This is a genomic window from Desulfocurvibacter africanus subsp. africanus DSM 2603 (assembly GCF_000422545.1).
Lineage (GTDB): Bacteria > Desulfobacterota > Desulfovibrionia > Desulfovibrionales > Desulfovibrionaceae > Desulfocurvibacter > Desulfocurvibacter africanus.
Map to the genome: position 1 here is coordinate 1 of NZ_AULZ01000005.1, position 112,292 is coordinate 112,292.

General features: G+C 64.3%; 111 protein-coding genes, 2 tRNA genes and 1 other RNA gene (1 of these 114 running past the window's edge). 30 read left to right on the forward strand and 84 right to left on the reverse strand.

Features of this window, described 5'->3' with window-relative positions; genetic code table 11:
• Positions 1–130: 130 nt before the first annotated feature.
• The 24 genes from H585_RS0104130 to H585_RS0104250 all read right to left on the reverse strand — a co-directional run bounded on the left by H585_RS0104130 (position 131) and on the right by H585_RS0104250 (position 24,926).
• Complete coding sequence (locus H585_RS0104130; protein WP_027366870.1) at positions 131–1,597, reverse strand: cobyrinic acid a,c-diamide synthase CobB; 1,467 nt, start codon at positions 1,595–1,597, stop codon at positions 131–133.
• 274 nt (positions 1,598–1,871) lie between these two features.
• Positions 1,872–2,114 carry a dissimilatory sulfite reductase D family protein gene (locus H585_RS0104140; RefSeq protein WP_014259501.1) on the reverse strand — a complete coding sequence of 81 codons (243 nt, stop codon included), beginning with the start codon at positions 2,112–2,114 and terminating at the stop codon, positions 1,872–1,874.
• A gap of 68 nt (positions 2,115–2,182) precedes the next feature.
• The gene (gene dsrB, locus H585_RS0104145) at positions 2,183–3,328 is read right to left on the reverse strand and encodes a dissimilatory-type sulfite reductase subunit beta (protein ID WP_027366871.1); all 1,146 of its coding nucleotides are present in this window, start codon (positions 3,326–3,328) and stop codon (positions 2,183–2,185) included.
• Positions 3,329–3,391: 63 nt separating this feature from the next.
• Positions 3,392–4,702, reverse strand: a complete 1,311-nt coding sequence (gene dsrA / locus H585_RS0104150; protein ID WP_027366872.1) for a dissimilatory-type sulfite reductase subunit alpha — start codon at positions 4,700–4,702, stop codon at positions 3,392–3,394.
• A gap of 413 nt (positions 4,703–5,115) precedes the next feature.
• On the reverse strand, positions 5,116–5,874 hold the full coding sequence (locus tag H585_RS0104155; RefSeq protein WP_027366873.1) for a DVU0298 family protein: 759 nt from the start codon (positions 5,872–5,874) through the stop codon (positions 5,116–5,118).
• A gap of 123 nt (positions 5,875–5,997) precedes the next feature.
• Entirely contained in the window at positions 5,998–6,621 is a 624-nt protein-coding gene (locus H585_RS0104160; RefSeq protein WP_027366874.1) for a tetratricopeptide repeat protein, read from the reverse strand.
• 60 nt (positions 6,622–6,681) lie between these two features.
• Positions 6,682–7,029 (reverse strand): hypothetical protein, encoded by a 348-nt coding sequence (locus tag H585_RS0104165; RefSeq protein ID WP_014259496.1) that lies wholly within the window; start codon positions 7,027–7,029, stop codon positions 6,682–6,684.
• On the reverse strand, positions 7,030–7,893 hold the full coding sequence (locus H585_RS0104170; RefSeq protein WP_027366875.1) for a YkgJ family cysteine cluster protein: 864 nt from the start codon (positions 7,891–7,893) through the stop codon (positions 7,030–7,032).
• Between the two features lie 269 nt (positions 7,894–8,162).
• Entirely contained in the window at positions 8,163–8,351 is a 189-nt protein-coding gene (locus tag H585_RS0104175; protein ID WP_005989478.1) for a ferredoxin, read from the reverse strand.
• 296 nt (positions 8,352–8,647) lie between these two features.
• Positions 8,648–10,108: a sensor histidine kinase gene (locus H585_RS0104180; protein WP_027366876.1), complete on the reverse strand. Its 1,461-nt coding sequence runs from the start codon at positions 10,106–10,108 to the stop codon at positions 8,648–8,650.
• Between the two features lie 220 nt (positions 10,109–10,328).
• Positions 10,329–11,432, reverse strand: a complete 1,104-nt coding sequence (locus tag H585_RS0104185; protein ID WP_027366877.1) for an inositol-3-phosphate synthase — start codon at positions 11,430–11,432, stop codon at positions 10,329–10,331.
• 99 nt (positions 11,433–11,531) lie between these two features.
• Complete coding sequence (locus H585_RS0104190) at positions 11,532–12,191, reverse strand: CDP-alcohol phosphatidyltransferase family protein (RefSeq protein WP_027366878.1); 660 nt, start codon at positions 12,189–12,191, stop codon at positions 11,532–11,534.
• Positions 12,192–12,265: 74 nt separating this feature from the next.
• A complete protein-coding gene (locus tag H585_RS0104195; RefSeq protein WP_027366879.1) occupies positions 12,266–13,081 on the reverse strand; it encodes a class I SAM-dependent methyltransferase in 816 nt (271 codons plus the stop codon).
• On the reverse strand, positions 13,071–14,174 hold the full coding sequence (locus H585_RS0104200) for a glycosyltransferase family 9 protein (protein ID WP_027366880.1): 1,104 nt from the start codon (positions 14,172–14,174) through the stop codon (positions 13,071–13,073). Before H585_RS0104200 ends, H585_RS0104195 begins: the two co-directional genes overlap by 11 nt.
• A gap of 6 nt (positions 14,175–14,180) precedes the next feature.
• Entirely contained in the window at positions 14,181–14,975 is a 795-nt protein-coding gene (locus tag H585_RS0104205; protein ID WP_027366881.1) for a TIGR04290 family methyltransferase, read from the reverse strand.
• A 71-nt stretch (positions 14,976–15,046) separates the two neighbouring features.
• Positions 15,047–15,652: a histidine phosphatase family protein gene (locus H585_RS0104210; RefSeq protein ID WP_027366882.1), complete on the reverse strand. Its 606-nt coding sequence runs from the start codon at positions 15,650–15,652 to the stop codon at positions 15,047–15,049.
• On the reverse strand, positions 15,649–16,557 hold the full coding sequence (locus tag H585_RS0104215) for a glycosyl hydrolase (RefSeq protein ID WP_014259487.1): 909 nt from the start codon (positions 16,555–16,557) through the stop codon (positions 15,649–15,651). Before H585_RS0104215 ends, H585_RS0104210 begins: the two co-directional genes overlap by 4 nt.
• A gap of 246 nt (positions 16,558–16,803) precedes the next feature.
• Positions 16,804–17,892, reverse strand: coding sequence for a CgeB family protein (locus H585_RS0104220; protein ID WP_027366883.1), 1,089 nt, complete (start codon positions 17,890–17,892; stop codon positions 16,804–16,806).
• Positions 17,883–18,977, reverse strand: a complete 1,095-nt coding sequence (locus H585_RS0104225) for a CgeB family protein (protein WP_027366884.1) — start codon at positions 18,975–18,977, stop codon at positions 17,883–17,885. Before H585_RS0104225 ends, H585_RS0104220 begins: the two co-directional genes overlap by 10 nt.
• Positions 18,974–20,107, reverse strand: coding sequence for a CgeB family protein (locus H585_RS0104230; RefSeq protein WP_027366885.1), 1,134 nt, complete (start codon positions 20,105–20,107; stop codon positions 18,974–18,976). The genes H585_RS0104225 and H585_RS0104230 overlap by 4 nt, the downstream gene beginning before the upstream one ends.
• 1 nt (position 20,108) lies before the next feature.
• A complete protein-coding gene (locus H585_RS0104235; protein ID WP_027366886.1) occupies positions 20,109–21,302 on the reverse strand; it encodes a glycosyltransferase family 4 protein in 1,194 nt (397 codons plus the stop codon).
• Between the two features lie 137 nt (positions 21,303–21,439).
• Positions 21,440–22,714, reverse strand: a complete 1,275-nt coding sequence (locus H585_RS0104240) for a TIGR04295 family B12-binding domain-containing radical SAM protein (protein WP_027366887.1) — start codon at positions 22,712–22,714, stop codon at positions 21,440–21,442.
• Positions 22,711–23,814, reverse strand: coding sequence for an SDR family NAD(P)-dependent oxidoreductase (locus tag H585_RS0104245; RefSeq protein WP_014259481.1), 1,104 nt, complete (start codon positions 23,812–23,814; stop codon positions 22,711–22,713). The genes H585_RS0104240 and H585_RS0104245 overlap by 4 nt, the downstream gene beginning before the upstream one ends.
• Positions 23,811–24,926: an NAD-dependent epimerase/dehydratase family protein gene (locus H585_RS0104250; RefSeq protein ID WP_014259480.1), complete on the reverse strand. Its 1,116-nt coding sequence runs from the start codon at positions 24,924–24,926 to the stop codon at positions 23,811–23,813. Before H585_RS0104250 ends, H585_RS0104245 begins: the two co-directional genes overlap by 4 nt.
• Positions 24,927–25,316: 390 nt before the next feature.
• Between H585_RS0104250 and H585_RS0104255 the strand changes: the two genes are divergently transcribed.
• From H585_RS0104255 to H585_RS0104270, 4 genes are all read left to right on the forward strand, one after another.
• A complete protein-coding gene (locus tag H585_RS0104255; protein WP_014259479.1) occupies positions 25,317–26,864 on the forward strand; it encodes an FAD-dependent oxidoreductase in 1,548 nt (515 codons plus the stop codon).
• Between the two features lie 30 nt (positions 26,865–26,894).
• The gene (locus H585_RS0104260; protein ID WP_027366889.1) at positions 26,895–27,662 is read left to right on the forward strand and encodes a hypothetical protein; all 768 of its coding nucleotides are present in this window, start codon (positions 26,895–26,897) and stop codon (positions 27,660–27,662) included.
• Between the two features lie 26 nt (positions 27,663–27,688).
• Positions 27,689–28,453, forward strand: a complete 765-nt coding sequence (locus tag H585_RS0104265; protein ID WP_027366890.1) for a phenol degradation protein — start codon at positions 27,689–27,691, stop codon at positions 28,451–28,453.
• A 411-nt stretch (positions 28,454–28,864) separates the two neighbouring features.
• Positions 28,865–30,517: a bacteriohemerythrin gene (locus H585_RS0104270; protein ID WP_027366891.1), complete on the forward strand. Its 1,653-nt coding sequence runs from the start codon at positions 28,865–28,867 to the stop codon at positions 30,515–30,517.
• Positions 30,518–30,785: 268 nt separating this feature from the next.
• Here H585_RS0104270 and H585_RS0104275 read toward each other — a convergent pair whose 3' ends face one another.
• Together H585_RS0104275 and H585_RS0104280 are read right to left on the reverse strand one after the other, a co-directional pair.
• Positions 30,786–31,595: a family 1 encapsulin nanocompartment shell protein gene (locus tag H585_RS0104275; RefSeq protein WP_027366892.1), complete on the reverse strand. Its 810-nt coding sequence runs from the start codon at positions 31,593–31,595 to the stop codon at positions 30,786–30,788.
• A gap of 32 nt (positions 31,596–31,627) precedes the next feature.
• Positions 31,628–32,035 carry an encapsulin-associated ferritin-like protein gene (locus H585_RS0104280; RefSeq protein WP_027366893.1) on the reverse strand — a complete coding sequence of 136 codons (408 nt, stop codon included), beginning with the start codon at positions 32,033–32,035 and terminating at the stop codon, positions 31,628–31,630.
• A gap of 274 nt (positions 32,036–32,309) precedes the next feature.
• Here H585_RS0104280 and H585_RS0104285 point away from each other — a divergent pair, with 274 nt between their 5' ends.
• The 5 genes from H585_RS0104285 to H585_RS0104305 all read left to right on the forward strand — a co-directional run bounded on the left by H585_RS0104285 (position 32,310) and on the right by H585_RS0104305 (position 38,730).
• Entirely contained in the window at positions 32,310–33,560 is a 1,251-nt protein-coding gene (locus tag H585_RS0104285) for an efflux RND transporter periplasmic adaptor subunit (protein WP_244432475.1), read from the forward strand.
• The gene (locus tag H585_RS0104290) at positions 33,557–36,634 is read left to right on the forward strand and encodes an efflux RND transporter permease subunit (RefSeq protein WP_027366895.1); all 3,078 of its coding nucleotides are present in this window, start codon (positions 33,557–33,559) and stop codon (positions 36,632–36,634) included. Before H585_RS0104285 ends, H585_RS0104290 begins: the two co-directional genes overlap by 4 nt.
• Positions 36,635–36,637: 3 nt before the next feature.
• The gene (locus H585_RS0104295; RefSeq protein ID WP_027366896.1) at positions 36,638–36,931 is read left to right on the forward strand and encodes a PG0541 family transporter-associated protein; all 294 of its coding nucleotides are present in this window, start codon (positions 36,638–36,640) and stop codon (positions 36,929–36,931) included.
• A gap of 73 nt (positions 36,932–37,004) precedes the next feature.
• Positions 37,005–37,931, forward strand: a complete 927-nt coding sequence (locus H585_RS0104300) for an ABC transporter ATP-binding protein (protein ID WP_014259469.1) — start codon at positions 37,005–37,007, stop codon at positions 37,929–37,931.
• A 19-nt stretch (positions 37,932–37,950) separates the two neighbouring features.
• Positions 37,951–38,730: an ABC transporter permease gene (locus tag H585_RS0104305; RefSeq protein WP_027366897.1), complete on the forward strand. Its 780-nt coding sequence runs from the start codon at positions 37,951–37,953 to the stop codon at positions 38,728–38,730.
• Positions 38,731–39,001: 271 nt separating this feature from the next.
• Here the strand turns inward: H585_RS0104305 and H585_RS0104310 are convergent, their stop codons facing one another.
• Positions 39,002–40,261, reverse strand: a complete 1,260-nt coding sequence (locus H585_RS0104310; protein ID WP_027366898.1) for a CYP152 family fatty-acid peroxygenase CypC — start codon at positions 40,259–40,261, stop codon at positions 39,002–39,004.
• Between the two features lie 287 nt (positions 40,262–40,548).
• Between H585_RS0104310 and H585_RS23615 the strand changes: the two genes are divergently transcribed.
• The 5 genes from H585_RS23615 to aroL all read left to right on the forward strand — a co-directional run bounded on the left by H585_RS23615 (position 40,549) and on the right by aroL (position 45,392).
• Positions 40,549–40,809 carry a hypothetical protein gene (locus H585_RS23615; protein WP_244432476.1) on the forward strand — a complete coding sequence of 87 codons (261 nt, stop codon included), beginning with the start codon at positions 40,549–40,551 and terminating at the stop codon, positions 40,807–40,809.
• Positions 40,709–41,515, forward strand: coding sequence for a radical SAM protein (locus tag H585_RS23620; protein WP_338042126.1), 807 nt, complete (start codon positions 40,709–40,711; stop codon positions 41,513–41,515). The genes H585_RS23615 and H585_RS23620 overlap by 101 nt, the downstream gene beginning before the upstream one ends.
• 17 nt (positions 41,516–41,532) lie before the next feature.
• Positions 41,533–41,766 (forward strand): YgaP family membrane protein, encoded by a 234-nt coding sequence (locus H585_RS0104325; protein ID WP_027366900.1) that lies wholly within the window; start codon positions 41,533–41,535, stop codon positions 41,764–41,766.
• A gap of 61 nt (positions 41,767–41,827) precedes the next feature.
• Positions 41,828–44,542: an AMP-binding protein gene (locus H585_RS0104330; RefSeq protein WP_027366901.1), complete on the forward strand. Its 2,715-nt coding sequence runs from the start codon at positions 41,828–41,830 to the stop codon at positions 44,540–44,542.
• A 226-nt stretch (positions 44,543–44,768) separates the two neighbouring features.
• On the forward strand, positions 44,769–45,392 hold the full coding sequence (gene aroL, locus H585_RS0104335; protein WP_051182931.1) for a shikimate kinase AroL: 624 nt from the start codon (positions 44,769–44,771) through the stop codon (positions 45,390–45,392).
• A 194-nt stretch (positions 45,393–45,586) separates the two neighbouring features.
• Here the strand turns inward: aroL and H585_RS0104340 are convergent, their stop codons facing one another.
• On the reverse strand, positions 45,587–46,603 hold the full coding sequence (locus H585_RS0104340) for a glycosyltransferase (RefSeq protein ID WP_027366903.1): 1,017 nt from the start codon (positions 46,601–46,603) through the stop codon (positions 45,587–45,589).
• 500 nt (positions 46,604–47,103) lie between these two features.
• Positions 47,104–48,210 (reverse strand): alanine dehydrogenase, encoded by a 1,107-nt coding sequence (ald, locus tag H585_RS0104345; RefSeq protein WP_014259461.1) that lies wholly within the window; start codon positions 48,208–48,210, stop codon positions 47,104–47,106.
• A 494-nt stretch (positions 48,211–48,704) separates the two neighbouring features.
• Between ald and H585_RS0104350 the strand changes: the two genes are divergently transcribed.
• From H585_RS0104350 to H585_RS20795, 4 genes are all read left to right on the forward strand, one after another.
• The gene (locus H585_RS0104350; RefSeq protein WP_027366904.1) at positions 48,705–49,922 is read left to right on the forward strand and encodes a cyclic nucleotide-binding domain-containing protein; all 1,218 of its coding nucleotides are present in this window, start codon (positions 48,705–48,707) and stop codon (positions 49,920–49,922) included.
• A gap of 3 nt (positions 49,923–49,925) precedes the next feature.
• Positions 49,926–50,750, forward strand: a complete 825-nt coding sequence (locus H585_RS0104355) for a motility protein A (protein ID WP_027366905.1) — start codon at positions 49,926–49,928, stop codon at positions 50,748–50,750.
• A gap of 10 nt (positions 50,751–50,760) precedes the next feature.
• A complete protein-coding gene (locus tag H585_RS0104360; RefSeq protein ID WP_027366906.1) occupies positions 50,761–51,480 on the forward strand; it encodes an OmpA/MotB family protein in 720 nt (239 codons plus the stop codon).
• 509 nt (positions 51,481–51,989) lie between these two features.
• Entirely contained in the window at positions 51,990–52,796 is an 807-nt protein-coding gene (locus H585_RS20795) for a class I SAM-dependent methyltransferase (RefSeq protein WP_051182933.1), read from the forward strand.
• A 306-nt stretch (positions 52,797–53,102) separates the two neighbouring features.
• Here H585_RS20795 and H585_RS0104370 read toward each other — a convergent pair whose 3' ends face one another.
• The 3 genes from H585_RS0104370 to pspA all read right to left on the reverse strand — a co-directional run bounded on the left by H585_RS0104370 (position 53,103) and on the right by pspA (position 54,490).
• Positions 53,103–53,489 carry a PspC domain-containing protein gene (locus tag H585_RS0104370; RefSeq protein WP_274532698.1) on the reverse strand — a complete coding sequence of 129 codons (387 nt, stop codon included), beginning with the start codon at positions 53,487–53,489 and terminating at the stop codon, positions 53,103–53,105.
• A gap of 68 nt (positions 53,490–53,557) precedes the next feature.
• Entirely contained in the window at positions 53,558–53,803 is a 246-nt protein-coding gene (locus tag H585_RS0104375) for a hypothetical protein (RefSeq protein WP_027366908.1), read from the reverse strand.
• Positions 53,804–53,815: 12 nt separating this feature from the next.
• Positions 53,816–54,490: a phage shock protein PspA gene (pspA, locus tag H585_RS0104380; protein ID WP_014259455.1), complete on the reverse strand. Its 675-nt coding sequence runs from the start codon at positions 54,488–54,490 to the stop codon at positions 53,816–53,818.
• 194 nt (positions 54,491–54,684) lie between these two features.
• Between pspA and pspF the strand changes: the two genes are divergently transcribed.
• Positions 54,685–55,746 carry a phage shock protein operon transcriptional activator gene (pspF, locus tag H585_RS0104385; protein ID WP_027366909.1) on the forward strand — a complete coding sequence of 354 codons (1,062 nt, stop codon included), beginning with the start codon at positions 54,685–54,687 and terminating at the stop codon, positions 55,744–55,746.
• Positions 55,747–55,788: 42 nt separating this feature from the next.
• On the opposite strand, the gene H585_RS0104390 is transcribed toward pspF, so the two are convergent.
• Positions 55,789–56,904: a DVU_1551 family NTP transferase gene (locus H585_RS0104390; protein WP_027366910.1), complete on the reverse strand. Its 1,116-nt coding sequence runs from the start codon at positions 56,902–56,904 to the stop codon at positions 55,789–55,791.
• Positions 56,897–57,976, reverse strand: coding sequence for an XdhC family aldehyde oxidoreductase maturation factor (locus tag H585_RS0104395; protein ID WP_027366911.1), 1,080 nt, complete (start codon positions 57,974–57,976; stop codon positions 56,897–56,899). The genes H585_RS0104390 and H585_RS0104395 overlap by 8 nt, the downstream gene beginning before the upstream one ends.
• A 389-nt stretch (positions 57,977–58,365) precedes the next feature.
• On the opposite strand from H585_RS0104395, the gene H585_RS20800 reads away from it, so the two are divergent.
• Positions 58,366–59,697 carry a glycosyltransferase gene (locus H585_RS20800; protein ID WP_034627130.1) on the forward strand — a complete coding sequence of 444 codons (1,332 nt, stop codon included), beginning with the start codon at positions 58,366–58,368 and terminating at the stop codon, positions 59,695–59,697.
• Here H585_RS20800 and H585_RS0104405 read toward each other — a convergent pair.
• From H585_RS0104405 to H585_RS0104420, 4 genes are all read right to left on the reverse strand, one after another.
• Positions 59,645–61,765: an STT3 domain-containing protein gene (locus H585_RS0104405; RefSeq protein WP_027366912.1), complete on the reverse strand. Its 2,121-nt coding sequence runs from the start codon at positions 61,763–61,765 to the stop codon at positions 59,645–59,647. The genes H585_RS20800 and H585_RS0104405 overlap by 53 nt on opposite strands.
• A 6-nt stretch (positions 61,766–61,771) precedes the next feature.
• Positions 61,772–62,176: a DUF2304 domain-containing protein gene (locus H585_RS0104410; protein WP_014259449.1), complete on the reverse strand. Its 405-nt coding sequence runs from the start codon at positions 62,174–62,176 to the stop codon at positions 61,772–61,774.
• Positions 62,173–62,883 carry a glycosyltransferase family 2 protein gene (locus H585_RS0104415; protein ID WP_027366913.1) on the reverse strand — a complete coding sequence of 237 codons (711 nt, stop codon included), beginning with the start codon at positions 62,881–62,883 and terminating at the stop codon, positions 62,173–62,175. Before H585_RS0104415 ends, H585_RS0104410 begins: the two co-directional genes overlap by 4 nt.
• A gap of 104 nt (positions 62,884–62,987) precedes the next feature.
• Positions 62,988–64,781 (reverse strand): hypothetical protein, encoded by a 1,794-nt coding sequence (locus tag H585_RS0104420; protein ID WP_027366914.1) that lies wholly within the window; start codon positions 64,779–64,781, stop codon positions 62,988–62,990.
• Positions 64,782–65,471: 690 nt separating this feature from the next.
• On the opposite strand from H585_RS0104420, the gene H585_RS0104425 reads away from it, so the two are divergent.
• From H585_RS0104425 to H585_RS20810, 3 genes are all read left to right on the forward strand, one after another.
• Complete coding sequence (locus H585_RS0104425; RefSeq protein WP_244432479.1) at positions 65,472–66,473, forward strand: glycosyltransferase family 2 protein; 1,002 nt, start codon at positions 65,472–65,474, stop codon at positions 66,471–66,473.
• A gap of 379 nt (positions 66,474–66,852) precedes the next feature.
• Positions 66,853–67,188 (forward strand): hypothetical protein, encoded by a 336-nt coding sequence (locus tag H585_RS0104430; RefSeq protein ID WP_005986050.1) that lies wholly within the window; start codon positions 66,853–66,855, stop codon positions 67,186–67,188.
• A gap of 111 nt (positions 67,189–67,299) precedes the next feature.
• Complete coding sequence (locus tag H585_RS20810) at positions 67,300–68,373, forward strand: methyltransferase domain-containing protein (protein ID WP_051182935.1); 1,074 nt, start codon at positions 67,300–67,302, stop codon at positions 68,371–68,373.
• Between the two features lie 326 nt (positions 68,374–68,699).
• On the opposite strand, the gene H585_RS0104440 is transcribed toward H585_RS20810, so the two are convergent.
• The 3 genes from H585_RS0104440 to H585_RS0104450 form a co-directional block, all read right to left on the reverse strand.
• The gene (locus H585_RS0104440; protein ID WP_338042129.1) at positions 68,700–72,335 is read right to left on the reverse strand and encodes a PAS domain S-box protein; all 3,636 of its coding nucleotides are present in this window, start codon (positions 72,333–72,335) and stop codon (positions 68,700–68,702) included.
• 184 nt (positions 72,336–72,519) lie between these two features.
• A complete protein-coding gene (locus H585_RS0104445; protein WP_027366917.1) occupies positions 72,520–74,526 on the reverse strand; it encodes a chloride channel protein in 2,007 nt (668 codons plus the stop codon).
• A gap of 9 nt (positions 74,527–74,535) precedes the next feature.
• The gene (locus H585_RS0104450; RefSeq protein WP_014259442.1) at positions 74,536–75,483 is read right to left on the reverse strand and encodes a bifunctional riboflavin kinase/FAD synthetase; all 948 of its coding nucleotides are present in this window, start codon (positions 75,481–75,483) and stop codon (positions 74,536–74,538) included.
• A gap of 1,171 nt (positions 75,484–76,654) precedes the next feature.
• Between H585_RS0104450 and H585_RS0104460 the strand changes: the two genes are divergently transcribed.
• On the forward strand, positions 76,655–77,845 hold the full coding sequence (locus tag H585_RS0104460) for an MFS transporter (RefSeq protein WP_027366919.1): 1,191 nt from the start codon (positions 76,655–76,657) through the stop codon (positions 77,843–77,845).
• A 158-nt stretch (positions 77,846–78,003) separates the two neighbouring features.
• Here H585_RS0104460 and H585_RS0104465 read toward each other — a convergent pair whose 3' ends face one another.
• Positions 78,004–79,083: a glycosyltransferase gene (locus H585_RS0104465; RefSeq protein ID WP_027366920.1), complete on the reverse strand. Its 1,080-nt coding sequence runs from the start codon at positions 79,081–79,083 to the stop codon at positions 78,004–78,006.
• Between the two features lie 271 nt (positions 79,084–79,354).
• Between H585_RS0104465 and H585_RS0104470 the strand changes: the two genes are divergently transcribed.
• A complete protein-coding gene (locus H585_RS0104470; protein ID WP_027366921.1) occupies positions 79,355–80,380 on the forward strand; it encodes a lipid A deacylase LpxR family protein in 1,026 nt (341 codons plus the stop codon).
• Positions 80,381–80,396: 16 nt separating this feature from the next.
• Here H585_RS0104470 and H585_RS0104475 read toward each other — a convergent pair whose 3' ends face one another.
• The 3 genes from H585_RS0104475 to H585_RS0104485 all read right to left on the reverse strand — a co-directional run bounded on the left by H585_RS0104475 (position 80,397) and on the right by H585_RS0104485 (position 83,593).
• A complete protein-coding gene (locus H585_RS0104475; RefSeq protein ID WP_027366922.1) occupies positions 80,397–80,882 on the reverse strand; it encodes a YbaK/EbsC family protein in 486 nt (161 codons plus the stop codon).
• A gap of 66 nt (positions 80,883–80,948) precedes the next feature.
• Positions 80,949–82,376, reverse strand: a complete 1,428-nt coding sequence (gene ahcY, locus H585_RS0104480) for an adenosylhomocysteinase (protein WP_027366923.1) — start codon at positions 82,374–82,376, stop codon at positions 80,949–80,951.
• Between the two features lie 302 nt (positions 82,377–82,678).
• Complete coding sequence (locus H585_RS0104485; RefSeq protein WP_027366924.1) at positions 82,679–83,593, reverse strand: ArsR/SmtB family transcription factor; 915 nt, start codon at positions 83,591–83,593, stop codon at positions 82,679–82,681.
• 101 nt (positions 83,594–83,694) lie between these two features.
• On the opposite strand from H585_RS0104485, the gene H585_RS0104490 reads away from it, so the two are divergent.
• From H585_RS0104490 to H585_RS0104505, 4 genes are all read left to right on the forward strand, one after another.
• Positions 83,695–84,189 carry a DciA family protein gene (locus H585_RS0104490; RefSeq protein WP_005986070.1) on the forward strand — a complete coding sequence of 165 codons (495 nt, stop codon included), beginning with the start codon at positions 83,695–83,697 and terminating at the stop codon, positions 84,187–84,189.
• Positions 84,190–84,227: 38 nt separating this feature from the next.
• Positions 84,228–84,575, forward strand: a complete 348-nt coding sequence (locus tag H585_RS0104495) for a hypothetical protein (protein WP_027366925.1) — start codon at positions 84,228–84,230, stop codon at positions 84,573–84,575.
• A 71-nt stretch (positions 84,576–84,646) separates the two neighbouring features.
• A tRNA-Gln gene (locus H585_RS0104500) sits at positions 84,647–84,720 on the forward strand.
• Positions 84,721–84,768: 48 nt separating this feature from the next.
• Positions 84,769–84,846, forward strand: a tRNA-Glu gene (locus H585_RS0104505).
• Positions 84,847–85,687: 841 nt separating this feature from the next.
• On the opposite strand, the gene H585_RS0104515 is transcribed toward H585_RS0104505, so the two are convergent.
• From H585_RS0104515 to H585_RS0104655, 29 genes are all read right to left on the reverse strand, one after another.
• The gene (locus H585_RS0104515; RefSeq protein WP_027366926.1) at positions 85,688–86,038 is read right to left on the reverse strand and encodes a hypothetical protein; all 351 of its coding nucleotides are present in this window, start codon (positions 86,036–86,038) and stop codon (positions 85,688–85,690) included.
• The gene (locus tag H585_RS22030; protein WP_051182938.1) at positions 86,038–86,994 is read right to left on the reverse strand and encodes a hypothetical protein; all 957 of its coding nucleotides are present in this window, start codon (positions 86,992–86,994) and stop codon (positions 86,038–86,040) included. Before H585_RS22030 ends, H585_RS0104515 begins: the two co-directional genes overlap by 1 nt.
• 2 nt (positions 86,995–86,996) lie before the next feature.
• The gene (locus H585_RS0104525; protein WP_027366927.1) at positions 86,997–87,584 is read right to left on the reverse strand and encodes a YmfQ family protein; all 588 of its coding nucleotides are present in this window, start codon (positions 87,582–87,584) and stop codon (positions 86,997–86,999) included.
• Positions 87,585–88,643 (reverse strand): baseplate J/gp47 family protein, encoded by a 1,059-nt coding sequence (locus H585_RS0104530; protein WP_027366928.1) that lies wholly within the window; start codon positions 88,641–88,643, stop codon positions 87,585–87,587.
• A complete protein-coding gene (locus H585_RS0104535; protein WP_034627143.1) occupies positions 88,644–89,105 on the reverse strand; it encodes a phage GP46 family protein in 462 nt (153 codons plus the stop codon).
• 3 nt (positions 89,106–89,108) lie between these two features.
• The gene (locus tag H585_RS0104540) at positions 89,109–89,675 is read right to left on the reverse strand and encodes a phage baseplate assembly protein V (protein WP_027366930.1); all 567 of its coding nucleotides are present in this window, start codon (positions 89,673–89,675) and stop codon (positions 89,109–89,111) included.
• 5 nt (positions 89,676–89,680) lie between these two features.
• On the reverse strand, positions 89,681–90,724 hold the full coding sequence (locus H585_RS0104545; RefSeq protein WP_027366931.1) for a phage baseplate assembly protein: 1,044 nt from the start codon (positions 90,722–90,724) through the stop codon (positions 89,681–89,683).
• Complete coding sequence (locus tag H585_RS0104550; RefSeq protein WP_027366932.1) at positions 90,717–91,925, reverse strand: DNA circularization protein; 1,209 nt, start codon at positions 91,923–91,925, stop codon at positions 90,717–90,719. Before H585_RS0104550 ends, H585_RS0104545 begins: the two co-directional genes overlap by 8 nt.
• Position 91,926: 1 nt before the next feature.
• The gene (locus tag H585_RS0104555; protein WP_027366933.1) at positions 91,927–93,834 is read right to left on the reverse strand and encodes a phage tail tape measure protein; all 1,908 of its coding nucleotides are present in this window, start codon (positions 93,832–93,834) and stop codon (positions 91,927–91,929) included.
• Positions 93,835–93,918: 84 nt separating this feature from the next.
• Complete coding sequence (locus tag H585_RS0104560; protein ID WP_027366934.1) at positions 93,919–94,350, reverse strand: phage tail assembly protein; 432 nt, start codon at positions 94,348–94,350, stop codon at positions 93,919–93,921.
• Between the two features lie 3 nt (positions 94,351–94,353).
• Positions 94,354–94,710, reverse strand: a complete 357-nt coding sequence (locus H585_RS0104565) for a phage tail tube protein (RefSeq protein WP_027366935.1) — start codon at positions 94,708–94,710, stop codon at positions 94,354–94,356.
• Between the two features lie 15 nt (positions 94,711–94,725).
• A complete protein-coding gene (locus H585_RS0104570) occupies positions 94,726–96,201 on the reverse strand; it encodes a phage tail sheath subtilisin-like domain-containing protein (RefSeq protein WP_027366936.1) in 1,476 nt (491 codons plus the stop codon).
• A gap of 3 nt (positions 96,202–96,204) precedes the next feature.
• Positions 96,205–96,420, reverse strand: coding sequence for a DUF2635 domain-containing protein (locus H585_RS20820; RefSeq protein ID WP_034627147.1), 216 nt, complete (start codon positions 96,418–96,420; stop codon positions 96,205–96,207).
• On the reverse strand, positions 96,420–96,962 hold the full coding sequence (locus tag H585_RS20825; RefSeq protein ID WP_051182942.1) for a phage protein Gp37: 543 nt from the start codon (positions 96,960–96,962) through the stop codon (positions 96,420–96,422). Before H585_RS20825 ends, H585_RS20820 begins: the two co-directional genes overlap by 1 nt.
• A complete protein-coding gene (locus tag H585_RS0104585) occupies positions 96,959–97,423 on the reverse strand; it encodes a phage virion morphogenesis protein (RefSeq protein ID WP_027366937.1) in 465 nt (154 codons plus the stop codon). Before H585_RS0104585 ends, H585_RS20825 begins: the two co-directional genes overlap by 4 nt.
• On the reverse strand, positions 97,420–97,836 hold the full coding sequence (locus tag H585_RS0104590; protein WP_027366938.1) for a gp436 family protein: 417 nt from the start codon (positions 97,834–97,836) through the stop codon (positions 97,420–97,422). The genes H585_RS0104585 and H585_RS0104590 overlap by 4 nt, the downstream gene beginning before the upstream one ends.
• Positions 97,837–97,839: 3 nt before the next feature.
• The gene (locus H585_RS23210) at positions 97,840–98,136 is read right to left on the reverse strand and encodes an HI1506-related protein (RefSeq protein ID WP_034627150.1); all 297 of its coding nucleotides are present in this window, start codon (positions 98,134–98,136) and stop codon (positions 97,840–97,842) included.
• 36 nt (positions 98,137–98,172) lie between these two features.
• Complete coding sequence (locus H585_RS0104600) at positions 98,173–99,213, reverse strand: Mu-like prophage major head subunit gpT family protein (RefSeq protein WP_211221613.1); 1,041 nt, start codon at positions 99,211–99,213, stop codon at positions 98,173–98,175.
• A 34-nt stretch (positions 99,214–99,247) separates the two neighbouring features.
• Positions 99,248–99,649 (reverse strand): hypothetical protein, encoded by a 402-nt coding sequence (locus H585_RS0104605; RefSeq protein ID WP_027366940.1) that lies wholly within the window; start codon positions 99,647–99,649, stop codon positions 99,248–99,250.
• A gap of 39 nt (positions 99,650–99,688) precedes the next feature.
• Positions 99,689–100,741 (reverse strand): phage protease, encoded by a 1,053-nt coding sequence (locus H585_RS0104610; RefSeq protein WP_211221614.1) that lies wholly within the window; start codon positions 100,739–100,741, stop codon positions 99,689–99,691.
• A 353-nt stretch (positions 100,742–101,094) separates the two neighbouring features.
• On the reverse strand, positions 101,095–102,405 hold the full coding sequence (locus H585_RS0104615) for a phage head morphogenesis protein (protein WP_051182944.1): 1,311 nt from the start codon (positions 102,403–102,405) through the stop codon (positions 101,095–101,097).
• Positions 102,405–103,964: a DUF935 domain-containing protein gene (locus tag H585_RS0104620; RefSeq protein ID WP_027366943.1), complete on the reverse strand. Its 1,560-nt coding sequence runs from the start codon at positions 103,962–103,964 to the stop codon at positions 102,405–102,407. Before H585_RS0104620 ends, H585_RS0104615 begins: the two co-directional genes overlap by 1 nt.
• Positions 103,964–105,541 carry a hypothetical protein gene (locus tag H585_RS20835; protein WP_051182946.1) on the reverse strand — a complete coding sequence of 526 codons (1,578 nt, stop codon included), beginning with the start codon at positions 105,539–105,541 and terminating at the stop codon, positions 103,964–103,966. Before H585_RS20835 ends, H585_RS0104620 begins: the two co-directional genes overlap by 1 nt.
• Entirely contained in the window at positions 105,538–106,104 is a 567-nt protein-coding gene (locus H585_RS0104630) for a DUF3486 family protein (protein ID WP_027366944.1), read from the reverse strand. Before H585_RS0104630 ends, H585_RS20835 begins: the two co-directional genes overlap by 4 nt.
• A 3-nt stretch (positions 106,105–106,107) precedes the next feature.
• Entirely contained in the window at positions 106,108–106,404 is a 297-nt protein-coding gene (locus H585_RS0104635) for a VpaChn25_0724 family phage protein (protein ID WP_027366945.1), read from the reverse strand.
• A 1-nt stretch (position 106,405) separates the two neighbouring features.
• The gene (locus H585_RS0104640; RefSeq protein ID WP_027366946.1) at positions 106,406–106,717 is read right to left on the reverse strand and encodes a DUF2730 family protein; all 312 of its coding nucleotides are present in this window, start codon (positions 106,715–106,717) and stop codon (positions 106,406–106,408) included.
• 1 nt (position 106,718) lies between these two features.
• The gene (locus tag H585_RS0104645) at positions 106,719–106,931 is read right to left on the reverse strand and encodes a TraR/DksA C4-type zinc finger protein (RefSeq protein ID WP_027366947.1); all 213 of its coding nucleotides are present in this window, start codon (positions 106,929–106,931) and stop codon (positions 106,719–106,721) included.
• A complete protein-coding gene (locus tag H585_RS0104650) occupies positions 106,931–107,341 on the reverse strand; it encodes a 3TM-type holin (protein ID WP_027366948.1) in 411 nt (136 codons plus the stop codon). Before H585_RS0104650 ends, H585_RS0104645 begins: the two co-directional genes overlap by 1 nt.
• Positions 107,338–107,826 (reverse strand): D-Ala-D-Ala carboxypeptidase family metallohydrolase, encoded by a 489-nt coding sequence (locus tag H585_RS0104655; protein ID WP_027366949.1) that lies wholly within the window; start codon positions 107,824–107,826, stop codon positions 107,338–107,340. Before H585_RS0104655 ends, H585_RS0104650 begins: the two co-directional genes overlap by 4 nt.
• Before the next feature lie 119 nt (positions 107,827–107,945).
• Between H585_RS0104655 and H585_RS0104660 the strand changes: the two genes are divergently transcribed.
• Positions 107,946–108,443 (forward strand): thermonuclease family protein, encoded by a 498-nt coding sequence (locus tag H585_RS0104660; RefSeq protein ID WP_027366950.1) that lies wholly within the window; start codon positions 107,946–107,948, stop codon positions 108,441–108,443.
• On the opposite strand, the gene H585_RS0104665 is transcribed toward H585_RS0104660, so the two are convergent.
• The 10 genes from H585_RS0104665 to H585_RS0104705 form a co-directional block, all read right to left on the reverse strand.
• On the reverse strand, positions 108,444–108,863 hold the full coding sequence (locus tag H585_RS0104665; protein WP_027366951.1) for a Mor transcription activator family protein: 420 nt from the start codon (positions 108,861–108,863) through the stop codon (positions 108,444–108,446).
• Positions 108,864–108,865: 2 nt separating this feature from the next.
• Positions 108,866–109,084, reverse strand: coding sequence for a hypothetical protein (locus H585_RS0104670; RefSeq protein WP_027366952.1), 219 nt, complete (start codon positions 109,082–109,084; stop codon positions 108,866–108,868).
• Positions 109,081–109,581 (reverse strand): regulatory protein GemA, encoded by a 501-nt coding sequence (locus H585_RS0104675; protein ID WP_034627152.1) that lies wholly within the window; start codon positions 109,579–109,581, stop codon positions 109,081–109,083. The genes H585_RS0104670 and H585_RS0104675 overlap by 4 nt, the downstream gene beginning before the upstream one ends.
• Entirely contained in the window at positions 109,578–110,639 is a 1,062-nt protein-coding gene (locus tag H585_RS20840) for a hypothetical protein (RefSeq protein ID WP_027366954.1), read from the reverse strand. The genes H585_RS0104675 and H585_RS20840 overlap by 4 nt, the downstream gene beginning before the upstream one ends.
• Complete coding sequence (locus H585_RS0104685; RefSeq protein WP_027366955.1) at positions 110,627–110,944, reverse strand: hypothetical protein; 318 nt, start codon at positions 110,942–110,944, stop codon at positions 110,627–110,629. Before H585_RS0104685 ends, H585_RS20840 begins: the two co-directional genes overlap by 13 nt.
• Entirely contained in the window at positions 110,941–111,630 is a 690-nt protein-coding gene (locus tag H585_RS20845; protein WP_034627158.1) for a helix-turn-helix domain-containing protein, read from the reverse strand. The genes H585_RS0104685 and H585_RS20845 overlap by 4 nt, the downstream gene beginning before the upstream one ends.
• A complete protein-coding gene (locus H585_RS0104695) occupies positions 111,627–111,809 on the reverse strand; it encodes a hypothetical protein (protein WP_027366956.1) in 183 nt (60 codons plus the stop codon). The genes H585_RS20845 and H585_RS0104695 overlap by 4 nt, the downstream gene beginning before the upstream one ends.
• Positions 111,810–111,820: 11 nt before the next feature.
• An RNA gene (locus tag H585_RS22360) (hammerhead ribozyme type II) lies at positions 111,821–111,894 on the reverse strand.
• Positions 111,894–112,130 carry a hypothetical protein gene (locus tag H585_RS0104700; protein ID WP_051182948.1) on the reverse strand — a complete coding sequence of 79 codons (237 nt, stop codon included), beginning with the start codon at positions 112,128–112,130 and terminating at the stop codon, positions 111,894–111,896. The genes H585_RS22360 and H585_RS0104700 overlap by 1 nt, the downstream gene beginning before the upstream one ends.
• A 2-nt stretch (positions 112,131–112,132) precedes the next feature.
• A protein-coding gene (locus tag H585_RS0104705) for a hypothetical protein (protein WP_027366958.1) crosses the window boundary here: on the reverse strand, positions 112,133–112,292 show its 3' portion. 83 nt of this gene lie beyond the right edge of the window; only the last 160 of its 243 coding nucleotides appear in the window; the start codon falls outside the window, past its right edge — the gene reads right to left on this strand; it ends in the stop codon at positions 112,133–112,135.

The window sequence follows — 112,292 nt, forward strand, 5'->3', positions numbered from 1 at the left end:
CGTTGACGGCGCAAGTGAATTGCGCCTACGCCTACGCGGCGGCAAGCCATGCCGACGCATGGCTTGCAGAGCATTTTCAAAAGCAAAATGCTCTAAGGTGAGTAAGCCTCCAGGCCATTTCGGGGGACAACTACACGGATTCGGGCTGTCGGATGATCCCCGCGTACTCCGCGGCGGCGCGCACGAAATTTGGCGCCCAGTCGCGGGTGCCCAGGGCGTGGATATGCGTGTAACCGGCAAAGGTGCGCTTGTGCATGAGCCCATCCTGTCCGGCATGCATGCCTGAACCGCGCTCGACGCGCAGGGCGAAATCCAGGTTCGGCGACGGTCCATCCAGGCAGCAGGCCGAGTAATGGAATTCGTGCCCCGCGATGCGCTCGCCTGCCCGGAAGAAAGGCGTGTCGCGCACGGCCTCGGCCTCGATGTAGCCCAAGCCCTGCGGACGGCTGCACAGCCGGGTGGACACGGGGAAAACACCGGCCATGGGCCAGGCTTGGCCCTGGTATTCCAGGTGGCGGGCTAGATACATGAAGCCGCCGCATTCGGCGTATACCGGCATGCCCACTTCGGAGAGCCCGCGCACGCGCTCGCGCACGTCCACATTGGCGGCCAGGGTTTCGGCGTGCGTCTCGGGAAAGCCCCCGCCCAGATACAGGCCATGCAGTTCGGGCCAAGGCTCTGATGAAAGGATGCTCACACGCACGATCTCGGCTCCGGCGCGCTCCAAGGCCTCGATATTCTCGGGATAGTAGAACCACAGGGCGGCGTCCTGAACCACGCCGATGCGCGGCTTACGCGGCAATGGCAACGGCTCGGGCCAGAGCTTCACCGGCGCGCCTTCCGGCACGGGCGGAAGCGGTGCGGACTCTGCGACCGCACGCACTGCCTGCAGGTCGCAGCTCGAAGCCACCATGTCCGCCAAACGGTCCAGGGCTGCATCCACGTCCTTGGCCAGTTCCTGGTCCGACCACAAGCCCATGTGCCGCTCGGGAATCGGGTTCTCGGACAGCTTGGGCAACATGCCCATCACCGGCACGTCCGTGTACTCTTCGATGGCCCCGCGCAGGATGGAGCGATGCCGCTCGCCGGCCGTGCGGTTGCAGACCACTCCGGCAAGTTGCAGGCCGGGCTCGAAGGCCGCGATGCCCGCCACTATGGCGGCGGCGGTGCGGGTCATCTTGGTGCAGTCGAGCACCAGAATAACTGGAGCCTTGAGTTGGCGCGACAGCTCGGCCGTGGACAGGGTACCCTGCACGTCACGGCCGTCGAAAATGCCGCGATTGCCCTCCACCACGGCCAGGTCGAAACCGGCCATGCGATCGGCGAACAGCATGGGCAGCAGCGCGGGCGGCATGAGGTGAGGATCGAGGTTGCAGGCCGTGGCTCTCGCGGCGAGGCCAAGCCACTTGGCGTCTATGTAGTCGGGGCCTTTCTTGAAGGGGCGCACGGCCAAGCCGCTACGGGCCAAGGCTCGACACAGCCCCAGCGATAGAATCGTCTTGCCCGACCCGCCGGAAAGGCCGGCCAGGACCACGCGCGGCATGCGCGGATTGCCGAATGGCTTTGAAGGCTGCACAGAGTTGGAAACGTTCTGCATTGATGGTCTAGTTTGCGGACGGAATGGCTAATGCATTAAGAGCATTTGCTTTTGAAAATGCTCTGCAGGCCATGCGTCGGCATGGCTTGCCGCCGCGTAGGCGTAGGCGCAATTCACTTGCGCCGTCAACGCCGGAGCGGGCGTCTTGAAAGCAATCTGCTCCAATAACACAGAGCCGGGAGGCAGGACGCGTGCTCCCGCCAACCCGGCTCCTGCGTGGGCGGACTCCGGAGCGCGCCGTATATGCGCGGCGAACCCGGAGCCGTGGAAATTGCTAGTCCTCGCCGGAAGCGTGCTTGCCGGCGCCCTTGAGGCCGTACATGGTCGTGGAACCGGAAGACCAGTACTCAAGCTTCTCTTCCTTGACCAGATCGGACAAGATCTTCTTCACTTCGCGCGGCTTGCCGTCGGGAAACAACGCGGTGAAGTCGTTGAAGTAGAACTTGGTCTTCTTTTCTCTCTTTTCCTCAAGGAACTTGAGGACCTCGTCTTTCGCGGTCGCTGGATCGAACGGCATTGCAAACCCCCTTGCTTAGGAGCAGGGGCGCGGCCTTGGCCGCGCCCCTGGTTGAGTGCCTCAGCCTTCTACCACTTGAACTGGGTGCTCTGGCGCCAGGTGTAGTAGGCGTGATCGCGGAAGTCGTCGATGAGGTGGTGGGTGAAGGGAAGTCCGGTGACTTCGAAGAACTTCTCCCAACCGATGCGCTCGGCCCACTCGCCCACGCGCTCGTACTTCCTGGCGTCCTTGGCATAGGCCTCAAGAATCTGCTTGATGACCTTGGTCAGGGACGGCCAACGCGGAGGCTCGTTGGGCACGTAGGCCACGACGACCTTGGAGAACTTAGGCATGGACAGACGGTTGGAAACCTTACCGCCAACCATGATGGCGCAGCCGTCACCCTCGGCGTCAGCCAGGGGCAGCGCGGCGCACATGGTGTAGCAGTTGCCGCAGAACATGCAGCGCTCGTCCTTGATGGCCACGGTGTTGCGCTGCTTGCCGTCGATCTCGATCTTGGTCGGACGGATGGCGGCGGTGGGGCAGGCGGCAACGGCCAGCGGGATTTCGCAGATCTGATCAAGAACCGCGTGGTCCTTGAGGGGCGGCTTGCGGTGGATGCCCACGACCGCGATGTCGGAGCAGTGCACGGCACCACACATGTTCAGACAGCAGGCCAGGGCCAAACGGACCGAAGCCGGCAGCTTCATGCTGGTGAAGTACTCGAACACTTCGTCCATCACGGCCTTGACTGGGCCGGCGGCGTCGGTGGCCGGGGTGTGGCAGTGCTGCCAGCCCTGGGTGTGCACCATGTTCGGGGTCGAAGCGCCGGTGCCGCCGATGGGGAACTTGAGGGAGCCGCCGGGGAACTTGCGGCTCTTCAGGTCGTCCATCAGGGGCTTCACCTTGGCCTTGGAATCGACCATGAACTCCACGTTGTTACGCGTGGTGAAGCGCAGGTGCCCGCCGCAATGCTTGTCGGCGACAGCGCACATCTCGCGGATGAGCCCTACGGACATGAGGCGGGCGGCGCCCACGCGGACGGAGTAGACTTCGTCACCGGACTCGGCCTTGTGCATGAGCACGCCGGGCTCCAGGATCTCGTGGTACAGCCACTGGCCGTAGTTCTTCTTGATGACCGGGGGCAGGAACTCATCATATTTGCGGGGGCCGATATCGGAGATGCGGTTCTCCATCGGCTTCTCAGGATTGTATCCAGAGGAAATGAAAGCCATTGTGCTTCCTCCCTAGGTATTTCGTTAGCTCTTGTTCGCCAAAACCTCAAGCCGCGAATCCGACTAGCGCGCGTGACGCTTGCGGTACTCTTCGATGGGCCGATCCCAGTTGCCAACCTCTTCTTCCTTCCAGAAGATGTAGGGGTTCTCACGGGGATACTTGACGTGGCGCGCATCGGGCTCGACGCCAATGACGTTGAGCACCTTCTGCAAGGACATGCGGCGCATGGTCTCGCCGACGCGCTCGCGGTTCTTGCCCTCTTCCATCCACCAATCCCAGATCTTCTCGACGACTTCCTTGATCTCGTCGAAAGGATCCTCGGCGGGAACGAAGGGCACGATGAGCGAAGACATCTGCTGGCCGTCCAGGATGGGAGCCTTGGCGCCGAGCAGGATCGAGGCGCCGGTCTCGGTGCCGACGCGCAGGGCGCGGGGCATGACGGCGATGCAGTGCATGCAGCGCACGCAGTTCTTGTTGTCGATGGACAGCTTGGAGCCGTCCCACTTGATGCACTGGCCCGGGCAGCGATTCACGACTTCAGCCGTGATGTCGAACTTGCCCCAGTCGCGACCGGCGTGGGCGCCGGCGTTGGGCTTGAACTCGCCGCCGACGTAGGCCTTGACGGCCTCCTGGTCGATGCGGATGTCGCTCTTCCAGGTGCCGATGACCGAGAAGTCGGAACGGGCGATGGAACACACGCAGCCCATGGGGCAGCCGTCGAACTTGAACTTGAACTTGTAGGGGAAGGCGGGGCGGTGCAGCTCGTCCTGGTACTGCTGGACCATGGAGTACTCAAGGGCCATGGTGTCGTAGCAGGCGAACTCACAGCGAGACTTGCCAAGGCAGCCGGCGGGCGTGCGCAGGTTGGAGCCGGAGCCGCCCAGGTCGGTGTTCATATTGTGGGTCAGTTCGAAGAAGATCTCTTCGAGCTGCTCGGTGAAGGTGCCCAGGAGCACGATGTCACCGGTGGAGCCGTGCATGTTGGTCATGCCGGAACCACGCAGATCCCAGATGTCGCACAGGTCTGTCAGGAACTTGGTCGTGTAGTACTTGCCGGACGGCTGGTTCACGCGCACGGTGTGGAAGTGGGCCACGCCGGGGAACTGCTGGGGCATGTCGCAGTAACGGCCGATAACGCCGCCGCCGTAACCGAACACGCCAACGATGCCGCCGTGCTTCCAGTGAGTCTCCATGTCCTTGTAGGAGAGTTCCTGCAAGCCGAGCCAGTCTTCACAGACATCAGCCGGAATCTGGTAATCGATGTTATCAGGGTTAGCCTTGCGACGCTCGGCTTCGCCCTTGATGTCATCAACCCAGCTTGGCCAAGGCCCCTTGGTCAACTCATCGAGCATCGGGGTCTTGTGTTTTGCCATGGTGCTACCTCCATCGGTTTCAATCATTTACAGGCCGCAACCAGTACAGAGCCATCATCTATTACGACCTTCGTCACGCCACAGGCAGGCCGATGCGAAGGGCTCTCTCAGCGCTGGGATGAAAGGATGAGTCCGCCCAATGAAGCCTCATCTCGCCTTATAATGGACAAGAACACCTGTTTGCTAGAAGCAATCAGGGATTTTGTCAACCCAAATGCCTTGCAGGCCAATGACTTGGCGGTACCTGTTCCCTTCAAACCCTCCTTCCAACGGAGCTGCTAGGCAAACTTTTGGGTGCATACGACACCCTCAATTTACCTGATTTCTAGTACCTGAGACATACGAAAAGCACAATGGTTTTACCTGCCAGCCGCATGATGCTGAACTATTTTTCACAAGGCCGGTTTTACTACTCAAGCCAAACGTTTCAAGGCTTCTCTGCTCAGATCGCCCACGGTGGTCCGTATCAGCCGGCCATCCTGAAACAACTCCAGACCGGTCTGATCTTTCATCTGGGCGGTCACCGCATTGCGAACCTCGGGACCGAGGGAGCCGCCGGACTCCGCCAGCAGACCCAGCACCCAGCAGGCCAGCCCCCTGGCCACGGCATCGTGGCACTCCACTGCCTCGGCCGCGGTTTTCCCCTCCACGCCCCTGGAGGGGTCGAGCACCAGCAGCAGGTCGGGCACGGCCTTGCGCGCCAGTTCGGGTCGGGTCCGAGCCAGCCGGCCGAGACCCCACAGCACCCCGCGGCGCAGGGCCGCGTTATCGAGGTAGTTGCCATGGCAGATGTCGCCCCCGGCCTCGCGCACGTAGGACACGAGAATTGAATGGTACTCCCGCGCCAGCCCCTCGTGTCCGGCCAGAATCGCTCCCATGGCCTCGGCCACGCCCCAGCCTATGTTCCCGGACTCCTCGTTCAAGCGCCACATCATCTGGCGCATGACCATCCGCGCGGCTTCCATGTCCCGCCGAGCCAAAGACGACACGGTCAGTCCGAAGGCCTCCACAGCCCGCCAGCGCACGAGATCGTCCCTGTGCAGGAGCATCTGGAACAGCGGCCCAATCAAGTCGCCGGGCCGTTCGCCGGCCAGGCTCTCCACCTGCTTGGACCAGTCGTCCGACGTCAGGGCTTGGACCAGCCCGGCTTTAAGCTCTCGAAAACGCGCCATGAACCCACTCCGGATTTTGTCCTACGCTACGCCCGTTTGAAGCTCACCGCAACGCGGCCCAAACAAAACGGCCGCCTCCCGAAATCGGAAGGCGGCCGTAGACGTGCATCATGGACGAAAAACTTAGGCCCCGTGGGCCTCCAGCTCCTTGAGCAAGCCCTCGGGCGGCTCGAAGCCGGTCTTGCGAGCCTGCTCGACGTACTCGCGGGCCTTGGCGTGGTTGCCGCGCTCGAGTTCCACCAGGGCCAGGTTGTTGAGAGCCGGGCCGAAGTTGGCCTCGATCTCCAGGGCGCGCTTGGAATAGCCCTCGGACTCGTCCAAATCGCCCTTCATGTACAGGGCTCCGCCCAGGCTGGCGATGGCCTGCACGAAGTTGGCGTCCTTTTTGATGGCCTGCTTGAAGGCCTTGATGGCTTCATCGACATTGCCGCGCTGCATGTACACGAAGCCCATGTTGGCGTAGGGCACGGGAAACAGCGGCATGTTCTTGGCCGCGATCTCGTTGTAATGCAGGCAACCCTCAAGATCCCCGCGCTGCATGGCGATGCCGCCGAGCTGCACATAAGCCTCGACCAGCTTCGACGAGCAGTCCACGGCCTTGAGAAAGGCCTCCTCGGCCTCCTTGAACATGCGCTTGGTCAGAAAGCCCATGCCGAGGTTGTAGTGCGTGTTGGCGCACTGCGGGTTGTCCTGGAGCTTGTTCATCTGCTCCGCGATGTATGCGTCGACTTTTGCGGTGTTGCTCATGCGCGTGTCCTCCGAAGGTGGCGAGTATGCATATATGACGGCCTCGGGTCTTCTGCCCGGCTAATCCTTGAGCACGCCCTGCTCCCTGAGAAAATCCAGGTACCAGCGGGCGAAATCCATCATGCCGACGTAGCGGTCGGCGCTGTTGATGATGCCGTTGGCCAAATCGAAGGCCCCCTGGGCATAGGCGTCGTCGTGACGCCGCTCGGGCACGCTGCGCAGGAACGAACGCACGAGCTCGTGGGCCGTGAGCTTGACCTCGTCGGTGCGAATGTCGATAGGGTCGTTGGGCTCGGCGAACGGCTCCCAGCTTTCGTAGCCAATCTTGTCCACGAACTTGCGCCGTCTGGGAGAAAGACGCTCGTAGATGGCCCGCTTCTGAGCCTCGTGTTCAGGACTGCCGGCCACCTATTTGCCTCCGAGTTCGATGATCGTCGGGCTGCCCTTGCACCCGCCCGGTCCGGAAGACGCACAGCCCGTGCAGTCCGACTTCTCGCAGCCGGAGCAATCACCATCCTGGGCCTCGGCCATGGGCTTTATGCCGGAGGCGGCCGGTCTGGCCTCAGCCTGCTCGCCGGCCTGCGCCATAGCGAAGGGATCGGCGTGCATGGCCTCAACGACGGCGGTGTCCTTGCCCAGATACTCCTCATCGAACTTTGTCATGAGCGCCGTGGCCAGGGGGATGTGCATGGTGGTCATGGCCTTGAACTTGGTATTCAGGCTGTCCACGAGTTCCTGACCCAGCTCCACGAGCGCGTCCTGGATACGCTCCATGTTCACCGTGGGATAGGGCTTGCCCGGCTCGAAGCCCGACATGCCGCAGGTGTGGGCCTGACCGCCGATGGCTAGGGGAATGCCGTACAAACGACAGGTGATGGGCCGGATGTCGTAGAGCACGCAGGTATCATTCGCGCCGAGCATGGGACAGCGAATGCGCTTCTTGGCCACGTCCTCCAGGATATCTTCGGCCTGGACACCCGATTCGCTGCGCTTGAAGGCCTTCTTGGCCAGCTTGATCTGCTTGCGCTCGGCCTCGTCGGCGCGGTCCAGCACCGCCTGGCGTTCCAGACCTTGCAGAGTCTGGTTGAACTTGTGGTTTATATAAAGCGCTTCCACGATGCTCAAGTCGAATACGGCGTTGCAGCAGTCGCTGCAGCCCGGCCGACAAGCCACGGCATCGCCGCACTGCTCGCGCACCCGCTGAAAAACCCCGTCCACCGAGGCCACGAGCTTCTCGTACTTGGCAAAGATATCACTGAAGTCCAGAGCCATGCCTTCTCTCCTTGGGGGATGGTTCTCGGCGCGTCCGGTAGCGGCCGGGAGGCTGCGCGCCTTGTCGGCGCGTGTGCCCATCAAGCGCCTATTAGGTCGCGGCAGGACTCAAGTTAGTAAGTGCGATCAGGCGATCCGTCAATGGACGGCAATCAACGGAGACGATCAAGTGGAAACGGATCGAAGGAAATGGCGGGCGCCGACGCAAACAAAAAAAGCGGGAACAGTGGAGATCCACCGTTCCCGCTTCAGATCGGGCGAAACCTGGACTAGTTCTCTTCGACGGTCAGAGCGTCCTGCTCGCAAACTTCGACGCAAGACTCGCAGCCGAGGCACTCATCCTCGTTGACCGCGACAGCCTTGCCGTCCTGCAGCTCATAGACCTCGACAGGGCAAACGTCCACGCACTCGCCGTCGCCGGTGCACTTGTCGGTGTCGATGGTGATCTTGTAACCCATGATGATACCTCCGGAATTTTACTACGAACTCTTTGCGTTATGATACTTGCCCTGTGCGGTCCACGCCGTTGCAGGGCAGGATATCCTTGCGGTGTTGTATGCCGGGTAGAATTGATTTGCGCGTCGCGGCTATTGCCAGAAAACCCCTCCCATAGCCGGACGCATGCCAATCTTCTGCCTTTTGAAGCGGTTACGCGCCTGAACGCGCTTCAAGTGCCGATAAGCCCAGCCAATAGCCTCTCGCTTGAGCGGGTGTCAAGCCACGCCGGGAAATTTATGTTGGAGTGCGAGATTTTCTACGCTCCGGCGGCGGAGCCCTTGTGGACAGGCAATACGAAGGAGAAGATGTTGCCTCCCTCCACCGGCTCGTAGCCGACTTCCCCTCCGTGCAGGGTGACGACCTCGCGCACGAAATGCAGGCCATGGCCCGTGCCGTACTCCCCCTGCACATTGGAGCCGCGGAAGCCCTCGGTATACAGCCGGTCGGCCTCTTGCGGCGTCAGGTTGGGACCCGTGGAGAAAACGTAGCAGCGCACGCCATCCTGGCCTCGGCCGTAGCGATCCGGTTCCAGGGCGCAGCCGTAAGTCACGTACTTCCGTCGGCCCGTGGAATCCTCGACTTCGCGTGTGTACTTCACGGCATTGGAGAAGAGATTGGAAAAGACCTGACTTATCAGGCCGACGTCCACCTCGGCCTCCAGCTCCGGATCGAGTTGCTTGCCCTCGGGCTCCACGACATCGATGCCCCGCTCTCCAAGCCGGCCGCGGAAGCGCTCCACCTGGGGCGCCACGATCTGACGCTGAACGTTCGCGGGCTGCATTTCGAGCACGTAATGACCTTGTTCGAAATGACCGCGCCGCAGGAGCGTCTCCAGGAACATGCTGGTCTGCTCGTAATGGCGGTAAATCTCCCGAAACTGTTCCATGAGCGACTCGTAGGTGTAGTCCATCTCTTTCTGCAGGCGCTTGCAGGCCGCGGTCTGCTCCGAGTCATCAATGGTGCAGCTGCCGGTGAATTCCGCGAACTGGGTGCTTATCTCGCGCAATACGCGGATCTTGGATTCCAGGCGGCGGTAGAAAAGCTTGAAGTACATGTTGGGGACTATGACGTTGTGGCCGATATCGTCCACCAGGGAGCGGATGAACTGGAGGTGCTCGCGGTTCTTGGTGCTGATGAGCCGGTTGTGCAGCTGAAAACCGATGCGGTTGGCGTACTTCTCGAAGAAAAGGCGCTCATGAGGGCTCAGGTTCTCGGCCGGAGTCACGTCCAGCAAGCCGATGACCGCGCGCTTTGGCGAAAAAGCCATCTGCTCCAGCAAATCGCGGTTGCCCTTGATGGGGATATAGAAACGACCGTCCCGCACCGTGGGCATTTGGACGAGCGGCGGCTCCTTCACGACCCCGGGTTCCTCGTCCCAGGGCACGGCCGCCGAGCAACGCCATTCAAGTCGGTCGTCCTTGCCGATGAGGAAAAGCGTGGCCTGCTTCTGGAAGAAGATCTTGGGCACGAGCACGCACAGGGCATAGAGATCGAAGACGTTGTCGTACTCTTGGGCCAGATCGAAAAAGATGTTCAAGGCCCGGCTCTCGAGGAGGGTGAAGCGGTAGTCCTCGTAGTCGTCGATCTTCTCGTGGACGCGCGTCTCCAGGAAGGCCATGCGCTCCCGCCCCGAGGTCCGCGCGTTGCGCCGCGCGTCGCTCTCGGAGGCGGACAGCAGGGACTTGTCATTCTGGACCGTGGCGGGATCAGGGGTCACGGGCTCTCCTTCAGTTCATCACCTATGGCCCGAAACCGGCGCGCGGGTCAAGGCGGCCCACGGACTGCTCCCGCCGCGGGCCTAGAGCAGATTGCTTTTAAGACGCCCGCTCCGGCGTTGACGGCGCAAGTGAATTGCGCCTATGCCTACGCGGCGGCAAGCCATGCCGACGCATGGCTTGCAGAGCATTTTCAAAAGCAAATGCTCTCAGGCGGACGGATCACCGCTCGCATTCGCCGCGGATGAACTCCTCGGTAAGGCGGCAGGCCTCGTCATCCGTATACTGCACGGGCGGGTGCTTCATGAAATAGGCCGAGGGCGAGGTGAGCGCGCCGGCCACGCCCCGCTCGCGGGCAAGCTTGAGGCAGCGGATGGCGTCGATGACCACGCCGGCCGAGTTTGGCGAGTCCTCCACGGACAGACGGCACTCCAGGCTCATGGGCACGTCGCCGAACAGGCGGCCTTCCAGGCGAATGTAGGCGACCTTGTTGTCCTTCTGCGACGGCACCCAGTCGCTGGGGCCGATATGGACATGATCACCGGTCAGATGCTGCTCGGTCTGGGATGTCACGGCCTCGGTCTTGGAAATCTTTTTGGACTGCAGCCGCTGGCGGTCGAGCATGTTCAGGAAGTCGGTGTTGCCGCCGAAGTTGAGCTGATACGTCGAGTCGATCTTGACCCCGCGGTTGCGGAACAGGCGGGTCAGGGTGCGGTGAACGATGGTCGCGCCCAGCTGCGACTTGATGTCGTCGCCGATGACCGGAATACCTGCTTGCTCGAAGCGGGCGGCCCACTCCGGGTTGCTGACGATGAACACGGGGATGTTGTTGACCAGGCTGACCCCGGCCTCCAGGGCGCACTCGGCGTAGAAGCGCGTGGCCTGCTCCGAGCCCACGGGCAGGTAGTTGAGCAGGATTTCCGCGCCCGTCTCGCGCAGCACGCGCACGACCTCCGCCTTGTCGGGCTGCGCGGCGTCGGCCGGCGCAAAGGTGTAGCGCTCGTCATAAGCGCGCATGTGCTCGGCCATTCCATCCAGCAAGCGGCCCATGCGCACGCTCACGCCCGCGGGAGGCATGTTCGGGCAAAAAATCTTCGTGCAGTTGGGCAGACAGTGCATGGCCTCGTGCACATCCTTGCCTACCTTGCGGCGGTCGATGTCCCAGGCCGCCACGACGCGAATATCCGCCGGCGAGTAGCCGCCCAGGTCCCAATGCATGAGGCCGATGGCTTCCTCGGACTTGCCCTGCCTGTAGAATTCGATGCCCTGAAGCAGTGCGCTGGCGCAGTTGCCGATTCCGACTATCGCTATCTTAATTTCTTTCATTCTCACCTGTCTCCAAGGACCTGAACTTACTAATTCATCCTAGCACGAAAAAAGCTGGGCAACAATAAACAGTCACACATTGGCGATGCATACGAGAACTCACGCGGAATCAGGTTCCCGGCTTGCCGGCTTCCGGACCGGAGCCAGGCTGTCCAAACTCCGGCCCACGCGCAGCAGCCGGTGACCGGCCGTAAGCAGGCACAGGACCAGATAGAGCCACAGCCCGCCCCAGAGCATGGCGCTCCGGCCTTCCTGGGCCAGCCCGGCGGCCAGAGCCCAGACCAGAAGATAGACCGTGCGTGCCTCGCGGCTCATGAGCGCCGAGGGGCACGATCCGCCCAGGCCCTCGATGCGGGCCTTGATGTAGCTGATGAGCAGCGTGGCGGTCATGGCCGCGAAGAACAGGGCCGTGGCCGGGACGAAGTGCGGATCGTCGCGGAACAGAAGCCAGAAGCCGGCCAGGTAGAACACGTCGGCCACGCGATCCGTGCTGGAGTCGAGCAGCGCGCCGAAGCGCGTGGACAGCCCCATTTCCCGCGAGACTAGGCCATCCAGGGAGTCGGCCAGCCCGGACAGGGCCATGGCCGCCAAGCCCCATAGCGGGTGCAGGGCAAAGGCCGGCGGCACGAGGCAAGCCACGGCCAGCCCAGCCACGGTGATGCCGTTGGGGCCCAGGCCGAGCCCGCGCGCTACGGGCAGCACGCATGCGGCCAGAGTGCGATAGTAGCCCCGGCCAAGCCGACTAGTGCGAAGACCCATAAAAATCCGCCCCCCTGCTGAAAGCCGTGGACCGCACACGGCGAGCGCCTGGCATCCAAAGCCTGGCGCAGGCATCAAACGCGCACCAGGATCAGGCCCACGGAGGTATACGGGTAGCCATGAAAGCGGCTCATGGCCGGCCTGACCAGCTCCCAGTCAACCTCCAGATCCACGCCGCCCTCGATGCGGAAACCCTCGGCGTTAAGGATGTGCCGACTCAGGGAATCCCGGTCGAACACGTTCCAATCGACCCGGAAGGAGCGGCCCGGCCCCTCGTGCCACATCTCTTCGGATGCGTCGCGGGCGTAGTCCGTGGTCAACAGCAACCGGCCGTCGGGCCTGAGCACGCGGCGCAATTCGGCCATTGCCAGAGCAATGCCGGACGCCGGAAAATGCTCGATGACCGAAATGCAAAATACGGCTTGAAATACACCCTCGGCGAACGGGAGACAAGCCAGGTTTCCCTGGATGCTCAAATAGTTAAGCCCGTGAAGCGCCGCGAGCCCAGCCGGAGGGTTCAGGTCCACGGCCGCCACCGACATGCCTTGCGCGGCCAGATAGGCCGGAAAGATGGACCCGCCGCAGCCCGCGTCCAGCACACGGTCGCCGGGCCGCAAGCCCGCCTGCTCCAGGGCCCAGGGATACTCCCAGCGCTTGCTCGGGTGCAGGTAGGACACATCCTCGCGGGCAGTCATGCGCTCCATCTCGCGCACGATGTCCCGGTAGTCGGGCCGCTCCAGCTCGGCCAGATCCAGAGGCCGGTTGGGGGCGCGGCAGGCAGATATAATGGGAGCTTGTGAGGAGGGCGAAGAGGGCCTCCGGCGGCCGGGGGAATCATTCCCCCGGACCCCCGCATTGTTAGCGTTATGCCGTTTGGCATCAGGCGACATGTTCTTCCTTTTTGTCCTGGGCAGCCTCGTTCACGCGTCTGCAAGCAGCCATGACCGCCTCGGTCGATACATGGGTTACGCAGCCGCCCGGCCCGGCCAGGTCGGAATACAGGCAACGACCGGTGGCAATGCACGCGGGCGGGCCGAAGGTATTCCGCCGGCGCAGGGGGCAAGCCACGTCCGGCTCGACAGCCACGCAGCCTGCGTGGCGCGGCAGGTAGATGCGCGGGTCCGTGGGGCCGAACACGGCCAAGGCCGGCGTGCCCACTGCCGCGGCCATGTGCAGGAGGCCGGTATCGTTGCAAACAAGCGCCCGGCAGCGGGCCAGAACGGCTGCCGTAATCCGCAGCGGCAGACAGTTAGCCAGGCGCACCCTGTCCTGGCGGCGCATGGAGGCGAGAACGTGTTGCGCGTCCCCGGCTTCCGGACCGGCGAGAATGAGCACAGGACGGCCCAGTTCGTCCGCCACCATGTCGGCGACCCTGGCCAATCGCTCTTCGGGCCAACGCTTGAGCGGCGAGGAAGCCACGGCTGACACGGCCACGACCTGACGATCATCCGCCAAGCCCAGCCCGCGCAGGATCAGTGTCGCGTCCTCGCGCTCATCCTGCTCCAGCGCCAAGCTTGGCGGGTTGGCGGGGTTCAGCTCAAGTCCCCAGCCACGGCGAATGTCCTCGATCACGGCATCCTGGCCGCTGCCGTTCCGGGCCAGAATAGCAGGCAGCGCGCCTTCTCCCGAATCCAGGAACAGCCCTCCCCGCCGCCACAAGGCCAGGCGTACGCAGGTCACGGCATGGGACACGTCCAGCACCGCGTCGAAATTCCGCTCATCCAGCCAGCGTTCCACCTCGGTCGTGGCCACCGCATCGCCATAATCACCCCAATGCCGCAGGCCGAAGCCCTGCACGGCCACGACCTCGTCAACGCCTTGGTTGCGCGCCACCAGCGCCGTGGCCGGGGCGGCCCCCAAAGCCGTTATGTGCGCTCGCGGGGATGCGCGGCGCAGAGCCCGCAGGGCAGGCGTCTCCATGACCACGTCGCCGATGCCGTAGCGCAGGCAGACCAGGATGCGTCGCAAGCTGGAAAAATCCATGCCGTCCTACCCGCCCCCCGGAGCCGCGCGGCCCAGGGCGGCCGCGAACTCCTCCTCGAAACCCAGGCCGCGGCGCGACTCGCCCTCTGGGTCGGGTTCGCAGAGCCAGACTTCCGTGCCAGGCCGGGCGACGACCTTGAGGGCGCGCGTGCGCAAGACGGCTTCCACGCAGGACGGATTCGGCACCCACCAGTTGGTTGGGTCGCCGGCCATGGAGTGCTCCACGAAGGCCATGCGCGGCCAAGCTTCGGAAACCAGTTCAGCCCGCTGGGCGAAAGGCAGGTCGCGCACCTCCGGCCCCTGCTCCGGGCCGGGCATGATCAGGGTCTGGAAGGCCAGCAGCCGGCCGACCTTCTCGCGCACGATATCCAGGGCCAGCAGGGGATAGCGCAGGTGGTAGAATACGCCCAGGAACAGCACCAGGTCGCAGGTCCCGGCCATGCGGGCCAGCTCGTAAACCTGCATGCGCCGGAATTCGATGCGCTCGGCCAGGCCGTAAACCCTGGCGGCCCAGGCGGCCTGGGACAGATAGTGCGCGTTGGAGTCGATGGCCGTGACCCGCGCTCCGCGCCGAGCCAGCTCGAAACTGTAGAAGCCCGCGTTGCAGCCGATGTCCAGGACGGTCCAGCCCGTCATGTCCTGGGGCAGCAGCGGGGCCAGCTCCTGCCACTTGTAGGCCGGAAAATCGCCCAGAAAATGGTCGGGCGCGGTCTGTGTGCCGTCCGGCAGGTGCAGGTTGTGGAACCAGGGCTGCATGCTTCTGGCCGCGTCGGCCAGGCTGAGTCCAGCGGTTTGGGCCATGACGTCTCCTTGCCGCGGCGCCGTGACTCCGGCAGCCGCGCGATGTGTCCGGACACGAGTGAGTTGACGCATCACAGAACCGGCAAGGCCCCCGTGTGGTTCAGGCAACGCAACTCCGCGCCCCACTCCTCCAGGGCCAGCACGCTCACCGAGGCTGGCTCCAGGACCACGCGCAACACGAAATCCAGAGGCAACCCCAGGAAATGCATGAGCGCCGCGCGAATAGTGTCGGCATGGCTGACCAGGGCCACCCGGCTTCCGTGATATTCCTCGCGCAAGGCCAGCATGAGCCCAGCCACGCGCGCCTGGACCTCCAGCATGGTCTCGCCGCCTGGAATGCGCGTGCCGCTGCGGAAGCTGTTGAAGGCCTTCCAGCGCGGATCGCCTTCCAGTTCCGCGTAGCTCTTGCCCGTCCACTGCCCGTAATCCAGCTCGTTCAACTCCTGCCGAACATCCACTCGCACCCCGACGGCCTCGGCCAAGGGCGCAGCGGTCTGCCGGGCGCGCTCCAGAGGGCTCGACAGCACGGCGGACAGCCCGACGCCGCGCAAGCGTTCGGCCACTTCCCGCGCCTCGCGCCGGCCCCGCTCGGTCAGCTCCACGCTCGGACTGCGGCCGTTGATCGCCTTGCCCACATTGTCGGCATGGCCATGGCGCACCAGCAGGAACATACTCATGCGAACCTCTTCACGGCCCCGGCACCGGCCGGCACGTAGCGGTCCACGACCTGGGCCGCGAAATAGGCAAACTCGCCCGGGTCCAAGGGCGGGCTAGTGTGGCAGGGCCGCTTGCCCCGCGAGGGCGGAGTGAAGCAGAGCGTAACCGTGACCTCGAACTCCTCCAGGGCCTCCATCTGACGGTCGAACCAGCGCACAGCCTCGGGCCTGTGCCAATCGGCCCAGCTGATGCCCGTGCGCAGCCGGCGCACGCCTATCTTGCGCAGCCACTCCACGGCCAGCTCCAGGCGGTGGTCCTCGAAGTGGAACCACTGGGCGATGCCCAGTTCGGGATCAAAATGCTCCAGCGCCGGCTTTGGCCTGCCGTCGGCGCGGATGAGACCCATGTGGAAGTGGCGGTAGTAGGAGCTGCCCTCGCTCTCCTTGTGGCGCGTGGTGGCCTCCCAGGTGGGCGGCAGGTCGAACAGGCTGTACCAGAAGATCCGCTCGGCCTTGCCGCGCAGCAGCTCGGCCGTGCGCTTGAGGCCGAAGGACTGCACCTCGTAGGCTCCAAATGTGGACACGCCCACTTCCGTGACCCACACCGGCTTTCCGGTCAGCTCGGCCACCTCGCGCACCTTGTCCGGCCACTCGTCGATCATCCAGTGGTTCCAGTCCAAGGGAAAACCATGCACGGCCACGGCGTCTACCGCGTCCAGCACGCCGAAGCCGGCCAGCCTGCGCAGAAACTGCGGATCGATGGGCGAGATGCCACCCAGAACCTGGGTCAGCCCAGGGCGCGCGTCGCGCATGGCTTGCGAGGCCAGCAGCGCCATGTCCGAAAACTCCCGCCACTCCGGGTCCATGAGGAAATCCCAGTGCGAGAGGTTGTTGGGCTCGTTCCAGATCTTGACCGCTTCAACCATGCATTCTCCCTTTAACTGACTTTGTGGAGAGGGCGCTGCCCTCTCCACGCCTCTCCCGGCAGGGGTGCTGCCCCTGCACCCCGCCAGGGAGATGATCTCCCTGGACCCTGCATTTTGATGACGCGGACGAGTGCGTCGCCGGCACGTCCGGACTTCCCCCCAAACATCGCGGGTCCAGGGGCGCGCCTTATCCGACGGCCCTGGCGGGGTGAAGTCTGGAGAGGGGCAGCGCCCCTCTCCAGGTCTTTACGCGCTCCAGCGCTGCTCGCCGCCATGGCCGGCAGCCTCTTCGGCATACGCCACGAGTTCCCGCGCACGCGCGTCCGCCGTGTGCGACTCCAAAACCCTGGCTCTGGCGGCCCGGGCCAGGCTTCCGCGCTCGGGCTCGCTCATGTGCGTCATGCAATCGGCCACATCCTGGCTGGATGCGGCCACGATGATTTCCTCGTCGGGCCGGAAGAAGTCGTCCAGCCCAGCCCACCAGTCGCTGATCACAGGCGTGCCGCAGGCCCCGGCCTCGAACAGACGTATGCTCGGCGACCAGCCTGCCGCAACCATATCCGCGCGGGTCAGGTTGAGCGTGAAGCGTTGGGCCGCATAGAAGCCGGGATGCTCGGGCGGCGGCAGATGTTCCACGCGCGCCACGTTGCCCGGCCAGGCGATATTCGCCGGGTACTGCGGTCCGGCCACCACGAAATGCTTGTCGGACAAGCTCTGCGCCGGCTCCAGCATGAGCCGCGAGAGAACCGGCTGGCGCGTGGGGCAGTAGGTGCCCAGGTAGCCCAGGTCCCACTGCGGGGCGCGGCGCACGGGGTAGTAGTTGCGCGGGTCCACGCTGCAGTACAGGGGCCGGGCCATGGGCGAGCCGAACTCCTTCTCCAGGCGCGTGAGCGTCGGCCCGCCGGTGAAGGAAAGGTACAGGTCGTAGGCCGGGATGAGCGACGGCTCCAGGTAGGCGCACTCGCCGCGCGCCAAAGCCGCCAGCGTCACGGGCGTGTCGATGTCGTAGAAGGCCCGCACGCCGCTCGCCGTGTCGAGCACGAAGCGGCCCACCTGCACGCCTCGGGGCACATAGGAGCCCACGATGACCAAGTCGGCCTCGCGCACGGCCTGCACATGGCGTGGGGAAAGATCCTTGATGCGCTTGTAGAGCACTGTCTCGCAGAAGGGCGGCGAGGGCAGGTCGCGGTTCTCGGCATACCAGGGCACGTCGCGCTCCAGGAACAGCACGCGATGGCCGCGCGCGGCCAGGGCGCGCACCAGGCCGCGATAGGTCACGGCATGGCCGTTGCCCCAGGAAGAGGTGATGGACAACCCGAAAATGGCTACGCGCATTGGACGGCCTCCCGGTCCGTGATCTCGCCACGCAGCAGCCAATCGAGTCCGCGCGCCCGGCGGGCATATGTGTGCTGATCCATGGCCCGCGCCAGGGCCGCCAGGCCGATGACCCGCGCCTTGCGCGGCGAGAGGTCGGCCAAGACCTCGGCCACCTCCTCGCCGGAACCGGCCACGAGTATCTCGCGGCCCGGCTCGAAGAAGTCTCCCACGCCCGTGAAGGCGTCCGTGATGACACAAGCGCCTGCCGCCGCAGCCTCGAAGACCCGCGTGGCCGGCGACCAGCCGTTCAGGGCCATGCTCTCGCGGTTGATGTTGAGCACGGCAAGGGTCGAGCAGTTCAGGGCGTTGTGGTCCGCGGTGTAGACATGGCCGAGCCAACGCACGTTGCCCGGCATCGGCTTGCCGTCCCAGCCGTTGCCGCCCAGCAGGAAGCTCCGGCTCGGCAGGCGCTCGGCGGCCTTGAGGAAGAACTCCTCCACCCTGGCCTCGCGGTCGGGCAGCCGGTTGCCCAGAAAGCTCAGATCGGCCCGGAAGCGTGCCCTGCAGCCCACGGGATGGTGCGTCTCGGGCGAGAATCCATTGTAGATCGGCACGCACAGCCGTGCGCCGAACTTTTCAAAGGCCTGCACCACGGGTCGGCCGCCCCCGTAGGTCAGCACCAGGTCGTAGCGCGGCAGGTTGGCGCGCATGGGGTCGGCCGGATCGGCGTCGATTCGCGCCAGCGTGGCCGGAGCATCCACGTCCCAGTAGGTCACCAGGGTGGACGGGGACTGCAGCCGCAGCACCTCGCGCTCCAGGTACTCGTCGAATATGCCCACGCCGCTGGCCTTGACCACCACGTCGGCTCCGGCGGCCTGCTCCAGGCAGGCGTCCACGCCGTCCTGCGTCGGCGGATAGACCACCACCTTCACCCAGTGCGGGTCGTCCATGTCGCGGTGCTGCTGACGGCCGTAGGCATCGGGCTCGTAGAAGGTCACGCGCCAGCCCAGGGAGTGCAGCTCGCGGATGAGCCCGCGGTAATATGTCGCGGCCCCGTTCCAGTAGGCGGACACGAGGCTCGAACCGAAGAATGCCATATTCATGCGTTTGCCTCCGTGGCGGTAATGGCGCGCGCGGTCCGGCTCTCCCGGCCCAGCCCTGCGCAGATATTCAGCAGCTCGACGGCCCGATGGCCGCAGGTGTGGCGGGAAAGAACGGTCTCCAGCCCGCTGCGGGCCAGGGATTCGGCCAGATCCGGATCACAGAGCACCTCGCGCATCTTGAGCTCCATGTCCCGGCCGCAACGGGCTGACAGGTAGTCCTGGCCGGGCCGGAACAGGCCCTCGATGTCCTCCCAGAGCGAGCACAGGAGCGGGATGCCGCAGGCCAGGGCCTCGAACACGCGGATGGTCGGGATGCCGGGGAGCTGGCGGGTGTAGAGCCGCCTGGGCACGTGCACGGTCATACGGTGGGCTGCGAATATCTCGGGAACGCGATGGTTGGCCAGCCAGCCCATGTACTGCGCGCCGGAGCGATGCACGGCCAGCAGGCCCGGCTCGGGGTAGCGCACGCCGTACACGCGCGCGGACAACCCCTGACAGCGCAAGGGTCCGTACAGGAACTCGCGCAACTCGTGGCTGCGCTCGCCGTCGCCCCAGTTGCCCACGAACACGAGGTCGCGCTCCCGGCGCAGCTCGGGCCTGGGCCGGAACAGCTCCGTGTCCGCGGCCTCGTGCCATACGTAGGCACGACCGTCCCAGCCCTGGCGCACATAGACCTCGCGCAGGGCCCCGCCGAATGCCAGCACGCCGTCGAAGGCCGAGAGGTCGAAGGCGGCCATTTCCTCGGGCCTGCTCACGGCCCGGTGGTGCGTGTCATGGAAGAAGAGCAGGAATTGCCCGCCGCCCGCGCGCCTGCGGCCGATGCGGCCGGCCAATGCCGGGTCGTTCCACTCGTGGACCAGCACCACATCCGCGCCATCCAAGGCTTGATCCAGATCCAGTGAGTCCGGGTCGTACTCCTGGGAAGTGAAGCCGGAAAAGGCACGGTAAAAATCGTCCTCCGCACGGGGGTCCGTTTCGAGCATGTTCGCGCGGCTCCAGCCGTCGACCGGCTCGTACACCCGGACCTCATGGCCCAGGCCGGTCAAGGAGCGCACAAGACCACGCAGGAAGTGGGCATTGCCGTGGTTCCAGCAGGAAACCAGCGAGTGATAGAAGAGCACGAAGCGCACTCTAGGCTCCCTGGGCCAAGGCCAGCGGCCCTTGTCCCGAGTCGTCGGGGCCCTGGTCATCGGGTTCGATTTCGCTGGAGGAGGCGTGCTCCAAGTCGATGACCCCTAGGCCGTCGCCTACCATGAGGTTGTAAACCGCGGCGTAACGCAGGGCCATGCGCTCCACGCTCATGGCCAGGGCCCTTGCGCGGGCCTCGCGGGCCAGCCGCGTGCGCAAACCCTTGCGGATCATGAGCAGGGTCAGGGCATTGCGCAGCTCCCTGGGCTCGTCGGGGTCCACGAACAGCGCCGCGCCGTTCCACAGCTCGCGCAGGCTGCCGATGTCGCCCAGCACAAGGGCGCAGCCGCTCATGGCCGCTTCGAGCACCGTCAGGCCGAATGGCTCGTAGCGTGCGGGCAGGCAGTAGATGGAGGCCTTGGCCATGTGTCCGGCCAAGGCCGCGCGCGGCAAAAAGCCCAGGTACTCGGCGTTGGCGGGCTTGCAGGATGTGCCGCAAGGGTGGCGCCACTCTCCGGCGATTCTCACGGGCCAGGCCAGGTTGCTGGCGGCCTTGTCCAGGCTGGTTACGTTCTTGGCCTCGTCCCACACGCGCCCGGCCCCGAGCACCAGCGGCTGCTTGCGGCCGGGCGAGAACAAGGCGGGGTCGCAGCCGTTGCGGATGACGATGGCCGGAGCCGAGCGGCCGTACAGGCTGTGTATCGTGCGCAGCATGTGACGCGTCGGCGCGGCCACCGCGTCGGCTCCCAGCAGGCCACGCTTGACCAATTCGGCGTAGCCCAACCACTGTTTCGGGGCCATGCGCCCCTTGACCGCCAGCCACCAGGACAGCACGCACGAATGGGCCACGACGAGGCAAGGCGCTTTCCAGGGCAGGCAGCCGTGGGCGTAATTGTTCAGATGGATCAGGTCCGGCCTGACCACGGACTCCAGGTCCAGCAGCCATTCCCCGGCTCGACCCACGTCCGCCGTGCCGCCGTCCATCCACTCCAGCTTGAAGTCGCCGTGGTGCAGCTCAAGGCCGACAATGGACTCGGCCTCGGCGCGCCGCTCGGCGGACAGGTCGCCCATGACCGCCAGGGTCACGCGCACGCCGAGCTTCGCCAGGCCCCGCACCAGGTCCAGGCAGTAATCCCAGACCCCGCCCACGGCATCGGCGGTCATGAGCACCCGCCGCACTTTCCTCGTTATGGTCATGCCGCCTCCAGCCAAAACAGATTGCTTTTAAGACGCCCGCTCCGGCGTTGACGGCGCAAGTGAATTGCGCCTACGCCTGCTCGGCGGCAAGCCATGCCGACGCATGGCTTGCAGAGCATTTTCAAAAGCAAAATGCTCTAGCTCCCCACTGCCGCGGGCATGCTCCAGGCGTCCTGCAGCTCGCTCAGGCGCGTTACGCCCGCATGGTAGTCCTGCAGGGCCCGCTCCCAAGCCAGGTCGTCGGGCTCGCCCCATTTGCGCCGGTAGATATTCGAGCCGGGATAAGGAAAAATGGGCACGGGATCATTGGCCCATATGCCGCGACTGTGCAGCCTGTCCCGCCACTCGGCCACGAAGTCCGGACTCTCGCAGCCCACGTCCACCAGGTTTGCCTGCACGAAGGGAATATTGCTCTTGGCCATGACCAGCCGCTCGACCATCTGCTCGGTGCTCATGGCGCTGCGCTTGCCGAGCAGGGCGCGCACATCCGGGGTCAGGCACTCCAGGCCGGCCTCCACGGACACGCAGCCGGCCCTGCCCAGCAGTTCCAGATCGCGCGGCTTCCATATGTCGATGCGCGTCTGGATGCCGAATTTGAGTCCACGAGCGGCCAGTTCGCTGAGCAATGGCCGGTCGGCCAGGAACAGCTCGTCGATGAAGTAGACGTACTCCACGCCCCGCGACAGCAGGCCGTCGATCTCGGCCAGCACCGTGGCCATGGGCCGCTTGCGGTACACGCCGCGGAAGTATTCGCGGGCGCAGAACACACAGCCGAACGGGCAGCCGCGCGAAGCCTCCACCTCCGCGCCGGGACCCTTGGGCGGCGCATCGAAGCGGTGGTGATGGTGAACATGGCGCGAGATCCACTCGTCTGGCCAGCTCAAGGCCGGCAACGCCTCCACCTTCGCGGTCTGCACCCGGCCGTCCTTGCCGTGCAGGCGTCCGCGCCAGTTGAAGACCAGGCCGGGAATCTCGCGCCAGTCCTTGTCCGCCAAAAGTGGCAGGGCCTGCTCGAACTCGCCGCGCAGCACGGCGTCGGCCCGCAGCTTGGCCAGAACCGAACCGGGGCTGGTGGACGGGTGCGGGCCCACGGCCACGAGCACGCCGGCCGCCTCGATGATGGCCGCGGCCGTCAGTTCGGGCACGGTCAGCTCGGGCTGGGCGCAGCGCCAGAACAGGTAGGTCGGGGCAGTGACCAGCACCGTGAAGTCCGGCGCGAAGTCCTCCAGCCGGGCGCGCAAATCGCCCAGTGACAGATTGAACAGGTGCGCGTCGATGATCACGGCCTCATGGCCGGCGTCCTCCAGGGCCCGCGCGGCGTAGCCCAGCTCCAGCGGCAGATGCGGCTCGCGGCAGCCGAAATAGACGCTGCCGGCGAAGCACCAGTTTGGATTGACGAGCGCGAATCTCATGAAATGGCCTCCCGTGCCCAAAGTTGTCCGCCTGCCATGACTCTGTGCTCCTTGAGCCACTTCGTCAGGGCGGCCACACCGTCCCTCTTGCTCATGCGCGGTTTCCAGCCCGTGGCCGCTTCGAAGCCGCCCGTGTCGGCCACGAACCAGGCCTGGTCGCCAGGCCTGCCCTTGCCGTAGGCCATGGAAGCGGGCGTCACGCCCAGTTCGCGCATCATGTCCAGAAGCTCCAGCAGGCTTATGGCGTTATCCGGCCCGCCGCCCATGTTGAAGGCCCTGCCGCGCAGATCGTCGGCAAGCTTCACGGCCAGCAGGAAGGCGTCGACCAAATCCTCCACCCAGAGCACGTCGCGCACCTGCTTGCCGTTGCCGTAGATGGTCAGCCCCCGTCCCTCCAGGGCGCTGATGAGGAAATGGGCCACCCAGCCCTGGTCCTCGGTGCCGGACTGATGCGGGCCGTAGATGCAGCTCATGCGCATGGCCACGGCCCGCAGGCCGTAGATGCGTGCGTAATCCAACACGTACTGATCGGCCGCGCCCTTGGAGCAGCCGTAAGGGCTGTAGAAATCCAGGGGACGGTCCTCGGCCACGCCGTGCTCGGCCACCAAGGCATCGACCGGTGCATAGCGCGTGTCGCCCTCCAGCAGCTCCAGATTGGCCAGCTTGCCGTAAACCTTGTTGGTGGAGGTGAACACCAATGGCGGCGGGTTTTCGAGGCTTCGCAAGGCCTCAAGGACGTTGAGCGTGCCCGCGGCGTTGACCTCGAAGTCCGCGCGCGGATTGCGCACGCTCGTGGTCACGGCCACCTGCGCGGCCAGATGGAAGACTGCGTCCGCGCCCTGCACGGCCGAAGCCACGGCGCGGGCGTCGCGCACGTCGGCTGTCTGCGCGGTGACCAGATCGCCGTGCATGGCCTTGAGCCACGCCAGATTCCGTTCGCCGCCGGGCCGGGACAGGTTGTCCAGGATGAGCACGCGGCGTCCCTGGCCGGCCAGACGGTGGCTCAAGTTTGTGCCGATGAAGCCTGCCCCGCCGGTGACCAGCGCATGGGGTCCGCTGCGCTGACGCGACAGGGACGCGGTTCCCCGCTTGGCTGTCATATGGTCAGCCCCCTGCCGCTCAGCTCCTTGGCCATGTCGTCGAACTTGTCCACTGCCTGCTGTCCCGCCAGCCAGTCGGACAGCTCCGCCAGGCCGTCGCTCAGCTCCACCTGGGGCTTGAAGCCGAGCACGTTTCTGGCCAGGCTCGTATCCGCGAAGCAGTGGCGGATGTCGCCCACGCGGCACTTGCCCGTGATCTCCGGCTCCAGGGAGCTGCCCAGCACCGCTCCCAGACCTTCGGCCAGGTCGCGCACGGAATAGCTGTTGCCGCTACCGATGTTGAAGACCTTGCCTGCGGCATCCGGCTTTTCCAGGGCCAGCCTGCAGGCTCGGGCCACATCGGCCACGTGCACGAAGTCCCGGCGCTGGCGACCATCCTCGAAGATCATGGGCGATTTGCCGTTGAGCAGGCGCGAGGCGAAGATAGCCAGCACGCCCGTGTAGGGGTTGGAGAGGGCCTGGCGCGTGCCGTAGACGTTGAAGAAGCGCAGGCCCACGGTCTGGATGCCGTAGCTTGAACCCACCATGTGGCACATGCGTTCCTGGGCGTACTTGCTAAGGGCGTAGACCGAGGCCAGGCAGGGCCGCTTGCTTTCCGGCGTGGGCATGGGCACGAGCGGCGCGCCGTCCCTGTCGCAGCACTCCCAGCGTCCCTGGCGCAGGGCCTCGCCCTCGCGGCAGGCGTCTTCCACCAGCCGGCCGTCGGGAGCCAGATAGAGGCCCTCGCCGTAGATGGACATGGACGAGGCCACGATCAACCGCTCCACGGGATTCGTCGTGAGCTTCTGCAGAAGGGCGGCGGTTCCGGTCTCGTTCACGTCCACATAATCGCGCACCTGATACATGCTCTGCCCGACGCCGACCATGGCCGCGAAATGGAATACCGCGTCCACTCCGCACAGGCACTTGCGCAGCATGTTCATGTCGCGCACATCCCCGACCAGCAGTTCCACTTCCGGATCCAGATAATCAGGACGGATCTTGTCCCGGCCGTGAACCTGCTCGCTCAGGTTGTCTAGCACTCGCACCGCGTATCCGGCGGCCAGAAGCTCGTCGGCCAGATGCGAGCCGATGAAGCCCGCTCCGCCCGTAATGAGCACCTGTTTGGCCATGCAATCCTCCTCTTACGTGATTCGCGCCCCTGGACATTAATTCCTCAGCCTACAGGGGAAACCACATCTCGACGTTAGAGGCAAGCGGCATGACCATCCTGATGAAGTTATTCACTAACCAAAATACATCAATAAAGGCTGTGAAATCACACAGATTTGCCAACAAAGTTAATTATTGCATAAAAAAACATTCTTATTGCTGTAGTACATTATCCTACACATTAGTCCCTGCGACTTAGGGTTTAGGACTACAAGAAGTAAGGCATTCATGTGCATGTCGTAGGAACTCGTCCTACATGACTGTACTTGCCAAGATTATGCGATCCGCTTGCACTTTTTTCTCCAGATAGGCTACCTTAGCGGCCGCGTCTCACAAACAGGGAGCATGACATGGACAGCCAATCCTCGCCTATCGAAGAGCATACAATGCAGCAGGGCCCGACCTTCTCCAGATCCCTGTGGGTGGATACCGTGGAGCCGAGCCGCTATCCGCGCATGACCCGCGACAATCTCGTGGACACGGCCATCATCGGCGCGGGCATGGCCGGACTGAACCTGGCCCTGCTTCTTCTACAGTCCGGCCAACGCGTCGCCGTCATCGACATGCGCGAGGTAGGCTCCGGGGTCACGGCCAATACCACGGCCAAGATCACGGCCCTGCACGGCCAGCTGTACACCGACATCACTCGCCGCTTCGGCCGCGAGGCCGCGGCCTTGCATGGCGAGGCCAACCAAAACGCCATCGCCCAGTACGAAGCCGTTATCAAACGCTACTCCATCGACTGCGACTTCAGCCACGCGCCGGCCTGGACCGTGTCCAATCGCGAGGAGGACATGGCCGCCCTGGCCGCCGAAGCCGATGCGGCCAGGCAGAGCGGCCTGCCCGCGAGCTTCTCGCGCGACACGGGTCTGCCTTTCGGCGTGTCCGGCGGCGTAAGGGCCGAGAACCAGGCCCGCTTTCACCCGCTCAAGTACCTGTTGGGCATCGCCCGCGAGCTGGCCGGGCGCGAGGTGAAAATTTTCGAGAACACCCGCGCCCTGGAGATCCGCCCCGGCCAGCCAGCGGACGTCATCACCGACCGCGGGCTCTTGCGGGCCAAGCATGTAGTCTTGGCCACCAACATCCCCTTTCACCGCAGCTCCGAGTTCTTCCTGCGCGTGGTCCAGTCGCGCTCCTACGTGCTTGCCTATCCCGTGGAGCCGGGCTTCATCCCGGACGCCATGTACTACCAGACGCGCCAGCCCTTCCGTTCCCTGCGCCTGCAGACATCCGGGGACCGCACCTGGCTGCTCGTGGGCGGCGAAAAACACCACTCCGGCCAAGTGACAGACACGGAAGCCTGCTACGCGCGCCTAGCCGAGTGGGCCCGCGAGACCATGGGCCTGGAGAACCCGGTCTACCGCTGGTCCACCCACGACCAATTCCCCCTGGACCGCCTGCCCTACGTGGGCCCGGTATCCCGCGGACAGAAGAATATCCTCGCCGTGACCGGGTTCGGCGGCTGGGGCATGTCCCAGTCCATGGTCGCCGCGCACCTGCTGCGCGACCTTATCTATGGGGTCAAAAACTCCTTGTCGCGCACCTACGCCGTGGGCCGCCTGAAGCTGAGCGACCTGGGACCCGTGGCCGGACAGAACCTGCACAAGGTCAGGCGTCTCGTCTCGGACCGGCTCTCCTCGCCCAAGACGCAGGCCAAGGACCTGGAGCCCAGCCACGGAGGGCTGACCAAGCTGGATGGATCGACCGTAGCGGCCTTTCGCGACGAGCAGGGCGAGCTGCATGCGGTCTCGCGCGTGTGCACGCATATTGGCTGCGTGGTGCAGTGGAACAATGCCGAACGGTCCTGGGATTGTCCGTGCCATGGCTCGCGGTTCGACATCGACGGCCGCGTACTGCACGGCCCGGCGGTCAAGGACTTGCAGAAAAAGAAATCCTGACCAAGCCCCAGGAAGCCGACGGAGGATGACATGGCGTCCAAAGGCGACGTGCAGACCCTGGAGAAAGGCAGCGTCTACTTCTTCTACCGGCCCAAGGTGAACGAGGAGGAGCCCTCCGGCCTGGGCGACGTGGAGCGCATGTACATGGTGCTCTCGCCCGGGCGGCGCGATGTGGTGCGCCTGGCCGTGGTGGGCCGCAAGAAGCTGCCCGACCCCTCCGAGAAGGGCCGGCGCAAATACTGGGGCTTCGTGGACATGGTGCGCAAGGACCCCACGGCCATCCGGGACGAGCTCGGTTCCGACGAGTACCGGACCAAGACCCGTGGCAGGCAGCACCTGCCGGCGGCCAGGCCCGTTGGCGAAGGTGTCTACCGCATCTTGCGCCACGGCGACCACACGCACCTGGTCTATGCCCTGGAGCTGCCGGACAAGACAGGCAAGGTCCAGAAAGACCTCAACATCGCGCGGGAAGCAAGCTACATCATAAGCGTCAAGAACCCGGAGAGCGGCGGCAAGCCCCAGGCCGGCCTGTCCGATGGCCAGCAGGCCGGCTTCCCCAAGAAGCTCCAGGAGGAGTTTCGCGGCCGCAAGTTCGCCGACGCCGATCCACCCGAGTTCCTGGACCACGAGGGCTGCGAATTCCTGCTCATCCCGGCCTCGGATGATGTCAAGGAAGAGCTGGGCCTGGAGCTGAACCCCGAACACGAGACGCGCCATTCGGCCGACGTGTTTCAGGAGCTGCGCCTGGACGTGGACGAGAACCCGGTGCGGCCGCTCTTTGAAGGCAAGTGGGACTAGATTTCGCAGGAAAGGGAAGGACTGACATGAACGCTGGGTTGCGCACGGCCGTGTGCGGAGTGCTGCTTCTGGGATTATTGGCTGCCGCGCCATTGCAGGCCTTGGCACAGTCTTACGACTTGGACGAGAATTTCCCGTTACGCATGGAGGATGCCGAGGTCATCGGTAAGGATAATTTCACCTTCCAGGGCAGCTTTGCCTACGAGCTGGGCGAGGACGGCGAGGATCTTTTCGAGCTTGAGCCGGCGCTGCAATACGGCCCATTGGAGAGACTGGAGCTGGAGCTCGCCTCGCTATTCCTGCTCGGCAATATCGACGACCGGGGTAGCGGAGACATCACGGCCTCGGCGCAGTACAAGCTCACCGAGGCCGGCCGCTGGGTGCCCTCCCTGGCGGTCAAGGGCGCTCTGACCTTCCCGTCGGGAGAGGACAGCCGGGGCGTGGACCCTTCGCTCAAGCTACTGGCCTCCTGGCACCTTGGCGACTCGGGGCTGCACCGCGTGCATGTGAACGGCTCTTGGTTGCGTAACCTCGAGCCGTATGCAGACGAGCGCAAGGACGGCTGGCTGTACCTGCTCGGCTATAGCTACCGGCTGAACCAGAACTGGATAATGCTGGCCGACATCTGGCGCGAGCATACCACCCTCACCGACGAGGAGATCAATATCGCCGAAGCCGGCTTGATCTACGAGTTCAGCGACCAGCTCTTCATGGCCGTGGGCGCGGGCGGCGGCTTCGGCGACGAGTCGCCCGAGATGCGCGCCAGCACGGCATTCCAGCTCAACTTCTGATGAGCGTCCGGCGAACCCTTTAAAGCAGATTGCTTTTAAGACGCCCGCTCCGGCGTTGACGGCGCAAATAAATTGCGCCTACGCCTACGCGGCGGCTAGCCATGCCGACACATGGCTAGCAGAGCATTTTCAAAAGCAAAATGCTCTAATGCTCTGAAAACGAGCGTGCCGCCTCGCCATGCCTTTGTCTGTCCCGCCTTGTTTGCCGGGGCTTTCTCGCGGCAATACTCCGCGAATACAGCCGCGTACAACCCTTCCCCTGCCTGAACCACGACTGATCGCGGTTGAACTTTCCCGCGCCGGGGCGTACAAACAAACTGCCAGAAGAACTCCATGGCCAAAGGCTTGAACGCTTTTGCTGCCGTCTTCCAGGCCAACCGCTCCGATCTCTACCCTCTTCGAGGTAACGACATGCATCAAAAGCAACTCGTGCTGACCGTTTGCGCATTGTGCGCAGTCGTAGCCGCCCTCGCGGCCGTGCTTTCCCTGTTCGCGCCCACGGCGACCCTGGTGCTCTGCCTGGCCATGGCCCCGGCGCTGTCCTGGTTGGCGCTCTATCTGCTGCGACAGGTATTCGCGCCCCAGGAGCGCGCCATGGCCACTGCGCTAGCCGCAGGCATCGCTGCTGAAACCGGCCTGGCCGAGACAGTCGAGAGCCTGGCTGGCGAGCTGCGCTCCCGCAAGGCGGAGCTGACCGCCAAATCCGAGGAACTGCGCGCGGTGACGGCCCGCTCGGATGAGGCCGTACGTCAGGCTGGCGAAGCCTCGCAAATGGCCGAGCAGGCCCGCGAGGAAGGCATGCGCGAGGCCGCGGGCCGGCTGCAGGCGGTGGCTCACAAGATCACTGAATCCTCCGACCTGCTGGAATCACTCTCCTCGCGCATCGTGTCCGGCGCGGACAACCAGAAGGAGCGCATGCATCATACCGCCGTAGCCATGGGCGAAATGAACATGGCCATCACCGAGGTCTCACGCAGCGCGGCCACGGCCGCGACCAACGTGGACATGGCCAAGGAACGGGCCCAGGAGAGCATGCAGGTCGTCACGCGTTCCCACGAGGCCATCACCAAGGTCAACGGCGTGGCCACGCGACTCAAGACCGACATGGCCGAGTTGGGCAACATGGCCATGTCCATCGACAAGGTCATCAACGTCATCAATGACATCGCGGACCAGACCAACCTGCTGGCGCTCAACGCGGCCATCGAGGCGGCCAGGGCCGGCGAGGCGGGCCGCGGCTTCGCCGTGGTGGCCGACGAGGTGCGCAAGCTGGCCGAGAAGACCATGCTGGCCACCAAGGAAGTGGGAGCGAGCATCCTGGCCATCCAGGATTCCGTGAAACGCAATGTGGAAGGCATGGATGAGGCCGTGGCCCTGGCGGCCCAAGCCGCGGATATGGCCACCCGCTCCGGCGAGTCCTCGCGGATGATCGTGCGCCATACCGAGGACAACGCGACCATGATCGCCTCCATCGCCTCCGCCGCCGAGGAACAGTCTGCCTCCAGCCACGAGATAAGCCAAGCCGTGGGCGAGGTGCGCGAGATCGCCGTGGACATCGCAGGCGGCATCCACGAGTCGTCCCGTGCCATTGGGCAGCTCACCACCCTGACCGTGCAGCTCGGCGAGCTTATCCGCGACATGCAGGCCAGCCAGGGCGACACCCTGTTGACCTGGACCGCCACGCTCAGCGTGGGCGTGCGCGAGATCGACCAGCAGCACGTGAAGCTCGTGGATCTGCTCAATCAGCTCTACGCGGCCATGAAGGCCGGCAAGGGCAACAACGCGCTGGTAAAAATCTTGAACGAGCTTGTGGACTATACGGTCTACCACTTCGACCACGAGGAGAAGCTCTTCGCCAAGTACGGCTACCCGCAGGCTTCGGCCCACGCCCGCGAGCACGCGGTCCTCAAGACCAAGGTGAGCGAGTTCGCCGCCGCCTTCAAGACCGGCAAGGCTCAGGTCACCACGGATATCCTTAATTTCCTCAAGAACTGGGTGGTCAACCACATCAAGGGCACGGACAAGAAATACAGCCCTTTCCTGAACAGCAAAGGTCTGCGCTAAGTCGCCGCGAAGAAACTGGGAGAGGGCTGCGCCCTCTCCCAGACCCTCACCCGCCAGGGGACTGATTCCCCTGGACCCAGCATTTTTGTAGTTTGTTCCGCTTCGCGCCGGCTCTATGCCGAACTTTCCGCACACCTATTTAGGGCACATAACGAAGAATGCCGGGTTTTCCCGGCATTCTTCCAAAAATATCGCGGGTCCAGGGGGGCGTCCCCCCTGGCGGGGTTTCCAAAGGGGCAGAGCCCCTTTGGCCGCCGGAGGCATAGCGTTAGCCGCCTTGGCTCCAGCCGAAGCACTGGATGGCGCGGGGCTCCAGCACGTGGAAGGTGAAGGACTCGGTGAAGAAGAGTTTGACCTTCTCCTTGTCATGAGAGCCGTGGCCGATTCCGATGTCCTGCCCGAGGGTCAGGGTCATGTCGCCGCCGCGCGTGGAGATCAGGAAGGCGTCCTCCACGAACGGGCTGACCACGATGGGTCCGCCCAGCATGCTCTCCACGTACTTGTTCAGCGGATAGCCGCGGATCTGGCCCGACAAGGCGACCCACATTTCGGGGCAGACCACCAGGGCGAACGGCCCCTGGATGCCTTCGCGCAGCATGCGCGTCAGCCCCTCGGTGACCTTCTGCACGATATCCTCGGGAGAGCCGGAAATGCCCAGGGCCTCGTGGCCAGAGGCCTCCTTGAGGCCCTTGATCTGGGCCTGATGCAGGCCGTAGTAGACCGCCCGCTCCTCCATGCGCGCCAGATCGCGCGCGGCCTTTTCCAGGGGCGACAGGTCGATGTCCTTGGCTCCGCGCACCAGGTTGTCGATCTCCCAGATGTCCAGTTCGAAGGGCACGCGCACTTCCACCAGGGGCAACACCCGGCGGATGCCGAAGTGCACGTTCTCGATGGGCTGATTCTCGGGCAAGCTCAGCCTGCCCAAGGGCACAGCCGAGTATTCCCAACCTTTGGGGCCGTCCACGTCCACGACCTTGCGGGCGGACAGGACCGAATTGAGGATCATGCGGGCCTGCTCGTCGATGACGGCCCAGGTCTGCTGCGTGATAGGCGCCAGCTCTCGCTTGAGAATGTCCATGGTTCCTCCGTGTGGGCTTACCGTGCGCGTGTTCAGGTGCTCTTCTTCAGGCTGCCGAGACCCAGCCCTCCGCCGGCCGGGACGGACGCTTCCTGCACGGGCTGATCCGCGCCGCGTCCTCCGACCTCTCCAGCCTGGCCGATTTCCGCGGCCTCCTCGATGGCGGTCACATCACCCTCGGTGAAGAGATACGTGCGCATCTGCTCGTCCCAGCCGGGCATGTTGCGCCGTAGCCACTCCAGCGCCATGACCGCGTGCTCGATCTCTTCGTCGCGGTTGTGGGCCAGAATGCTTTTGAGTTGCGGATCAGGGCAGGTGGCCACTCGCTGATGGTACCAGTCCACCGCCTCGATCTCTTCCTTGAGGCTCATGAGCGCCCGCACATAGTTCCGGTCCTGCTGGGTCAATTCGCCTACCGGCTCGTGGTACTGATTCGCCATTTCAATCTCCTTGGGATGCTCCTGCGGGACAAGCCCGTCCGTGCCGCCGGGCCAGCCTAACGGCACGAGCGAGGGTCTATCTGGCCATGCTTAACACGGTTTCAAATCCATGGGAACCTGAGGGTCTTCAAAAGCTTGCTCATGTCAGGCTTCACGAAAGCCTCTGTTGGAGTATAGTGGAAAGCTCCAGCTCTAGAGGCGTCATGGTATGAGAAGGGAGCGATGCGTGGGTTGTGCGACTGACCGGCCGATAGTGGCGCGAGGGGCTGCATGGGTGTGGCTGGCCCTCCTGCTGTGCGGCCTGGCCGCCTGCGGGGAGGAGCCGCAGCAGGCCGCGGAGGAGCCTTCCGTTGCGGTGGAGACGGCCACGGTGCGCAGGAGCGATTTCCTGGAGGACGTCACGGGCATCGGCACCCTGCTGGCGGTCGAGGTCGTGCGCATCCGGCCCGAAGCGAGCGGCATCGTGCGCGAGATCGGCTTTCGGGAAGGCGAACGCGTGAACAAGGGCGCGCTGCTGTTTCTCCTGGATGCCAATAAGCTGCTCCGCGAACTAGCCGCGAACCAAGCGGCCCTGCAGTCGGCCAGGGCCAGCCAGGAGAACGCCAGGCGCACGTACCAGCGCTTCTGGCGGCTCTACGAACGACGTACGGTATCCAAGGACGAGCTGGATCAGCGCCAGACCGAGTTCCGCGTAGCCCAGGCCGAAGTGAGCCGGTTGGAGGCCCAGGTGGCCCTGGACCGTGAACGGCTGGAGGACATGCGCATCCGCGCGCCCATGGCCGGAAAAGTGTCCCAGAGAAACGTGGACGTGGGAGACTACGTGGAGGAGGGCGATGAGCTCGTGACCCTCTACTCCGATCGCCTGGAGATCACCTTCGACGTGTCCGAACGCTACATGGGCCGCGTGCGTCTGGGCCAGCCCGTGCGCATAACGGTCACGGCCTACCCGGAGCTGGAATTCGAAGGACGGGTCAGCTTCGTGAGTCCGAGCGTGATCGTGGCTACGCGCAAATTCGCGGTCAAGGCCCTGGTGGGCGATCCCGAGGGCCTGCTCAAGCCCGGCGCCTTCGCCACGGCCAGGCTCGTGCTCGACGTGCGCGAAGACAGGCCCGCGGTGCCCGAGTCCGCCTTGGTGGCCACACGCGAGGGTTATCTGGTCTTTGTCGTGCAGAACGGCAAGGCTATGATGCGGCCCGTGGACATAGGCCTGCGCCGCACGGGCCTGGCCGAGGTACGCCAAGGCCTCGACGTCGGCCAGGAGGTGGTCGTGGCCGGCCAGCTCAACCTGAGCGACGACACGCCGGTGCAGGTTGCGGGGCGTGGCCGGGACGACACGGGCCCTGACGGAACCGATGGCCACGGCACGAGCCTGGCCAGGCAGCCCGAGGGCCGGCCCGGTTCCGACGGGATCGCCAATCCAGGCAGCTTAGTCAATCCAGGCAGTCCAGGCGGCTCCGCCAACGCGGCCGAGCCCGACCGCAGGGAAAGGCCGGCTGATATGAACGGCGCAGGAAACGGACCGTGATCTGGAATTTCTGCATCTCCCGGCCCGTGCTGACCATCGTCGGCGTGCTCGTGACGGCCATCTTCGGCATCTACGGCTACTACCAGATGCCCGTGCGCGAGGACCCGGACGTGGAGTTCCCGATCGTCAGCGTCAACGTGGTCTTTCCCGGCGCCGAGCCCGAAGTGGTGGAGACCGAGATCATCGAGCCGCTGGAGGAGGAGATCAACACGGTCGAGGGCCTCAAGACCCTGACCTCCACGGCGCGCGAGGAGGTGGCCACGGTCACGGCCGAATTCGAGCTGTGGCGCGACATAGACGTGGCGGCCCAGGACGTGCGCGACCGGGTCAGCCGCGCCCGGCGCGAACTGCCCGACGGCATCGAGGAGCCCATCATCGAGAAGCTCGACCCGGACGCCCAGGCCGTGCTGTGGATCGCGCTGACCGGCGACACGCGCTGGGACGAGGTGCGCCTGTCCACCTATGCCGACGAGGTGCTGCGCCAGCGGCTGGAGAACCTGCGCGGCGTGGGGCGCATCATCATCGGCGGCGAGCGGCGCTACGCCGTGCGCATCGAGCTCGACCCGCTCAAACTCGCCGCGCACCGCCTCACGGTGCAGGACGTGGTCGAGGCGGTGCAGGCCAACAACGTGGACATCCCCTCGGGCCGCGTGGAGTCCGTGGCCCGCGAGTTCCTGGTCAAGACGCGCGGCCAGCTTTCCGAGGCCGAGCCCTTCAACGAGCTCATCGTGGCCTCGCGCGATGGTGGGCCGGTGCGCGTCCGCGACGTGGGCCAGGCCGTGGACGGCGTGGAAAACGACCGCCAGATCGCGCGTTTCGTGGGCGAGACGGCCGTGGGCATGGGCGTGGTCAAGCTGAGCGGCGCGAACACCGTGTCCCTGGCCGAGGGGGTCAAAGCGCGCATGGAGGAGCTGGCCCGCGATTTCCCGGCCGGGCTCGACTACCAGATCGCCTCGGACGAATCCGTGTTCATCGAGGAATCCATCCGCGACCTGCTGTTCACCATCGGCCTGACCTCGGGTCTGGTCGTGCTCGTGGTGCTCCTTTTCCTGCGCACCTTCCGGGGCACGCTCATCGTGGGCCTGGCCATCCCGGCTTCGCTGCTGGGCGGCCTGGCGGTCATGAACGTGCTCGGCTTCTCTGTGAACACGCTGACCATGCTTGGGCTCATCCTGGCCATCGGCATCGTCATCGACGACGCCATCGTGGTGCTGGAATCGAGCTACCGCCACCTGGAGCAGGGCGCGGACCCGGTGCCGGCCGCGCGCGTGGGCACCACGGAGGTGGCCTTCCCGTCCATCGCCAACACCCTGTCGCTGGCGGCGGTGTTCATCCCCGTGGCCTTCACGCCCGGGCTCATCGGCCGCTTCTTCTACGAGTTCGGCCTAACCGTGGCCGCAACGGTCATCGCCTCCACGCTCACGGCCCTCACGCTCACGCCCATGCTCTGCTCGCGCCTGCTGCACCGGAACCACAAGCGCGGGAGGATCTTCCACGCCCTGGAGCGCGGCTTCGAGATATTCGAGGCGGCCTACGCGCGCTCTCTCGACGTGGCCATGGCCGCGCGCTGGCTCACGGTCCTGCTGGCCCTGGCGGCCTTCGGGCTGGGCGCTTTCCTGTTCACGCGGTTGTCCACGGAGTTCCAGCCCGAGGTGGATCGCGCCGAATTCATGATCTCCTTCGAGACGCCCGAGGGCGCGACCCTTGGCCAAACCGACCTCTATGCGCGCGAAATCGAAAAGGTCCTGCGCGCCACGCCCGAGGTGCGCCAGTTCTTCCTGGCCATCGCCCTGTCGCGCGGCGGCGGGCCTGGTCGGGTCAACGACGGCATCTCCTTCGTGCGCCTGCACTCGGCGGCCCAGCGCGGGCGGCACCAGTCCGAGATCATGCAGGAGCTGCGTCGCGAGCTCTCCCTCCTGCCGGGCGGACGGGCCTTCGTCTTCTCCAGCGGCGGCTCGGGCATCGGCGGCGAGGGCGCGCCCCTGCAGCTCGTGCTCCAGAACCCGGACATCGACGCCCTGGCCGCTGCCCAGGAGCAGGTCATGGCCTGGATGAACCAGCGCCAGGACCTCATCGGCGTGAACACGAACCTCAAGCTCAACAAACCCCAGGTTGAGGTGGACATCCTGCGCGACAAGGCCACGCAGATGGGCATCAGCGTGCTGGAACTGTCCAACGCCCTGCGCTTCCTCCTGGGCGAGCCGGATATCTCGGAAATCGAGCGCGCCAGCGAGCGCTACGAAGTCATCCCCGAGGTCGTCGGCAAGGGCGGCATGGTTCCCGACGACATCAAGCGCATCTACGTGCGCAACCAGACCGGCGCCCTGGTCTCCATGGACAACCTCGTGGAGCTGACGGAAACCGTGGGACCCAGCGAGATCCACCACTTCAACCGGCTACGCTCAGCCACGGTCTCGGCCTCCACCCCGCCGGACGTGGCCCTGGGCGATCCGCTCGCCGCGCTGCAGGACTGGCTCGACGAAAACCTGCCGGACGATTTCTCCTTCGAGTTCACGGGCCAGACCCGCGACTTCCAGGAGTCCTTTTTTTACCTGAGCATCACCATCGTCTTCTCGGTCATCTTCATCTACCTCGTGCTCGCGGCGCAGTTCGAGTCGTTCGTCAATCCGCTCATCATCCTCACCGCCCTGCCCCTGGCCGGGGTAGGCGCGGCCGGGGCCCTGTGGCTGCTGGACATGCCGCTGGGCATCTACGCCTTTATCGGGCTCATCATGCTCGCGGGCATGGCCACCAAGAACGCCATCCTCATGCTCGACTACGCGGGCGTGCTGCAGGCTCGCGGCGAATCCGCGCGCAAGGCCGCCATGGACGCGGCCCACGTGCGCTTCAGGCCCGTGATCATGACCACCATGTCCACGGTGCTCGGCATGCTGCCCATCGCCCTGGGCTTCGGCGCGGGCGGCGAAGCCCGAGCGCCCATGGGCGTGGCCGTGGCCTCGGGCCTGCTCGTCACGACCTTCCTGACCCTGATCGTGCTGCCCGTGGTCTACACCTTGACGGCCGACCTGCGCGTCTGGCTGACCCGCCGCAAAGGCCGCGCGGAGGAGGACTGAGCCATGCCCAAGCTCGTGCACATCTTCCATCGTTTCGAGTTCAAGGAGGCCGTGGAGGCCATCCTGGACCGCCATGGGATCGACAGCTTCGTGCGCCTGCCAATGGCCGAGGGCCGCGACAAGGACGGCAAGCACCACGGCTCGCAAGTCTTTCCGGGCAACATGAGCCTCGTGCAGGCCCTGGTGGACGAGGAGCGCATCGATGGCCTGTTGGAGGAGCTGCGCCGTTTCAAGCAGTCCAGGCCGGCGCACGAGCATCTGCGCGTGACGGTGGTGACGGTGGAGCGGACTCTGTAGGTTTTGGCACATTCCGGCCCGCATGGACAAGCCGCCCCGGAAGTGGGATAGGATTGCCGAGGATGAAACGAGGATGACCCCAGATCCAGCGATCCCACCCATCATCGAGGCCACGGACCTGTGCAAGCGCTTCGGCGTGTTCACCGCCGTGGACGGCGTGTCCCTGCGCGTGGAGCGCGGCGAGTTCTTCGGCCTCTTGGGTCCCAACGGCGCGGGCAAGACCTCGGCCATTCGCATGATGTACGGCTTCTCGCCAATCACAAGCGGGAGCATGCGCGTCTTCGGCCTGGACATCCGCGACCACTGGCGCGAGATACGGGGCCGCCTGGGCGTGTGCCAGCAGGACAACACCCTGGACACGGACCTGACCGTGGAGGAGAACCTGCACCTATTCGCCGGCTACTTCGCCATCCCGCGCAAGGTGGCCCGCAAGCGCGCCGACGAGCTTTTGTCCTTCTTCGCCCTGGAGAAAAAACGCAAGGCCAAGGTCGGCGAGCTTTCCGGCGGCCTGGCCCGCCGGCTCATCCTGGCCCGCGCGCTCATCAACGACCCGGAGCTGGTCATCCTGGACGAGCCCACCACCGGCCTGGACCCGCAGTCGCGCCACCAGCTCTGGGACCGGCTGACGGACCTCAAGCGACGCGGGCTCACGCTCCTGCTCACCACACACTACATGGAGGAGGCCGCGCACCTCTGCGACCGGCTGGTCATCCTGGACCACGGCAAGATACTGGTGCAGGGCAGCCCGCAGGAGCTGGTGCGCAAGCACGCGGGCGACTCCATCATCGAGATCGGCAGCCCCGCGCCCGAACTGCGCGCCTTCCTGCGCGAGCGGAACATCAACCACGACGACCTGGGCGAGCGCGCCATCGTCTACGACGGCGACCCGGCCCTGGGCGAGCACATCCGCCAGACCTACTGCATGGAGCGCTGCATCTTCCGCACGGCGACCCTGGAGGACGTGTTCCTGCGCCTCACCGGCAGGGAGCTGCGCGAGTGACCGTCAGGGAGCTGTACGCATGACCGGCAACCTTTCCTTGCGCCTGTTCCGCGTCTGGTGGCGCAACCTGGTGGTCTACAAACGCATTTGGCAGGTCAACTTCCTGGTGCCGCTGCTGGAGCCCGCCTTCTACATCCTGGCCTTCGGCCTGGGTTTCAGCGGCATGATCGGCAACGTGGAGTACGCAGGCCTGTCCCTGACCTACACCGAGTTCATCGCCCCGGCCCTGGTCGCCACGGCCGTCATGTACAACAGCTTCTTCGAGACCACCTACACGTCCTTCGTGCGCATGTATTACCAGAAGACCTTCGACGCCATGCTGGCCACCCCGCTCTCGCTGGAGGAGGTCATCACGGCCGAGATCGTCTGGAGCGCCTCCAAGGCCGCGGCCGCCGTGGCCATCATGCTGCTGGTGCTCATGCCGCTCGGCTACGTGGCCTTCCCGTCGGGACTTCTGCTCATTCCTCTGGCCTTTCTGGGCGGCCTGGCCTTCGGGTCCATCGGCATGTTCTTCACAGGCATCACGCCGAGCATCGACATGTTCAACCTGCCCACGTTCCTGTTCATCACGCCCATGTTCCTTTTTTCGGGCACCTTCTTCCCCATCTCGGGCCTGCCGGGCTGGGCCCAGGCCGCATCCCTGGCCTTTCCGCTCTATCATCTGGTCGAGCTGTGCCGCCTGTTGTCCCTGCGCGCCTCCGAGTCCAACGCCCTGATCAACCTGGTCTACCTGCTGGGCTTCACGCTCCTGTTCGGCTTGCTCGGCCTGCGCACCATGCGCCGACGGCTGATAAGGTAAGAGTAAGATATAAGAGCTGGGAAGGGCGTTGCCCTCCCCAGACCCCACCCACCAGGGCGGAACGCCGCCCTGGACCCGCGATGTTTGCGAAGAATGCCGGCAAAGCCCGGCATTCTTCGTTTGTATCATCGACTCATACGCGAAACCTTCGGATTGGAGTCGGCGCGGAGCGCGTCACACTGAAAAATGCGGGGTCCAGGGGGATCATCCCCCTGGTGGGTGAGGGTTCGGGAGAGGGCAAAGCCCTCTCCCGATTGGTCTGCGGGATATACTACACTATCACCTCTCGCGGCCGCACGTCGGCGATGACGAAGCCGCTTTGAGGCATGGTCGGCATGCGGGTCATGCTGACCGTCAGGTCCTGTTGCGGGACGATGTAATCCATGGACATGACCAGGAGGCGCACGGCCTCCTTCATCAACTCAATGGTAATCCATTCCCCTGGGCAGCGATGGTTCTCGTAGTGGTCGCCGCCGCCCTGGGAGATGAAGTTGAAGGGGCTTCCGTCCCAGGTGAGGAAGCGCTCCGGCCGGAACGTCTCCGGATCGTCCCAGGCCCTCGGGTCGTGGTCCGTGCCGTAGAGGTCCAGGAGCGCCCTGGCTCCTTCCGGAAAATGGTAGCCCTGCCAATCGAAGGGTTTGCTCACGCGCGCGGCGACAAAGGGGAAGAAGGGATAGAAACGCCGGACCTCCTGGACGAACAGCTCCAGCTCCCGGTCTTTTTGCCGGGCAAGCCTGCGCCGCCAGTCGGGATACTCATACAGGGCCAGGGCCGCGAAAGTGATGAAGCGCGCCACTGCCACGGTGGGCCGCAGGACGTTGATCAGCTCCACCGCCGCGATGCGCGTCTTAAGCAGCTCGCCGTCGAGCTCCCGGTGGAATGCGACCGTGCGCAGCGCGCTGCCCTCGGGAGGATTCAGCCTGCCGGCGCGCACGGCCTCGATAATCCCGCCGATCCACCCCTCGGCCCGCTTGCGGGACAGCCTGCCCTTCCAGTGCCGCGGCCCGATCGCGCCCGAGTCCTCGATCATGGCCGCGAAGTCCTGCGTGCGTTTGCGGACCTCGGACTCCTTCAACGGAACGCCGGTCCAGGCGCACACGGCCCGACACAGGATATCCCTGGCCGCATCGAGTAGCACGACACGGCCTTTCTCGGCCCACTCGGGCAGGGCGGCACGCCACTCGTCGGACATGAGGCGCACCAGGCGGGCGATGGATTCCGAGGACATGAGCGACATGAACATGGCCTTGCGGTGCCGGTGCGCCTCGCCGTCCATGCCCTGCACGCCGCCCTGGCCGAACAGGGTCTTCCGCAGCCGCAGAGGGGCGCCGCCCTTGCGCTGAAAATAGCGTTGGTCGTAAAAGACCTGGGCCGCCTCCGGCCCGCGCATGCAGACGGTCTTCTGGAGCATGAGCCGCGTCTGGAAAACGTCGCTGCCCAGGCGCTCGCAGCGCTTACCGATGAACTCGTACCCGTCGCGGAACAACGCCAGCGTGCTCTCCGGCAGCTTGTCGCGGGGAATTGTCGGCATGGATTCGATGACCTCCGGCTTGAAGTGGCCACGCGAACCAAGGGGAAACCCTGCCCTGCTTGGGATTGGCGGCGTGGAGCTTGGACGTTTCCGCCTTCAAGCATATGCAAGCCTGGGGATCACGGACAAGGATAATCGGGCTTCCCGGGTGGCAATCATTATGTCCGCGCGGGCCAGCGCAGGCGTAAAACCTCGCTCCCGACTGGAGATGGGGGAAAATCCGGGATTTGTGTCGCGCCGCGCACCCGTGGTAAACTTATTTTTAATGAAATTAGGGGAGGTAGTTCATGGCCAGCACGCCTAGATACCTGAGTCTCTTCGGCAGCGGCGAGCTTGCGCGGCGAGCCGAGCAAGCCGTCGCCCGCCTGTCCGAATGCCGCATGTGCCCGCGCGACTGCGCCGTGGACCGCCTGCATGGCGAGCTGGGTGTATGCCGCACGGGCCGCCATGCCCAGGTGGCCAGTTGGAATCTGCACTTCGGCGAAGAGGCTCCGCTGGTGGGCAAAATGGGCTCGGGGCACCATCTTTTTCGCCCAGTGCAACCTTAACTGCGTCTTCTGCCAGAACTGGGACATCAGCCATCCGGACGAGGCCTTCCCGGAGGCCGGCCCCGAGCGCCTCGCGCAGATTATGCTGGATTTGCAGGCCGAAGGCGCGGCCAACATCAATTTCGTTTCGCCCTCGCACGTCGTGGCCCAGATTCTGGAGGCCCTGCCCATAGCCGTGGAGCGCGGCCTGGCCGTGCCGCTGGTCTACAATTCCGGCGGCTACGACAGTCTGGAGACTCTGCGCCTGCTGGACGGCGTGGTGGACATCTACATGCCCGACGCCAAGTTCTGGGACCCGCAAGTGGCCAGGAAACTCTGCGGGGCCAAGGATTATCCCGAGCGCGCCCGCGAAGCCATCGCCGAGATGCACCGCCAGGTGGGCGACCTGCGCCTGGACGGCACGGGAATGGCTCGCGAGGGGCTGCTCGTGCGCCATTTGGTCATGCCCGAAGGGCTGGCCGGCACGGTCGAATGGATGCGTTTCATCGCCGGATTGTCCAGGAATACCTATGTCAACGTCATGGAGCAGTACCGGACATGCGGCAAGGCCTGCGCAATGCCCGGCATCGACCGCGCGGTGAGCGCGCAGGAGTGCCGCGAAGCCAGACAGATGGCTCTGGATGCTGGCCTCACGCGCTTGGACGAACGTTGCGGCGACGCGGCCAAGAAGCTCCTGGAGCGGCTCATGAACATCGAGGGAGGATAACTGGCAAAGGAGGCCACGTGCAGATTCCCAAGCTGGAGGACACATACAGGCTGCGCTGCAACGTGGGCCGGACCGAGGCCCTGCTGCGCGTCTTCACGGGACTTGCCATTCTCGGAGCCGGCGTCTATTTCCAGAGCTGGGTGGGGCTTATCGGGCTGGTGCCGCTGCTGACCGGACTCCTCAAGTGGTGCCCGCTGTACCGCCTGCTCGGGGTGAGCACATGCACTTCCCGCAGTAAATGGAACAGGTAGCCTCGCCTTTTCTTTTGCATACCATACAAAGCGTCAGGGCAGGACCCTGAGGGGCGGGAGCATGGACGAACAGCGCACCCTGGTCGGCAAGCTTGCGGCCATGGCCGATCGCGGGGACAAGCCGGCGATCATTGCCTTTGGCGAAAAGGATGCCGAGACCATCAGCTTCGCGGAGCTCGACGCGCGCACCGGTCGCGTGGCCGCGGCCCTGTCGGCGCGCGGGTTGGGCAGGCAAGCCGTGGTGGCCTTCATGGCCGAACCCTCGCCGGCCTTCATGACCGCTGCCCTGGGCGTGCTCCGGGCAGGCCTGGTGGTCTGCCCCATGGACGCGCAGCTCTCGGGCCAAGCCCTGGAGCATGTGCTGCAGGACAGCGGCGCGGTGCTGGTCTTCGCGGATCGGGAGCGCGCGGAAAAACTCCGCGCCCACGGCAAGACCCCGGAAATCGTGCTGCTCGACGCACCCGCGAGCGAGCCCAGGTCCCTGGCCGCGCTGACGGCCAAGGCAGCGGACCGGGATGTGCCGCCTTTCGCCCCCGCCGATTCGGATAACGTAGCCGCGCTCTTTTACACCTCGGGCACAACAGGCCGGCCCAAGGGCGTGCCCCTGACGCACGGCAACGTCTCCGCTCAGTTGCAGGCCCTGGTGGACATGCGCCTGTTCAACGACGAAGACCGCATGCTCACACCCCTGCCGATGCACCACGTCTATCCGTTCGTGCTCGGCTTTTTCTTTCCGCTCAGCTTCGGCATGCCGGTCATCCTGCCCTACGGCTTGACCGGCCCCGAGCTCGTGCGCGCCATGAGCCAGGGTCAAGTCTCGGTTATCGCCGGCGTGCCCAGGCTGTACAAGGCCCTGGTGGACGGCATCGAGGCCAAGGTCAAAGCCTCCGGAGCGCTCGCCCGCATGATCTTCGGTCTCCTGCTCGGCCTGTCCATGAAAGTATATAAGCGCACCGGCATACGCCTCGGCAAACTCCTGTTCGGCTCCCTGAACCGCCGCCTCGGCGGCAGGGTGCGCTTCCTGGCTTCGGGCGGCTCACTGCTGGACCCGGAACTCGGCTGGAAGCTGGAAGGCCTGGGCCTGCCCGTGGCCATCGGCTATGGTCTGACCGAGACCTCGCCGTTGCTGGCCTCCAAACAGCTCGACTCACGCGAGATGGACAGCGTCGGCGTGCCTCTGCCGGGCGTGGAGCTGCGTATCGGCAAGCCTCCCCGGGCGTTGGGCGGCGACGAGGAAGCCCGCGCATGTGCGGGCGGCGAGATTCAAGCTCGCGGCCCCGGCGTGTTCAAGGGCTACCTGCACCTGCCGGACAAGACCGCCGAGGCCTTCACCGAGGATGGCTGGTTTCGCACCGGCGACCTGGGTTGCATTGACGACAAGGGCATCCTGCGCCTCACGGGCCGCGCCTCCACGCTCATCGTGACCCAGGGCGGCGAGAACGTGCAGCCCGACGAAGTCGAGGAGGCCTGCGAGAGCCACGAGTACATCCGCGAGTGCGGCGTGGTGGAGCGCGGCGGCAGCCTGGCCGCCCTGGTGGTGCCGGACCTGAACGCCCTGCGCAAGGCCGGCGAGGGCGACCTGCGCGAAGCGGTGCGCCGCGCCCTGGCCGAGATCGGCAAGCGGTTGCCCTCCTACAAGCGGCTAGCGGACTTCGCCATCACCCGCGAACCCCTGCCGCGCACCCGCCTGGGCAAGATCCGCCGGCACATCCTGGAGCAGCTCTTCGACCGCGCCAAGAGCGGCGACGCCGAGGCCATCGGCCCGGCAGGCCCCATGGACGTCTCGGACATGGGACCCGACGATCAGCGACTGCTGGAGAACGACGCTGCGCGCACGGTCTGGCTGTGGCTGGCCGAGCGCTTCCCCGATCGCCGGCTGACTCCGGACACGAGCCCGTCCATGGACCTGGGCATTGACTCCCTTGAGTGGCTCAACGTGACCATGGTCATCCGCGAGCGCACGGGCGTGGACCTGTCCGAGGAAGCCATCGGCCGCATCGAAAACGTGCGCGACCTGCTGTCCGAGGTACGCGGCCACGCCAGCCAGGAGCAGGCCGGTCCTGTCGCCGACCCCATCGAGCAGCCCCTGGAGGTGCTCAGCGACACGCAGAAGCGTTGGCTCAAGCCCCTGCCCAAGTCCAAACGGATACTGGCGCTGCTCATGTCCCTGTTCGTCAAGACCGTCTTCTACGGATTCTTCCGCATGCGGGTCAGCGGCCGGGAAAACGTTCCCACCAAGGGTCCGTTCGTCATCGCGCCCAACCACGAGAGCTTCCTGGACGCCTTCGCAGTCGCGGCCGCGCTGGGCTACCGCCGCTCGCGGCTCCTGTACTGGGCGGGCTGGACCGGCATCGCCTTCCGCAACAAGTTCTTCCGCTTCGTCAGCCGCCTGGGCCAGGCCGTGCCCATCGACCCGACCTCCGGCATCCGCGCCAGCTTGGCCTTTGCCGCCGCGGTCCTGTCCAGGGGCGATTCGCTGGGCTGGTTCCCCGAGGGCCGGCGCACGCGCGACGGATACCTGCAATCCTTCAAGCCCGGCCTGGGCATGGTCCTGGCGCGCTACCCGGCCACGGTGGTGCCAGTGGCCATCAACGGAGCCTACGAGGCCATGCCGCCGAACAAAGCCTTTCCACGCCTGTTCACACCCATCAGCCTGACCTTCGGCAAGCCCATGACGCCTCGGGAACTCATGGCCCGCGGCAAGGGCAATACCGAGGCCGAGCGCATGATGGACGGCCTGCGTCAGGTGGTGAAGGAGCTGGGCAATCTGGAGTAGGCCGTGAGAGTTTCGATGCAGATTAACTGAGAGAGGGCTTTGCCCTCTCTCAGACTCTCACCCACCAGGGAGCAACGGCTCCCTGGACCCCGCATTCTACGGGCTGCTACAAAACAGTTTGCTAGTTACCATGCGGGGTCCAGGGGAATGATTCCCCTGGTGGGTGGGGTTTGGGGAGGGCAAAGCCCTTCCCAACTCTTAGAATGTCTCGCCAGGAGGTGCGGCCATGAAGCCCAAGGATTTCATCAACAAGAAAGCAGAGGTACAGGACGCCGACAAGGTTTCCGTTTACGACTACAGCAACTTCGTTCGACCCAGCCCCGATGCCCGGCCAGCGAACCTCTTCCTAGTGGGCTTGCGCGGCAGCGGCAAGAGCACCCTGGGCCGGGCGGCGGCCGAAAAGGCCGGCATGACCTTCGTGGACACGGACCTGCTGATCGAGGAGAAGGCCGGCAAGTCCATCGCGGCCATCGTCTCGGAAGGCGGTTGGGAGGCTTTCCGGGACCTGGAGAGCCAGGCTTTGGCCGAGGTCTGCGGCCGCACGGGGCAGATCGTGGCCACGGGCGGCGGCATGGTCCTGCGCGCCGAGAACCGCCAGCGCATGCGCGAATGCGGCAAGACGCTCTACCTCATGGCCGACGTGCCCCTGCTGGCCGCGCGGCTGGCCAACGACCCGGACCTGGCCCGCAGGCCGGCCCTGAGCGACAGCCCCATGGTGGAAGAGCTGCGGCGCACCCTGGCCGAGCGCGAACCGCTATACATGGAAGTCATGGACGGCCTGCTGCAGGCCCGCAAGTCCCTGAACGAGCTGGTGGAAGACATAATGGAGCGCCTGCCGCTGATGGCATGAAGCGATGCGAAGACTTTGTCGGACAGGTCGCTGTCGACAAATCAGGCCAGGAGAAACGCTAGATCATGGGCCTGGGCGTCGATGGTAATGACGGAGGGCTGGACCACCAGCTGGCAGCCTGCAAGCCAAGGAGCTAACTGCTGATAATCAGGAGATGCCAGGTTCGGCTTCCTGATTGGTGTGACGACTCAGTGCTATTGTTTGACCAATTGACCAGCTACCCGCTTCATGAGGGCATCCAGTTCAGCCAGTTCAGGGAAGTCGGGCAGTTTGGGGCGGTTTGCGAGGTAGAGCCCGTGGGCCTGGGCAAGCCGGCCCCTCTCCGTGAGCAGCATGATTTGTTCGCTCAACTTGCAGGACGCGGACAGAAGACACTCTTCCAACTCGCATTTAAAGGCGATGATGGCTTGAGCGAGCTCACCCCGTTCGAAGCTGCCCAGCACCTTGTCCCGAATTGCGTTGCACTCACCGAAATCCCTGCTTTTCAGGTAAGCGGGCACATAGCTCATGCGGAGCCGGGCCAATTCCTTGTATGCCCCCTCCTGGTTGGACAAAGCCGCTTCTTCACGCCAGTAGAGTCCCGTGAAGTGTGGGATGTTCCGCAGCACATGCTTTCGACCAAGGCGGAGCCAAAAGTCCTGGTCGCCTACGGATTTGAAGGACTCGTCAAACAAACCGACCGGGCCATGAACTTTCTTGCGCCACATGGGATGCGGACCCACGGAGCACCTGACCAGCAGGTCGAAGTAGCTGAAGGGAGGCCACTGCCAGGCTGGCCCTTCATCTCCCACGCTGGGAGAAAAACTCTCAAAGGTCTGGTGCGGCAGGTCGGTCAGGTGCGTATCGCCGTACACCAAGTCCACGTCCGGATGCTCGTCCAGATAGCGGCTCAGGACCTCGTAGGCGTCGGGGGCGAGGCGGTCGTTGGTGCTGAAGGGCGTCAAATATTTGCCCCGCGCGGCCTTGATAGCCACGTTCCAGGCTGCGTAAATGCCGATGCGTTCGGGCGTGCGAATGTAGTTGATGCGCGGAAAGCGCTCCTGATAGCGCGCCACGATCTCTCCCTCGCCCTGGGGCGAGCAGGCGTCCACCACCACGATTTCAAGCTGGTCGGCGGCAGTCTGGCCCACGAGGTCGTCCAGGCACTCGGCCATGAACTCCTCGGAAGCGTATGTGGAGACTATGGTGGATATTTTCACTTCATCTGGCATAGGGGCACTTCTCTCTGCCTGACGGTTATCAACATAGTTGGTAAAGAATGGCAGCTTCGCATTTCGCTGATGGCCGCAGACTGCTCCGATCAGTTTGTCGCTGGTGGTAAAAAGCAAACGGTATGCCACTTAATGTGATTGGATCGGGGTAGTGCCAAGCACAGAAGGTTCTTCAACACTATTCGGCACACGGAGAGGGCGACGGCGATCACGCTTACTCCGCGCGACCTTCGCCGGACGGGCCAAGATCTCTTATCAAATTATTTCAGGCTATTCCAGGCGAGGCAAGAGAGCGAATATCAGGAGTGTTCTACCGCATTGATACAGTAGCTGAGGGCCTCCTCGGCGACAGTACCCACGCTACTGCCCGCCAATTTTGTCCGAAGTTGCGGCGACCGTCCGGAATGTCACGGTTAAACCGAGTCATCCGGTCGGTCGCCGCACTTTTTATGAAAGACACTGGCTCTAGGCTTCACTCAGCCAAGAGCTCAGCAAGAGCGTTAATTCAACACCACTCCCGGCGTCACCGAGGCCATGCCAAAGGCCTCGCCCACGCCCGGGCAGGTCAGTTGCTTCTGGTATGTATTGAGGCCCAGGGCCAGGCTCTTGTCAGCGCGCAGGGCGTCGATGCCCTTGGCGGCCAGTTTGAGGGCGTAGGGCAGGGTCTGGTTGGCCAAGGCGAAGGTGGAGGTGCGGGGCACGGCGCCGGGCATGTTGGCCACACCGTAATGCAGCACGCCGTCCACCATGTAGGTCGGGTCCGCATGGGTAGTGGGCTTGATGGTCTCCACGCAGCCGCCCTGGTCCACGGCCACGTCCACGATGACCGAACCCTCGCGCATGGTCGAAAGCATGTTGCGCGTGACGAGCCTGGGGGCTTTGGCGCCCGGGATGAGCACAGCGCCAATGACCAGATCCGCGGTCTTGACTATCTCGCGGACGTTGGGTTCGGTGGAGGTCATGGTCATGATGCGGCCGCCGAACACGTCGTCCAGGTACTGCAGGCGGCCGTGGCTCACGTCGAGCACGGTCACGCGCGCGCCCAGGCCCATGGCCATCTTGGCGGCGTTGGTGCCCACGATGCCGCCGCCCAGCACGACCACGTGGCCGGGCATGACTCCGGGCACGCCGCCGAGCAGGATGCCGCGACCGCCCTGAGGCTTTTCCAGATACTTGGCGCCTTCCTGGGTGGCCATGCGGCCTGCGACCTCGCTCATGGGCGTGAGCAGTGGCAGCGCGCCGCCCGGGAGCTGCACGGTCTCGTAGGCGATGCCCGTGGTGCCCGATGTGAGCATGGCCTTGGTCAGGGCCTCGTCGGCGGCCAGGTGCAGGTAGGTAAACAGGATGAGCTCGGGGCGCAGGAAGCGGAACTCCTCGGTCAGAGGCTCCTTGACCTTGATGACCATCTGGCAGGACCAGGCGTCCTCGGCCGAGACGAGCCTGGCTCCGGCGGCCTGGTACTCCTCGTCCGTCAGGCCGCTGCCCAGGCCGGCGCCACGCTCCACCAGGACTTCATTCCCACGGCGGACAAGAGAGTCGACTCCACCGGGAGTCATGGCCACTCTATTTTCCAGGGTCTTAATCTCTTTTGGAATTCCTATGCGCATACAGCTCCTCCGAAGGTGAAGTTGGCGGCTGTCGAGCTTGGCAGCACCAGATGAATAGCCGATGGACGGCTCTAGCAGCCCCAGGGCGCAGGGTCAACAGCCTGGGATTGCACGCGCTTGCACAGCAGGGCTGACACCTTTTCGCTTACGAATATTTTACTGTTGCCTCGCATTACGCTTTACAACATAATCGATTGAAAGCCTGTTTCGGATTTCAAGCTGCATTGCGTGCAGCGGCCTCCAGCCTAGCAAAGAGCTTTGGAGCGCACGCGCCGTCTAAAGCATGCGCTCTGCCCGTCCGATAAGATCGGATACAGTCCATCGCATTACTGACAGGGCCGGGTGAAGGCGAACGTCTTGCGCTTGTTTCCGGTCGAGACGGCTCCGAAGGAATTGCATACGGAGTCAGCGAACGCCCATGCGCCGGCCCAAGTCTCGCTGCCCTCCGGTGGCGCGCCCCGGCCCAGGAATCCATGGATGGAATGAGGAACGGCATGGCCGACGCAACTAGCAGCAAGAATATCATCTTCCACAAGAATCAGATCGTCCTGCGGGAAGGCCAGTCCAACCCTACGGCCTACATGGTCAAGCGTGGCTCCGTGACCATCTACCGCATCGTGAACAACCGGCGGGTGGTCCTGGGCGTTATCAAGCCCGGCCAGTTCTTCGGCGAGGCCTCGTTGCTCACGGGTGAGCCTTTCCACGCCAATGCCGAGGCCGACGACTACACCGAGCTCATCCCCTTCGACGCGCCGCTGCTGCACGGGCTGCTGCTCAAGAGCCCCGTGCCGCTGCAGCGCCTGCTGCGCCATCTCCTGGAGCGGGTAAAGGTGCTGGAAAAGGCCATCCAGGATCAGCCCACCAACAACCGCGTGCTCGGCGTATGCCAGGTCCTGCACCTCCTGCACCTGGCTTCGGAGCAGGGCCAGCCCAAGAAGCGCAGCAACGCGGACCCCGTGGAGTTCAGCTCCACGGACACCCACAGGGCCATCCGCAACATCCTGCTCATCTCGCAGCTGGAGCTGGAGCTTATCCTGGAGCGTTTGGCCAAGCTCGGGCTCATCGCCATCTCCGACGTTAAGCAATCCCGATACGAGAAAAACATCTTCGGCGAGCTCCAAAAGACGGGCGAGCAGGTGCGCGACCGCATGATCAGCCTGTGCAACCCGCAGACCTTCCTGTCCACGGCGCGTAATCTCGCGGTCAGCGACCCCGATCCCAACTCGCCCTTCACCAAGGAACTCGAGTACATCGACATCCACGCCTTCGCCCAGCTCGTGGACGCAAGCCCGGAGATGGTCTACCGCAAGATCGGCAACCAGGAAGTGCCCGAGGAGCTGTTCTTCCTCTGCAAGACACAGGCGCAAGCCTGGGCGCGGGAAATGGGCGAGAACTTCTTCAAGAAGATCAAGCGCAAGCGCCTCAAGCTCGAAGAGCTGGAAACCGTGGACGACATCGTCATGGTGGACGACACCACCCTGCAGGAGGCCTTCCCGCTACTCGGGTTCCACAAGTTGGGAATTCTTTACTCCGCCGCCCAGCCCGAGACTCGCGACAAAATCCTGGCCAACCTCTCGCGCAAGATGGCCAAGGTCATCCATGACGAGGGCCGCGACAAAAAATTTTCCGACACCGAAGTGGCCGACGTGGAGCACGAGCTCATGGAGCTCATCAAGCAGCGCAAGGGCCAAAGCCCTGGCAAGGGAGCCTAAGGCGTGAACATCGCGACGATCCTCGGCATCCTGTCCGGCGCCGTGGTGCTCGGCTGGGCGACCTACCACTCCACCAGCGACCCCATGGTCTTCGTGAACTATCCGGGCCTTGCCATCGTGCTCGGCGGCATCGCCGCTGCTACGTTCATCTGCTACCCCCTCAAGGAGGTCATGCGCGTCTTCCAGGTCTTCCTGCTGGCCTTGCGGCGGGAGGAGCTGCCCATCGGCGCGTACATCGACGAGATCGTCAAGATCGCCCGGACGGCTTCGGCGCGCGGCAAGGTGCACCTGGAAAACTCCCTGCCCGGCATCGAGAACCAGTTCATGCGCCACGCCGTGCAGATGCTCGTGGACGGCTACAGCCGTGAGGAGATCAAGGAGATCCTGGATACGCGCATCGAGCAGGGCTACGAGCAGGAAATGTCCTCGGCTTCCATCTATCGCACCATGGCCAAGCTCGCGCCGGCCTTCGGCATCATCGGCACGCTCATCGGCCTTATCGGCATGCTCCAGTCCCTGCAGAACAACATGGCCAGCCTGGGGCCGTCCATGGCCGTGGCCCTGACCACGACGCTGTACGGCGCTCTGCTGGCCTATGTGCTCTTCCTGCCCATCGCCATCAAGGTCGAGAAGCGCATCGAGGAACGCGTCGTCCTCATGCAGGTCATCCGCGACGGAATTCTGTTCATCCATGACAAGACTCCGGCGTCCATCGTGCTAGACAAACTCAAGGCCTACCTGCCTCCCCGACGCTGGAAATCCATTCAAGCCGGCAGACAGCCCAGGCAGATCGAGCAGACCGGCCCGGCCGTGTCGAAAAGCCGGTAGGCCAAGCGCCATGGCGGTGCGAAGCCCGTTGGAGAAACTGCGCAGGCGCAGGATGGATCAGGAAGGAGGAGAGGACTGGCACCTCTCCCTGGCCGACATGATGACCTTGCTGCTGTGCTTTTTCGTGCTGCTGGCCTCCATCTCCCAGGTGGACTACACCCTCTTCGACGAAATCGCCGGTTCCATGCAGACGGCCCTGAAACCGTCCGAGGCCCGCAAGTCGGGTCTGCGCGAGGCTGTTACCCGCGAGTTGGACAGGCAGGCCACCCTGGAGCACATCATAAGCGACCTGCAACAACGCTTTCGCGGCGAGGCCGCCGAGCACGTCCAATTTCAGCTGCGGCCCGGCGCCGTGGCCATCAACCTGCACGGCCCGGCCTTTTTCGACTCGGGCAGCGCCGAGCTGACCCCGGACGCCGTGCGCATGCTGCGCAAGATCGGCGTCGTGCTGGTGGGCGTGCCCTACCACCTGACCGTGGAAGGCCACACGGACAACGTGCCCATCCAGACCGGGGCCTTTGATTCCAACTGGGAACTCTCGGCCCTGCGGGCCACGCGCGTGGCCCGCTTCCTCATCAGCCAGGGCGTGCGGCCCGACAACATGAAAATCGTGGGTCTGGCCGACACCCGGCCCCTGCTGCCCAACAACGACGCCAGCGGAGCCGCCCTGCCCGAGAACCAGACACGCAACCGCCGCGTGGTCATTCTTGTGGCTCCGGAAGGGAACTAGGGCATTTCGCACAAGAGCCAGGAAGGGCTTTGCCCTTCCCGGACCCATCCCACCAGGGGCGGAAGCGTCCCTGGACCCGCGCATTTCGTTTGCAGAGTGCCATAGCCAAACAGGACGAAATTGGGCGGGGTCCTTCACCGGACCCACGGCGAGCGCCCAACCCCAAGGCCATGCTCGCCCTCTCCGGCGACTCAGACCATGCCCGGCAGTATGCGACCGATCCCTAGCTCCCCGCTCGTGTGAATTGACTCTCGGTTCACGGCAACCAGCCCATCAGATTTTTGGCGAATTGCCTAAAGGTCCGAGCCGACTTCCGCAAAACCAAGAGACTCCCTGGCCAGGACCACTTCCTGATCCACCTTCGGTCCTGAAGAGCTGCGCAACTATTTCTTCCTGGCGATACCCAGACCGACCTCCCTGTGCTAATCCCCTGATGCAAGACTCCCTTGGATGCGCGGCCGTATGCATGGCAGCGCGGGCATGATCGAGCAATGGAGGTATGATCCGCGATGACTGAAGGGGTTCACCAGCGCGCCAGGCAGGTCGTGCGCTCATGGCTGGAGAGCGTCTCGGGCCGAACCGTTCACGGGCGCTCACGTCACTCGGACTTCGGGCGCAAGGCTTACGAACTCTGCAAGGGCAAGGGGCTGGAGATCGGCGCCCTGCACAACCCCTTCGACCTTGACGCCGAGGTCGTTTATTTGGACCAGCGCAAGACGGCCGAGCTACGCGCGCATTTTAAAAAGCACCCCAGGGTGCGGCGCATTTCGCAGATACAGCTCGTGTGGAAGGGCGATGCCTATCCTTTCATCGATGACAACGCCTTCGACTTCGTCGTGAACAGCCATGTCCTTGAGCATGTCTGCAATCCGGGCCGGGTCATCCAGGAGTGGCTGCGCATCGTCCGGCCGGGCGGCATCGTGTACATGGTCGTGCCCGACAAGAATCACTGCTTCGACAGGCGCCGTGAGATCACCAGCCTCGAACACCTCATCCAGGATTACGAGGCGGACACCAAACTCATCGAGCTTGCGCACTACCGCGACTACATCTTCAATACCGCGGGCGAGGCCGAGGTCACGCACGAGGCGAGCGAGGAGTTCGCCCAGAAGTGCTTCAAAGGCCAGACGAGCGTCCATGCGCACACCTTCACTGCCCGAAGCCTAGACGAATTCCTGCGCGCACTGGCCAAGCGTGTTCCCTTCGAGCTTGCCCTGTGCGAACAGCAACGCTCAGCGCCGCTGCACATCCATTGCGCCCTGCGCAAGGTAGGCCAGCCCGGGGTTCAAGCGCCTAATAGAGCATTTTGCTTTTGAAAATGCCCTGCAAGCCGTGCGTCGGCATGGCTTGCCGCCACGCGTAGGCGCAGGCGCAATTCACTTGCGCCGTTAACGCCGGAGCGGGCGTCTTAAAGGCAATCTGCTTTAAGTAAGCTGAGCGCCGAACGAGGATGCCCCCGGCTGAGGTCCAGGACAAGGATCAGCACTCCAGGCTTTCACCTTTCCAATTCCACGGCAGACGTCAAAGAGCCAGAAAACGAAAATAGCCACCAGGGGAATCAAACCTCTGGTGGCTCGAGTCAGGGGAGGGCAAAGACCTTCCCTGCTCTTTGGCGAACGACTTCAACCCCGGCGCAAACGGCGATCCCAGTCGGCCTCGCGGGCCGAGCGCGAGGTTACGAGGTCCTCGATGCGCCGGATGCGGCCATCCACGCGCTCGTAGCGCTCGCGCAGGCTGCTCGTGGCGCGGGCCGGGTCGCGGGTGTACAAGTCGTACAGCTCCTGTTCATGCATATCGGCCGGCGGCAGGGCCGGTTCCGGCTTCATGAGCAGGGCGGCCAGGAAGTACAGGCCCACCAGTGGCCATAGACCCGTGAAGAGCATGCCGAGTATGAAGATCATGCGCACGACGAAGGCCGAGGTGCCCAGGTAGTTGGCTAAGCCCTTGCACACGCCGAGCAGAATGCCATTGCGCGAGCGATAGGGCCGCCGAGAGCCGCCAGAATTAATAAACCTACGATGATTGCAACCATGGCCTTGGCGTCGGTGGCCACACATGGACCGATTCATATTCAGCCTCATGGCCGTCGTGCCTCCTTGTCCTCCAGGAGGATGGTCTCCAGGGCGTCCAGGCGACTCTCCAGGCGCTCCAGGCCCTGATGCAGCTCCTGCACTTGGCGGGCCTCGTCGCTTCCATTACGCAAGCGGCTGCCGCCAAAGATGATCTTGAGCGCCGCCAGGATGAAGAAGCCGACGATGATGACCACAATGACCTTGGCGCCGGCGGCCACGGTGGTGGCCAGGAAAAAGAAGAACTCCTCCATGGGACTCCGCCTTTACTCTCCGGTTTTTTCGGGCGACTGGCCGGACTTGAGGCGGGCCAGCTCACGCTCGATGTCCTCGTCATGCTCCAGACGCGCGTACTCCTGCTCCAGGCTGGGCTTGCCGGGGCGTGCGGCCAGTTCGGCCTCGGCCTCCATGCGCTCGATGCGGTTCTCGATGTGGTCAAAGCGCAGCATGGCCGAGGCGGAGTCGTAGCGACGCAGGTTCTCGTAGGCCTGCTTGCGCGTCCTGGCGCGCATGTGCCTGGCCACCAGGCTGCGCTGCTTGTCCATGGCCGCGGCCAGCTTCTCCTCCAGCTTGGAGATATCCTCTTGGTATTGTGCCACATGCTCGTCGGCCATGGCCAGCTCGGCCTTGAGGCTGTCGGCGCGCTCGGCGAAACGGCGCTTCTCGATCAGGGCCTCGCGGGCCAGATCGTCGCGTCCCTTTTCCACGGCCAGTCTGGCGCGGACTTCCCAGGAGTCGAGCTTGGTCTGCACGTCCTCGAATTCCCGGCCGATCTTCTTGCTTGCGGCCATGGCCTGGGCGCAGGAGGCCTTGACCTCCACCAGGGTCTCTTCCATCTCCTGGATCATAAGCCGGATGAGCTTTTCGGGCTCCTCGGCGCGGTCCAGGATGGAGTTGATATTGGAGTTGATGATGTCCCGCACGCGGGTGAAAATGCCCATGACGTCCTCCCAAATAGCTTAATGGTCATTGTCGCCAAACCTGCGGGGAGTAAAGCACTTAGCATGCCTATGGCCGTCGGGATAAGCTTTCCAAGGAGATACGCGCTTGGCCTTCCTTGACGAAGGCCTCCTGCGAGGCTATTTCCGCCACATGTTGGCAAACCACACCACAATAAACCTGAGGGCGGCTTGCCATGGCGCGTGACTCCAATTCCTATGCGCCCTCCTACCAGGAGGCTCTGGGCAGTTCCGAGGCGTTCCTGCACTGCCAGGAGCGCTTGTCCCTGGCGGCCAAGGTCAACCGGCCACTGCTCATCATCGGCGAGCGTGGCACGGGCAAGGAGCTGGCCGCGCGCAAGGTGCACTATTTGTCCCCGCGCTGGCGGCAGCCGCTGGTCACACTCAACTGCGCGGCGCTTGCGCCTACGCTCATCGAGTCCGAGCTGTTCGGCCACGAGGCCGGAGCCTTCACCGGCGCGCAGGGTCGGCGAGCGGGCCGTTTCGAGGAAGCCCACGATTCCACGCTGTTCCTGGACGAGATCGGCGCCATTCCGCTGGAGGCGCAGGAGAAGATCCTGCGCGTGGTGGAATACGGGACTTTCGAGCGCGTGGGCGGTTCGCGCACGGTGGAGGTGGATGTGCGCATCGTGGCCGCCACCAACGCCGATCTGCCGGCCCTGGCCGAAGCCGGGCGCTTCAAGCGCGACCTGCTGGACCGGCTGGCCTTCGAGGTCATCCACATCCCGCCCCTGCGCGAGCGCGGCGAGGACGTGCTCTTGCTGGCGCGGCATTTCGCTGGACGTATGGCCGCGGAACTGAGCCTGGGTCAGTCCCCGCGCTTCTCGCGCCAAGCCGAGCGGGCGCTACTGGCTCATGGCTGGCCGGGCAACGTGCGCGAGCTCAAGAACGTGGTGGAGCGCTCCCTGTTCCGCGCCGACAGGCCGCTCATCCGTGATGTCGCCCTTTCGCCCTTCGAGGACTGCGGTATTTTCATGATGGGCCGGGATTCGCAGCCGGATGCCAGCGCCCGTGAATCCTCGACGCAAACCCTGCACGATCTCAGTCAGCCGTCATCCGCATTGCCGGATTCCGGCGTGTCCTTCCACCAGGTCGTGCGCGAGTTCGAGCTGTCGCTCGTGCGTCGCGCCCTGGCCGCCGCGCGCCATAATCAGCGCAAGGCAGCCGATCTGCTCGGCTTGAGCTACGACCAGTTTCGCGGTTTGTACCGCAAGTTCATCAAGGAATTGGCTGAGTAAGGCAGGAGGTTAAGAGCCGAGTAGGGTCTGGATTCCGCCCGGCTAGCCCCAGAGTTGCTCGAGACTGCGGCCCATGGCGGCCTCCATGCGCTTTTGCATGCGCAGGGCGCGGGCCATGCGGCCCCTGATGGCCGCAGCCGCCTCGGGGTCGTGGCCGTGCAGCCTTAGCTTGGCCTCGAAGCGCTCCTCCACGCTCACCAATTGCTGCCCCTTGGCCAGCTTGTCGGCCAGGTAGACTATTTCGCGCTCGGTGAGCGGTGCGTCGGCGGGCAGGTCGATGTCGCGGTGCGCCTCCACGATGCCCGCCACCCTGGGAAACCCCAACTGATCGAGGATGCGTCCGCCCTCCCGCTCGTGGCTGGGCAAGCCCTTGGCCACGTCGTGCAGCAGGGCGGCTGCGGTGACGAGCCGCGCATCGGGCGCGGGTTCGTATCCGGCCCGCAGGAGCGCGCCGGCCATGGCCGAGGCGAAGCGTTCCACGGCGCGGCAGTGCGCCAGGCCGCGTTCGTTGACGTTCGGCCTGAGAGCGAGCAGCGTTTCGCACTCCTCGCGGTCAGGATAATCGAGGTAATCAAGCCGTTCGGCCAAGGCCGTCGCGTCCTGGTCCGTGTCCATGTCCAGCAGGATATGGCTGTCGGACACCGGGATATCCAAGGCGCGCTGCTCATTACGCGCCAAAAGCCCCATCAGCCCACCTTCACCACCCCAGGCCAGGATGTCGGCCTGCAGATCCGCCGGAAGCAGCGGCGGATGGCCGCGTTCGCCCCGGTAGGTGAGATGGAGGATGCGCTCGGGATTATCGGCATGCCGATCGAGGAGCAGCCGCACGGTACCGGGCCGCACCAGGGGGATGTCCACGGGCAGCAGCAGGAATGGCGCTCCTGGCGAAAGGCTGCGTACACCGGCCTGGATCGAAGAGAACATGCCCTCGCGGTACTCGGGATTGTCGATCACCCGCGCGCCAGCCGCAACGGCCTCGGCTCGCGTCTCGGCCACGCGATGGCCGGTGACCACGCGCACGTCCTTCACCCCGGCAGCGTGGAACAGGTCTATTGTACGCACCAGCGAGCTGCGGCCGCCCAGATCGAGCAGCGGCTTGAAGCCCGTCATGCGCGAGGAGATCCCGGCGGCCAGCACGATTGCGACGACATCAGCCACGACGAGGTCCTCCGGCCCTGTGCAGGATCATCTCGGCCACGACGCTGACCCCGATTTCCTCGGGCGTCTGCGCGCCGATGTCCAGGCCGATGGGGCAATGCACGCGCGCGAAGTCATGCGGGCCGAAGCCCTTTTCCCCTAGTTTGCGGTAGGTCGCTTCGCGCTTGGCGCGGCTGCCGATCATGCCTATGTAGCCGGCGGCGGTGCGCAGCGTCTGCTCCAGGACATCGGCGTCGTGGCGGTGCCCCCTGGTCACGATGACCACATAGCTGGTGTCAGTCATGGGTTCGCGGGCAAGTTCGGGCAGTCCAAAGACATTGGCGAAGGAGGGCGGCGCAAGCAGCAGTTCGGCTTGAGGAAAGAGTTCCCTGCTGGCGAACTCGGGCCGATCGTCCAGCACCGCGATGCGGAAACCCGCGATGTGGGCCACATGCGCGATCTTCTGCGCCACGTGGCCGCCGCCGAACAGGTAGACCGTCTCCCTCGGCCGGTAATGCTCGACCAGCCAGTCCGCGCCCGGCTGTCGCACCAGGCTCCAGGGCTCCCAGCCGGCTTCCCGCAGCACGCCTTCCAGCTCCTGCTCCCCGGCGCACGAGCCCTGGCGCAACGCCGGCTGGCCCGCGTGCTCCGGGGCCCGCAGGCAACGGGCGATCTCCACGCCGTTTTCGTCCTCGCTCGCGCGCAGCATGGTCAGCAGCGTGAAGGGCCGCCGATCCTGGCGGCAGGTCTGCGCGGCCTGCAGCACCGGCAGCAGCTTCGCCGGGTCGATAATAGGCTCGATGAGCGCTTCAAGCCTGCCGCCGCAGATCATGTCCATGCCCTGGTCGCGCCCGCCGGTCAGATCGAAGGAGGCGCGCGCGGACCGGCCAGTGCGCAGGCTTGCACGCGCCATGTCCATGGCCATGGCCTCGACTTGACCGCCGCCGATGGTCCCGGCGATGGAGCCGTCCGCGAACACGAGCATGCGCGCTCCCGCCGTGCGCGGCGTGGAGCCGTCCTGATGCAGAATGGTCACATGGGCCAAGGACTCGCCTCGCCCGAGGCGGTCCAACATGATATCCAGCAGGTCCATGGGTCGTTTCCTCGCTTATGCCTTGAAGTGCATAATTCATAATTCCCTTCACCCTTCTTTTGCAACCATTCCCGCGTCTTCGGAAAGCACGGCCAGGGAAGGCCATCTCTGCCCGATTACGGCCCGCCATGCTGGCAAAAAGCCCTGATCCTGCTATCCTGCGGCATTCCGGGGGGATTGGCCTTGCACCCGGCCACACTGTTACAAGACGACAAAGAACGAGGGGGGCCGGGGTAAATCATTTCCCCCGGTCGGGGTCCAGGGGTGAAACCCCTGGCCGCCGGAGGCATATTGTACGTATCCCATGGCGCCGGGACAGGAAGCCTCCGGCGGCCAAAGGGGCCGCGCCCCTTTGGAATCCCTTTTTTGAAAACGAAGCGGGGGCGGTCATGCGCGTGCTTCATCTGGGCAAATACTATCCTCCCGCCTTGGGGGGCATGGAAACCTTCCTGCGCGACCTGGCCACGGCCCAGGTCGTGCAAGGCTTGGAAGTGCGCGTGCTGGCCCATGCCGAGCGGCCCTGGCGGCTGGGCAATCGGGAGGTCGCGGAGGGTGTGGATGTGCGGCGCGCGGCCATTCTGGGGCGATTGGCCTTCGCGCCCCTTGCGCCAGGGTATCCCATGGCCTTGGCCGGTCTGCTGGCCGACTTCCGGCCCCAGGTAATTCATGCGCATCTGCCCAACACGAGTGCCTTTGCCCTGTTGGGCCTGTCGGCCCTGCCCGAGGCCATACGGCCCGCCCTGGTACTGCACTGGCATTCGGACGTGGTCACGGACGGCAGCCGCAGCCTGGCCAGACTCTACCCCCTGTACCGCGTCTTCGAGCAGGCCCTGTTGCGTCGGGCCGACGCCGTTGTGGCCACATCCGAGCCCTATCTGCAGGCCAGCGACTCCCTGGCCGCGCACCGAGCCAAGTGCCGGGTGATCTCACTTGGGCTGGACCCGCTCAGGCTGCCTCAACCGTCGCCAAGCGAGATCGCCGCCGCCCGGGCGCGCACTCTAAAGCACTTTGCAAAAGAAATGAGGGTCCAGGGAAATCATTTCCCTGGCGGGAAAGAGTCTGAGAGAGGACCGAGCCGGTCTGGCAGGCAGTGCCCTCTCCCGGCTCAAATGCAAAGTGCTCTAGGCAATGACGGTTTCCTCGTCTTGGCGGCGGGCCGCTTCAGCCACTACAAGGGTTTCGAGGTGCTGGTGCGCGCGGCGGGGTTGCTGCCCGAACGAGCGCGCGTGGTTATCGCGGGTGACGGACCGCTTCGCCGGGACCTGCTGCGCCTGGCCAAAGAACTTGGCGTCGAGGATCGCGTGCGCATGCCCGGCAGCCTGCCCGAAGCGCATTTGCACGCGCTCATGGCCGGCTGCGACTGCTTCTGCCTGCCCTCGATAGCGCGAGCCGAGGCCTTCGGGCTGGTGTTGGCCGAGGCCATGCGCTTTGGCCGCCCGCTGATCTCCTCGCGGCTGACCGGCTCGGGCATGAGCGTGCTCAACGAAGAAGGGATTACCGGCCTGGCCTTCGAGCCCGGCAATGCGCTGGAGCTGGCTTCAGCGGTGCACAGACTCATGGCCGATGCGGACTTGCGCGAGCGTCTGGGACAAGCCGGCAGGAAACGTTTCGACACGCAGCTGCACATCGCTCCCGTGTCCGCGCGGATGACGGAGCTTTACCGCGAGCTTACTGCACGAGCCAGACGCCGCCCACGAAGGGGTGGTAAGCCAGCTGCTTGAATTCCTGGAAGCCCTTGGGATCTCCATATAAAAGCTGGCCGGCCACGCTGTCGTACATGGGCCGGACCAACAGCGTCAGATAGGGCGAGCCCGCCACGCGCAGGGCCACCATGCCCTCGGCGGAAGCCCCCTGGGAATGCTCCAGGCCATTTCGGCTCACCTCCACCACCATGGACAGGGGCAGGATGCCCTGGCCGATTTGCATGGTTCCTCGGCCTTTGTCGATGGTGGCCATGGCCATCGGCACAAGCGTGGTTTCCGGCGGTGTTTTCGCCTGCGACTCGCTGAACAGACTGCCGTAATAGTACCACCAGCCCTTGTAGATAATGTCCACCGTGAGATAGATGAACACGGGCTTACGCATGGCCGGAAACAGATAAGGCTTCCATTGGCCCGGATCGAGGCCAGCGGCGGTCAGCATCTTCTCGGTCTGTTCCGGGTCGGCGAAAACCGCGCGCAGGAGCTCGGCGGCCTGTCGCGGTCCGCCAAGCCGCTGCGCCAGGCGGCGGAAGCCCTCCACGTCGTGCGCGGCCACGAAGCGCATCCAGCGTGCGGCCAGGGCCGGATCATTGGAGGCCAAGGGCAGCGAGGCCAGGAAGATGCGCTCCGGATCCTGGGAGCCGCCGTCGATCAACGTAGGCACCTTTGCGAAGTACTGCAGAAAATAGCCCTGGTCCCACCAGTTCCAGAACAGGCCGGAGCTGGAGCCGGCCGAACCGACGCTCATGGCCAGGGCTGCCTGCGCGGTATTGAAGGCGGGATGCACAGGCCGGGTCAGGCTGGCCCAGACTCCGGGCGCGGCCAATGTCATGGCCAGCAGCCCGGCCAGGGCCAGGCGCATTGCCGGGCGGAGCCGGGCGATTCCGGGCCTGGCGGCGAGGGTGCCTGCCAGCAGGGACAGACCCAGAGCATAGGCCGGCACCAGGAAGATGACGAAACGCTGGGCAAAGCCAGCCAACGCACCCAGGAGAACAAATGGCAGGATAAGCATCAGCGCCGCCCAGTCGCGCCGAAGCGCGGCCAGGGCCAGACCCGCAAGGGATGCCGCGAGCGGAAGCCAGCCTCCCGCCAGATCCTGAGGCAAACGGCTGATCTCCAGGGGCGTCAGCTCGGAGATGGACTGCCCCACTTCGGCGAATGCGCCGCTGCTTTGTTTGGTGATGAGACCCAGGTGGGCCAGGGCCGAATCTCCCAGGGACGTAAAGCCGGCCAGAGCCTGGGGCAGGTGACGGTGCAGGCCCAAGCCCAGGAAGCCCAGGCCAGCGGCCAGCAGAAGCAGCAGCCCGAGCTTGGCCAGCCGTTCGGTCCTGGATGCCGGAGCCATGAAACTGAGGCCGTAGGCCAAGCAGAACAGCGGCAGGGCCAGCAGGCCGACGCTGGGCCACCACAGGGCCAAGCCGACTATCCCGGCGGCGCACAGCAGCAGTTGTGCCGCACGGACGCGCCACGATCCGGGCGGCTGTTCAGGCTCGTTCTGTACCTGCCGGCTCCGGGCGCTCCAATAGCCCCAAGGGCCAAAGGCGAACCCGGTCAACCCCAACGCGGCCAGGACGGGAAAGAACAAATTGAGCGGATCGGTGTCGAACCAGCCCAGGGAGCAACGCACGAACCAGAACGGGCTGGCTGCCCCGGCCAAGCCCGCCGCAAGACCTCCCCATGGCCCGGCCACGGCCCAGCCGGCCAGAGCCAGGGCCAAACTCGACAGCACGGCCAGGGCTGGCGGCAGGTAAAAGGCAAGCTCGCGCATGGGGATGGATAGGGTCTTGTGCAGCGCGGAGGCCAGGGCGCTCACGGGCGGAACATGTTCCGGCCGTTTAATCTGGCCGGGCCGCAGCTCATCCCTGTCGCGGTACTCGCCGCTCGCGTGCTCCTCGGCCAGGCGCAAATAGTAATAGCCATCGGCCGTGGTCAGCAGCGGCTGTCCGGCCACGAAGGTCGAGCCGCGCTGATTCGTCCAGTCCGGCAGGCGCGCCAGGTGCAGCCCCAGCGTCCAGGCCGCCGTGACGATCAGCACCAGGAGCAGGATCGAAAAGCGTCCTTCCGTGCCGTGCGCGTTGTTCGAAGCCATGGCCGATTACTGCTTGGGGTGCGTGGAACGCCGTTCGGAATCAGCGCGGAGCGTAGAATCTTGACTTATGCGCTCATTGTGCTCCAGGCGCTCCTCCATGATCGCCAGACGCTGGGTCAGGCGACGGAGCTTGACCTCCATCTTGGAGCGCTCGATGTCCATGGTCAAAATCTTCAGCACGTAGAGCACTCCGGCCAGAATGAAGATGAGGCTCGGCGGATAGGACACTCCCAGCCAGCCCGCCAGCACGTCGGAGATTCGCGGGAAAACGCCCAGGACGAAAATGGCCGCGGCCATGGACAGCCACCACACGCTGTAACGCGTGTAGAGGTGGTCGCGGCGCACCAGATAAATGATGATCAGGGCTATGCTCACGCCCAGAATGCCGGTGGTCCATTGCAGGCTGATCATTGGTCCTCCCCGGCATTATCCGATTGGCGGGAACCGCGCACGCTCTTCGACATTGCCAGGATGGAACTGTGCAGCATGTATTTGCCCACCGAAGGCCAGGTGTTGAAAATACGCGAATGGCCGCTCAGGCGGCAGGCCATGGCGATGGGCGTTTCCACGATGCGCAGGCCGCTCCCGCGCAGCAGGAAGAGCACGCCAAGGTCCTGGTAATCCAGAAGCGTGGCGCGTGGTCCGGCCAGCAGTTCCATGGCCCGACGATTATAAGCCCTGAAGCCGGAAGTCAGGTCGCCCACGCCCAGCCCGCCGATACCCCGGAAAAGACCCCAGGCGACTTGCCGCAAGGGGCTGCCCCGGCTCGTGCAAGAGCCGATGGCCGCATCGGCCCGGCCGCGCAGCACCGGTTCCAGCACCACGGGCAGGCTTTGCACGGGGTGCTGCCCGTCGGCATCCATGGTCACGCAGCGCTTGTAGCCTCTGCTCAGGGCGTAGCGAATGCCGGCCTGCATGGCGCCCCATGCGCCAAGCCCCAGCCGCAAGCTCAGGACGGTCGCCCCGGCCCTGCGCGCGGCGTCGGCGGTTTCGTCGTTGCTGGCGTCATCCACCACAACCACGGGCAAGCCCAGGTCCGAGACCACGGCTCCGGCCACGAGATGCACCGACTCCTGCTCGTTCTTGGCTGGGATGATGACCAGGGTTTCCGGCGTCATGGCTGTTCCGTTAAGCCGCGTTTGGGGTTTATGGATGCGGGAGGCCGGACAAACCCGGCCTCCCGTTTGGCACTATGCCATCATGCGTATTTCATGGATAGCTTTTAGGGAAGAATAGAACCTCCATTGATGGGCGCGCTGGCCAGGCCGGTGATATTTTTGTCAGTATCCAGGTCGATTCTGATATTAGCCGTGGTGCCGGTCACGTTGTCCGGGCTAAGGTAGCCGACATCGAAGGGCTCGCCAGTCACGAAAGCCATGCCCAGGAGCGACTTGCTCACGTTATCGGGGGTGCCGGCCCAGAACCAGCCGTTGTCCACGGTCAAGGTGGCCACGCCCGGAGCATCCGGCTGGCCGACGGGCTCTACCGTGCTGGTCAGGTTAATGGTCACTGTGCTGGTATTGTCATCGTTTACCACCAGGCTGGAGCTTTCGATGGCCGTGGGACGCCTGTTGTCCGTGGGCTGGACAAAGGTGATGAGCCTGTCGGCGCCGTCAATGGTCAGGCCATCGAGGCTGGTGCCCAGGATGTTGGCCGTGACCGTGGCCGTGTTGTCCACGCCAACGAAAGGCAGAGTCTCGACCTGGAAGCCGGCTCCGCCGGTAACTGGTTCGGGAGTCAGCGTGGCGGGCAGGAATTCATCGCCGTCATCTGAGACGACCGAGGCCGCGAACCTCTGCAGATAGTCGCCGGTCACATCGACGCCCTTGCCGTCGAGCACCACGAAGTTAAGGGTGCTGGTAGCGGTGTCGTTGCTGGTTTCACCGGCTGGGATCTCCACCACGGCCGGATTGAGGATCAGGATCATCTGCGCCGGCGGGTTGGTTACCAGCTCAGACATTGCCGTAAAAGCCGGAACGGTGAAAGCGGGCGAGGTGGTGACGCCCAAGAATTCGGCCTCGGCGGTCAGGGTTGGACCCAGGTTGTCGAGAGCGGTCTGGATGTCGCTGCCTGTGTATTCATTGAATCGAGTCTCGATCGCGGTCAGCACATCGCCGGGATCGGTGGCGGTATCGCCGCCAGGAATGAGCGCCACGGCCTCGGTGAACAGGCCTGTAAGAGCCGCGGCATTATCATCGCCGAAACCCTCCACTACGCCATCGACCAGGCCGTCGGACAGATCCAGGCCGAACATGGCCAGGTTGCCGGCAAATTCGCTGGAGCCGATCTGCACGGGCGTGCCCAGATTGGAGAGCACGTCCTTGGCGATGGCCGAGGCGGCTCTGTTTGCCACCAGCGCGCTGGCATCTTCGGCGATCAGGTCGCCCTTGGGCAATGCGGGGCTGGTAAAGGCACTGAACGGCGCAAGGAACTCTCCACCGGCTTCCAGACCGGCGACGAAGGCGTTGGTGGCCATGTTTTCCACCATGGGACCGTAGTTCTCCAGGAGCGCATCGTCGATTTGTCCGTTCTTGGCAGCCTCGGCGCGCAGCATCCACACCGCGATGGTGGTCAGCGGCGTGACGTTGACCTGAGGCGAGTCGCCAGTGAGCTCGTCGGCCGTCACGATGGAGTACCAGGGGCCGGCAAAGGGCTGCGGCAGGGACGTGCCGTCAGTGCCGACCTCGACCAGTTGGCTCGTTCCAGCCGACGTTCCCTGGACGCGGATGAGGAAGGGACCATCCTCATCATCCGGGATGTTAACGGTATAACCGCCGGTGTTATCCGTAGTCGCAGTGGCGACAATATCCCCCGTGACCGTCAGGACGGCCACTTCGGCATTCTGGATGAACGAACCTGCGACATCGCCGCTAAGCGCGGTTTCTCCGACTCCGCCGTTTCCACCATTACCTCCGTTACCGCCGTTGTCGTCATCGTCGTCGTCATTGCAGCCAATCGCCCCGAAGGCGAACAGGCAGCATGCGAGCACCAGGAACAATAATCTGCGGTTGAGCATGAAACCCTCCTCTCTCCAACAAGAACATGTTTCGCATGACCCTCTGCTGAACCAATCCCTCTATACAATGGAAATTCCACGTCAGAACTTCATTGCAGTGTGATTATTACATGCGAAATAAATCCACCTCCTTCCATTTACACCTTGGCATTTCATTACTAATGGCAGCACACACAATAGAATGCCAAGAGTAATGGCACTATATACCGCTAAACCCACTAACAAAGGATTTTTTGGACAGGTTTTTCTCAAATGACTTTTTATATTGCGAGATGCGATAAATAAGGCTGAGCTGTATACTCTTTATGGAGGGAGGCACCCTTCGCTGAAGCTTATATGGATCCGGGCATGCGCCAGGTTCCAACGCATGGGAACCTGAGCCCAGGCGCAACAAGCCTAGCTCGCAAATGATGAGGGGTGTTGCCTGGACAAGGGACCTGCCGCGCGAAGCAGGGCGGACCAAACGGGCATCAGATAAATACGACCGTGGCGGTCCGCGACAGAATCAGCCTGATAGGGGATGGGCGAGAAGAGACGGGGCAGGTATGCTTCCTTTCCATCTCCCGTGGAGCATGGGAAGGCCACATCAGACAGGTCGATGTTGAAGCGGAGGATGCCGGGCGGATAAGCGGTTTCGAATCGGACTCGGCCAATGGCCCGCACATCATAATAGACAGCCGAAAAGGAGACATGCAGGCAATGCGCGTCTGCGCCATCGTCTTGAACTACAATGGGCTGGACCTCCTGGGTCCCTGCCTGGACGCGCTGCTGGCCAGCGATTGCCCTGGCCTCTCGGCCATGCTCGTGGACAACGCCTCAAGCGACGGCTCGGCCGAGTTCGTGCGCCGGCGCTATCCGCAGGTTGAGCTGCTGGAGAATCCCGAGAACTACTATTTCAGCCGAGGCAACAACGAGGGCATGCGCCTGGCCCTGGAGCTCGGAGCGGACTACCTGCTCGTGCTCAACAACGACACGCTCATTGATCCGTCCTGCGTGCGCCTGCTGATCGAGTTCATGGACGCCCACCCGAGAGCCGGGGCCTGCCAGCCGCTGCTGCGTTTCATGCACAGGCCGGACTTGGCGGCTTCGGCCGGCATCCGCCTGGGCATGGCCGGCAAGGCTTGGGACATGGCCTGCGGTGAGCCTGCCGAGTCCCTGGGCAGGCTGCCCTTCCAGGTTCTGGGAGCCACGGGCGGGGCCATGCTCCTGCGCGCCGAGGCCCTGAGCCAATGCGGCCTGTTCTGCGAGGAGTTCCAGATGTACTTCGAGGACGTGGACCTGAGCCTGAGGCTGCGCGAAGCGAGCTGGGACATCTGGTGCGTGCCCGAAGCCAGCGTGCTCCACGAGTGCTCGGTCACCACCAACCGCTCCGGCGCCTGGCGGCGCGGCTACTTCTGCGAGCGCAACAGCTACAAGGTCGTGCTGCGCAATTATCCGCCGGCCAAGATCCTCAAGGCCTATCTGCTCGGATGGCCCATGGCCGGCCTGGTCAGCGGGTACAATCTGCTGCTGCACGACCGGCGCTACGGCCTGGCCATTGCCCAGGCCATGCTCGAAGGCTTGCGCGACCTGGTCAGATTCCTGCCCGGCCGCCTGTCGCGCCGGGACCGCCAAGCCCGGCACTATCCCTTCTGGCCCATGATCGAGGAATCCGTGATTTACCCGCCGAACTGCCGGCGTGCAGACGGCTGAAACCTTTCCCGCCAGAGCCTTCCATATGGGGAGCAGCCTGGCCCCCGTATCTAAAGCAGATTGCTTTTAAGACGCCCGCTCCGGCGTTGACGGCGCAAGTGAATTGCGCCTACGCCTACGCGGCGGCAAGCCATGCCGACGCATGGCTTGCAGAGCATTTTCAAAAGCAAAATGCTCTAATAATGATTACTTCGAGAACGGATTACGTCGGACCCGCTTTTCGCCGCCTGGGGAAGACGAGGCGCTTGATCCGGGCTGAATCCCGGCAGGACCAGCAGGCCAGGACGGCGTTGCATGTCCGCGCCGGCCACGTTATATATTAAGACTTGTCCGGGACGCTCCGTCCCACCCAAGCAGAATACGAGAGGGAGAACGGCCCATGAGCCATGATACATATGATGAGGAATTGCAGGATCTGGTGCGCAATGCACTAGCGCCCCTGGAGAAGTATTTCACGACTTTCATCGACCTCGGTTTCGAGGACCAGGAGCCGAGGAAGGTCTTCATCGACGATATCGGCAACACCGGCATGGCCCTGGTAAGCCACGCCCAGGAAGAGATCGCCCAGGCCCTGGAGCTTTTGCTGGACCGCGTCGGCCGGGTAGTGGTCAAGCGCGCGGGCATGGAAAACCGCCTGGGCGTGCGGCCGCGCAAGATCCTGGATGTTGACCTGGCCGGCGGCGAAATCAAGCAGCAAGGCTGGGCCAAACAGTAGCTTCCGGCCGAGCAGTCCGGACCGCATGACCTGATAATTTTCCCCGCCGCAAATAATCATTGCTTCTCTCCGCTCCTGAAGGCCTGATAGTTCAGGATGCGGAGGGCAGCCATGCAACAGCAGCGCAACACGACCGGCATGAGCCTGGAACAGGTTCGTAAGACAGTTCTCCTGAATGACATTGATCCGCGCACGGAGCGCGGAATCGAGTTCGGCCCCCTGAATCGCCCCCTTGTGACCAAGGACGACGGTCGCATCCTCTATATCGACTACACAACCACGGATGTCTTGCGCGCTCGGCATGCTCACCGAACCGACAGAGATCCAGCCGCCATCGTGGATGTGGACCGCGTATGGAATGATGCATTGCCCAAAGTGCTGCGCGACGACTTGCCCCTGGACTATGCCGTGGCCAGCCACGTCATCGAGCACGTGCCGGATCTGGTGGGTTGGTTGAGCGAGGTGGCCCAGGTGCTGCGGCCCGGCGGACGGCTCTGCCTGACCGTGCCCGACAAGCGCTACACCTTCGACTTTCAACGAACGCCCAGCCGTCTTACCGAGGCCATGAGCGCCCATCTGCAGAGCCTGCGCCGGCCCAGTCCACAGCAGGTCTTTGACCACTACCGTAAAGTCGTGCAGCTTCCGCTCCGGGAAGCTTGGCAAGGCCGTTTAGACATCTCAAACCTTTCGCGCATCCATGACTTCGACTACGCCCTTTCCCAGACCCGCAAGGCCCAGAATGGCGAGTACGTGGATTGCCACTGCTGGGTTTTCACGCCGCGCTCATTTCTGGATCTGCTGTCCGAGTTGGCCGAGCACGGCTTTCTGGCCTATCGCCTGACGTCCTTCCAGGATACCAGGCCCTATACCTTTGAATTCTACGTCTGCCTGGAATGCGACCAGGCCTTGCCCGGCGATCCCGATCGGCGCGCCGAGGCTGCGGCCTCCTTCCGCCGCAATCGGCCTGCCGGCCAGGACTCCGAGCCCGGCGACCCCTCGTCGCGGGAGTTGTTGACCAAGATGCAAGACCTGGGACGCAAGCTCGAAACCGCCGACAGACTGCTGAGGGAACTGCAAGCCAGCCTCGCGCGCGCTGAACAACAGATCCAGAGTCTGCAGCACGCCAACGATGCTTCCTGGTGCCGGCAAATCATGAAACGGCTGCGAATGCGCCCCACCAATTAGAGCATTTTGCTTTTGAAAATGCTCTGCAAGCCATGCGTCGGCATGGCTTGCCGCCGCGTAGGCGTAGGCGCAATTCACTTGCGCCGTCAACGCCGGAGCGGGCGTCTTAAAAGCAATCTGCTCTAGGCTTTTGCCGCCTTCAGCCTGCGCGGCCATTCTCAGTTCGGGGCGAATCTTCGGTGGACGCCGGCCTTGTGCGGTTTCAGCGGCCCCTGGGAGGCAGGAGCGCCATGGCAGCATGCCAAACACGGCACTATTCCACAGACGTTATAAGATCCTGGAGGGTGGAGAAAGGGCGAAGGCCTTCCCATCTCTTGTAAACCGCCTTAGCCCGACTTCGCGGCCTTCCTCCAGGCGAATTCCGCCAATATCCGATGTAGTTCTTCGAAGTCGAGGGGTTTGGATAGGTAATCGTCCATGCCTGCCGCCAAAAAACGCTCGCGGTCGCCCTTGAGGGCATAGGCCGTCAGGGCCACGATGGGAATGGCCGGATCGACTCCTTGGGGCGGACTCTGCCGAATGATGCGCGTGGCCTCGATGCCGTCCATTTCCGGCATCTGCGCGTCCATGAACACCAGATCGAAGCGCCCCTGCGAAAGTAGATCAATGGCCTTTCGGCCGTTTGGCACACAGATGACCATATGGCCCATCTCGTCCAGCCAATCTCGCATGACCAGTTGGTTGATCTCGTTATCCTCGGCCACCAAAATCCTGAGCGGCACAGTCATGGGGCCGGACTGCCCGGCGACCTGCTCGCGACAGGTGGACTCGGCCTCGGAGGCTCGCGCCAACCTGACGGTGAAGCCGAACACGCTGCCCTGCCCCGGCTGGCTCTCCGCCCAGATCGTGCCGCCCATGATCTCCACGAGCTTCTTGGTAATGGCCAGCCCCAGGCCCGTGCCGCCGTACTCCTTGTCGTGACCCAGGGTGGCGAAGCTCTCGAAGACATGCTGAAGCTTGTCGGGCGGAATGCCGATGCCCGTATCGCTCACCGTGGCTTGCAGCGAAATCTCTTCCTGGCTCGCGCCGGGCTCCGGCGTCTCCCGACTGTCCGCAGCCTCCGCCACTCCGATGGCGATGGTGATCGAACCCCAGGAGGTGAACTTGAGGGCATTGCCTACAAGGTTCGTGAAGACCTGCCGCAGCCGAAGGTCATCGCCCATGAGCAGCTCCGGCACCTCGGGCCCGACATACCATGAAAGCTCCACGCCCTTGCGCTGGGCCGAGAGGCGCAGCGGCTGCAACAGGCTTTCCAGCGACTTCCTCAAATCGAAGGCCTTCTTTTCCAGCTCCATGCGGCCGGACTCCACCTTGGACAAGTCGAGAATGTCGTTGATGAGCTCTAGGAGCGAATGCGCCGACTCCTTGATGAACCCCAGGTAGCTGGAGGCCTTTGAGTCGCAGCCGCCCATCAGGGCAAGATCGGTCATGCCGATTATACCGTTCATGGGCGTGCGTATTTCATGGCTCATGGCCGCCAGGAACTCGCTTTTGGCCTGGTTGGCGACCTCAGCCGCGTTTCTGGCCCGGCGCAATTCCTGCTCCAGCTCCTTATAGGCTGTGACGTCCCGGCTGATGGACAGGACCGAGACGACTTCTCCAGATGGCGCGAATTCGGGCGTAAGCCGACAATGGAAGTGCCGCGGCCCGTTGATCGTCGTCAGGCTGTACTCATGGCTTTCCTCGCGACCGCTGGCCAGGACCTGCTTGAGCAGTTCCTCGTATGCCCGGAGAAACTTCTCCCGATCAGGCCGCGCAGGCTCCCTCACGTGCATGCCCAGGTAATAGCTGGGAGGCATGCCCTGCAGCCTGCTAATGGCCGGGTTGACATAGCTGCGCTTCAGGTCCTTGCCGATACGCACGATGATGTCCGGGCTGTTCTCGGCCAGCGCCCGGAACTCCTGTTCCCGACGGCGCAACTCCTGCTCGGTGCTCCGCCTGGCCGTTATTTCTCGGGAGATGGTCAGCATCGACACCACTTGCCTATCTGATGAAAACTCGGGAACGATCCTGGTCTCGTAGTAGACTATCTCTCCGGACGGCCGTGCATAGGCTACCTCGATGCACTCATCCGTTCCGTTTTCCATAGCCTTGTGCAAGGCATCCTCGAAGGCTTTGCCATCACTGTCCGCGATGCGCGTCTCCGAAAGCGGTTTGCCTATGAAATGGGAAGCCGGCAACCCGTGCAGGGCTTCGACCGCCGAATTGACATACACGCGCTTCAGGTCGCGATTGAAACGGACTATGATGTCCGGGCTGTTCTCGACCAGGGCCCGGAACTCCTGTTCCCGACGGTACAGCTTCTCCTCGGTCCGCTTGCGCGCGGTGATGTCCTCCATGGCGCCTATGGTCCCCACCAAGCGCCCCAGGGCATTGCGCTCCAAGGATATGGTCACGTTGACCCACACGATCGTCCCGTCCTTGCGCACCACTTGCTTCTCCGCGGCAAACCCATCGATATCCCCCGCCATGAGCCTTCTGAACAAATTGATATCCTCGGATATGTCGTCCGCATGAACCACATGCGTGAACGAACGACCGATAAGCTCATGGCGATCGTAGCCCGTGATGTCGCAGAACTTTCCGTTGGCCTCTGTGAAGCGCCCGTCCAGATCAATCCGGTTCAGTCCCACGGCGGCCTGTTCAAATACGACCCTGTAGCGCTCCTCCTGCTCCCTGGCCTGCGTGATGTCCCTGAGTATGCCGAGCACGCTTATCACGCGCTCGTCAGCATCGCGCTCCGGAATAAGGCGGCATTGGCACAGCTTATGGCCTGAGGGCGTCCGAAATACGACCTCGGCCGATTGTTCAGCTTTCTTGTCGAATGCGCCCCGGACTGCGGCGGCCAAGGTCTTGCCGCTGCCCTCCTCCAGGCTGGGGGACTGAAGAAAATAACCGATGAATGTGTCGGCAGGGGCGCCGGTCAAGGCTTCCACGGCGGGATTGATATACGTGCAGAACAGCTCCCGGTCGAACCTGCAGATGATGTCCGGCGAATTCTCCGCGAGCAGCCGGTAACCGGTCCCGGACTGAAAAAAAGAGCGGATGGAGTCCTCCACGGTTTGCCCGAAACGATCCGCCTCGCGGTAGGCGGCAACCACCGCGGCCAGCAGATAGAGGCACCCGAGGTAGTTGGCCGCGCGCCCGACCCAGCCGAGCGGACTGCCCACCCCCAGATTGATGCTGAAAGCCAGGGTGCCGGCCATCATGGTGATGAGCCCAAGCATGAACCACCAGGCGAAGGATGACTTCCGGCGCTGGAACAGATGCAGGAGGTTGGCCGTGGCGAAGGCCAAGAGAACCAGGGAGATCATGAGAATGAGCTGCCGCAGCGGAGTTGCGCCTTGGCCTTGAATGAAAAAGACCGGCACTAGCCCTGCCTGTTCGGCGACCATAATTAGAATTCCGGCCGAAAAGGCGATCAGATAGGAACAGGCCAATCTGAACGGTTTGCCTACATGTTCCCCGAGATGCAGCGCCTCGCGCGTGCTAAAACGTGAACTCGCGGCGCAGCATGTGGAGAATAGGAATGTCCCAGCATTTTGGGCCGTCACGGTAAAATTGACGCCAAGACCTAGCGGCTTGCCAATGCCCGACAGGAAGCTGCACGACCCCAAGGCCACCAGGCCGCAGCCAAGAACCAAAGCGCTCTCAAGTCCGTGGGCCAAGTATGATCTCGCGCAAAAGAAGGCTACGGCATAGCCTATACCTGTCATGAAAATGGCATTGCCCGTGAGTGCAAGATAAGGAGACTCATTGATGGACGTTGAATTCTGAACAACCATGACCACGAGCAGAACAAAGATGGCCCAGATCGGCAGAAGCGCTAATCTACGGACGGACCTGCGTCCTTTCGTCGATGATTTTTTTTGACCAATAACATTCAATGACCTTATGTTCATGCTCATGACCTTCCACTTAAATTTATGGAAACCGGACAAGAGATCACTACAGAAGGCCATCTATGCTGCACAAGAGAATATAGATGCTAATTGCGGAAATTTCTTGAAAGCAGAGGCCCAGGCTTCAGGAGAAGCCTGTTTGGGCGGCGATGGGAGGCAATGTAAACGTGATCGCCCGGGGGCGTTCCTAAGAAAGCGAGTGGAAACCGACCGGTCCTGGCGACCTGATCAAAATCAATAAACCTTAGCTGCCCTGCCCGGACACCTTGTCGCCCTTGATGTCACGAATGGTCTTGGAATAGGCCCGGAACACGTCTTCTCTGTTGACCAGACCCAGCACTTCGGTGGGATCGTCGGGGTCGATCACGGGAATCTGGCCGTAGTCCGTGTCCACGAACTTGAGCAGGGCCGTATACAAGTCGTCCTGGGGCGAAAGTGTGACAGGTTTCCTGGCCAGCTCGCCCACCACGATGAGATCGAACAGCTCGCGCTCGAAGAGCAGCTTGCGCACGTCCTGCACGGACAGGATGCCAACCACGGAGCCATCCTTGCCGCGCACCGGAAAATAGGTCTCGTTGGTGTTGGCGATGATGTCCGTGAGGGCCTTGAGCGTCACGGCCTCTTCCAGCACCGTGACCCGGCTGGGCCGGTAGTGGTCCTGCACGCGCAGGCTCTCCAGCACGTTGATGGTCAGGTCTTCCAGGTGGGCCGGCGACTCGAACTTGTTGTCCACCTGGTTCTCGTACAGGCTGACCTTGCGGCACAGCACCAGACACAGGGCCGAGGCCAGCATGAGCGGGGCCAGCAGGCCGTAGCCGCGAGTCAGCTCCGTGACCATGATGAGCGGACCGATCGGCGCGTTGGCTATGCCGGCGAAAAAGGCGGCCATGCCCACCAGCACGTAGCCTCCGGGCTGGGTCACGATGTCCGGGAACCACTTATGCCCGAGCTGGCCCACGAGCCCGCCGCTCAGGCCGCCCACGAACATGGCCGGGGCGAACATGCCGCCGCTCATGCCCGAGCCGATGGTCAGCGAGGTGGCCAGGGTCTTGCCCAGGATGATGGCCAGCATGAGCATGGCCGGCACCTGGCCCAGCACGGCCATTTCCAGCCAGCCGTAGCCGTCGGACAGCACCTGCGGGAAGACGATGCCCAAAAGCCCCATGCACAGACCGCCCAGGGCCGTTGTCCACATGATCCCGACCTTGTCGCGGATGCGCGCGAAGATCGAATACTTCATGAAATAGAAGCTGCGCACATAGAACCAGCCCGCGGCAGAGCAGGCAACGGCCAACAAGGCGTAGAAGGGCAGCTCCCAGACGTTCTGGAAACGGAAGGTCGGCAGGCCCAGGATGGGCTCGGTGCCGTAAAAGAGCGTGAACAGGCTGTAGGCGACTACCGAGGAGAGCACAGCGGGCAGCAGGGCCTCGGCCTCGAAGTCCTCCTTGTAGATGACCTCCACGGCCGTGAGCGCGCCGCCCAAGGGCGCACGAAAGATGGCTCCCAGCCCGCCGGCAGCGCCGGCCAGCAGCAGGATGCGCCGCTCCTTGACCGTCAGCCCCAGCCGGTCGGCCATCCAACAGCCGATGCCCGCGCCGGCCTGGGAGATGGGACCCTCGCGGCCCGCGCTGCCGCCCGTGGAGATGGTCAGGATGGCGGTCAGGGTCTTGATGAGCGGGACCTTTGGGCGGATGTTGCCTTCCTGGCGATGGAAGGCCTTGATCATGGAGTCCGTGCCGTCGGTGCCGCTCTCGGTGGTGTCGGGGATGAAGCGCTGCACGAGCCAGCCCGTGAGCAGACCCACGGCCGTGGTCAGGGCCGGGATGACCCAGGGCCGGGCGTGGGCCATGACGCTCGCCGCATCGCTGGCCTGCCGGCCGCCGTGGCCCGCAGCGTGGAAGAGCGCCTCGCCCGAGGGCGCTGGCAGGCTCAAGCCTGCCAGCACGGTCAGGAACAGGTGCTTGCCGCCTTCTACGGCCAAATAGAACAGCACGGCCCCCAGACCCGAGAGCACGCCCACGCCGATGCCGATGAGCAGCCAGCGAACATGGCTGATCTGGCGATAGGAACGCAGGATATCCCTGCCAAAGCGGAAGTATCTGAGCAGCAGAGCCAGGGGGGAATTCGTGATGGCGGCGGTCTTACCAGACAGGCCGGGCATGTCGGGCATGCCGTCGGGCGTGCGGCCAGGCGCATTTCCGGATACGCTGTGTGCTGCGTCGTCAGGTTGCGTGTCCGTGCTCCTATCCATGCTCCGCCCTTATGGCCTGGCTGCAGCCAGATCCAGTATTTGTCGGCTCAGACGTACGTCCTCGTTGATACGCGCCACAAGCTCCTGCGGGCCGCTGAATTTGCGCTCGTCGCGGATGCGCTGCACGAAGTGGATGCGGATTTCGCGGCCATAAAGCTGAGCCTTGTAGTCCAGAATGTGCGCTTCCACGGACAGGGCGTTCTCGCCGAAGGTGGGATTATGGCCGATATTGGCCACGCCCCTGCGCAGCTCGCCCGGATATTCGGTTTCCACCCATACGGCGTAGACGCCGGGCTTGGGCAGCAACTCGTCATAGGGCTCAAGGTTGGCCGTGGGAAAACCGAGCAGATCGCCGCCGCGCTTGCGGCCGTGTATGACCATGCCCCTGACCTGATAGAAGCGGCCCAGGAGATCGTGCGCTTCCCAAACCCGCCCGGACTCCACCATGTCGCGCACGCGCGTGGAGCTGACAATGGCCTCGCCTACGATGACCGGGTCTATCTGCTCCACCGCGAAACCATGCTCCTGGCCCAGCAGCGTAAGCAGCCCGTAATTGCCCAGGCGGCCCTTGCCGAAGGCGTAGTCATAGCCGATGAACAGCTCCTTCACACGCAGGCCGTCCACGAGGTAACGCCGCACGAACGCCTCAGGCTCCAGGGCGGCCAACTCGTGGTTGAAGGGCAGCACCAGGGTCACCTGCGGGCCCAGGGCCGCGATAAGCTCCAGCTTCTGGGGCAGCAAGGTGATGCTGGGCGGGCTCTTACGGCCCGTGAAAAAACGCAGGGGATGGGGCTCGAAGGTGACCACCACGCTGGTCAGGCCGCGTTCCAGGGCCCGCTGCGCCGTCATGCTGATAAGCCGCTGATGGCCCTTGTGCACGCCGTCGAAGTTGCCGATGGTTGCGCAGGAGCCTTCCAGGGCCAAGGAAATCTCGTCGATGCTGTTGACTGTGATCATGCTCTGTCCAGGGGTCCGATCGGCGGATGGCCAAGCCGAGTTGGTTACCCCAATTCCACTGGAGCCGCAACCGTTCCGGACTGGTCTGCGCCCCTAGGGCCTGATAAACTAAGCCACTGGCGTATAATCGGTCCAAGGGGCTAACTAGACGAGCATATGGGGATGGAGGCCGTTACCGCCGACCGAAAACGGCCGCCGGAGGAACCGATACGTCGCGGCGCGCTCAATAGGGCGCGCCGCGACGTCCTCAAATCTATTTCCCACAATTAAAAGTCTCGCCCAAAGCCGCCCGCACACTCTGCCTGCTTTCGACACAAGAGCAATATGCGAACTTGCCTCCTCAGTCCGGGCTCCGTTCCATAGAGGCTGGTCCTGGTAGGTTCAAAGCCCTTTCAAATATTAGAGCATTTTGCTTTTGAAAATGCTCTGCAAGCCATGCGTCGGCATGGCTTGCAGCTAGCTTCGGCGTAGGCGCAATTCACTTGCGCCGTCAACGCCGGAGCGGGCGTCTTAAAAGCAATCTGCTCTAGTCGCGCTATACGCAGGGTGCCGTGACAGGGATTTTATGATGGCATGGGCAGTATTAGCGGGGGCCGGAGGAGCGCATCCGGCGCGGTTGTCATCCGCACAAAAAAATGCGCCCCGGTTTCCCAGGACGCTTATGGATTCGGCGGAGTACCGGTTGCCGACATTGGAAGGCTCGACCAGCGAGAGCCATGCAAGGTGCAGGAGGACGCGGGCCGTAGCGGTCGAGAATGCTTGTCCTACTTGAGCCTTTGGACGTGGCCTTCAGGGCCGAGGTCCGCGGACCCTGCGCTTGGAGCCCTGGAGGAGCAATCCCGGTTTCAGGAACCGGGGCCGCGACATCTCCGTACGGGCATTGCGAAGCGCCTTATCGTGCTGTTCATTCTCCTGGGCCGTTCTCTCGACCCGCGCCTCCGCAAGAAGAGTATAAACACCCTTTAGCCACATACAAGGCTTATCGGCCCATTTAGAGCATTTTGCTTTTTGAAAATGCTCTGCAAGCCATGCGTCGACATAGCTTGCCGCCGCGTAGGCGTAGGCGCAATTCACTTGCGCCGTCAACGCCGGAGCGGGCGTCTTAAAAGCATTCTGCTCTAGACAAGAAATTGACGTCGAGCCCGGCAAGCCTCTTTGCCAAGCAGAATGCATGGGTATATGCAAGATTTCCATGCGCCCGCTGCAACTGATCGCCATTCTGACCACGACCGTGGCGGTAGTCTGCTCGCTGTACGCTCCCCAGCCCATACAGCGAGTGCTCGCCGCCCATTTCGGCGTGGGGCTCCAAACCTCCGCGCTGTTCATCACCGTGGCCCTGCTGCCGCTGAGCATCGCCCCACTGGCGTATGGCCTGCTCCTGGAGCGCATCCAGGCCCGGCGCATGCTCATGGTCAGCGTGCTGGGTCTGGCGTTGACCACCACGGCCCTGGCCTTCTGCGACGGCCTGCGTCCGTTCCTGGCCTTGCGGTTCGCGCAGGGGCTGCTCATCCCGGCCGCGCTCACCGGGCTCATGACCTACGTTGCCACCCACAGCCGGCCCGAGGCCGTGCAGCGCTCCATGGCCTTCTATGTGGCCGCGACAATTTTCGGGGGATTTTTCGGGCGCTTCATGGCTGGCCTGCTCACCACGGCCTTCGACTGGCGCGCGCCTTTCGGGGCGATCGGATTGGCGCTGTCGGCCTGCCTCGTCCTGCTGCTGAGCCTTGACCCCGACGCGCGCGCCCGCTTCGAGCGCATCCGGCCGAGCGCCATGCCCGAAATCCTGCGCCGGCCAGCCTTCCTGCGCGTCTACCTGATCATCTTCTGCTGCTTCTTCGTGTACACGGGGCTGCTCAATTTTCTGCCCCACCGCCTGGCCAGCCTGGACAGCGGGATCTCGGAACTGCGCATCGGAGCGGCCTACCTCGGCTACCTCATGGGCATAGCCGCGGCGCTCACGTCGCGACGGATCTGCCGCATTCTGGGCGGAGAGCGCAACGCCATGATCGCTGGCCTTGCGTTGCACATGACCGCGACTGTCCTGTTCGCCCTGCCCTGGCTCACGACAGCGTTTCTGAGCATGTTCCCGTTCTGCGCCGGCATGTTCTTCGTGCACGCTCTGGCCCCCGGACTGCTCAACAGCCTGTCGGACCAAAACCGCGGCATGGTCAACGGCCTGTACATCGCCTTCTATTACACGGGCGGCACGCTTGGCTCGTTCCTGCCCGGGCTGGTTTACGCCCGCTTCGGCTGGACCGCCCTGGTGACCGTGCTCTGCGGCATGCTCGGCCTGGCTCTCCTGCTGGCTCGCGGTCTGTGTCTGGCGACTCAGGCGCAAGCCGCTCCGGCAAGCGAGGGATAAAGTAAGCTCTTAGCTCTGTCTCCAAAACGAATTGAGGAGGGCGCTGCCCTCCTCAAACTCCACCCGGCAGGGGACAAGCGTCCCCTGCACCCGCGATTCTTGATGCATTATTTCTGGCTGGTCGCACGACCAGCAGCAAGCGGCTTTGAAAATACGCCTCAGCGCCTGCCCTCGATCATCTCCAGCGCCTGGCGCAGATCCTCGCGCGTGCCTGCCGGAGCGTAAAAACGGCTGAGCTGCAGGCCCGCGTCCCTGACGCGCTCGAAGACCTGGGGCTGACGAAAAAGCCTGTTCAGCAGGCTAGGCAATGCCGCGGGATCGCGGGGATCGTGGAAAAGGGCGAACTGCGCCGGCTGCTCCGGCAGCGGGTCCGCATAGCGCTGGTGGGGCTCGATGGCCGAAAGCATGCACAAGGTGCGGCAGGCCATGGCCTCCAGCGCCATGGGGCCCACGCCCTCGGCCAGATAGGACGCCACCAGCACATCGGCCTCGCGGTAAAGCGCGGCCATCTGGGCGTCGCTCTCGATGACATGGAACTCGTCCACCAGGTCCAGCTTGGCTTCGGAAGCAGGAATGGGCCGTGGCGAGACGCGCACCAGGCGGAAGGGATGCTCGGCCTTAAGCTTGCGCAGGCTTTCGTAGACAAAGCCCACGTTGTGATGGGCGACCTGGCTGTCGCCGATGCACAATACCGTGCGCGGCCCCTCGGATCGCGCGCCGCCCGGCCAGTACGCGCCGGCATCCACATAATCGCGGACAAGGGCCGTCTCCTGGCCGTAGCCCTCCCTGAACATCTTGTGCAGATAGGGCGTGGATACCCAGCGCACGGGGCGCGCGCGATAATGGCGGCGCACCGACCTGCGGCGTAGCGCGTATTTCAGCCCCAGGAATAGCCGACCTATGGCTCCATCACGGCCCTCGGCCTTCCGCAGATCGTGGTCCTCCCGGAGCCGATCAAGGTCGCTGGCCTGATGGAACATGATGCTGCGGCACCCGCAGGCGCGTGTTTTGCGGAAATCACGCATATTGGTGCAAACCAGAGCCTGCACACCGTGAGCCGCTATTTCGGACATGCCGGAGACGATGATCGGCTTCAGGCCGAAATCGAAGCCGGTTTCGACATGCCCTGTAAAAAGGAGCACCTCGTGCCCCATGTCCCTAAGCATGGCGAATTGACGGCCTACGGCCTTGGTTTCACCGCACAGGGTTAGCCGATCCAAAAAATAGCCGATCTTCATACGTTCCCACCTGTATGACAAATGCCGACGCCTTCGCACGGTCAATGGACGTCGAGTCGAATCCTTGACTCCGCCGGGCCATGAAGCGCCCGTTCTTTGCCTAAACCGTGCCGAAGCCGCCCGCGAAAAGACCCAGCCCCAAAAATGCGGCAAGTGAACGCAAGATCTCAATTTCTCATCCCCATGATCCGGCGCATGCGATACACTTGATCGATTCGGTAGGGAAGAGTTGATTCGTTTTTGACATGTATCGCTTACCAGGGGAGCGTTAATGACGGTTCAAAAGCACATTCTCTCATGCATCCTGATCTTTCTGGCGCTGCTAGCGCCTTCCGCGGTCCAGGCCGTCTCGTTCGAAGACGGTCGGGTCTTCGAGGCCATCCAGGACAATGACTGGTTCGGCGGAGATGATCGCTGGAACACCAACGATGTCAGGATAGCCTACATATCCGCGCCCATCGAACAGGACGCAGCCGCACGCATCAGCGACGACATATCTTGGCTCAGCTTGCCCCTGTGGGAGTCCTCGGAGTTCTTCCGCAGATGGACCTTCGCGGGCAGTCAATCCATGTTCACTCCGGCAAGCACGAGCAATCCGGACCTGATCGAGGATGACAGGCCCTATGCCGGCTGGCTGAATATCGCCCTGGGCCTGAACAAGCAGAGCAGGCGTCAGCTGGACGCCCTGGAACTGACCATGGGCGTTGTAGGTCCCTGGGCTCTGGGCGAGGAGGCCCAGAACTTCATCCATACCGAAGACCAGGAATCGAAGGGCTGGGACAACCAACTGCGCAACGAACCCGGCTTCATGCTCGCCTGGCAGCGCTACCTGCGGGTTACGGACTGGTCCGGCCCCGGCTGGGGATTCGACGCCATCCCGCATTTCGGAGGCGTGGCCGGAAACGTATACACCTTCGCCAATGCCGGCCTGGAACTGCGCGCAGGCCAAAACCTGCCCTCGGACTTCGGCTCATCCCTGGCCTGGCAGGTGGGCCACAGCGGCACCACCGCGCCAACCACTCCGGACGATCCCCGGCTCAACGGCAAGTACGGCTGGCACTTCTTCGCTGTCGCCGATGGCCGCTATGTGGCCCACAACATCTTCCTGGACGGCAACACCTGGCGCGACAGCCACAGCGTGGACAAGGAGGAGTGGGTCGCGGACTTGAGCGCAGGCGCGGCGCTGCTCATCAGACGAGTCAAGGTCACGTACACTCACACCATGCGCACCAAGGAGTTCACGCAGCAGCCCGAAGTCCAGTGGTTCGGGTCGGTCAACATTTCCGTGGTGTTCTGAGAGCCGGGCAGAGAGGTTAGGAGGCCTTGATATCGGCGGCGCGGCCGCCCGTGATCCGCTCAAGCTCGCTCGGCGTCAGGCGGAACACGGCATTGGGCGTTCCCGCGGCGGCCCAGAGGACCTCCAAGCCCATCAGATCATCATCGAGGATGGTTTCGATCGCTGTTGCGTGGCCGCACGGCGGGATGCCGCCAATGGCGTAACCCGTGGCTTCGCGCACGAAGTCGGCGTCCGCCTTGGCGATGGGCGCGCCGAGTAGCGCGGAGACCTTGACCAGGTCCACGCGGTTGGCTCCGCTGGCGATGACGAGCAGCGGACCACCCGTGTCCTTGCGGCGAAAGACCAGGGATTTGGCGATCTGGGCCACTTCGCAGCCAACGGAATCCGCTGCGTCCTGAGCCGTGCGCGTGGATGAGGGGAACTCGACAACTTCCAGGGCGATTCCGAAGGAGTCGAGGTGCGCCTGGACACGCCGGGCGCTGGGGCTGAGATTCCCTGTCATTGTGATTCTCCCGGTGGGCGGATGAAAAAGGAGGGCCCGGCCTGAACCGGACCCTCCCAGTGGAAGCTAGTATCTGTAATGATCGGGCTTGAACGGACCTTCGTGGTCCACGCCGATGTACTCGGCCTGCTCATCGGTGAGCTTGGTGAGCTTCACGCCCAGGCGCTCCAGGTGCAGACGGGCGACTTCCTCGTCGAGCTTCTTGGGCAGGACCATGACGGAGGGCGGGTAGTCGTTCTTGGCCAGGTCGAGCTGGGCCAGGACCTGGTTGGTGAAGGAGTTGGACATGACGAAGCTGGGGTGCCCCGTGGCGCAGCCCAGGTTCACCAGCCGGCCCTCGGCCAGGATGACGATGGCGCGGCCGGTCTTCTTGTTGATCCACTTGTCGACCTGGGGCTTGATGTTCAGGCGCTCCCACTGGCCGCCATCTTCCAGGTAGGCCATGTCGATCTCGTTGTCGAAGTGGCCGATGTTGCACAGGATGGCCTCGTTCTTCATGCCTTCCAGGTGCTCGCCGCGAATGACCTTGTAGTTGCCGGTGGAGGTCACGAAGATGTCGGCCACGGGCAGGGCGTCCTCGACGGTGGTGACCTGATAGCCTTCCATGGTCGCCTGCAGGGCGCAAATGGGGTCGATCTCGGTCACCAGCACGCGCGCGCCCATGCCGCGCAGAGCCTGGCAGCAGCCCTTGCCCACGTCGCCGTAGCCGCAAACCAGGCAGACCTTGCCGGCGATCATGATGTCAGTGGCGCGCTTGATGCCGTCAATCAGCGACTCGCGGCAACCATAGAGGTTGTCGAACTTGGACTTGGTCACCGAGTCGTTGACGTTGATGGCCGGGAAGAGCAGCTCGCCCTTCTTATGCATCTGGTAGAGCCGGTGCACGCCCGTGGTGGTTTCCTCGGACACGCCCCTGATCTTCTTGGCTATCCGCGTCCACTTGGTCTTGTCGGCCTGATAGCTGGCCTTGAGCCGCTCGATGACGATGCGGAATTCCTTGTTGTCGGTCTTCTTGTCCAACAGGCTCGGGTCCTGCTCGATCTTGACGCCGTGGTGCACGAACAGGGTCGCGTCGCCGCCGTCGTCCACGATCAGGTCCGGTCCGCCGCCGTCGGGCCAGGTCAGGGCCTGCTCGGTGCACCACCAGTACTCCTCCAGGTTCTCGCCCTTCCAGGCGAAGACCGCTGCCGTGCCGGCGGCGGCGATTGCCGCGGCGGCGTCGTCCTGGGTCGAGAAGATGTTGCACGAGCACCAGCGGATGTCCGCGCCCAGGGCGTGCAGGGTCTCGATGAGCATGGCCGTCTGGATGGTCATGTGCAGGCTGCCCATGACGCGCTTGCCGGCCAGGGGCTTCTGCGGGCCGTACTTCTCGCGCAGGGCCATGAGGCCGGGCATCTCGTTCTCGGAAAGCTGCATGTACTTGCGGCCGAGGTCGGCCAGGGACATGTCCTTGACCTTGTAGGGAAGCTTCAGATCGATAGGCTGAACAGCCATGTGCGTATCCTCCAAATCGTTAGGTTGCGGTGAATCGGGGCTGACGGCCCCGAACCCCGTCCGGGGGAATGCGATTCCCCCGGACCCCCTGCTTTGCGGCATGGGATGATTTCCCGTCATACGCCGACACGCCTTAAGGTGGGTCGGCAAAGCAAGCGCGTCTTCGCCGCCGCTGTCGCTTCGGCAAACCCGCGTTTGCGGCCCGCGCTCCGGCCGGTCCCTCCGGCCGGAGCGAAACAAGGGTCCAGGGGAATTATTCCCCTGGCGGGTGGGTCTGGGAGGGCAGCGCCCTCCCAGTGCCTTTATCTCTTTCGCGCCATGGCCAGGAGCAGCGTCAACCCGCTCTCCAGGCGTTGGGCGTTCAAGCTCTCCAGATGCAGCCCGGCCTGGGCGATCCAGACGCGCAGGTCGTCTTCATCGAAGCCGAGCCAGCGGTCGCCGTAACGCTGGCGCAACTCCTCGCGGTCGTGACGGCCGAAGTCGGCGATGACCAGCACGCCGCCGTTGGCAAGCACGCGAGCCGCCTCGACAACGGCCTGCTCGGGCCGCGAGAGATGGTGCAGGCTCAGGTTCATGACCGCCGAAGCCAGCTCGCCGTCCCGCAAGGGCAAATGCTCCAGCTCGCCCATGCGCAGTTCGATAGCCGATTCCGCGGCAAAACGTGCGCGGGCGATGTCCAACATGCTTTGCGAGTTGTCCACGCCGATAGCCGTACCCGCGCGCAAGGCGATCTCCGGGAGCATGCCGCCGGTGCCGCAACCCAGGTCGCCGGACGGGCCGGCGTTTCTGGGCAGCAGGCCCAGGATGGCCGCCGAGAGATCGAAACCGCTCAGCAGCTCGCCGCGCATGGCCTCCCAGTTCGGGGCCACGCGGTTGAAGAAGCGCTTGGTTTCACTGCGCCTGGCGGCCATGACCGCCTCGGCCGAGTCCATGTCCTGCGCTGCGCCTGCGGCTTGGCCCAGCCAGGGGCCCATGCAGGACAGAAACTCGGCGGCCTGGCCATGGCTCGTGGCGCTATAGAAAGCCCACAATCCGTCGCGCCGGACCTGCACCAGCCCGGCGTCCGCCAGGATCTTGAGGTGGCGTGAGACACGCGGCTGGCTCATGCCGAGCACCTGCACGACCTCGCCCACGGACAACTCGTAGCGCGAGAGCAGATGTAGCAGGCGCAGCCTGGTGTCGTCGGAGAGAGCCTTGAGCCAGCGAAGCAGTGCCATATATTACAATATCCTTATATACGAATGCATGCATACCGCCAGCGATCGCGCCTGTCAACAAGCTCGTTGCCAAGCGGCCGCCGGGGCAGTAGAAGCGGGGCATGAAGCGCAAGGATTGGCCGGTAATTCGGCGCAAGGATCGCACCTGGCGGACCTTGAGGGCCGGTGATGCCGCGGCGAAATTCCTGCGCCGGCTCGGCTCGGGCGAAGAACTCAAGTTTCTGCGGCTTTGGCGGCACTGGGGAGAGGTTCTGGGCGAACTGGCGGCAGAGGCCCGGCCCATGGAACGGCGCGGCCCGACGCTTGTGCTTGGCGTGCAAAACTCCATAGCCAGCCAGGAGTTAAGCTACTTCCAGCCGCAAATCCTCCAACGCGTCAACGCCTTCCTGGGCGAGGAATGCTTTGACAAAGTCATCTTCGAACTGCTAAGGGGCAGGGTTCCATTGGATGTGGAACGTCCCAGACCGGAGCCTCCACTACGCCCGGAGCCCCCGAGGCCGGAGCAACTGGGCGGATTGGAAGGGCTCGCCGAGGCGGATACGCCAGCGGGCCGGGCGTACAAGGCATATATCCGGCGTATGGCCGGCAAGCTGTAGATATCCCGCGGGTAACAGCCCGATGCAAGGAGGAGAGCATGAGCGACGAGATCACCCTACAGAGCCTGGGGCTCAAGAAGACCCTGGACAAGATGACCGCCAAGGAACTGCGCCAGCTTGTCATGGACAAGATCCCGCAGATCACCGGCGCCACCGGCATGGACAAGGACCAGCTCCTTGTGGCCATCAAGGACGTGCTTGGCATCAAGGAAGAGGAAGGCGTCAAGAACAATCCCTACAAGGCGCAGATCCACGACATCAAGAGCGACATCCGCAGCATGCGCGAGCAGAAGGCCAAGGCCACCGCACGCAAGGATAAGGACATCCTGCGCAAGCGCATCAACAAGCTCAAGAAGCGCACTCGCCGTCTGTCGCGCGCTGTGTAGATATTTTTAAGTGTTGAGGCCTAAGGCTCTTGACACAGAGGGCATGTCTCATTAAACATGCCCTTCCGCGTTGGGGGATCGTCTAGCGGCAGGACGACGGGTTCTGGCCCCGTTAACCGAGGTTCAAATCCTCGTCCCCCAGCCAAAAAAATGGAACTGGAGCCCGATCCCGGGCTCTTTAAGTCCACAGAGCGTCCCCATCGTCTAGCCTGGTCCAGGACACCTGCCTTTCACGCAGGCGACAGGGGTTCAAATCCCCTTGGGGACGCCAAACGAAATCAAAGGGTTACGGCTTCGGCTGTGACCCTTTCTTCGTTTACGTGTCCCTGCCGCGTGTCTGATTCAAAACTACCCCCACACACAAATCCGCAAATACATCCAGCCACGGTCCCTGCTTCGCTGACCAAGTGTAGCGCGGCGCGGGGTTTTCGCACCTGCGACAGTAGACTTTGACACCCCACTGAACCGCTTCAGTCCACTCTCTGCCCAGCCGACTTGACGAACTTTTTGAACTCTGGGCATGGTCCGCCCTGGAGGTGCAGCATGCCCAGGTGGAACTATTCGCCATCCCAGGTGTTTGAGGTCATTGAGCACGGCTCGGCTAAAGAATATGTCGTTGCCTGTGTTCGTTTCCCGAAGGAGGACCATCCTTACGACAAAGACTGCGGCCAGCTCATATTCCGTTGCCCAGTTTGCGGGGATGTTCATTACCATGGAGGCGGAGGGCCATTCCTTGGCGATGGAGATGGGAATAGAGTTCCTCACTGCATAAAGAACGCTGACTACCCCTATTCATTTACTCTCCGCGAAGTTGATGATCTGGAACTCGCGGGAGGGTTCCCCAAGCGCATTAGGCAGCGCATCATGCCTGCCCCTTATCGCCCCAAGTAATCTTATTTCAAAGAGCCTACTGGCCCCGGCACAATGCCGGGGCCTCTTGACCTATTCTTCAGTCAGGGATTCCGTCGCCTGGGTTTCTTGCATGGCATCGGGAATGATGCCGGGGAATATCACGATCCTTCCACAGTCTTGACAGATCAAGTACTTGGGATAGGTCGGATGTTGAACAAGGTCCGTACTTCCGCAGGCTTTACAATAGAGTGTAGGCACGTCTAGGCACCTCCCAGCAGCTGTATGATTTCCAAGTCTTTCTGATCCACCAGGGTTTGCCAATCCGCCTGAATCTCAGCTGTCTTCGCCGCCTGGTTAGTCCCATCGGCTGCGAGGACGATGATCAAGCGGTCTTTAAGTGCTGCAAACTTAGACTCATACCTCGCATCAATAGCGGCAATCTGCGCATCAAGGTCCAAGCCTATCCAGGCCTCCTCAATCTCGGCCCAGGTAGGCTTTGGTCGCTCATCCTCCCAACGCAGTTCGTTATATGATTCTTGCGTGTTGGAGGTCAGAGACCCTCCATATTTAGCTGCCGGAACCAAAGCATCCAGAGCGAGTGCGACGTTCACTAGCTAATCCTCCATACCTTCATCTCCGAAAATACTTCCACTTCACCCATATTTACGGGCACGCCGCCGCTGGCCGTACCAGCAGTACTGTTATATTGTTGTAACTCGAATTGCTTCTGTCCGCTGACGGACATGCGCCCGCCCAAGAAAGACCGGCACTGATCAACGCCCCCGGCAAACTCGGACGACCCAATCAACTCGGTCACGTTGTCGGTTATGTTGCGGATGCGAATCCGAAACGAGTTACCCTCGTACGACGGTGCGCTTGCCTCGATATAATACTCGCCGGCAGGAAGCGTTACCTTATTGGAAACAAGAGACGCCCCCGCGATTCCTGCGTGCTTGATCGCGTTCAGGTCCCTGGTCCGCCAAGCCCCGGCCGTGACAGTTCCACCTCCCGTTCCACTTGGCTTTTCATCACGCACATGCAGCAGAGGGGGCACGGCCAAGCTGGAAACCGTCAGCCACGCAGACGAGCCATCGGTCACGATGGTCCGCCGTGCGTACTGCCCCAAAAGCGTGATGCTCGTTACTCCATCGATCGTATCCGCCCCGGCGCGCTGGATCGTGACCATGTTGGCTGTATTATCCACGCGCACAATTCGGAACGTCGCCCCTTTGAGTGCGTTCGCCGCCGGCAATGTCAGGACAATGTCACCAGCAGTCGCATCCACGCGCACGAGCCCGGCCTGGTCGAGGCTGAGCGTGCCTGTGGCCGTGACGGTCGCGGCCACGTTGCCGCCCATAAGCCGGCGCATGGACTGCAGGACCTGATCAAACTTGGCTTCATCAGGAGCAATGCCAGCAGCCGTAAGAATGCTGCACAACTCTTCCAGGAGATGGTTGCCCATGTTCGCGATGAAAACCGATGCCGGGACGCCGCCGGCGGGATCGCCGTCAGTGAAGCGACCCTCCAGGGTGCCGTATTCCGGCGCGCCTTGCTGTGGCCTGCGCATGATTAGCCTCCGTATGCGAAGATGATGATGGTGTTGGCCGGCTTGGCCTTGTTGAGCGCGCATTCCAGGCGCTCATTGCCCCATACGCGCAGCGGCTCGCCGAAGGCGCTGCGGCCGAACCGGAAGGGCGTGACGCTCACCTCCGGCGCGCTTACGCGGAACGTGAAGGCCCATTGGTCATTGGTCATGGCCTGGCCAAAACTGGCCCGGCCGAAGCGGAACGGCGTGAACTCCGTGATTTCGATTACATAGCCAAGCTCAGCCGCGACTTCTTCCAAGTAGGCAATCGACTGCCCGCCGCGCCCTGTGAGCTTGGCAAGCAGCGCTGCCCGGCGCTCCTGGAGCACCTCATAGCTGCGCGAGCATTCATCAGGCAGGCCGCAGGCGCGCTCCCAGTCAGGGAGCATGCGCACGGTGAACTGCGGATCTGCCTCATCCAGGAGGCCCCAGGCCGCGTCTTCGACTCTGGACAGCTCAAGCCCCAGGGCGTTGCACAGCTCAAGGAGCTGCGTTTCGTCTTCCCTGGGCCAGGCCATGCCCACGGGCAGGAGCGCCAGGAGCAGGCGGCCGTAATCGGTTGTGGCGCGCATCTACATGGCTCCGAAGGTGATGACCCCGAGGACCGGGATCTGCCCGGCGGCCGCGACGATGTTTCCCACAGGGCTGACCAGGGCGTGGTCGGATTCGCCGGCGGCAATCGAAATTGCCTCGCGGAAGTGCGAGTGCAGGATCGTCCCGCCGACTTCGGCTTCACGATTGAACAGGGCCTCCAGCTCCGACGTGACAGCGGCCTGCACGCTCGCGGTGTTCGGGGAAAGGTTGATCTCCAGGTCGACGACCAGCAGCTCGGGCGCGAACACATGGATTTCGGCCGTCACTGGCCTGCGCTCTTCGATGTAGGCGGCCACGGCGTCGAGCGTGGCCTGGGCCGGGGTGATGGGCGTCGATTCGTCATCAACGACGTACACGGAGACGGTTCCCGCACCCAGCAGGCCACCAAAAACCCAGGCCCTGGAGACGCCTGGCACGGCCAGCGCCCAGGCCTCATAGTCGTGAGCAGCTCCGCCCGCCGGCGTCTCCTTGAGCCTGGCCAGGAGCCTGGCGCGCAGGCTGTCATCAGCCTCAATGTCGGCTCCGCCGCCCAGGCCGCCCGTGGCCACGGTGGCCTGGCTCTGCACTCCAGAGACCGGAGAGACCAGGGACAGGGCCTGGCCCGCGACGGAGTTTCCTGCCGCGCCGGCCACCTGCGCTTGAACCTGCGCCGAGGCGGTGCCGCCGGCTATTACCGCGTCGGCCGTGGTCGCGTATTCGGCGCCGTCCGAGCGTTGCAGAAGCGTGCCGGCCGGGATGGTCGCGCCGTCCGTGCCGCTGAAGGTGACCGGACCCAGGGCCGGGCTTGCCGGCTTGCGCGCGATGCCCCACAGGGAGGCATGCCGCTCCAGGAACTCCGCCTCGGCAGTGTCTGGAATGACCTGCTTGGCCAGCCAGTCGAGATAGCCGAACAGGCCGTGTACTCCGCCTGCGTGCATGTGCGCGATGGCCGAGAGGATCGAGCGGCGCAGGCGCGCATCGGTTCCGGGCAGACGGCCCTCCAGGTCGGACTGGGCGCGCGAGATGAGCGTCTTCAAATCCGGGCGTGCAAAGGGCATTTAAACGGCCTCCAGCGGGTAGTTGAAGCTCTCCTCGAAGCGGCTGCCGTCCGGCTGTCTGATCTCCACGCGCAGCCCCAGGAGACCCTTGCTCACGATCTCGGCCGTGACGCTCACGGACGTGGCCACGCCGTCCTCGACCATCCAGGCCAGGGCCTCCTCGGCATACTCGCGGGCTAGGCGCACGGTCTCGGGCAGCTGCTTGGAGCGGCGCAGGAGCCAAAGCCGGGAGCCCCAGCGGTCCCCCTCGCGCTCGGCGTAGGCATCCGCCCACCAGCCGCGCCGGTCGCCCGTGCCGTCCGGGATCTCGTCATCATCCTCAGCGCGGCGATCCGTGAGCAGGGACAGAAGCACGGCCGTGCGCAGGCCGGAATCCGAGGCCAGATCCGGCCCATTCAGGGCCAGGTCGAACATGAGCACGTCGCCGCCCTGGATCTTCTGCTGCAGAAGCGCGATATCCACAGGCTACTCCATGGGCGTGGTCGGGGTGCCAGTCGTTGGGGTGCCCGACGGGTGCTTATGGGCGTTGAAGATGCTGCGCATTTCAGCCATATCCCCGGCCGCGTCGGAGACGCTCTGACCGCTGACAGCCCCCGAGGCCACCAGCTGCGCGCACTCGACGATTCCGGAGAACACGGCCTTGGGCGCGGTAACAGAGACTTGCGTGCCGGCGGTTACCTCGATCTTGCGGCCGCGACGCAGGACGATGCTGTCTCCCTCATCCGAGTAGATGGCCACCTCGCCGGCCTTGAGGCCCGTAAGGCGGTAACGCCGATCGCCCACGCACACGACGATGCAGTGCGAGCGGTTGCCGCCGGCGGCCAGGGCCACGCCCTCGGCGCCGGGATGCGGGCAGCTGGTGAAGCCATAGGCCTCGAAGTGCTCGGCATCGTCCAGCAGCTCGTCGGCCAATAGCTTCACCTGCAGCAGCTGCATGGCCTGGTTGCTGTCCACCAGGCTGACCACGCACCGGGTGACCAGGAGCGAGATCCGCCGCTTGATGGGTCCGAGGACTTTGCCGAGTGCGCGCATGTCCATCACCAGGCCCCCATGCCCGCGCCAGGCTCGGGCAGCTCCACGCGCGCGAAGGCCTCGCGCGGCATGAGCGTAAGCTCGCTGCGCAGGCCGTCGCCATCCAGGATCAGGGCCACGCTGGTCAGCAGCCGATCCGCCTTGAGGCCCAAGTACTCGTCGCGCGCGGAAACAATGACATTGGGCGTCCACAAGCCGTCCCTGTGGGCCCAGCCGTCCACGGTGTAGACCAGACGCTGGGAGCGGCCGAAGCGCACGTTGCGCTCCCACTCGGCGCGCACCTTGGCGGCCGCGTTGTCGATCTGCTCCTCGGCCACGACAGTCAGCGGCCGATGACGCGCGATCCGGCTGTCCTTGGCCACAGCCTTGGGCTGCGCTGCGGCCTCGCCGTTCCAGGCCTCGGAGCCCGAGGACTGGCCCTTGATGGCGATCTCGGAATACCTGTCCCGGTGTGAAAATTGGCTGTCGCAGGAGAGCACATTGACGCCGGACGAAATGGCCGAGCCGATGCGCCTTGAACTTGCGCGGGTGATGACCAGGTTGCCCTGTCCGTCGCTCACGAGAAGCACGCCTCGCACGCGCGCGGCCGCCTCCAGGACCTCGAAGACGCTGTCGCCTTCGTTGCTCTTGAGCGAGGTGAACGGCGCGCCTGCGTCGACCTCGGAGCGCACGCCGATCTTGAAAGGAGCACACAGGGACCTGGCCACGTCGGCAAGCGTGCGGCCGCGCCACTGAGTGGATGGCGCCGAGCAGTCCACCAGGTCGCCCGTGGCGTCCCGGCCGCTGACCTCGACGGAGTGATCCTTGGCGTCATAGCGGATGGCCACATCGTCCACATAGCCCGTGATCACGGGCTGGTTGTCGATCAGGACCTTGCAGGCCGCGCCTGGATGGATGGGCCGGGGCGTGTCCTGGCCGGACCAACGTTCGGTGACGGACAGCTCAAAGCTGCCGGCGACCTGCTCCAGGCCGCGCCGGATGGAAATCTTCTGCCAGCCGCCGTAGAGCGTGCCGTCCACGAGCAGGCGCACATCAGGCATCTCAGCCATTGGCGAGCACCTCCAGGGCCTGGCCGCCGGGCACGGCCAGCGGGTTGCGCAGCTTGTTGCGGGCCACGATCTCGCCTGCGCGCGTGGCGTCGCCATAGATCCGGTGAGCGATGACCAGCGCCGGCAGAGTCGCCGGCGGCGTCCAGGTCGACAGCTTGGGCAGCTGCATGGCCCTGTCGGTCAGGTCGCGCACGAGCGCCGCGCGCAGATCCACGAGAGCGGCATAGACCGAATCAGGGGCCAGCTGCGCTTCCTGGTCAAGCCTGTCGGCCAGTTCGTCGCGCACGGCCTGGGCATCGGCCGAGCTGGCGTAGTCCCAGCCGGAAGAGGCCCTAGAGGCTTCGATGATGGCCGTCTGGCGAACCAGGCTGTCGGATGCGTCGCGGTTTTCCTCCAGCTTGGCGCGGGTCGGCGTCGGAATGGACTCGGGCGGCCGGCCGGAGGTGCTCTTGCCCAGGCCGTGGCCGAAGAACGGGCGGTACGTGGCCATGACCGCGTCGGGCAGGCCGCCGATCCGTCCCGCGCTGCCCACAACCGACTGGATCTGGCCGGCCAGGTTGCCGGGGCTGGTCAGCAGCGTGGCCAGCGAGGAGTTGAGCGCCCACAGGTCCGACTGCGTCTGGGTCAGCTCGGAAGGCATGCCCGGCACGGAGGACGTGGCGCCCTGGATGGCCTCGACAGCCTGGCCGAGCCAGGTCTTGGCGTCATCGCGCACCCATTCGGGTTGATCCGCGACGCTGAAGCGATCCTCGAAGCTCGCCTTGCTCGCGGCAAGCGCCTCATCGGCCCGCGAGGACACGGCCGAGGAGGTGTCCGTGGCCGCGTCGGGCCGGGGAGCCTCGCCGGCCTCGACGAAGGTGACAGAGAAGGTCGCCTTGCCGCCTTCGCGGCTGGTCTCGCGCAGGCGCGCTTCTTCCACGTGCACGCGCACCGTACCGAGATACGGGTGCACGAGCGTGCCGGCGCCGGGCTGCCCCAGGGCTTCGGCCAATCGGTCGCGCGCGCTGAAGTACTCCGGCCCGAGCACGAACAGCTCTAGGCTGTAGCGCTTGGCCTTGCGGCCCAGGTCCTGGACATACGGCTCGTCACGCAGGGGAAATTCGCGCACGGCCAGGCGCCGGCCGAAAGGATGGTCATGGGCCTCGATCAGGAAGGGCACGCCCCGGAAGGAGCCCGGCCTCAGCTCGTCACGCCAGGCCATGCTAGTAGGCCCCCATGTTCAGGCCGGTGTCTACGTCGAAATCCCGACCTCGGCCCGTAGCCGATCGAAGCGTCGCCGGCGCGCCTTGAATTTCCAGCACGAGCCTGCCGCCTGCATCCTGGGCAACATTGCGGGCCACGGCTCGGCCGATTTTATCAGCAAGTGCATCCTCGTCGCCACCCTTGAACAGGCCGGCAAGCTTCTCTCCGCCCCATTCGCCGGCAAGATAACCGCCAAGGCCACCAATGCCAGCGCCGATAGCAGTGCCGATGCCCGGCAGAATCGCCGTACCGATGAGCCCTCCGATCTTGGCCCCAGCCCAGCCGCCTGCCGCTCCACCGACGAAACCCGCTCCTTGCTCAACCTTCTGGCCAGTTGTCAGAGAGTCATCCATAAGCGTGGTGGCCAAGCCGACGCCCCCTGCCACCAGCCCCAGGGCGCCTCCGGCGCGGCCAAACCAGCGGCCTAGACGTGATCCACGGCGAGCCAGAGCAGCTCCAGCGCCAGCAGCCTTTCCACTGGCACCGGGGATTGGCAGGCCAGAACCGCCAAACGAACCGGGCATGTTCACCACGTACACGGGCGTTACGCCGGAGACTTCCTCCAAGACCTTGCCAGCTGCCAGACCACCGCCCAGTCCGCCCACTTTCGACAGCAGCTTGCCGCCACCTTTGATGACTCCAAAGCCGAGCGCAGCAGCGGCGATGCCTCCGCCCAGCAGCTCCTTTCCGCCGAGCTTGCGCTCATCAAGAAGGAACTGGATGGCCTCCTGGATGGTGTCGTTGATGGGCCTTGAAAATTCGTCAGCCGCATCCCGCAAGGCGGCCTTGAGCCGTGCGACCTGGTCAACGGAGTTGGAAATTGCCTCAGGCAGGTCCTTGGAAATTACCCCGGTAGCGCGTTCGATCTGCCCTGTCATTGTACGAACGCCAGCCAGAGAATCACCGCCAAGCAGCATCGCAAGGCCTTTCTTGGTGTCCAGGTCGGCATCTCCGAAAGCAGCGTCAATGAAGCTGTCTCGCTGTTGGCCAGTGGCTAGCGTCTTGTACTTGGCAGCGATATCATCAAGGACCTCAAAGGCGGCCCGGCGCTCTCCATCCTTGTCGTAGAAGCTTACTCCCGTAACCGCTGCGGCTTTCTTGAGATAGTTTTGGTTGGTGAACAGCCTCAGAGTGGAGTCGGCCAGAGTGGCCAACCGCTCCGGGTTACGCTCTATGAGCGAAAGCTGCTCGATGAAGCCCAGCGTTTGGGGGAAAGAAAGGTTAGCGGCCTTCGCATTGACGCCAATTCGGGCAAAAATTCCGGCAAGATCTTCCAACTCGGCATTGCCGAGACGGCCAGCTACGGTCATCTGGTCGAGCAGGTCCTTCGAGGTTTCCAGCTTGGCCAGGTCAAAATCGAATGCCTCGCCAGCCACTGTCAGGCCAGCCGATAAGACATCCGCGCTCGCGCCGGTCACAGCCATGGCAGAGTTGATGGCCTGGATCGTCGCAAAGGCTGCGTCCCACTCCAGGCCGGCCTGGATCAGGTTGTTGAAGCCGTCGAGCAGGCCATCAAGCGACTGACCCGTGCTCTGAGACATCAAATGCAGTTCCTTGCGCAGTGCGATGGCGGCCTGTTTGGTTGCTCCTGCCGTCTGGGTGATACGGACAAGCTTCTTGTCCAGCGCGGCCGAATCCATTACGGCCTGGGTCGATTTGTACGCCGCACCGGCGCCGGCGATGGCGGCGGTATACCTGTTCCCAAGCCCGTCCAGCATCTTGCCAACAGACGAAACCGAGCTGCGCAGCATGCCCATGCTGCGCTGACCTCGGTTGGCCAGGGAGTCCAGGGAGCCCGCAAAACGGGCCGCCCTGGACTCCAGGTTGCCGGCCAAGTTAAGGACGATACTGGTTTTCAGGTTGCTCATGGCGTCTTAGGTTGCAGGTGCTTCAGGCTTCGCAGGAGCCGCCTCGGGCTCAACTCGTAAATCTCGCCCCGGCTCCAGCCGGTACTACTTCCCAGCCTCAGGGTGAGCTTCTCCAGGAGCGCCGCCCACCCGATCATCTCGCCCCCTGGCCGCAGCCTCCTGGCCGGCCGTCCTCGGAGCGATCTCGGCCAACATGGCCCGCTCCAGTTCGTCGGCCTTGCGGTTGAGCAGTCCCATATCTTCAGGATGCAGCCGCTTGAGCATAACCAGATCAATGGGGCCCTGGACGTTGCCGATGCGCACTATCTGCCGACGCAAGACGTGCACGCCCACAAGGGATGGGCTCGGCACCAACCGTGGTTCAGGGCCGTCTTTGCCCTGGAGCACAATGAGCTTTTCCGCTTCTTCCTGAGCCTCGATAATGTCGCCTGCGGTAGGCTCCCTGAGGACTACATCCAGGAGGGTGTCCGAACCGACCTTCAAGCCATGTTTAAGGGTCACTTCAACGCTGGCCATGGGCTACACCTTGTCGCAGCTGACGGCGCTCATCTTGAGCGCTACAGAGCCGTCCTGAGAGTTGATTACGGGCGTCTCCATGGTGAAGGCCTCGCGCAGAAGATGCTTCTCGCCGATATCTTCCTCGAACATGACCGTGGCATTCACCAGGGAGCCCAGCCACTTCACGTCGAGATCTTTGGTCCGCGCGATCTGGCAGTCCAGTTCGGGCGCCTTGTCCTCTTCCTGATAGCCGTGGACCTTTCCGCCGCCCGTAATGGGCTTGCGTGTTACCCCTCCGGTATCCAGAGTTGCGCCGGGCAGCGTGCGCAGCTCCTGGCCATCCACGCGGATCACGGCTTTTCCTGTTACCTGTGCCATCTTCCTTGCCTCGCGTTAGAGGATGAACTGGATCTGCTTGGCGAAGATCACGAACCCGTTGACCAGGTCCGGATTGCCCAGCACGTTGACGCGGTTGCGGTCGGTCGCGTCGCGCTCGACCACGAGATCCTCGGCGTACTGATCGAAGTTCTCGACCAGGCCCAGCTCTTCCAGCTCACGGAACAGGGCCAGCAGCTCGGCGCGGATCACGCTCGGCGTGACGATGGCCTGGCCGGGCCCGAACTTCGTCCCGTCATCCGCCAGCTTGTGCCTGGGGAATTTCTGCGTGATGCGGGCCTTGGTCGCATAGCGGAGATAGCCGAGTGTGTAAGGCGTGGTGACATCCAGGTAGCTCGGATCATCCACGCCGTACGCGTTCTTCTGGTACGTGGTGACCTGGCGCTCGATGCAGACCTGGCCGCCGGCGTCCACGAAGTACGTGCTCGCTCCGTCGTAGAGCAGCAGATTGCGCTCTTCGAGGGTCCAGCGATCCCCAGGAGCCGGAGGCAGCACGCCGGGCAGCACGAGCGTCTGCAGCGGCCTGGCCGGGTCCCTGGCGATGGAGCCGATGCCGATAACGGCATTCACGGCGGCCATGATCCAGGGCGAAGTCGGGCTCTTGCCCACGGGCATGATCGTGGCCAGGTGATCGTTGCGGCCGGAGCCGAAGGTTCCCGTCTCGCCGTGCGTGCCCCGGAAGCTGAACCAGACCAGACCCTCGCGCTGGACAGTGGGGCCCCAACGGTTGAGCATCTCGGCTTTGAGCGCGTCGAGGTTGGCCGTGTCGTTCCAGGGCATGACGATCGCGTTCCACCACTCGTCACCGAAGCCGGCGATGGCGCCGGCCACGTCCGGGTTGGCCGCGCCGGCGCTCATGGCCGTGATCGTGGCCGTGACGCCCGAGGGCAGCTTCTCGCCGGCGTAGTAGTTGAGTCTCAGGTCCAGGTCGTTGCCGGTCGCGCCCTTCCAGCGGCAGGTCAGGTTGACCTTCTCGGCCGTGACGCCGTCCACGGCCGCCGTGACGGGCAGGTCCGTGTTGGCGTTGATGGCTGCGGCCAGGGTTGTGGCCACGTCGGCCCCGGCATCGCCCGAGCCGACGCCGGCGCGCACGCGCGTGCCTCCGATGTAGAGGTTGACCACGCCGGACTCGGTGGCCAGCCCGGCGAACGTGATGGAACCGGCAGCGGCCACGCCGGCGGCATCATCGGCCAGGGCGATGGCCCAGGTCTCCAGGAAGCGGTCGGCCGCCTTGATGGCCACGAACATGGCGTGCAGCTGGCTTCCCCGGCCGAATAGCTCGCCAGCCTGGTCGGCGCTCGTCACGCGCACGGGAACGCCCGCGGCTTGCGTGCCGGCGACCAGCTTCTGGCCGAGCACGAGCAGCTTGTAATTGAGCCCGGCCGGGCCCGTGTTGGCCCGCGAGTTGTCAAACTCGATATAGACCAGGGGCACGCGCAGGCTGCTTGGAATGCTGTTGAACGAAATGGCCATGATTTACTCCTTGCGGCCCTTGCGGGGCTTGGCCTCGGGCTCGGGCGCGGACTCGGCCTGGACGCGCTGCTCGGGGTTGCCCTCGACCAGGTCGCCGTCCTGGATGCGCCGCAGCACGTACGCCGTGCGCGCCATATCCTTGCCCTCGGCAGGGATGGCCCGGCCGCGCTCGTCGCGGACTTGCAGGCCGGCCCTGGGCGTTACGAAAACGGTCTTCATCAGCTTGCTCCTTCGAGCTGGACGTTCGTCTCAAGGACCGGCGCGCCGGGCTTGGCTTCCTCCGGCGTGGTCGCGACGTGGGCGGCCAGGAAGTCGTCGAGGACCACGGCGCCGGCGTCGATGAGCATGCGCTGGCGCCAGCCGATGGCCCACATGGCCACGCCGTGCTTATCCAGCTGGGCCGAGTAGAGGTTGTCCGCGCGGATCTGCTCGGGGATGCCCTCGGACTCCTCAAGCCCCCAGCGGTTGCCGGGGATGTGCGTGCCCAGGGCATGCACCAGGGCAAGCGAGGAGACATGGCGCGGGTTGCCGGGCTTATCGCCGGTGACCACGAACGCGGCCCAGGCAACCTCGGCGCTGATCTCGTGGCCTTTCTCCTCGACGTCGGAAAAGCCCAGGCAGGCCACGAACACGGCCGGAGTCCTGGTAGCCGCACGCTTCAATTCATCCAGGTCGAAACGCCCGGCATGGGGTTCGACCTGCACATGGAGCAGATCCGCGAGCAGGGCCACGATGGCCGCCCTGATGTCGATCAGTGTCACAGTGCCTCCATCTGCCCGTCCGCCCAATCGTCCACCAGGCGGGCCAGGTCGCTGACATTGCCCTCGGACAGGCCAAGGTACGGCCTGGCCGGGATGGTTGCCGAGCCCCTGCGGCCGGCCTGGCCGCCGAACTGGTGGATCGCGGCATAGACCAGATTCGTTCCCACCTCGACGGTATCGCCGACGATTCCTTGGGTGTGAGTAATAGAGTCGTACAGGTGCCCCTGGTCGGAGAGCAGGCTTTTGTCTCCAACCCTGGTCAGGCGGTAGCGTTCCGACCAGGCCTGCCAAGGCTCTCCCTCGGGGCTCTCCTTCTCGCTTGCGATGCGCTCCCTGGCCTGGGCCTCGACCGTCGCGCCGATGTCATCCAGGAGCCCGCGCGTATCGAGATGGCGCAGCCGCTCCAGGCGCTTGGCCAGGCGGTCTATGCCGGACAGGTCCACCTGCAGGGCGACACTCACAGCAGGCCTCCACTGCGTCCGAAGCGGCGCGGGCCGCTCGTCATGTGCACGCCACCGCCGGTCGAGGCCGGAGCCTCGGCCAAGCCCAGGGACGCCTGGCCCGTGGAGATGCGTTTCAGGAGGTCAACGGCGTCCTCGTAGCGCTGCCGGCGCTCCTCGGTGCCCGTGCCAGCATCCGCAGCCAGGCGGTAGACCACGATGTCCACGGCCAGGCGCTTGAGCACGGCCGGGACCGTGGCCAGCGGCAGCTGGTAGCGGGCGGCCAGATAGGCGTCGATCTCGGCGTCCGCGTCGGCCAGGGTCTGGGCGATCACGTCCGGATCGGCCACGCCGTCATTGTCGCGGTCGGCGAGGAGGACCAAAGCCTCCTCGCCGTAGCGATCAACGATGTCCTGCTGCGAAGCGTAGGACATGGCTTACTTCTTCTCCTTGGCCTTGCCGGACTCCTTGGCCTCTGGCTTCTTGGCGGCCTCATCCTCGGCCTTGGGCTTGTCTTCCGCCCTGGGCTCGGCCGGGATCTCCGTGAACTGGACAACCAGGTTCGGCTCGGCGCACAAGGCGTCGATCTGCTTCTCAGTCAGCTCCGAACGCTTGACTACCGTGCCCGAGGCGGACCAGGCGCGGCCGGCCCGGCGGAACCCGTCCCGCTTGGCCACCACGCGCACGGCCTCGACAAACTCAGGCGCGGCTTGGGTCTGATTCTGGGTGCTCATGTATTACTCGCTCCTGTCAGGTGGATTGAACCGGGACTAGCCCTGGCCGGTGCTGCCGTAGGCCAGCTGCCAGAAGGCATAGCCGCCGGATGCGCGCGCCTCGGCCCCGAACTTGTAGACGGCCCGGTTGAACACGTCGTCGGCGTTCGAGTCGGTCTGCTGCACGAAGACGGGCTTCTTGCGCTCCTGGTAGACAAGCGGCTTGACCGGCTTGGTCGTATCTAGGAGGAACCAGGCGGTATCGGAGGTCAGGCGCGGGGCCACAACGACCTCGGCAGTACCCTTGTAGGGGTTCGGCTTGCCGTCTTCGAGCCGGTCCACGGTGACCAGGGCGCGGGCCGTGTCCTCCAGGGCGGGCGGCACGAGCAGCACGCTGGGCGTGACGCCAAGCGGCCGGCCTTCATCGTCCTTGAACTTGCCCATAGCCGTGCGGGCCGCGCCGTAGCTGGCCTGAGCCAGGGCGAGCGTCGCGGCGCTCAGGGCGGCGGTGCCCTTGTTGCTCACGCTTGCGTCACCCACGGGATGGTCGGTGTCGAAGAAGTATTGGCCGTCGTAGCACAGGGATGTGAAGCCGGCGTTGACGAGGTCAAAGACGATCTCGTCGGGCAGCTGCGCGGCGGACCAGCCGGCCATCTGCGCCTGGGGCGCGTAGATGCCCAGGTTATCGTCCTCGATGTCGTTGCGCCGCACCTCGACGGTAGCTTCAAAGTCGTCGTTGACGATGGTGTACTTGAAGGCCGCAAGCGCCTTGACGACCTTGTCGCCGACCCATTTGCGCATGCGCGGGAAGTTGGACAGCCAGGTGTAGTCGTTCTGGCTGCCGGTGGAGGGCACGAGCATGGCCACCTTGCTCCACAAGGGCTTCACGTCCTGAAAGGCCTTGTGGAAGGTGGTCTTCAGGTTGATGAAGACGTTTTCGATGGCAGCCTTGTTGACCAGCAGGCCACCGAAGCCGGCCAGGGCCAGCCCCAGACCGTCCGGGCGGGTCAGCTCGGCAGCTGCCTCGACCGGGAACGCGAGCACGGCCGCGACGAGCAGCAGGGCCCAGATGCACAGGGTGTTGAATGCGCGTTTCATGGTGCGTGAACCTTCCTTGAAGGGGTTGTCGGGGCTACTGGACCCAGACGCCATCGGAGTCGATGCCGACCACGATGCCGGCCGCCGAGCGGGTATTGGTGCCGTTGGTCGCGGCTACGGTCTCGTCGTCCACGATGTAGCAAGTCTTGCCCAGGCTGGCCTGGGTCACTGCGTCAGTCCCGGAGTTTTTCCACTTGAAGGCCTTCTTGCGGCGGATCTGGATCACCTTGCCGCCGTTCTGGCCGCTGGAGTTGTCCACGGTTTCCTCGAAGCGGCCGAGATACGTCAGACCCGTTGCCGTTGAGCCGGGCGCGGCGTAGCCGTTTGCATTGGCCACGGCGATGCCACCGGCGTAGCACTTGGTGCTTGCGGCCACGGGCGCCGAGACCAGCTCGCCGTCCTCGAACGGGGTGTTGCGGTCAGCGCTGAGCGCCATTGTCTCGTCTCCTTGCTCTCGTTGATCGTCCAGCCCGGCCTAGGCCTGGCCGTACTTGACCAGGTCTTCTGGCGTGTTGCCGAACATCTCGGCGATCTTGCGTTCCTCGGCGTTGAGCGCCTTGGCCTGGCCCTCGGGCTTCTTGCCTTCCAGGCCGGATTCGCCGGCGATGGTCGGAGCCGCCTTGACGAACTCCTTGAACCTGGCCAGGCCGCCCTCGGTCTGGCACTGGGCCTTGTGATACTCGCGCGTGGCCGGAGTGATCTTGCCGGCCTTGAGCGCGGCTTCGATCTCGGCATCGACCTCGGCGTCGGCCTGGGCCTTCCTGAAGGCAGCCAGCTCGTCCGTGGCATTCTTGGCCTTGGTCACGGCTTTGTCGTAGTCCTCGCGGGGCACGAACTTGTCGAGGCTCGGGGCGGCCTGGGCCTGGTTCCTGGCCGTAACCAGGTCGGCCTTGGCGGTAGTCAGCTCGGCCCTCATGGTGTTGATGGCAGTCACGGCCTGCTCCAACGTGGAGCCGGACTGCAGGCCCAGTGCCGCAATAAGTGCGGTCAGATCCATGTGCACCTCCTGGCGCTGGTTGAGCGCCGTGGACAAAAAGTTTGGGACATTGGTCAAGCCGGCGGAAACCAGCCTGAGAATGCGGCGATCCTCCTGCGTGTGCAGGAAGACCGGTGACAGGAAACGGTACTCGCGGCGGGCGATCTGGGCGGCGGCCCGCTCGGTCCACTCCACGCGGCCCCAAAGAGCGCCGTCTCGCAGCTCCAGGGCGGTTACCCATCCGGCGGCCGGGGCCTCATGCCCCTTAGGCGCGAGATGCTCCGAGGCGTGCTCCCAGTCGATGAGCATGGGCGCTCCCTTGCGGGCGGAGAACCAAGCCTGCACGCTCCTGGCCTCGACCTCGCCGAACTTCCAGGAGCGGCCGTCCTGGCCGGTGACCGTGGGCCCGGCCGGAATAAGCTGGACCCATTCAGGCACATTGCCGCCTGGCAGCTCGACATTGAGCGCCATGCGCAGGCCCTGGGCGGTAGACTCGGAGTTTAGGGCGATGGATAGATGCAGCATGGTCCCGGTGTAACCGTCATGGACCATGCTCCACAGACTGAAGTGATTCAGTGGGCGGGCTTTTCCGACGATGCCTTTCTAGCGCCCTTTTGGCCGACTGGCAACGGCTGGTAGAAATGCGTTCAATTAGCGTTTAAATGGCCCGAGAATCGATCTTCCGGGTGACTCGCGCACATCCGGCCGCCGGAGCCTCCTGGATCGAAAATCGCGCCTCTCCGGTCGGGGCCATGTCGCGTTGACAATCCAGGGCCAGCGTCTTACGAGATTTCTAGGCGGATGCGACACGGTGCTATTCCCCCGGCCGTAGCACGTCGCTTTGCGACGGAGCGCCATGTGGGGTTGCCGCGCAAGCGGATTGGGGGGCCCCACCGTCCGCCGCCTTACTTCTCCTCACCCTTCTTCTCCTTGCGCAGCAGTCTTCGGATAGTCTCGTCGCGCTTGACCGCGTCGCGGCTCAGCCGCCGGAAACTCGTCAGGTAAAGAGCCTTGCCGCTGAGCGTGGCCTTGACCACGGCCACATAGCCTGCCGCGTCCTCCAGGAGGTAGACCAGGCTCTTGCCGCCGTCCTGGATGGCGCTTCCGCGTTCCACGGCCTCCTGCACGGCCGCGTACTCCTCGGGCATGATCTCCGGGTGCTCCCGGTTCTGCTTTTCCCAGCTCTCGCGGGAGAAGCGCACCACATGGGCTTGAGCCTGGATGCGCGCGGCATCGGCGTCCGAGACCACGGCAAGCGGGAACTCGCCGCGCGGGTTGCGCATCCACTCCCCGAACACGGGCGAGCGCACCAGGTCGCGCACGCTACTTGCCGCGTCGGCCCTGTGCGCCGCCTCCAGCTTGCCAGCCATATGCTCCAGGGCCTGGCCGAGCCGGCCGGCGACTCCAGGATTGTAGTCCCAGCCTGGGTCGATGCCGACAGGCACGCGCTGCACCTCGCCGGTGCGCTTGTTGATCCACTCGCGCCTGGTGATCCTGGGAGAGTCGGTGCGCACGGGCATGCGCCGCTTGACCAGACGGCCCGTGGGCAGGCCTGTTTCCGGGTCCAGCTCCTGGGCGCCGGGGATCTGCACGCCGTCCTGCTTGAGCCGCTCGGCTTCGGCCTTGGTGACCTGGCGCACGCGGCACTTGCAGCCCCAGCCATTGGGCGGCATGTGCGAGCCCCAGAAGGGATCATCCACGGGCAGCAGCAGACCGTGCCAGGCCATGTGCTCGGGGCGGTGCTCGCGGCTTGGGCCGAGCTGATAGAGCAGGTACGGCAGGCTCGCCTTGGTGCGTTCTATACGCTCCCACTGGCCGGCGGCGCGCGCCGTGCGCAGGTTGGTCTGGTATATCGTGCGCAGCCGGCGCGGACTGCCAAGCTGCACCTCGCGGGTTTCGCCGGTCAGCGGGTCCGTCATCTCCTTGCGGCCCCACCAGCCCAGCTCCATCAGGCGCGGCTTGAGGTCCTTTTGGAACTGGGCGAACGTGCGGCCTTCGGCCATAACACGCCGAACTTCCTCGCGGATGGAAGTGCGCACGTCCAGCTCCATGGCCTTTGCCACCACAAAATTTGTGGCGTGCTCCTCGCGCCAGACGTCCAGATAGCTGAAGCTCGGCTTTGACTTCTTACGGTCGAAGTACTCCAGGGCTTCCTTGGGCGGCACGCCAGGAAAGCTGAAGCCTGGCCGGGGCGGGTAGTCGCTGGGCTTGGCCATCAGGCTTCACCCCCTGCATCACCCAGGCCTCTGGCCTTGAAGGCCGCCTCGGCCAGGTCCCTAGCCAGGACGGTGGAATCCATCGTGCCGGCCAGCTCGGGCAGCTTGGCCAGAAACTCCTCGAAGCTCCCGGCCTCCTCGGCCAGCTTGAGTACGGGGTTGATCACTGGCGCTGCGAGCTGCTCCCATTCGCCCAGGGCCTCGGCCTCCAGCTCGTCGATCTCGTCGGGTTCACTCCTTGGCGCGGGGATGCCCTGATTAAGGGCCTTGCGCTGCCGGTTCTCGGCGGTGGCCAGCCCGGCGGGCTGGGCCTGGGCAAGCACCTCGGCGCCTTCCTCCGGGTCAGGCAGTCCGAGCTTGTCACGGACCACGCTGGCCTCGACGCGCAGGCCAAGCGGCACGAGCTTGGCCAGCACGTCGGCCAGGGTCGTCAGGTCCTCGGGCTCGGGCACCGGCAGGCGCAGGCGCGGATAACGCTCCCGTGGGCCGTGGTTCAGCTGGATGTAAGGGATGACCAGGTCGCGGTTGAGCGTATCGGCGAGCTGCCTTGCGTCGGCGGCCAGGATGTCCAGGCGCACGTCGTTGTGCACCTTGGCCTGGGCCAGGCTTGCGCCGTCATCGGAGGTCATGGTCTGGCCGAGGATTGCCTTGCTGACCTGCTTATCCAGCCACTCGGCAAGACGCTGGAACAGCTCGTGGCCGCCGGCGGCCTTGCCGGCCTCGATAAACTCGATCTTCATGGACTCGGGAACGACGGCGGCCGCGTCCGTGCCGATGTTGGCCACGGCCGTGACGAGCTTGCGGATATCGTCCTCGCTTGCGCTCGCGCCGTAGCGTCCAAGGCGAAGCGGCATGCCGAAGACCTCGGCAAAGGCCATCCAGTCCGAAAGCGCGTAGCTCTTGCACATGAAAGACACGGCCGCGAGCCTGGCCAGGCCGCCGCGCACGGGCAGGCCGCTCTTGAGCTTGGGCACGTGGGTGATGAACTTGTACGGCGCAAGCGGGATGCCGCGCATCATGTCGGCCTCATCCAGCAGGCGCAGGGTGCGGCCGTCCTCCAGGTCGAAGATGAAGTGCCTGGGATCGCGCCATTCATAGCGCGCGGGCGTCCATTTCGAGGATGAGCGGTTCCACATGACCTCGACCACGGCAAAGCCCTTGCCCAGCCCGTCCAGGAGGTCGGACAGGAGGTCACCGAAGGCTGGCCGGCGCACCAACTCGCGCACCTCGTCGGCCAGATCCACGTCGGCCTGCTCGTCGCTTGCCGCTTCAACCGCGCCTTCAAGACCGGCCAAGGCCCGCTTGCGCGTGGCCAGGACGCTTGCATAGTGCGCGTCCCGTTCCTCCATCTCCTCGGCCAGGGTCAGATAGGCGCGGTGGTCTCCCTGGGCCGCATCGCGCAGGATGGACGCAAGGCGCTCGGGCGTAAGCCCAGAGGTGACCACTGCCGCGTCCCAGACCTGGCGCACGCCCATGAGCGACGGCGCAGCATGCTCGCGGGTCAGCTCCTGGCGGCGGATGGGCCGGCCCAGGTGATCAAAGAGCGTGGGGTCAGCCATCACAGCACTCCTCGGCGAAAGCCGCCCGTGACGCGCACGGGACGGGACAGATGGTCATGGTCGCGCCCTTGGCGCGAGTCGCGCGGGTTGCGGGGCACGGGGCGATAGTCGAAGACTTCCACGTCCATCTGGCTGGCGGCGTAAGCAAGCACCAGGGCCACGGCCGAGTCGGCGTGGCGCTGCTTGCCGTCACTGCCCTTGGCGCGCAGGTCATCAGGCACCTTGGCCACGCCCTTTATGACCTTAATGGCGCGCAGGTCGGAACGGATGTCGGCATGCCTGGGAATGAGGATCAAACCGTCTTCAAAGGCCTGTTTGAAGGCCGGCATGTTGTCCCGGTACCACTCCTGCGAAAGCATGACCTGTTCAATGCGCATGTGGCCGAAGTTGTCCGCCGCATGCTCGGCCAGCTGCTGGCCGATGCCGCGCGCATCGTGCTTGCCGGCGTGGAACCTGGGCAGCATGGGCACCAGATAGTCGAGGATCTGCTCCTGCTGGTCGAAAGGCACATTGCGCAGCTCCAGGAGGAACGGCGCCCGGCGCCGGAGGTTCTGCTCCATGACCAGGGGCGCGAAGACGCTCAAGTCCCCGGAACGGCCGCAGTCGAAGCCGTAGACGTGCTGCAGGTCTTCCTGGAGCTGCTCCATGCGCGGAACCAGGTTGTCCTCGATCCAGCCTGCGCATTCATAGCGGCGCACATCCACGGGCTTGAGGCTGAACTCGTTGGGATAGGCCAGGCGCAGGACCGGCGCATCATACATGCAGCGCTCAATGAGCACGCCCGACAGGAACGCGCCGGAGCCGCTCTTGGGCACGGCGTCCAGCTCTTCCTCGGCATCGTCTCCGTAAAAGGCATAGACGTCTTCGACCCAGGCCGCCTCGGCCTCGGCGTCCCAGTCGATGCCGCGACGCAGGCAAACGCGCTCGTAGAGCCCGTCCTTGACCGCCTCGCGGAAAGTGAAGCGCTGCACCGTGCCCTTGCGCTTCTTGGCCCGGATCTCGGTGATCAGCTCGTTGAAGGCGTTGTCCTCGCCGTTATGCGTGCTGATGATGCGCACCTTGCCGCCCCAGATGAGCAGGGCCATGGCCGACTTGATCAGTTCGCCCAGGTCATCGTGGAAGGCCGCTTCATCAAGCACAACGACACCCTGCTTGCCGCGCAGGTTGGCCGGCCTGGAGCTGAGGGCCACGATGCGGTGGCCGGACTCGGGGAAACGAATGGTGTAGGTCTTGATGTGCTTGTCCGGGTCGGCGTCCTGCCAGATGCCTTCCTCTATCTCGCCGGCCGCGTAGTGGAAGACCTTGGCCCACATGGCGCAGGCCTCGACGAACTCCAGACCCATGTCCTGGTTGTAGCCGATATAGAAGACGTTCTGGCCGCCGGCGGCCTTGGCCGAGGCGGCAATGAGCACGTCGTCTGCGGCCTCGGCCCAGGTGATGCCCGTGCGTCGGCCTTTTTCGCAGACCTTGAGCGGCGAGGTGTCCGCGATCCAGCGCTGCTGATACGGCAGAAGAACCGCCGGAAGCTCGGCGGTCGCGGTGCTCGGCAAAGCCTTGCGCAGGTCCAGGCTGCTCACGACGGCACCCCGAGGATTTCGCGGCGCAGCTCCTGCACGGCCTCCTTGGACAGGCCGCGCTTCTTGGCGATCTTCTCGGCCTTGCTCGCGGCCTCCTCGGCCGCCTGCCGCCGGATGTCCTCCTCGCGCTTGAGGTTCTCGCTGGCCGCGCGCTCCAGCTTCTCCATGCCCACGGCCATGTCGCGGATGATCTTGGCCACGGCCGGGGCTTCCTCGGCGCTCATCTCGCCTTCCTGCATCTTGAGCGACAGCTCGAAGGCCAGCGTGCGCAGCAGCTCGTTGACGAGCTGGCCGACCTGGCCCTGGGGCACGGCCCCGAGCTTGCCGATCCACATCTCGGCCACCTCGCGCGCCTGGCGCAGCTTGGCCCCGACCTCTTCCATGCGCTGGGCATAGCGGTTGACCGCGCTCTTGCTCACCCGGCCGGGAAAGCCTTCGGCGGCCAAAAGCTCATTGATCCGCTTCGTCACCTCAAGCTGGGTGACGCGCGGATCTCGGAGCAGCTCCTGGAGGCGCTCCAGGACATCCGGCGGCAGGGTTTCGATGCTGGACGGCCGTGGCATGGCCTACCTCGGAGAGGGCCGGCGCACGCCGGGCACGGTGGCCCGACCGGCGGCCACGTCCTCGCCGCGCCCGGTCAGGCGCACAAGGGTTACCGGTCCGGACGGCTCAACCCTGACAAGGCCTTGCTCCTGAAGCCAACCGGCATCGGTGGCCACCTGGTCGCGGGTGCAGTTGTGTCCCAAAGAGACAAGCGCCGCATGGAGCAGGCTTGTATTCATGCTGTAGCCGGGGTCTTCGGCCAGGCAGCGCAGGATCACCAGGCGGCGATCCTCGGTTACGAGCTGGGCAAACGTGCTCACGTCATGCTCCCTTGTTGAGCAGGTGCTGGTTGATCAAATCCAGGGAACGCCTGATGGCGCGCAACTCGCCGCCCTGGTCGGCCACAGTGCCGGCCACGGCGTTGAGCCGCTCATAAATCTTGCTCAAATCCCCGTGCCTGGGCGCGTGGCTGCTGTCGGACTCAACGCGGGAAAGCCGTTTTTCAAAATCCTCCCGGCAGCGCCCGCAATGCTCAGTGCTGACGAACCGCCGGGACAGGCTCCACATCACCCAAAAACCCACAAGGTTGAGCCCGGCCCAGATGAGCGGCCACCATTTGAGAAGCAGGTCCATCTCAGCTCCTTTCAAGAAGTCGTTGGCATTCCACACACAGCCCGACACCAGGCACTGCGGCCAGGCGCGCGGAAGGGATGGGCTGCTCGCACTCACGACAGCAGGGCACACCCGCAATGATCACAGGGCCAAGAGACTCAGACCCTGCCCGGCGGGCCAGGGCCTCGGCCAGAAACAGCTCCTCGGCCCGCTGGGACAGGTCGGCTTCGTCCATCAGTCCTTGCCCTTGCTCTTGAAGGCCTCGGCCAGCTTGGGCAGGACCTTCTCGGCCGAACGGCCGATGACGTAGCCGCCCAGGCCAAGCTCGATGATGTCCCACACGCGAGTCGGCAGCGGCGTGGACAGATAGCCCAGGCAATCGGCGATGATCAGGCAGAGGAAGGTCAGCATGGTCAGTGGTCGCCAATTGCGCTGCAGCCAGCCGTGCCCAGCGGCCTCGGCGGCGATCGCCTTGGACCTGGCGTCCATGAGCTGAGTCTCGTACTGGAGCATGCGCTCGGATAGCTGCACCTCCAGCCTGACCAAGGCCGCTTGGGCCTCCAGGCGCTCCTTATCGCTCGTGAACTTGTCGATGACCTTGTTCACCGGCGTGAGCAGGTCGGTAAGGAAGCCGATGACGCTCATGCCAGCAGCTCCTTGATGTCGTGGATGCCGGGCGTGTAGCGGGTGCGGCCGTTCTTGGGGTCAGTCCAGGCGGTGAGCAGCTCGCGCCTGGGCTCAGCGCCCTCCAGGGCCGCGCCCACGTGTGTCCAGCATCCGAACTCGTGAATGACCTGGTCAAACGGCAGGCCGCTCTGCTCGTACCAGCGGCAGACCTCAAGCGGCGAGGCCCCGGCCACGTCCAGGTCTGCCGCCAAGGCGTCCATGTGCCTGGACATGAATGATCCACGGACAAGCCTGTTCAGGTCCGGCGGGCGGTAACCGGACAGGATCGTGGTCAGGCCCAGGGCGTCGCGCATGGGCTGCAGGAGCGTCACGGCGAGTCGCTGCACATTGAAGAACAGCTTTGAGCTGAGCGGGATCTCGACCACTATCCCGTTGCGGGCTGCGGTTTCAGACCTGGTAAATTCGTCGAGGTAGAAGTCGGGGGAGAGTTGTACGCGTTTCATGCCCGCCGTGGTACGGCGAAAGCAAAAACCATCTCAGGCTGAAGTGGTTCAGCGGAAGGCTTGATTCGGGGGATTTAAAGGCGGTTTATACGCATATCGAAGCCTGATACACAAGCGGCATGCGCAACCTCATCCTGATTATCCTGATCCTGGCGCTGCAGGCCTGTACCCCGACCGTTCAGCCGGATCTGCCTGCGGGAGCGTGGGTCGGCATTGTCGACCAGGTGTACGACGGCGACACGCTGACCGTGATCGATCCGGAGCGCGGCCGCGTCCGGGTCAGGCTGTACGGCGTCGACTGCCCGGAGCTGAGGCAGGCAGGCGGCATTCAGGCGCGCGACACTGCCCGCAGGCTGCTGTTGCAGAAGTCGGTCATCGTCCAGACCATTGACGTTGACCGCTACGGACGAAACGTGGCCAGGGTCCGCGTGCAGGATTCGGACGTGTCCGAGGCCCTGGTCAAGGCCGGGCATGCCTGGGTCTATGGGCGCTACTGCCGCATCGAGGCGTGCCGCTCCTGGGCGGACCTCCAGGAGCAGGCTCAAGGCCAAGGCCTTGGCCTGTGGACCGATCCGGCGCCCATTGCGCCCTGGGCGTGGCGTAAAAGCAAGCATTGATCAACCGATCCCAGGCAGCATGATCTGCCTGCTGCGCTCGGCTTCGCCGGCGCGGTTCAGGATTTCCCACACCCACCTCTCTGTCAGCCCTACCTGGGGCGCTATGTCCCTCGGGGCCAGGCCATCGGCGCGCAGGCGCAGGACCTGGCGATCGCGGGCGTTGCGCAGGGCACCCGCGCAACGCGGGATGTTGCGCAGGCAGTCGCCGCCGTAGATCTTCGACAGCTTGAGCGCGGCCGGGAATCCCAGCTCGCGCGCCAGATCATGGCCAGGCGTCATGTCCTTGGGCACGTACACGGCCGTGATCCCGCCCCAACGCTCCACGAGCTTGAGCGAGGCCGGCAGGCCAATGAGGTCCACCAGCTCGCGCAGGCTCTCGGGAAGAGCGGAAAGGGGCGCGTCTTGAAGTGCGTTCGTCATGGCTACTGCTCACGGGCCGGAGTGCACCGCACCAGGCGCTCGGCCTCCGACTTGCTCATGGTGATATCGTCAGTGCCCCACACCAGCTCAACGAGACGTTCAGGACGCTTAGGCGTGCCGGGCTCTGTCCGGCTGGCGGCGCTCCCGCCTCGGCTGCCGAGCCAGTAGCCGGCCAAAAGTGCCCCGTAAGCCAAGGCCAGGGCGAGATTCCATGTGATCATTCCGTCTCCCTGCCTTTGCGCTGCGCGTCCCGGTACAGGGCTGCGATGACGCCCGAGAGCTGCTCGGGCGAAGCGAACTCCAGGCGCTCCACGCCGCACTGGCGCTTGAGGATCGAGGCCGCGTAGCTCCAGGGGATGAACCCATTCTCGTCGGTTCCCTTCTCGGCCAGCATGGCCTCGATCTTCTTCATCATGGCCGTGCGGGAGTTATAGCCCTTGCGGTTCAGGTTCCCTGGCCGGCCGTGGGCATCGGCCTTGCTCCTGGCCTTGGGCGCATCCTGCCAGCCAAGACCCCGGAAGTGGGCGATGAGCTTGCGCAGCTGGCCGTCGGAGAGCTGCCCGGCCGAGTCCTGGCCGAACTGCTCCAGGAGCACGGCCCGGTAATCGTCATCGGACAGACCAAGCTGCTTCTTGGCCACGTGGACCTTGGCGAGCAGGGACTTGCCCAGGGCGGAGCGCTCCTTGACGTGCTTGGTGGTCTTCAGGGCGGCATTCATAACTGTCCTCCGGCGGCTTGCATCTTGGTCGGCGAGAGGAAGCGGCCGGCCAGCTCCTGGATCTTTGCGTCGGATACAGTCGGCTCGCCGCGCTTCAGCCTGTCGAAATGGTTGCGCAGCCAGGACACGTCCCGCTGATTCACCCCTTCGGCATCGCAGAATTTGCGGGCGCTTCCGGCCTGGCTGATTCGCTCTGTCATCTCTCTCTGCAGACGGCGGATGGTCACTTCGTCCGGCTTGAACGCGGGTTGAATCGACGTTTCATCCGAGTGATTCGCTTCATGCTTCAGCGCTTCCGGCTCGGCTGCTTCAACCGCTTCAATCGTGGCGACTGATTCAACGAGTGCTTCAACAGCCTCTTCAGCAGTCGCTTCAACGGACTCAGCCGAGACGACCGCTTGGGCCTCGGCGCGGATCTCGCTCGTGGCCGGGCTGACCGTGGCCACCTCGCGCACGGCACGCAGGCGACGGCCGGCCAGGGCTGCCATGGACGCGGCTCCAATCTGCAGCAGGATGAGGGCCACGGCCTGGAGCCCGGCGGCAGCCAGGCGCTGGCCGCTCACGGACTCGGGCGCGCTGTCCACCAGAGCGGCGCGGCGGGCCTCCAGGTCGGCCAGGGCCGTGCGGGCGTCATCGATCCGGCCGTGCCAGCCGTAGCGGCCGGAGGCGGTAATGGCCAGGTACTTGTCCAGTTCGGCGCGCCTGGCGTCGATGGCTGCATCCAGGTTGGCCAGCCGGCCAGGCAGGGCCTTGGCCGCCTCATGGGCCTGCACAATGGGCGAGCTGACCTGGTAGAGCGGCCCGGCCAGGAGCACCAGGCTGGCCACCATGGCCAGCAGGCCGTAACCAAGCCGCGCAGCCCAGCTCCGCGACCAGGCCGAGACGGCCCACCAGCTTGCCGCGAGCACGGCCAGGGTCACGGACAGGCCAGGGCCTGCAACCTGGTCGAAGTAGGCTGACCAGAAGGTCCAGCCGTGCCACTGCAGGAGCACTTCGCAGCAGGCCAGGACGGGAATGGGCAGGGCCAGGGCGGTGATGATCTGGGCTAGACGGCGCATGATTCCTCCTTCAGGTAGCCCAGCTCACGGGCCATACGGTTCAGCTTTTTGGCCAATGCGCTCTGGCGACGCAGAATGGCCTTGCGTGCCTTTTGAGTCCGAATCGTGGGCCATTCAGCCTGGAGCCGATCGTACAAACCGCATATGCGCCGGAACTCTCGCTCCTTGCTGGCTTTGACGATCACGCCCACAAATTCTTCACCAGCGCCTTTGCTGGTCTGAATCTGAGGCAGGATTTCCGACAGAACTTCTGCGAGCACATCCTTGCTGGCCTGCATGAACTGCTTTTTCATTTCGATGTTCATGCGCTCTCCCTCTCCGCCCATGCGCGGAGCTTCTTGCTCACACTCAAGGCCTTTTGAAGCTCGTCCTTGAACTGCACCGGGGCCTTGAAGATGGTCATGCCCAGGCTGGCCAGCATGGCCTCGACCTGGATGACGTCTGAGCGGCAGAGCCCGGCCAAGTACTCCAGTCCCAGGGCGCAGGCCTCAGCCTCGGGCAGCGCCTCGCGCACAGCCCTGGCCAGCGTGGCCACGTCGAGTTCGGGAACGGCTTCGGCTAGAGGTTTTGGCTGGACGGACTCAACTGGCTGGATGTCCGACTCGCTCTTCTCTTGCTCGTCTCCGAGACAAAGCAGCCATGCCGGCCGGACGCCACCAAAGGAGCAGACGGCTTGGAGGTGTTCGTCCTTCAGCTTCAGGACTCCACGTTCCCAGCCGCTGACTGTCACCTGAGCCACGCCCATTGCGTCCGCCAATTCGTATTGGCTTAGGCCAAGCGACTCACGCAGGGCCCGCAAGCGCCTGCCGATGGCCACGGCCACTGGCTCTTGGGTCTGCTGCGGCTCCTCGAAAAACTCCGGCATCGGAGCCGGGGTGTCCTCACTGCCGCATGAGCCGCACAGGACCCGACGCGAATCCAGATCCAGACCAAGCTTCACCTCTGCGCACTCGCCGGGGAAGGCCTCGCGTCCCAGGATGGCACAGATCACCGCGAGCCTCCGCAGCAGCGCCGCGCCAGGTCCCTGGCTGCTTCTGCCTCGCGCCTGGCGGCCTTGAGGTAGGCGCAGCGGCAGTCCCGGCTTGAAAACTTGGCCAACCTGTTAACCTGGCTGGCCAGTTCGGCGTGCTGTTCCTGGGGATCGCGGTAGCGGATGCGCTTGGGTCTCATGGCGGGCTCCGTTGTGGCTGCTCATCAGGGCCGGGCCGCCACGCCCGGCCGACCGTCGCCCGAGGACGGGCGGACGGTTTCGCTTCATTCGATGGCCGTCACGCGCTCCAGCGCGTAGCAGCCGCTGATTCCCTCCAGCCAGATCACGGCCGTGTGACCGCTCAGGAGCTGGGCCTCGGACCTGGTGCGAGTCTGGACCGTGCCGCCATTGTCCCGGAGTGCCGTGACAGCAGTTCCCACGGGATGACGCTCGTTCCAGGCATCGCACTCGGCCTGGAGGCGCAGCGCGCGGATGGTCCTGCGGTAGCTTGCGGCGGCCATGGCTAGCGCCCACCCCTGTCCGACGTCGGGTACCGGAACACGACGAACTCGTTCCCCGCCCCGATGAAGTGCGGCACGGCGCAAGTGCGCTCGCACCTGGGGCAGACGAGCTGCTCGCCCTTCCGGACGGTCCGCGCGCGGATCTCGGAGCCGGGCCTGGTC

Bases quoted from the DNA above. Each gene is read 5' to 3' on its own strand.
- H585_RS0104130 (WP_027366870.1), bottom strand. From the start codon at position 1,597: ATGCAGAACGTTTCCAACTCTGTGCAGCCTTCAAAGCCATTCGGCAAT.
- H585_RS0104140 (WP_014259501.1), bottom strand. From the start codon at position 2,114: ATGCCGTTCGATCCAGCGACCGCGAAAGACGAGGTCCTCAAGTTCCTT.
- dsrB (WP_027366871.1), bottom strand. From the start codon at position 3,328: ATGGCTTTCATTTCCTCTGGATACAATCCTGAGAAGCCGATGGAGAAC.
- dsrA (WP_027366872.1), bottom strand. From the start codon at position 4,702: ATGGCAAAACACAAGACCCCGATGCTCGATGAGTTGACCAAGGGGCCT.
- H585_RS0104155 (WP_027366873.1), bottom strand. From the start codon at position 5,874: ATGGCGCGTTTTCGAGAGCTTAAAGCCGGGCTGGTCCAAGCCCTGACG.
- H585_RS0104160 (WP_027366874.1), bottom strand. From the start codon at position 6,621: ATGAGCAACACCGCAAAAGTCGACGCATACATCGCGGAGCAGATGAAC.
- H585_RS0104170 (WP_027366875.1), bottom strand. From the start codon at position 7,893: ATGGCTCTGGACTTCAGTGATATCTTTGCCAAGTACGAGAAGCTCGTG.
- H585_RS0104175 (WP_005989478.1), bottom strand. From the start codon at position 8,351: ATGGGTTACAAGATCACCATCGACACCGACAAGTGCACCGGCGACGGC.
- H585_RS0104185 (WP_027366877.1), bottom strand. From the start codon at position 11,432: ATGAAAGAAATTAAGATAGCGATAGTCGGAATCGGCAACTGCGCCAGC.
- H585_RS0104190 (WP_027366878.1), bottom strand. From the start codon at position 12,191: ATGGGTCTTCGCACTAGTCGGCTTGGCCGGGGCTACTATCGCACTCTG.
- H585_RS0104195 (WP_027366879.1), bottom strand. From the start codon at position 13,081: ATGTCGCCTGATGCCAAACGGCATAACGCTAACAATGCGGGGGTCCGG.
- H585_RS0104200 (WP_027366880.1), bottom strand. From the start codon at position 14,174: ATGGATTTTTCCAGCTTGCGACGCATCCTGGTCTGCCTGCGCTACGGC.
- H585_RS0104205 (WP_027366881.1), bottom strand. From the start codon at position 14,975: ATGGCCCAAACCGCTGGACTCAGCCTGGCCGACGCGGCCAGAAGCATG.
- H585_RS0104210 (WP_027366882.1), bottom strand. From the start codon at position 15,652: ATGAGTATGTTCCTGCTGGTGCGCCATGGCCATGCCGACAATGTGGGC.
- H585_RS0104215 (WP_014259487.1), bottom strand. From the start codon at position 16,557: ATGGTTGAAGCGGTCAAGATCTGGAACGAGCCCAACAACCTCTCGCAC.
- H585_RS0104220 (WP_027366883.1), bottom strand. From the start codon at position 17,892: ATGCGCGTAGCCATTTTCGGGTTGTCCATCACCTCTTCCTGGGGCAAC.
- H585_RS0104225 (WP_027366884.1), bottom strand. From the start codon at position 18,977: ATGAATATGGCATTCTTCGGTTCGAGCCTCGTGTCCGCCTACTGGAAC.
- H585_RS0104235 (WP_027366886.1), bottom strand. From the start codon at position 21,302: ATGACCATAACGAGGAAAGTGCGGCGGGTGCTCATGACCGCCGATGCC.
- H585_RS0104240 (WP_027366887.1), bottom strand. From the start codon at position 22,714: ATGAGATTCGCGCTCGTCAATCCAAACTGGTGCTTCGCCGGCAGCGTC.
- H585_RS0104245 (WP_014259481.1), bottom strand. From the start codon at position 23,814: ATGACAGCCAAGCGGGGAACCGCGTCCCTGTCGCGTCAGCGCAGCGGA.
- H585_RS0104250 (WP_014259480.1), bottom strand. From the start codon at position 24,926: ATGGCCAAACAGGTGCTCATTACGGGCGGAGCGGGCTTCATCGGCTCG.
- H585_RS0104255 (WP_014259479.1), top strand. From the start codon at position 25,317: ATGGACAGCCAATCCTCGCCTATCGAAGAGCATACAATGCAGCAGGGC.
- H585_RS0104260 (WP_027366889.1), top strand. From the start codon at position 26,895: ATGGCGTCCAAAGGCGACGTGCAGACCCTGGAGAAAGGCAGCGTCTAC.
- H585_RS0104265 (WP_027366890.1), top strand. From the start codon at position 27,689: ATGAACGCTGGGTTGCGCACGGCCGTGTGCGGAGTGCTGCTTCTGGGA.
- H585_RS0104270 (WP_027366891.1), top strand. From the start codon at position 28,865: ATGCATCAAAAGCAACTCGTGCTGACCGTTTGCGCATTGTGCGCAGTC.
- H585_RS0104275 (WP_027366892.1), bottom strand. From the start codon at position 31,595: ATGGACATTCTCAAGCGAGAGCTGGCGCCTATCACGCAGCAGACCTGG.
- H585_RS0104280 (WP_027366893.1), bottom strand. From the start codon at position 32,035: ATGGCGAATCAGTACCACGAGCCGGTAGGCGAATTGACCCAGCAGGAC.
- H585_RS0104295 (WP_027366896.1), top strand. From the start codon at position 36,638: ATGCCCAAGCTCGTGCACATCTTCCATCGTTTCGAGTTCAAGGAGGCC.
- H585_RS0104300 (WP_014259469.1), top strand. From the start codon at position 37,005: ATGACCCCAGATCCAGCGATCCCACCCATCATCGAGGCCACGGACCTG.
- H585_RS0104305 (WP_027366897.1), top strand. From the start codon at position 37,951: ATGACCGGCAACCTTTCCTTGCGCCTGTTCCGCGTCTGGTGGCGCAAC.
- H585_RS0104310 (WP_027366898.1), bottom strand. From the start codon at position 40,261: ATGCCGACAATTCCCCGCGACAAGCTGCCGGAGAGCACGCTGGCGTTG.
- H585_RS23615 (WP_244432476.1), top strand. From the start codon at position 40,549: ATGGCCAGCACGCCTAGATACCTGAGTCTCTTCGGCAGCGGCGAGCTT.
- H585_RS23620 (WP_338042126.1), top strand. From the start codon at position 40,709: ATGCCCAGGTGGCCAGTTGGAATCTGCACTTCGGCGAAGAGGCTCCGC.
- H585_RS0104330 (WP_027366901.1), top strand. From the start codon at position 41,828: ATGGACGAACAGCGCACCCTGGTCGGCAAGCTTGCGGCCATGGCCGAT.
- aroL (WP_051182931.1), top strand. From the start codon at position 44,769: ATGAAGCCCAAGGATTTCATCAACAAGAAAGCAGAGGTACAGGACGCC.
- H585_RS0104340 (WP_027366903.1), bottom strand. From the start codon at position 46,603: ATGCCAGATGAAGTGAAAATATCCACCATAGTCTCCACATACGCTTCC.
- ald (WP_014259461.1), bottom strand. From the start codon at position 48,210: ATGCGCATAGGAATTCCAAAAGAGATTAAGACCCTGGAAAATAGAGTG.
- H585_RS0104350 (WP_027366904.1), top strand. From the start codon at position 48,705: ATGGCCGACGCAACTAGCAGCAAGAATATCATCTTCCACAAGAATCAG.
- H585_RS0104360 (WP_027366906.1), top strand. From the start codon at position 50,761: ATGGCGGTGCGAAGCCCGTTGGAGAAACTGCGCAGGCGCAGGATGGAT.
- H585_RS20795 (WP_051182933.1), top strand. From the start codon at position 51,990: ATGACTGAAGGGGTTCACCAGCGCGCCAGGCAGGTCGTGCGCTCATGG.
- H585_RS0104375 (WP_027366908.1), bottom strand. From the start codon at position 53,803: ATGGAGGAGTTCTTCTTTTTCCTGGCCACCACCGTGGCCGCCGGCGCC.
- pspA (WP_014259455.1), bottom strand. From the start codon at position 54,490: ATGGGCATTTTCACCCGCGTGCGGGACATCATCAACTCCAATATCAAC.
- pspF (WP_027366909.1), top strand. From the start codon at position 54,685: ATGGCGCGTGACTCCAATTCCTATGCGCCCTCCTACCAGGAGGCTCTG.
- H585_RS0104395 (WP_027366911.1), bottom strand. From the start codon at position 57,976: ATGGACCTGCTGGATATCATGTTGGACCGCCTCGGGCGAGGCGAGTCC.
- H585_RS20800 (WP_034627130.1), top strand. From the start codon at position 58,366: ATGCGCGTGCTTCATCTGGGCAAATACTATCCTCCCGCCTTGGGGGGC.
- H585_RS0104405 (WP_027366912.1), bottom strand. From the start codon at position 61,765: ATGGCTTCGAACAACGCGCACGGCACGGAAGGACGCTTTTCGATCCTG.
- H585_RS0104410 (WP_014259449.1), bottom strand. From the start codon at position 62,176: ATGATCAGCCTGCAATGGACCACCGGCATTCTGGGCGTGAGCATAGCC.
- H585_RS0104415 (WP_027366913.1), bottom strand. From the start codon at position 62,883: ATGACGCCGGAAACCCTGGTCATCATCCCAGCCAAGAACGAGCAGGAG.
- H585_RS0104420 (WP_027366914.1), bottom strand. From the start codon at position 64,781: ATGCTCAACCGCAGATTATTGTTCCTGGTGCTCGCATGCTGCCTGTTC.
- H585_RS0104425 (WP_244432479.1), top strand. From the start codon at position 65,472: ATGCAGGCAATGCGCGTCTGCGCCATCGTCTTGAACTACAATGGGCTG.
- H585_RS0104430 (WP_005986050.1), top strand. From the start codon at position 66,853: ATGAGCCATGATACATATGATGAGGAATTGCAGGATCTGGTGCGCAAT.
- H585_RS20810 (WP_051182935.1), top strand. From the start codon at position 67,300: ATGCAACAGCAGCGCAACACGACCGGCATGAGCCTGGAACAGGTTCGT.
- H585_RS0104440 (WP_338042129.1), bottom strand. From the start codon at position 72,335: ATGGCCTTCTGTAGTGATCTCTTGTCCGGTTTCCATAAATTTAAGTGG.
- H585_RS0104445 (WP_027366917.1), bottom strand. From the start codon at position 74,526: ATGGATAGGAGCACGGACACGCAACCTGACGACGCAGCACACAGCGTA.
- H585_RS0104450 (WP_014259442.1), bottom strand. From the start codon at position 75,483: ATGATCACAGTCAACAGCATCGACGAGATTTCCTTGGCCCTGGAAGGC.
- H585_RS0104460 (WP_027366919.1), top strand. From the start codon at position 76,655: ATGGGTATATGCAAGATTTCCATGCGCCCGCTGCAACTGATCGCCATT.
- H585_RS0104465 (WP_027366920.1), bottom strand. From the start codon at position 79,083: ATGAAGATCGGCTATTTTTTGGATCGGCTAACCCTGTGCGGTGAAACC.
- H585_RS0104470 (WP_027366921.1), top strand. From the start codon at position 79,355: ATGACGGTTCAAAAGCACATTCTCTCATGCATCCTGATCTTTCTGGCG.
- H585_RS0104475 (WP_027366922.1), bottom strand. From the start codon at position 80,882: ATGACAGGGAATCTCAGCCCCAGCGCCCGGCGTGTCCAGGCGCACCTC.
- ahcY (WP_027366923.1), bottom strand. From the start codon at position 82,376: ATGGCTGTTCAGCCTATCGATCTGAAGCTTCCCTACAAGGTCAAGGAC.
- H585_RS0104485 (WP_027366924.1), bottom strand. From the start codon at position 83,593: ATGGCACTGCTTCGCTGGCTCAAGGCTCTCTCCGACGACACCAGGCTG.
- H585_RS0104490 (WP_005986070.1), top strand. From the start codon at position 83,695: ATGAAGCGCAAGGATTGGCCGGTAATTCGGCGCAAGGATCGCACCTGG.
- H585_RS0104495 (WP_027366925.1), top strand. From the start codon at position 84,228: ATGAGCGACGAGATCACCCTACAGAGCCTGGGGCTCAAGAAGACCCTG.
- H585_RS22030 (WP_051182938.1), bottom strand. From the start codon at position 86,994: ATGCGCAGGCCACAGCAAGGCGCGCCGGAATACGGCACCCTGGAGGGT.
- H585_RS0104525 (WP_027366927.1), bottom strand. From the start codon at position 87,584: ATGCGCGCCACAACCGATTACGGCCGCCTGCTCCTGGCGCTCCTGCCC.
- H585_RS0104530 (WP_027366928.1), bottom strand. From the start codon at position 88,643: ATGCCCTTTGCACGCCCGGATTTGAAGACGCTCATCTCGCGCGCCCAG.
- H585_RS0104540 (WP_027366930.1), bottom strand. From the start codon at position 89,675: ATGCGCGCACTCGGCAAAGTCCTCGGACCCATCAAGCGGCGGATCTCG.
- H585_RS0104545 (WP_027366931.1), bottom strand. From the start codon at position 90,724: ATGGCTGAGATGCCTGATGTGCGCCTGCTCGTGGACGGCACGCTCTAC.
- H585_RS0104550 (WP_027366932.1), bottom strand. From the start codon at position 91,925: ATGGCCTGGCGTGACGAGCTGAGGCCGGGCTCCTTCCGGGGCGTGCCC.
- H585_RS0104555 (WP_027366933.1), bottom strand. From the start codon at position 93,834: ATGAGCAACCTGAAAACCAGTATCGTCCTTAACTTGGCCGGCAACCTG.
- H585_RS0104560 (WP_027366934.1), bottom strand. From the start codon at position 94,350: ATGGCCAGCGTTGAAGTGACCCTTAAACATGGCTTGAAGGTCGGTTCG.
- H585_RS0104565 (WP_027366935.1), bottom strand. From the start codon at position 94,710: ATGGCACAGGTAACAGGAAAAGCCGTGATCCGCGTGGATGGCCAGGAG.
- H585_RS0104570 (WP_027366936.1), bottom strand. From the start codon at position 96,201: ATGGCCATTTCGTTCAACAGCATTCCAAGCAGCCTGCGCGTGCCCCTG.
- H585_RS20820 (WP_034627147.1), bottom strand. From the start codon at position 96,420: ATGAAGACCGTTTTCGTAACGCCCAGGGCCGGCCTGCAAGTCCGCGAC.
- H585_RS0104590 (WP_027366938.1), bottom strand. From the start codon at position 97,836: ATGTCCTACGCTTCGCAGCAGGACATCGTTGATCGCTACGGCGAGGAG.
- H585_RS23210 (WP_034627150.1), bottom strand. From the start codon at position 98,136: ATGAGCACCCAGAATCAGACCCAAGCCGCGCCTGAGTTTGTCGAGGCC.
- H585_RS0104600 (WP_211221613.1), bottom strand. From the start codon at position 99,213: ATGAAACGCGCATTCAACACCCTGTGCATCTGGGCCCTGCTGCTCGTC.
- H585_RS0104605 (WP_027366940.1), bottom strand. From the start codon at position 99,649: ATGGCGCTCAGCGCTGACCGCAACACCCCGTTCGAGGACGGCGAGCTG.
- H585_RS0104610 (WP_211221614.1), bottom strand. From the start codon at position 100,741: ATGGTCCATGACGGTTACACCGGGACCATGCTGCATCTATCCATCGCC.
- H585_RS0104615 (WP_051182944.1), bottom strand. From the start codon at position 102,405: ATGGCCAAGCCCAGCGACTACCCGCCCCGGCCAGGCTTCAGCTTTCCT.
- H585_RS0104620 (WP_027366943.1), bottom strand. From the start codon at position 103,964: ATGGCTGACCCCACGCTCTTTGATCACCTGGGCCGGCCCATCCGCCGC.
- H585_RS0104630 (WP_027366944.1), bottom strand. From the start codon at position 106,104: ATGCCACGGCCGTCCAGCATCGAAACCCTGCCGCCGGATGTCCTGGAG.
- H585_RS0104640 (WP_027366946.1), bottom strand. From the start codon at position 106,717: ATGGACCTGCTTCTCAAATGGTGGCCGCTCATCTGGGCCGGGCTCAAC.
- H585_RS0104645 (WP_027366947.1), bottom strand. From the start codon at position 106,931: ATGGACGAAGCCGACCTGTCCCAGCGGGCCGAGGAGCTGTTTCTGGCC.
- H585_RS0104650 (WP_027366948.1), bottom strand. From the start codon at position 107,341: ATGAGCGTCATCGGCTTCCTTACCGACCTGCTCACGCCGGTGAACAAG.
- H585_RS0104655 (WP_027366949.1), bottom strand. From the start codon at position 107,826: ATGAAACGCGTACAACTCTCCCCCGACTTCTACCTCGACGAATTTACC.
- H585_RS0104660 (WP_027366950.1), top strand. From the start codon at position 107,946: ATGCGCAACCTCATCCTGATTATCCTGATCCTGGCGCTGCAGGCCTGT.
- H585_RS0104665 (WP_027366951.1), bottom strand. From the start codon at position 108,863: ATGACGAACGCACTTCAAGACGCGCCCCTTTCCGCTCTTCCCGAGAGC.
- H585_RS0104670 (WP_027366952.1), bottom strand. From the start codon at position 109,084: ATGATCACATGGAATCTCGCCCTGGCCTTGGCTTACGGGGCACTTTTG.
- H585_RS0104675 (WP_034627152.1), bottom strand. From the start codon at position 109,581: ATGAATGCCGCCCTGAAGACCACCAAGCACGTCAAGGAGCGCTCCGCC.
- H585_RS20840 (WP_027366954.1), bottom strand. From the start codon at position 110,639: ATGCGCCGTCTAGCCCAGATCATCACCGCCCTGGCCCTGCCCATTCCC.
- H585_RS0104685 (WP_027366955.1), bottom strand. From the start codon at position 110,944: ATGAACATCGAAATGAAAAAGCAGTTCATGCAGGCCAGCAAGGATGTG.
- H585_RS0104695 (WP_027366956.1), bottom strand. From the start codon at position 111,809: ATGAGACCCAAGCGCATCCGCTACCGCGATCCCCAGGAACAGCACGCC.
- H585_RS0104700 (WP_051182948.1), bottom strand. From the start codon at position 112,130: ATGGCCGCCGCAAGCTACCGCAGGACCATCCGCGCGCTGCGCCTCCAG.